Origin of the sequence: Streptomyces sp. HUAS TT11, from assembly GCF_051553595.1 — a bacterium.
GTDB lineage: Bacteria > Actinomycetota > Actinomycetes > Streptomycetales > Streptomycetaceae > Streptomyces.
In genome coordinates, this window is record NZ_CP196184.1 from 1024424 (window position 1) to 1138102 (window position 113679).

At 71.4% G+C, this 113679-nt stretch carries 100 protein-coding genes, 1 tRNA gene and 1 pseudogene (2 of these 102 only partly in view); 56 read left to right on the forward strand and 46 right to left on the reverse strand.

Annotated elements, in window-relative coordinates:
- Positions 1-400 carry the final stretch of an NmrA family NAD(P)-binding protein gene (locus ACSHXN_RS04855; protein ID WP_355137945.1) on the forward strand. The gene continues 521 nt to the left of window position 1, outside the view, so only the last 400 of its 921 coding nucleotides appear in the window; its start codon lies off the left edge, out of view; it ends in the stop codon at positions 398-400.
- Positions 401-467: 67 nt separating this feature from the next.
- Here ACSHXN_RS04855 and ACSHXN_RS04860 read toward each other — a convergent pair whose 3' ends face one another.
- From ACSHXN_RS04860 to ACSHXN_RS04870, 3 genes are all read right to left on the reverse strand, one after another.
- Positions 468-1526 carry an LLM class flavin-dependent oxidoreductase gene (locus ACSHXN_RS04860; protein ID WP_438302706.1) on the reverse strand — a complete coding sequence of 353 codons (1059 nt, stop codon included), beginning with the start codon at positions 1524-1526 and terminating at the stop codon, positions 468-470.
- Positions 1526-2032, reverse strand: coding sequence for an SRPBCC family protein (locus ACSHXN_RS04865; protein ID WP_355137949.1), 507 nt, complete (start codon positions 2030-2032; stop codon positions 1526-1528). The genes ACSHXN_RS04860 and ACSHXN_RS04865 overlap by 1 nt, the downstream gene beginning before the upstream one ends.
- A gap of 92 nt (positions 2033-2124) precedes the next feature.
- Positions 2125-2625, reverse strand: coding sequence for a winged helix-turn-helix transcriptional regulator (locus ACSHXN_RS04870; protein ID WP_355137951.1), 501 nt, complete (start codon positions 2623-2625; stop codon positions 2125-2127).
- 346 nt (positions 2626-2971) lie between these two features.
- On the opposite strand from ACSHXN_RS04870, the gene ACSHXN_RS04875 reads away from it, so the two are divergent.
- Positions 2972-3781, forward strand: a complete 810-nt coding sequence (locus ACSHXN_RS04875) for an SGNH/GDSL hydrolase family protein (protein ID WP_355137953.1) — start codon at positions 2972-2974, stop codon at positions 3779-3781.
- Between the two features lie 204 nt (positions 3782-3985).
- Complete coding sequence (locus ACSHXN_RS04880) at positions 3986-4819, forward strand: ribonuclease BN (RefSeq protein WP_356110277.1); 834 nt, start codon at positions 3986-3988, stop codon at positions 4817-4819.
- A 156-nt stretch (positions 4820-4975) separates the two neighbouring features.
- On the opposite strand, the gene ACSHXN_RS04885 is transcribed toward ACSHXN_RS04880, so the two are convergent.
- The 4 genes from ACSHXN_RS04885 to ACSHXN_RS04900 all read right to left on the reverse strand — a co-directional run bounded on the left by ACSHXN_RS04885 (position 4976) and on the right by ACSHXN_RS04900 (position 8634).
- Positions 4976-5048 (reverse strand) — tRNA-Arg (locus ACSHXN_RS04885).
- Between the two features lie 44 nt (positions 5049-5092).
- Positions 5093-6250, reverse strand: a complete 1158-nt coding sequence (locus tag ACSHXN_RS04890) for a low temperature requirement protein A (protein WP_438306428.1) — start codon at positions 6248-6250, stop codon at positions 5093-5095.
- Between the two features lie 267 nt (positions 6251-6517).
- Complete coding sequence (locus ACSHXN_RS04895) at positions 6518-6952, reverse strand: hypothetical protein (protein ID WP_438302707.1); 435 nt, start codon at positions 6950-6952, stop codon at positions 6518-6520.
- 824 nt (positions 6953-7776) lie between these two features.
- Positions 7777-8634: an aldo/keto reductase gene (locus ACSHXN_RS04900; RefSeq protein WP_356110283.1), complete on the reverse strand. Its 858-nt coding sequence runs from the start codon at positions 8632-8634 to the stop codon at positions 7777-7779.
- Positions 8635-9097: 463 nt separating this feature from the next.
- Here ACSHXN_RS04900 and tgmA (ACSHXN_RS04905) point away from each other — a divergent pair, with 463 nt between their 5' ends.
- The 4 genes from tgmA (ACSHXN_RS04905) (at position 9098) to ACSHXN_RS04920 (ending at position 12198) form a co-directional block, all read left to right on the forward strand.
- Entirely contained in the window at positions 9098-9289 is a 192-nt protein-coding gene (gene tgmA, locus ACSHXN_RS04905) for a putative ATP-grasp-modified RiPP (protein WP_355137961.1), read from the forward strand.
- A gap of 16 nt (positions 9290-9305) precedes the next feature.
- Entirely contained in the window at positions 9306-10280 is a 975-nt protein-coding gene (gene tgmB / locus ACSHXN_RS04910; protein WP_438302708.1) for an ATP-grasp ribosomal peptide maturase, read from the forward strand.
- A gap of 118 nt (positions 10281-10398) precedes the next feature.
- The gene (locus ACSHXN_RS04915; protein WP_438302709.1) at positions 10399-11220 is read left to right on the forward strand and encodes a Cof-type HAD-IIB family hydrolase; all 822 of its coding nucleotides are present in this window, start codon (positions 10399-10401) and stop codon (positions 11218-11220) included.
- 87 nt (positions 11221-11307) lie between these two features.
- Positions 11308-12198, forward strand: a complete 891-nt coding sequence (locus tag ACSHXN_RS04920; RefSeq protein ID WP_438302710.1) for a DUF4232 domain-containing protein — start codon at positions 11308-11310, stop codon at positions 12196-12198.
- A gap of 53 nt (positions 12199-12251) precedes the next feature.
- Here the strand turns inward: ACSHXN_RS04920 and ACSHXN_RS04925 are convergent, their stop codons facing one another.
- From ACSHXN_RS04925 to ACSHXN_RS04950, 6 genes are all read right to left on the reverse strand, one after another.
- Positions 12252-15077 (reverse strand): hypothetical protein, encoded by a 2826-nt coding sequence (locus ACSHXN_RS04925; protein WP_438302711.1) that lies wholly within the window; start codon positions 15075-15077, stop codon positions 12252-12254.
- Positions 15074-16192: an ATP-binding protein gene (locus tag ACSHXN_RS04930; protein ID WP_356110295.1), complete on the reverse strand. Its 1119-nt coding sequence runs from the start codon at positions 16190-16192 to the stop codon at positions 15074-15076. The genes ACSHXN_RS04925 and ACSHXN_RS04930 overlap by 4 nt, the downstream gene beginning before the upstream one ends.
- Positions 16193-16232: 40 nt before the next feature.
- Positions 16233-17660: a VWA domain-containing protein gene (locus ACSHXN_RS04935; protein ID WP_438302712.1), complete on the reverse strand. Its 1428-nt coding sequence runs from the start codon at positions 17658-17660 to the stop codon at positions 16233-16235.
- Positions 17657-18994, reverse strand: coding sequence for a hypothetical protein (locus ACSHXN_RS04940; RefSeq protein ID WP_438306429.1), 1338 nt, complete (start codon positions 18992-18994; stop codon positions 17657-17659). The genes ACSHXN_RS04935 and ACSHXN_RS04940 overlap by 4 nt, the downstream gene beginning before the upstream one ends.
- Positions 18995-19894: 900 nt before the next feature.
- On the reverse strand, positions 19895-20578 hold the full coding sequence (locus ACSHXN_RS04945; protein ID WP_355137975.1) for an alpha/beta fold hydrolase: 684 nt from the start codon (positions 20576-20578) through the stop codon (positions 19895-19897).
- Positions 20579-20650: 72 nt separating this feature from the next.
- Positions 20651-21640, reverse strand: coding sequence for an aldo/keto reductase (locus ACSHXN_RS04950; protein WP_438302713.1), 990 nt, complete (start codon positions 21638-21640; stop codon positions 20651-20653).
- 544 nt (positions 21641-22184) lie between these two features.
- On the opposite strand from ACSHXN_RS04950, the gene ACSHXN_RS04955 reads away from it, so the two are divergent.
- Entirely contained in the window at positions 22185-22913 is a 729-nt protein-coding gene (locus tag ACSHXN_RS04955; RefSeq protein WP_355137979.1) for a hypothetical protein, read from the forward strand.
- A gap of 52 nt (positions 22914-22965) precedes the next feature.
- On the opposite strand, the gene ACSHXN_RS04960 is transcribed toward ACSHXN_RS04955, so the two are convergent.
- Positions 22966-23655, reverse strand: coding sequence for a GAF and ANTAR domain-containing protein (locus ACSHXN_RS04960; RefSeq protein WP_355137981.1), 690 nt, complete (start codon positions 23653-23655; stop codon positions 22966-22968).
- A 310-nt stretch (positions 23656-23965) separates the two neighbouring features.
- On the opposite strand from ACSHXN_RS04960, the gene ACSHXN_RS04965 reads away from it, so the two are divergent.
- From ACSHXN_RS04965 to ACSHXN_RS04985, 5 genes are all read left to right on the forward strand, one after another.
- A complete protein-coding gene (locus tag ACSHXN_RS04965) occupies positions 23966-24433 on the forward strand; it encodes a hypothetical protein (protein WP_355137983.1) in 468 nt (155 codons plus the stop codon).
- Between the two features lie 144 nt (positions 24434-24577).
- Complete coding sequence (locus tag ACSHXN_RS04970; protein ID WP_438302714.1) at positions 24578-25021, forward strand: hypothetical protein; 444 nt, start codon at positions 24578-24580, stop codon at positions 25019-25021.
- Between the two features lie 26 nt (positions 25022-25047).
- Positions 25048-25995: an aminoglycoside phosphotransferase family protein gene (locus tag ACSHXN_RS04975; protein WP_355137987.1), complete on the forward strand. Its 948-nt coding sequence runs from the start codon at positions 25048-25050 to the stop codon at positions 25993-25995.
- 88 nt (positions 25996-26083) lie between these two features.
- A complete protein-coding gene (locus ACSHXN_RS04980; protein WP_355137989.1) occupies positions 26084-26908 on the forward strand; it encodes an LLM class F420-dependent oxidoreductase in 825 nt (274 codons plus the stop codon).
- Positions 26909-27008: 100 nt separating this feature from the next.
- On the forward strand, positions 27009-27182 hold the full coding sequence (locus ACSHXN_RS04985; protein ID WP_355137991.1) for a CsbD family protein: 174 nt from the start codon (positions 27009-27011) through the stop codon (positions 27180-27182).
- Between the two features lie 64 nt (positions 27183-27246).
- Here the strand turns inward: ACSHXN_RS04985 and ACSHXN_RS04990 are convergent, their stop codons facing one another.
- The 5 genes from ACSHXN_RS04990 to ACSHXN_RS05010 all read right to left on the reverse strand — a co-directional run bounded on the left by ACSHXN_RS04990 (position 27247) and on the right by ACSHXN_RS05010 (position 30535).
- Complete coding sequence (locus tag ACSHXN_RS04990) at positions 27247-28311, reverse strand: lipoate--protein ligase family protein (RefSeq protein WP_356110306.1); 1065 nt, start codon at positions 28309-28311, stop codon at positions 27247-27249.
- A 181-nt stretch (positions 28312-28492) separates the two neighbouring features.
- Positions 28493-28615 (reverse strand): type B 50S ribosomal protein L36, encoded by a 123-nt coding sequence (ykgO, locus tag ACSHXN_RS04995; protein WP_059128114.1) that lies wholly within the window; start codon positions 28613-28615, stop codon positions 28493-28495.
- Positions 28616-28661: 46 nt separating this feature from the next.
- The gene (locus tag ACSHXN_RS05000; RefSeq protein WP_355137995.1) at positions 28662-28922 is read right to left on the reverse strand and encodes a type B 50S ribosomal protein L31; all 261 of its coding nucleotides are present in this window, start codon (positions 28920-28922) and stop codon (positions 28662-28664) included.
- A 45-nt stretch (positions 28923-28967) separates the two neighbouring features.
- Positions 28968-29132, reverse strand: coding sequence for a 50S ribosomal protein L33 (rpmG, locus tag ACSHXN_RS05005; RefSeq protein WP_355137997.1), 165 nt, complete (start codon positions 29130-29132; stop codon positions 28968-28970).
- A 347-nt stretch (positions 29133-29479) separates the two neighbouring features.
- Positions 29480-30535 carry an NAD(+)/NADH kinase gene (locus tag ACSHXN_RS05010; RefSeq protein WP_355137999.1) on the reverse strand — a complete coding sequence of 352 codons (1056 nt, stop codon included), beginning with the start codon at positions 30533-30535 and terminating at the stop codon, positions 29480-29482.
- A gap of 439 nt (positions 30536-30974) precedes the next feature.
- On the opposite strand from ACSHXN_RS05010, the gene ACSHXN_RS05015 reads away from it, so the two are divergent.
- Positions 30975-31397 (forward strand): DUF6233 domain-containing protein, encoded by a 423-nt coding sequence (locus tag ACSHXN_RS05015; protein WP_356110312.1) that lies wholly within the window; start codon positions 30975-30977, stop codon positions 31395-31397.
- A 79-nt stretch (positions 31398-31476) separates the two neighbouring features.
- On the opposite strand, the gene ACSHXN_RS05020 is transcribed toward ACSHXN_RS05015, so the two are convergent.
- A complete protein-coding gene (locus tag ACSHXN_RS05020) occupies positions 31477-34122 on the reverse strand; it encodes a SpoIIE family protein phosphatase (protein ID WP_355138003.1) in 2646 nt (881 codons plus the stop codon).
- A 274-nt stretch (positions 34123-34396) separates the two neighbouring features.
- Positions 34397-34807, reverse strand: a complete 411-nt coding sequence (locus ACSHXN_RS05025; RefSeq protein WP_355138033.1) for a universal stress protein — start codon at positions 34805-34807, stop codon at positions 34397-34399.
- Between the two features lie 440 nt (positions 34808-35247).
- Here ACSHXN_RS05025 and ACSHXN_RS05030 point away from each other — a divergent pair, with 440 nt between their 5' ends.
- A complete protein-coding gene (locus tag ACSHXN_RS05030; RefSeq protein ID WP_438302715.1) occupies positions 35248-35544 on the forward strand; it encodes a CorA family divalent cation transporter in 297 nt (98 codons plus the stop codon).
- 74 nt (positions 35545-35618) lie between these two features.
- Here ACSHXN_RS05030 and ACSHXN_RS05035 read toward each other — a convergent pair whose 3' ends face one another.
- Positions 35619-36332 carry an SDR family NAD(P)-dependent oxidoreductase gene (locus ACSHXN_RS05035; protein WP_355138007.1) on the reverse strand — a complete coding sequence of 238 codons (714 nt, stop codon included), beginning with the start codon at positions 36330-36332 and terminating at the stop codon, positions 35619-35621.
- 358 nt (positions 36333-36690) lie between these two features.
- Between ACSHXN_RS05035 and ACSHXN_RS05040 the strand changes: the two genes are divergently transcribed.
- Positions 36691-37047 (forward strand): PRC-barrel domain-containing protein, encoded by a 357-nt coding sequence (locus ACSHXN_RS05040; RefSeq protein ID WP_331263605.1) that lies wholly within the window; start codon positions 36691-36693, stop codon positions 37045-37047.
- Between the two features lie 77 nt (positions 37048-37124).
- Here ACSHXN_RS05040 and ACSHXN_RS05045 read toward each other — a convergent pair whose 3' ends face one another.
- Entirely contained in the window at positions 37125-37493 is a 369-nt protein-coding gene (locus tag ACSHXN_RS05045) for an ATP-binding protein (RefSeq protein ID WP_355138009.1), read from the reverse strand.
- Between the two features lie 414 nt (positions 37494-37907).
- Between ACSHXN_RS05045 and ACSHXN_RS05050 the strand changes: the two genes are divergently transcribed.
- The 4 genes from ACSHXN_RS05050 to ACSHXN_RS05065 all read left to right on the forward strand — a co-directional run bounded on the left by ACSHXN_RS05050 (position 37908) and on the right by ACSHXN_RS05065 (position 40209).
- Positions 37908-38780 (forward strand): helix-turn-helix domain-containing protein, encoded by an 873-nt coding sequence (locus ACSHXN_RS05050; RefSeq protein WP_355138011.1) that lies wholly within the window; start codon positions 37908-37910, stop codon positions 38778-38780.
- Complete coding sequence (locus ACSHXN_RS05055; RefSeq protein WP_059128104.1) at positions 38777-39028, forward strand: DUF397 domain-containing protein; 252 nt, start codon at positions 38777-38779, stop codon at positions 39026-39028. The genes ACSHXN_RS05050 and ACSHXN_RS05055 overlap by 4 nt, the downstream gene beginning before the upstream one ends.
- Before the next feature lie 82 nt (positions 39029-39110).
- Positions 39111-39938, forward strand: coding sequence for an SAM-dependent methyltransferase (locus ACSHXN_RS05060; protein ID WP_438306430.1), 828 nt, complete (start codon positions 39111-39113; stop codon positions 39936-39938).
- 121 nt (positions 39939-40059) lie between these two features.
- Positions 40060-40209 (forward strand): hypothetical protein, encoded by a 150-nt coding sequence (locus ACSHXN_RS05065; protein ID WP_355138013.1) that lies wholly within the window; start codon positions 40060-40062, stop codon positions 40207-40209.
- A 21-nt stretch (positions 40210-40230) separates the two neighbouring features.
- Here ACSHXN_RS05065 and ACSHXN_RS05070 read toward each other — a convergent pair whose 3' ends face one another.
- Complete coding sequence (locus ACSHXN_RS05070) at positions 40231-41040, reverse strand: hypothetical protein (RefSeq protein ID WP_438302716.1); 810 nt, start codon at positions 41038-41040, stop codon at positions 40231-40233.
- A 384-nt stretch (positions 41041-41424) separates the two neighbouring features.
- Between ACSHXN_RS05070 and ACSHXN_RS05075 the strand changes: the two genes are divergently transcribed.
- Positions 41425-41925 (forward strand): universal stress protein, encoded by a 501-nt coding sequence (locus ACSHXN_RS05075; RefSeq protein WP_438302717.1) that lies wholly within the window; start codon positions 41425-41427, stop codon positions 41923-41925.
- Between the two features lie 230 nt (positions 41926-42155).
- On the opposite strand, the gene ACSHXN_RS05080 is transcribed toward ACSHXN_RS05075, so the two are convergent.
- Positions 42156-42779, reverse strand: coding sequence for a hypothetical protein (locus tag ACSHXN_RS05080; RefSeq protein WP_355138310.1), 624 nt, complete (start codon positions 42777-42779; stop codon positions 42156-42158).
- A gap of 757 nt (positions 42780-43536) precedes the next feature.
- Between ACSHXN_RS05080 and ACSHXN_RS05085 the strand changes: the two genes are divergently transcribed.
- On the forward strand, positions 43537-44181 hold the full coding sequence (locus ACSHXN_RS05085) for a hypothetical protein (protein WP_438302718.1): 645 nt from the start codon (positions 43537-43539) through the stop codon (positions 44179-44181).
- A gap of 33 nt (positions 44182-44214) precedes the next feature.
- Here the strand turns inward: ACSHXN_RS05085 and ACSHXN_RS05090 are convergent, their stop codons facing one another.
- From ACSHXN_RS05090 to ACSHXN_RS05100, 3 genes are all read right to left on the reverse strand, one after another.
- Positions 44215-46458 carry a SpoIIE family protein phosphatase gene (locus ACSHXN_RS05090; protein WP_438302719.1) on the reverse strand — a complete coding sequence of 748 codons (2244 nt, stop codon included), beginning with the start codon at positions 46456-46458 and terminating at the stop codon, positions 44215-44217.
- A 370-nt stretch (positions 46459-46828) separates the two neighbouring features.
- On the reverse strand, positions 46829-47731 hold the full coding sequence (locus tag ACSHXN_RS05095) for an SDR family oxidoreductase (protein WP_355138304.1): 903 nt from the start codon (positions 47729-47731) through the stop codon (positions 46829-46831).
- Between the two features lie 74 nt (positions 47732-47805).
- On the reverse strand, positions 47806-48546 hold the full coding sequence (locus tag ACSHXN_RS05100) for an SDR family oxidoreductase (RefSeq protein WP_438302720.1): 741 nt from the start codon (positions 48544-48546) through the stop codon (positions 47806-47808).
- Positions 48547-48742: 196 nt separating this feature from the next.
- Between ACSHXN_RS05100 and ACSHXN_RS05105 the strand changes: the two genes are divergently transcribed.
- The 5 genes and pseudogenes from ACSHXN_RS05105 to ACSHXN_RS05125 all read left to right on the forward strand — a co-directional run bounded on the left by ACSHXN_RS05105 (position 48743) and on the right by ACSHXN_RS05125 (position 53140).
- Positions 48743-49435, forward strand: coding sequence for a TetR/AcrR family transcriptional regulator (locus ACSHXN_RS05105; protein WP_355138300.1), 693 nt, complete (start codon positions 48743-48745; stop codon positions 49433-49435).
- Positions 49436-49626: 191 nt separating this feature from the next.
- The gene (locus ACSHXN_RS05110) at positions 49627-50304 is read left to right on the forward strand and encodes a hypothetical protein (protein ID WP_356110331.1); all 678 of its coding nucleotides are present in this window, start codon (positions 49627-49629) and stop codon (positions 50302-50304) included.
- Positions 50305-50758: 454 nt separating this feature from the next.
- Positions 50759-50956: pseudogene (locus ACSHXN_RS05115) on the forward strand (cytochrome P450); the annotation flags it as partial.
- Positions 50957-51164: 208 nt separating this feature from the next.
- Positions 51165-52142, forward strand: a complete 978-nt coding sequence (locus tag ACSHXN_RS05120; protein ID WP_355138296.1) for a nitrilase-related carbon-nitrogen hydrolase — start codon at positions 51165-51167, stop codon at positions 52140-52142.
- Between the two features lie 131 nt (positions 52143-52273).
- Positions 52274-53140, forward strand: a complete 867-nt coding sequence (locus tag ACSHXN_RS05125) for a universal stress protein (RefSeq protein ID WP_355138294.1) — start codon at positions 52274-52276, stop codon at positions 53138-53140.
- A 32-nt stretch (positions 53141-53172) separates the two neighbouring features.
- Here ACSHXN_RS05125 and ppk2 read toward each other — a convergent pair whose 3' ends face one another.
- Entirely contained in the window at positions 53173-53976 is an 804-nt protein-coding gene (ppk2, locus tag ACSHXN_RS05130; protein ID WP_356110334.1) for a polyphosphate kinase 2, read from the reverse strand.
- 324 nt (positions 53977-54300) lie between these two features.
- Between ppk2 and ACSHXN_RS05135 the strand changes: the two genes are divergently transcribed.
- On the forward strand, positions 54301-54690 hold the full coding sequence (locus tag ACSHXN_RS05135; protein WP_356292424.1) for a DUF2071 domain-containing protein: 390 nt from the start codon (positions 54301-54303) through the stop codon (positions 54688-54690).
- Positions 54691-55023: 333 nt separating this feature from the next.
- Here ACSHXN_RS05135 and ACSHXN_RS05140 read toward each other — a convergent pair whose 3' ends face one another.
- Positions 55024-55500 (reverse strand): SRPBCC family protein, encoded by a 477-nt coding sequence (locus ACSHXN_RS05140; protein ID WP_059128093.1) that lies wholly within the window; start codon positions 55498-55500, stop codon positions 55024-55026.
- 262 nt (positions 55501-55762) lie between these two features.
- On the opposite strand from ACSHXN_RS05140, the gene ACSHXN_RS05145 reads away from it, so the two are divergent.
- Complete coding sequence (locus ACSHXN_RS05145) at positions 55763-56950, forward strand: PP2C family protein-serine/threonine phosphatase (protein ID WP_355138288.1); 1188 nt, start codon at positions 55763-55765, stop codon at positions 56948-56950.
- A gap of 51 nt (positions 56951-57001) precedes the next feature.
- Here the strand turns inward: ACSHXN_RS05145 and ACSHXN_RS05150 are convergent, their stop codons facing one another.
- From ACSHXN_RS05150 to ACSHXN_RS05160, 3 genes are all read right to left on the reverse strand, one after another.
- On the reverse strand, positions 57002-57970 hold the full coding sequence (locus tag ACSHXN_RS05150) for a pyridoxal-phosphate dependent enzyme (RefSeq protein WP_356110341.1): 969 nt from the start codon (positions 57968-57970) through the stop codon (positions 57002-57004).
- A complete protein-coding gene (locus tag ACSHXN_RS05155) occupies positions 57967-58671 on the reverse strand; it encodes a helix-turn-helix transcriptional regulator (RefSeq protein WP_356292425.1) in 705 nt (234 codons plus the stop codon). Before ACSHXN_RS05155 ends, ACSHXN_RS05150 begins: the two co-directional genes overlap by 4 nt.
- Before the next feature lie 602 nt (positions 58672-59273).
- The gene (locus ACSHXN_RS05160) at positions 59274-59615 is read right to left on the reverse strand and encodes a hypothetical protein (protein WP_355138282.1); all 342 of its coding nucleotides are present in this window, start codon (positions 59613-59615) and stop codon (positions 59274-59276) included.
- Between the two features lie 185 nt (positions 59616-59800).
- On the opposite strand from ACSHXN_RS05160, the gene ACSHXN_RS05165 reads away from it, so the two are divergent.
- From ACSHXN_RS05165 to ACSHXN_RS05180, 4 genes are all read left to right on the forward strand, one after another.
- The gene (locus ACSHXN_RS05165; protein ID WP_438302721.1) at positions 59801-64198 is read left to right on the forward strand and encodes an HAD-IC family P-type ATPase; all 4398 of its coding nucleotides are present in this window, start codon (positions 59801-59803) and stop codon (positions 64196-64198) included.
- Between the two features lie 357 nt (positions 64199-64555).
- Positions 64556-66211 (forward strand): NlpC/P60 family protein, encoded by a 1656-nt coding sequence (locus ACSHXN_RS05170; RefSeq protein WP_438302722.1) that lies wholly within the window; start codon positions 64556-64558, stop codon positions 66209-66211.
- A 257-nt stretch (positions 66212-66468) separates the two neighbouring features.
- Positions 66469-67500, forward strand: coding sequence for a PP2C family protein-serine/threonine phosphatase (locus tag ACSHXN_RS05175; RefSeq protein ID WP_438302723.1), 1032 nt, complete (start codon positions 66469-66471; stop codon positions 67498-67500).
- Positions 67501-67599: 99 nt separating this feature from the next.
- Entirely contained in the window at positions 67600-68964 is a 1365-nt protein-coding gene (locus ACSHXN_RS05180) for an FAD-dependent oxidoreductase (protein WP_438302724.1), read from the forward strand.
- 95 nt (positions 68965-69059) lie between these two features.
- Here ACSHXN_RS05180 and ACSHXN_RS05185 read toward each other — a convergent pair whose 3' ends face one another.
- The 3 genes from ACSHXN_RS05185 to ACSHXN_RS05195 form a co-directional block, all read right to left on the reverse strand.
- Positions 69060-71213, reverse strand: a complete 2154-nt coding sequence (locus tag ACSHXN_RS05185) for an RICIN domain-containing protein (protein ID WP_438306431.1) — start codon at positions 71211-71213, stop codon at positions 69060-69062.
- 131 nt (positions 71214-71344) lie between these two features.
- The gene (locus tag ACSHXN_RS05190; protein WP_355138272.1) at positions 71345-72706 is read right to left on the reverse strand and encodes a lectin; all 1362 of its coding nucleotides are present in this window, start codon (positions 72704-72706) and stop codon (positions 71345-71347) included.
- Between the two features lie 190 nt (positions 72707-72896).
- On the reverse strand, positions 72897-73664 hold the full coding sequence (locus ACSHXN_RS05195) for an NPP1 family protein (RefSeq protein WP_355138270.1): 768 nt from the start codon (positions 73662-73664) through the stop codon (positions 72897-72899).
- A 187-nt stretch (positions 73665-73851) separates the two neighbouring features.
- Here ACSHXN_RS05195 and ACSHXN_RS05200 point away from each other — a divergent pair, with 187 nt between their 5' ends.
- The 3 genes from ACSHXN_RS05200 (at position 73852) to ACSHXN_RS05210 (ending at position 77411) form a co-directional block, all read left to right on the forward strand.
- Entirely contained in the window at positions 73852-75579 is a 1728-nt protein-coding gene (locus tag ACSHXN_RS05200) for an ATP-binding cassette domain-containing protein (protein WP_438302725.1), read from the forward strand.
- 75 nt (positions 75580-75654) lie between these two features.
- A complete protein-coding gene (locus ACSHXN_RS05205; RefSeq protein ID WP_438302726.1) occupies positions 75655-76599 on the forward strand; it encodes an ABC transporter ATP-binding protein in 945 nt (314 codons plus the stop codon).
- On the forward strand, positions 76596-77411 hold the full coding sequence (locus ACSHXN_RS05210) for an ABC transporter permease (protein WP_438302727.1): 816 nt from the start codon (positions 76596-76598) through the stop codon (positions 77409-77411). Before ACSHXN_RS05205 ends, ACSHXN_RS05210 begins: the two co-directional genes overlap by 4 nt.
- Before the next feature lie 59 nt (positions 77412-77470).
- Here the strand turns inward: ACSHXN_RS05210 and ACSHXN_RS05215 are convergent, their stop codons facing one another.
- Entirely contained in the window at positions 77471-78925 is a 1455-nt protein-coding gene (locus tag ACSHXN_RS05215) for an aminotransferase class V-fold PLP-dependent enzyme (RefSeq protein ID WP_438302728.1), read from the reverse strand.
- Positions 78926-79185: 260 nt separating this feature from the next.
- Between ACSHXN_RS05215 and ACSHXN_RS05220 the strand changes: the two genes are divergently transcribed.
- The 6 genes from ACSHXN_RS05220 (at position 79186) to ACSHXN_RS05245 (ending at position 89145) form a co-directional block, all read left to right on the forward strand.
- Positions 79186-80205: an LLM class flavin-dependent oxidoreductase gene (locus tag ACSHXN_RS05220; protein ID WP_438302729.1), complete on the forward strand. Its 1020-nt coding sequence runs from the start codon at positions 79186-79188 to the stop codon at positions 80203-80205.
- A gap of 143 nt (positions 80206-80348) precedes the next feature.
- Complete coding sequence (locus ACSHXN_RS05225; RefSeq protein WP_438302730.1) at positions 80349-81299, forward strand: TauD/TfdA dioxygenase family protein; 951 nt, start codon at positions 80349-80351, stop codon at positions 81297-81299.
- 260 nt (positions 81300-81559) lie between these two features.
- Positions 81560-83485 carry an AMP-dependent synthetase/ligase gene (locus tag ACSHXN_RS05230; protein WP_355138258.1) on the forward strand — a complete coding sequence of 642 codons (1926 nt, stop codon included), beginning with the start codon at positions 81560-81562 and terminating at the stop codon, positions 83483-83485.
- An 805-nt stretch (positions 83486-84290) separates the two neighbouring features.
- A complete protein-coding gene (locus ACSHXN_RS05235) occupies positions 84291-86792 on the forward strand; it encodes a SpoIIE family protein phosphatase (RefSeq protein ID WP_356110363.1) in 2502 nt (833 codons plus the stop codon).
- A 149-nt stretch (positions 86793-86941) separates the two neighbouring features.
- Complete coding sequence (locus ACSHXN_RS05240) at positions 86942-88201, forward strand: DUF4032 domain-containing protein (RefSeq protein WP_438302731.1); 1260 nt, start codon at positions 86942-86944, stop codon at positions 88199-88201.
- Positions 88202-88368: 167 nt separating this feature from the next.
- Positions 88369-89145, forward strand: coding sequence for a dienelactone hydrolase family protein (locus ACSHXN_RS05245; RefSeq protein ID WP_355138252.1), 777 nt, complete (start codon positions 88369-88371; stop codon positions 89143-89145).
- 113 nt (positions 89146-89258) lie between these two features.
- On the opposite strand, the gene ACSHXN_RS05250 is transcribed toward ACSHXN_RS05245, so the two are convergent.
- The gene (locus tag ACSHXN_RS05250; RefSeq protein ID WP_356292438.1) at positions 89259-90128 is read right to left on the reverse strand and encodes a universal stress protein; all 870 of its coding nucleotides are present in this window, start codon (positions 90126-90128) and stop codon (positions 89259-89261) included.
- Positions 90129-90259: 131 nt separating this feature from the next.
- On the opposite strand from ACSHXN_RS05250, the gene ACSHXN_RS05255 reads away from it, so the two are divergent.
- The 4 genes from ACSHXN_RS05255 (at position 90260) to ACSHXN_RS05270 (ending at position 95036) form a co-directional block, all read left to right on the forward strand.
- Positions 90260-91939: an FAD-dependent oxidoreductase gene (locus tag ACSHXN_RS05255; protein WP_355138248.1), complete on the forward strand. Its 1680-nt coding sequence runs from the start codon at positions 90260-90262 to the stop codon at positions 91937-91939.
- 38 nt (positions 91940-91977) lie between these two features.
- Positions 91978-93462, forward strand: a complete 1485-nt coding sequence (locus ACSHXN_RS05260; protein WP_383358864.1) for an ATP-binding protein — start codon at positions 91978-91980, stop codon at positions 93460-93462.
- On the forward strand, positions 93459-93809 hold the full coding sequence (locus tag ACSHXN_RS05265) for a UBP-type zinc finger domain-containing protein (protein ID WP_355800195.1): 351 nt from the start codon (positions 93459-93461) through the stop codon (positions 93807-93809). The genes ACSHXN_RS05260 and ACSHXN_RS05265 overlap by 4 nt, the downstream gene beginning before the upstream one ends.
- A 267-nt stretch (positions 93810-94076) precedes the next feature.
- Positions 94077-95036 (forward strand): threonine/serine dehydratase, encoded by a 960-nt coding sequence (locus ACSHXN_RS05270; protein WP_356110427.1) that lies wholly within the window; start codon positions 94077-94079, stop codon positions 95034-95036.
- A gap of 607 nt (positions 95037-95643) precedes the next feature.
- Here ACSHXN_RS05270 and ACSHXN_RS05275 read toward each other — a convergent pair.
- A complete protein-coding gene (locus tag ACSHXN_RS05275; protein WP_438302732.1) occupies positions 95644-97110 on the reverse strand; it encodes a serine hydrolase in 1467 nt (488 codons plus the stop codon).
- A gap of 152 nt (positions 97111-97262) precedes the next feature.
- Between ACSHXN_RS05275 and ACSHXN_RS05280 the strand changes: the two genes are divergently transcribed.
- Both ACSHXN_RS05280 and ACSHXN_RS05285 read left to right on the forward strand, forming a co-directional pair.
- Complete coding sequence (locus ACSHXN_RS05280) at positions 97263-98495, forward strand: 4-hydroxybenzoate 3-monooxygenase (RefSeq protein ID WP_438302733.1); 1233 nt, start codon at positions 97263-97265, stop codon at positions 98493-98495.
- Between the two features lie 161 nt (positions 98496-98656).
- Positions 98657-100231 carry a serine/threonine-protein kinase gene (locus ACSHXN_RS05285; RefSeq protein ID WP_355138242.1) on the forward strand — a complete coding sequence of 525 codons (1575 nt, stop codon included), beginning with the start codon at positions 98657-98659 and terminating at the stop codon, positions 100229-100231.
- 122 nt (positions 100232-100353) lie between these two features.
- On the opposite strand, the gene tgmB (ACSHXN_RS05290) is transcribed toward ACSHXN_RS05285, so the two are convergent.
- Entirely contained in the window at positions 100354-101310 is a 957-nt protein-coding gene (gene tgmB / locus ACSHXN_RS05290; RefSeq protein WP_438302734.1) for an ATP-grasp ribosomal peptide maturase, read from the reverse strand.
- A 13-nt stretch (positions 101311-101323) separates the two neighbouring features.
- Positions 101324-101515 (reverse strand): putative ATP-grasp-modified RiPP, encoded by a 192-nt coding sequence (gene tgmA / locus ACSHXN_RS05295; RefSeq protein ID WP_355800203.1) that lies wholly within the window; start codon positions 101513-101515, stop codon positions 101324-101326.
- Between the two features lie 250 nt (positions 101516-101765).
- Between tgmA (ACSHXN_RS05295) and ACSHXN_RS05300 the strand changes: the two genes are divergently transcribed.
- Both ACSHXN_RS05300 and ACSHXN_RS05305 read left to right on the forward strand, forming a co-directional pair.
- Positions 101766-102053, forward strand: coding sequence for a hypothetical protein (locus ACSHXN_RS05300; RefSeq protein ID WP_355138236.1), 288 nt, complete (start codon positions 101766-101768; stop codon positions 102051-102053).
- 328 nt (positions 102054-102381) lie between these two features.
- The gene (locus tag ACSHXN_RS05305; protein ID WP_356110386.1) at positions 102382-102780 is read left to right on the forward strand and encodes a hypothetical protein; all 399 of its coding nucleotides are present in this window, start codon (positions 102382-102384) and stop codon (positions 102778-102780) included.
- A 58-nt stretch (positions 102781-102838) separates the two neighbouring features.
- Here the strand turns inward: ACSHXN_RS05305 and ACSHXN_RS05310 are convergent, their stop codons facing one another.
- Positions 102839-103822, reverse strand: a complete 984-nt coding sequence (locus ACSHXN_RS05310; protein WP_383358852.1) for an aldo/keto reductase — start codon at positions 103820-103822, stop codon at positions 102839-102841.
- A 144-nt stretch (positions 103823-103966) separates the two neighbouring features.
- Here ACSHXN_RS05310 and ACSHXN_RS05315 point away from each other — a divergent pair, with 144 nt between their 5' ends.
- Positions 103967-104800 carry a hypothetical protein gene (locus tag ACSHXN_RS05315; RefSeq protein WP_355138230.1) on the forward strand — a complete coding sequence of 278 codons (834 nt, stop codon included), beginning with the start codon at positions 103967-103969 and terminating at the stop codon, positions 104798-104800.
- Between the two features lie 83 nt (positions 104801-104883).
- Here the strand turns inward: ACSHXN_RS05315 and ACSHXN_RS05320 are convergent, their stop codons facing one another.
- Both ACSHXN_RS05320 and ACSHXN_RS05325 read right to left on the reverse strand, forming a co-directional pair.
- Positions 104884-105897 carry an alpha/beta hydrolase gene (locus ACSHXN_RS05320; RefSeq protein ID WP_438306432.1) on the reverse strand — a complete coding sequence of 338 codons (1014 nt, stop codon included), beginning with the start codon at positions 105895-105897 and terminating at the stop codon, positions 104884-104886.
- A 159-nt stretch (positions 105898-106056) separates the two neighbouring features.
- Positions 106057-106446 (reverse strand): hypothetical protein, encoded by a 390-nt coding sequence (locus ACSHXN_RS05325; protein ID WP_355138228.1) that lies wholly within the window; start codon positions 106444-106446, stop codon positions 106057-106059.
- Positions 106447-106631: 185 nt separating this feature from the next.
- Between ACSHXN_RS05325 and ACSHXN_RS05330 the strand changes: the two genes are divergently transcribed.
- The 5 genes from ACSHXN_RS05330 (at position 106632) to ACSHXN_RS05350 (ending at position 111112) form a co-directional block, all read left to right on the forward strand.
- Positions 106632-107552: a MurR/RpiR family transcriptional regulator gene (locus tag ACSHXN_RS05330; RefSeq protein WP_355138226.1), complete on the forward strand. Its 921-nt coding sequence runs from the start codon at positions 106632-106634 to the stop codon at positions 107550-107552.
- A gap of 389 nt (positions 107553-107941) precedes the next feature.
- The gene (locus ACSHXN_RS05335; protein ID WP_355138224.1) at positions 107942-108328 is read left to right on the forward strand and encodes a hypothetical protein; all 387 of its coding nucleotides are present in this window, start codon (positions 107942-107944) and stop codon (positions 108326-108328) included.
- 127 nt (positions 108329-108455) lie between these two features.
- Positions 108456-108761 carry a YkvA family protein gene (locus ACSHXN_RS05340; protein WP_355138316.1) on the forward strand — a complete coding sequence of 102 codons (306 nt, stop codon included), beginning with the start codon at positions 108456-108458 and terminating at the stop codon, positions 108759-108761.
- 61 nt (positions 108762-108822) lie between these two features.
- The gene (locus ACSHXN_RS05345; protein WP_356110390.1) at positions 108823-110151 is read left to right on the forward strand and encodes a CAP domain-containing protein; all 1329 of its coding nucleotides are present in this window, start codon (positions 108823-108825) and stop codon (positions 110149-110151) included.
- 226 nt (positions 110152-110377) lie between these two features.
- Positions 110378-111112: an SDR family NAD(P)-dependent oxidoreductase gene (locus ACSHXN_RS05350; RefSeq protein WP_383358861.1), complete on the forward strand. Its 735-nt coding sequence runs from the start codon at positions 110378-110380 to the stop codon at positions 111110-111112.
- A 58-nt stretch (positions 111113-111170) separates the two neighbouring features.
- On the opposite strand, the gene ACSHXN_RS05355 is transcribed toward ACSHXN_RS05350, so the two are convergent.
- Together ACSHXN_RS05355 and ACSHXN_RS05360 are read right to left on the reverse strand one after the other, a co-directional pair.
- Complete coding sequence (locus tag ACSHXN_RS05355; protein ID WP_438302735.1) at positions 111171-111992, reverse strand: DUF817 domain-containing protein; 822 nt, start codon at positions 111990-111992, stop codon at positions 111171-111173.
- Between the two features lie 113 nt (positions 111993-112105).
- Positions 112106-113679 carry the 3' portion of a glycoside hydrolase family 65 protein gene (locus ACSHXN_RS05360; protein ID WP_355138219.1) on the reverse strand. Its footprint extends 784 nt past the window's final position, so only the last 1574 of its 2358 coding nucleotides appear in the window; its start codon lies off the right edge, out of view; it ends in the stop codon at positions 112106-112108.

Sequence of the window (113679 nt, forward strand, 5' to 3'; positions counted from 1 at the left end):
GCTTCCCTTCGGGACGGGGCGAACCTCACCCGTGGCGGCCGGCGACGTCGCCGATGCCGTTGCCGCCGTCCTCGCGGACCCGGCCTCGCACGTCGGGCACGTCTACGAGCTGACCGGACCGGTCTCGCAGGACATGTCGGCCATGGCTCAGGAGTTCAGCTCGGTCCTCGGGCGCCCCGTGACCTACATCGACACTCCCTACGACCGGTTCGTCGACGAACTTCGACGGCGCGGCCTTCCCGACCACGTCGTCGATCATCTGTCGACGATGGCGCGCCTGCATGCGCAGAACCGCTACGACCGCCTGACCCACGACGTCGAGAAGATCACCGGCCACCGCGCGACGGGCGTACGGGCCTACGTCGAGGACAACCCGGAACTCTTCCGCGCGGCCACGTGATGTCGGCCCGGGAACCCGGCCCCGGGCGGGAGCCGGGGTCCTTCTCACGATGCCGGCCCGTCGCCCCTCACTCGGCGTCGCCGACCTCGCGCACCAGCTCGATCGCCCTGGCCAGGGTGTCCAGCCGCTCCCGTACCGTCTGCCCTGCCGGGTACAGACGGACGGTGTCCACACCGGCGTCGCGCCACACCTCGAGCCGCCGACGCACCATGGACTCGGTGCCGATCAGTGTCGTGCCGAGGACCATGTCGTCGGTCACCAGACGGGCGGCACCGTCCCGGTCGCCGGCCTGCCACCGCTCGCGCACTTCGGCGGCCACCTCCGCCCAACCCTGGCGACTGTAGGCGTTGTTGTAGAAGTTGGTGGAGGCGGTGCCCATGCCACCGAGGCTGAAGGCGAGTTCCTTCTTCCGTTCCGCGGTCATCGCACCGAGTGCGTCCTCATCGGGGGCGAAGGCAACCTCGGCGCCCTGGCAGACGTCCAGTTCGGAGCGCGTGCGCCCGGTGCGGGCCAAGCCGTTGTCGAGGTGGGCGAAGTAGGCGTCGGCCGCGCCTTCCGGTACGAAGCTCGTCCCGAGCCAGCCGTCGGCGACCTCCCCCGTCAGTTCCAGCATGGCCGGTGACAGTGCGGCGAGGTAGACGGGGATCTCGTGCTCGGCCCGCATCGACAGCCGCATCGGCACGCCTTCACCGCCGGGCAGCGGGATGCTGAACTCCGCTCCTGAGTACGAGAGTTTGCCACCGGCGAACACCTGGCGGACGATGTCGACGGTCTCCCGCACACGTCTCAGCGGCCGGGCGAAGGGCACTCCGTGCAGGCCCTCGATCACCTGCGGGCCGGAGGCACCGAGACCGAGCAGGAACCGCCCGCCGGACAGGTTGGAGAGCGTGATGGCGGTCTGCGCGACGGCCGTGGGGGTGCGGGTACCCACCTGTATGACGCCCGAGCCCAGCAGCATCCGGTCGGTGAGCGCGGCATAGTAGCCCAGCGCGGAGGGCGCGTCGGACCCCCATGCCTCGGCCACCCAGCAGACGTCCAGGCCGAGTTTCTCGGCTTCGACGACGAAGTCCGTCTGCTCCGACCGGTGTTCGCCCCCGGAGGCCTCGACGGTGGTGGCGGTGCGCATCAGTGTTCGGCCCGCTTCTTGATCGCCCCCAGGGTCGCGGTGATGCTGTGCTCGAACTCGCGCAACCGCACGAACACGATCTTCTGTTCCTTCTCCGGCATGCGGTCGATGGCCAGGGAGAGTCCGGAGCGGCCGGGTCCCAACTGCATCCATTCCGACAACTCGGTTCCGCCGTCCTTGGCCCGGAGCCGGAAGCGCCAGACCGCGGAGGGCCGTTCCGGGTCCTCCACCGCCCAGGCCAGCGACCGGCCCGGCTCGCACTCGATGACATGTGAGGTGGTCTGCCACTCCCCCAGGGCCTCGTGCCTGCTGCGGCCGACGAACCGGGCGCCGACCGCGGGAGCGGCGGCGCCGTCGAGCCACTCGACCGACTGGAGTTCCTCACTCATGTCCGGCATCAGCTCGATGTCGCTGACCAGTGACCAGACCCGCTCCGACGGAGCGTCGATCCAGGTCCGCACCTCGAGGGTGGGTTTGTCCGCGTAGCGTGCGCCCGTCCACTCCAAGTCGGTCGGCCTCCTCACCATCAAGGGGTTGACCACCAGAGTTGCTTCACAAGACTCACACTGTCAAGAGGAGCGCACCCGCCCCGAGGCGCTCAGACGGCGCCGAACCTGCGCTGGACGTCCGGCCGGCGCCTGAGCCGTTCCGGGTATCCCGGCCCCATCCGCATCGACGTGTCCTGCGCCTCCAACGGCCGACGGCACACGGCGCACACGACCTCCGCCGCGGTGTCATGGCCGCACGTGTCGTGATGGAACACGACAGGCACGCCCTCCTCCCCGGCCAGCCAACGGTCCCCCCACCGCGACATCGCGGCGAGTACGGCGAAGAGTTCGCGGCCCTTCTCCGTCAGCACGTAGTCGTAGCGCCGCGGCTCGCCCTGGTAGAGCCGTCGGTCCAGGACACCCTCGTCCACCAGCCGACGCAACCGGTCGGTCAGGGTGTTGCGGGCGATCCCCAGTCCCTGCCGGAAGTCGTCGAAGCGGCTGACCCCGTAGAAGGCCTCCCGCAACACCAGCGGTGTCCAGCAGTCACCCAGCAGATCCATGGTCCGTGCGATGGAGCACGGCCAGTTCTCGAACGACGTCCGGTTCATGTCCGTACGATATCGAGTCTCACCATGAAACCGGGCTGGTGAGCGTTCGAGGACGTCCGGCGCGGTCACCCGCGGCCACCGTCCGCGCCCGTTGCCGGATGTGACCGCCGCGGGGTGCCGGCGGCCGTCCGGGGCGCGCAGCGGACACGGCCAGGGGAGTGACCGCCGTGCGGGTGATGTCCGGGCGAGGAGCACAACGCCGTCCGCCCTGGCGGGTCCGGCGCAAGTCCTCCGCGGCACGCGGCGCTTCAGCGGCGGCACGCGCGCACGGCCTCTTCAACACGACCGGTCGCACGGTCACCGCCCTCGCTTCCGGGGTGCACGGAGCGTGCTAAGGCAGGGGATTATGAGACAGTCCCGATTCGCGGTACGCGTGTCCTCCCTCCTCCTCGCCGCCGCCTGCACGTTCACCGGCGCCACGACGGCACAGGCGGCTCCGCAGACAGTGGCCAGGGGCTACGCGGCCCTCGGCGACTCCTACTCCTCCGGGGTCGGAGCCGGCTCCTACATCGCCTCCAGCGGCGACTGCCTGCGCAGCAACCACGCCTTTCCCGCCCTGTGGGCCGCGACCCACGCGGTGTCGTCCTTCGCCTACGTCGCCTGCAACGGTGCTCGCACCAGTGATGTCATGAACCGTCAGCTCGGCTCGCTCACCCGCCGCACCGGTCTGGTCAGCCTGACCGTGGGCGGAAGTGACTCGGGGTTCTCCGACGTCATGATGACCTGTGTGCTGCGCGGAACCACCGCGTGTGTGTCCGCCAACGCCGACGCGCGCACCTACATGGACACCACCCTTCCGGGCGATCTGGACCGTCTCTACGCCGCCATCAGCAGAAGGGCTCCGGCCGCCCGCGTCGTCGTCCTCGGGTATCCGCACCTGTACAAGCTCAGCGGTAGCTGCATGGCCGGTCTCTCGGACACCGCAAGGGCCGCCGTCAACCGCTCCGTCGACCATCTCAACACCGTGATCGCCAAGCGCGTCGCCGACCACGGGTTCACCTTCGCCGACGTCGCGGGCGCCTTCTCCGGTCACGAGATCTGCTCCGCCAGTCCCTGGCTGCGCAGTGTGAACCTGCTCGCCGTCGTGGAGTCGTACCACCCCACCTCCATTGGGCAGTCCCACGGCTACCTTCCCGTCTTCGCCAGGTCCGCCTGAGCCCGTGCGTCGGACGGCGGGCCGTCGGGCCGCCGTCCGACGCCGTGACCGACCGGGGCCGGCCCGCTTCGGTCGGCTGCCGGGCCACGGGGTCGGGTGTCATCCGCTCCCGTGCCTCGCCACAGGTGTGCATCGCGGCGGCAGACGGGCTGCTCCCGGGGCGGGAAGGTTTCGTGCCATGGTGGTTCGGGAAACCGGGGACCCATGACGGGTTCCTCAGGCCCGCCCAGGGGCGAGCGACCCCAGCACCACGGACTGCGTTCACGCTGGCACGACTCGGCTGCCGGACGGCTGTGGCAGCACGGCAGCGAAATGGAACTGCTGCACCGCTCCATGGGCCTCGCCGCGCTGGCTCTGGTCACGCTCGCCCCCCTGCTCATCGTCATCGCCGCCGCCTCCCCCTTCCAGCACCGTGGCTTCGCCTACTGGGTCATCGACGGCATGAGTCTTTCGGGACATCCCGCGGACGCCGTGAGCCACCTGTTCGCCACGCCCCGCAGGGTGCTCAGCGCCACCAGCGTCTTCAGTGTCCTCGCCGTCGCGCTGTTCGGCCTCACCTTCGCCTCGAGCGTGCAGACCGGCTACGAGCGGGTCTGGAGCCTGCCCGCGGGTCGCTGGCACACCGTCTGGCGCCGTGCCGTGTGGCTCACGGCCCTGACGGCGTATCTCTTCGCCGAGGTGCAGAGCGGTGCGGTGCTGAACAGCTCGGTGCCCCAGTCCGCCATCCGGATCACGCTGACCGTCCTGTTCGGTGTGCTGTTCTTCTGGTGGGGTCAGCACTTCCTGCTCGGGAGCCGAGTGTCCTGGCGGGCCCTGCTGCCCGGGGCGGTCTCCACCATGCTGGGCCTGGTCGGGCTGCGCTGGTTCTCCTACCAGGTGTTCTCCCCGCTCATCGTGAACAACGCGGTCACCTACGGCGCCATGGGCACCGTCCTCGTCGTGCAGTCCTGGCTCATCGGGGTGGGCTTCGTCGTCTTCGGAGGTGCCCTGCTCGGTCGTCACATCCACGAGGCGCACTCACGGTGGAGGCCCCGGTGAGCGCCTCGACCCGGCTTCCGCCGGAACGCGCCGTACGGGCGGGGAACTTCCCGACAAGGACGTGACCGTGGGGCACGGGGCCCATTGCGCCCGGCGCGACCGGGCCGTGGGGACACAGCGCGAACCCCGCCCCCTGGGCGGGGACGGGGTTCGTCATGGAGCGCCGGGCAGGCCTTGCACCTGCATCTCCCCGCAGGAAGCGGGACGTCTTTCCTTGGACCACCAACGCACTGCCGGACGCCGTGAGTTCCGGCGACCTGCTGTGCGTCAATCCTAGCGCATGCCCATCACTCCTTCGGAGCCGCCGATGCGGCGGCCCAGTGACAGGGAGACGGCCACGCTCAGTGCGGCCACGGCTCCGGCGCACAGCACCGCCCAGGAGCCCGCGAACGTGCAGGCCATCATCGCCAGCGCGGTCAGCGGCAGTACGGCCTGCTGACCGAGGGACCGCTTGAAGTGGCGCGCGTGCAGCAGCCAGGTGAAGAAGACGAATCCGGCGGCGGGCACGGTGACCGATGCGGCGGCTGTCGTCGTGCTGATGTGCGCGTCGCCGACCACGTGGGCGATCGCCACCTGGAGCCCCGCACCGATGGCGGCCGCCGTCGCGAAGACGAGGTAGTGACCGTATCCCCACAGGAAGGCGCTCCTGCCGCCACGGAGATGCTCGTGGATGGGTACGACGAAGTAGGTCCAGTAGGCGGAGAAGACGAGCAGCAGGCCTCCTGCCGCGATCGGCAGCAGCTCCGTCGAGCCGCCCCTGTCCAGGGCCCGCTGTACGGCCACGGTCGCGGCGGCGACCGTCTCGCCGAGGACGATCAGGGTGAACAGCCCGTAGCGTTCGGCGATGTGGTGTGGATGCCAGGACGTGGCGTTGGGGCGCTCGGCCACCACGGGCACGGCGAGCTCGGCGGCCGCGAGCAGGACGAACACCCACGCCTGCATGTGGTGGTGCGGCACGAACCCGAATGCCACCCAGCCGACCTGCACCAGGACGACGCCGAAGGCGTACCGCAGGGCCGTCGTTCGGGCGGCGCCCCGCTCGGCGCGTGCCGCCCTGAGCCACTGCGCGGTCAGGGCCAGCCGCATGACCACGTAGCCGACCACGACGATGGAGAAGTCCGAGCGGTCGAAGGCGCGGGACACGCCCGCCGCCAGGATGAGGACGCCCGCGATCTGCAGCAGTGTGGTGAGCCGGTAGGGCACGTCGTCCGTGTCGTACGCCGAGGCGAACCAGGTGAAGTTCATCCAGGCCCACCAGACGGCGAAGAAGATCATGACGTAGCCGGCGATGCCGTGAGCGGCGTGCCCCTCGACCAGGGCGTGCTCCAGCCTGGTGCCGGCCTGTGCGACGGCGACGACGAAACACAGGTCGAACAGGAGCTCCAGCGGGGTGGCGACGCGGTGCTCCTCCCGGGGGTCGCGCCTGATCATGGCCCGCAGCAGGGACCCCGTCGACCCTCCGCCGCCCGGCGGTCCTTCGCCGCTTCCGGTCACGCTTCCTGCTCCTCTCCCGGCACCCGCCCGTGCGGGAGCCCTCGGCCCACGGCCACCACCGGTGACGGTGAGCCGGACAGGTGAGGGGAGCGTTCGCTACCCGTCGGTGCCCGTGGTCATGGTGATGTGCTTCGGGTCGATCACATCATCACCGTCGGCCGGCGTGCTCAGCGGGTCGGGAGGCGACCCGCGTCCCGGCGCGGGTCAGTGCGCCGACAGACCGACCCCCAGGGCGATCAGGAGAACGACCTTCACCGCCTCCAGAGCCACATAGTGCAGATGCCCCCTCGATCGGGGCAGGTCCTCGCCGGCCAGGACCCGGTCGGACCGCCGGTTCAGACGCGGGCGGACGACGCCCAGCTGCACGACGAGCAGGGCGACCAGAACGCCGGTGAGCACGGCGAGGGACCGCGGCGGTCCGCCGGCTCCCACGGTCACCGCGACCGCGGCCGCAGCCGCCAGGACGGTCTCGGCGATGTTCAGTGCGCGGAAGACGAGCCTGCCGATGCCCAGCCCGACGGGGATCGTCACCCCGGGCGCACGGAACTTCAGCGGGGCTTCGAGGAAGGAGATCGCCATCACCATCCCGAGCCATACGAAGACCACCGCACTCGCGATCGCGGCACCGGTCGTGTTCATCCCGTCCTTCGCCCTTCTGCCCCATCGGCCACGGCGCCGGGTCTTCCCGGCCCTGTGCCCATCATGGGTCCCCGGCCGACACGTCGAACGCCATCCGTCGAACTCCAGCGCGGTGCCGACGCGCACGCGGCACCGCGGCGCCGCGTCGAACTCCACGATCTCCTCAACCGTGAGCCGAGACCCACGGATGAAACCGCAACCGACCCACCGGACACCCGCCACCGGACCCCGGCACCCCGGCACCCCGGCACCCCGGCACCCCGCCAAGCCGCACACGGCCCCGACGCACGAGGGCCCGGCACGGAAGTACCGGGCCCAGCGGTGCCGCACCAGCCCCGCGCCCTCCCCGAACACGCCGACACGACCGTCACGGAACCGCAACCGACACACGGGACACCCGCCCCCGGCACCCCGCCAAGCCGCACACGGCCCCCACGCACGAGGGCCCACCACACAAGCGCCGGGCCGGAACGGCGCCGCATCAGCCCCTCGCCCCCCTGGACGCGAGCTCACGGCCCACCACCGCAACCGGCACGGAACCGCAACCGGCACACCGGACACCCGCCACCGGACCCCGTTGCCCTGCGAAGGCCTACACGGCCCCGACGAGTGAGGGCCCGGCGCGGAAGTACCGGGCCGAGCGGTGCCACATCAGCCGCGTGCCCCCGGACGCGAGCCCCGAACACGCCGACACGAGCCTCACAGAACCGCCCCCGGCACCCCGCCAAGGCCTACACGGCCCCGACGCGCGAGGGCCCGACGGCCGCGCACGGCCCCCACGCACGAGGGCCCGGCACCGAAGTGCCGGGCCCCGCGCTGCCGCGTCAGACCGCGTCCAGCTCCGCGATCTCCTCCGACGTGAGCTTGAGGTCCGCCGCGGCGACCGAGTCGCGGATGGTCTCCGGACGGCTGGAGCCGGGGATCGGGACGACCACGGGCGACTTGGCGAGCATCCAGGCCAGGCAGACCTGCTGCGGGCTCACCCCGTGCGCCTCGGCGATCCGGGCGAACGGCGCGTACGCCGAGCCCAGTTCGCTCGCCCGGGAGATACCGCCCAGGGGGCTCCACGGCAGGAACGCGATACCCAGTTCGTCGCAGAGGCGGAGCTCGGGCTCGCTGGAGCGGAAGGCCGGTGAGAACTGGTTCTGGACGGAGACCAGGCGGCCGCCGAGGATCTCCCCTGCCTGTCGGATCTGGTCCGGGTCGGCGTTGGAGACGCCCGCCATGCGGATCTTGCCCTCGTCGAGGAGGTCGCGCACCGCTCCGACGGACTCCGCGTAGGGGACCTTGGGATCGGGCCTGTGGAACTGGTAGAGACCGATGGCCTCCACGCCCAGCCGGCGCAGGGAGGCCTCGCAGGCCTCCTTGATGTGCCGGGGGGACCCGTCGAGCGTCCAGCTGCCGTCGCCGGGGCGGAGGTGCCCGCCCTTCGTGGCGACCAGGACATCGGCGCCCCGCTCATGGGAGGCGAGGGCCTTGGCGATCAGCGTCTCGTTGTGACCGACCTCGCCTGCTTCCAGGTGATAGGCGTCCGCGGTGTCGATGAGCGTGACGCCCGCGTCGAGCGCTGCGTGGATGGTGGCGAGGGACCGCGCCTCCTCCGGCCGTCCCTCGATCGACATGGGCATGCCGCCCAGGCCGATCGCGCTGACCTCGACATCACCGATACGGCGGGTGTGCATGGGCTCGTGACCTCTTTCGGCTGTCGCAATCGGATGGCCGGACCGGCCTCCCCCGGGGCGGGGCCCCGCAGCGGTGCCGGCGCGTCTTCCAGCCTGACCCTCCCGCGATCACAGGTCCAATAGAAGAATGCGAACGCATTCAGCAGCGCACCGCATGAATGGGCGGCACGGGCGAGCGGCCCGGCATGAAGCGTCGGACCGGGGCTCCCCGTCAGTCCCGCGGCCGGCAAGCGGATCCCCGACGCGGAGGTGCGCGTCTCATGGAGCGGGGCACTAGAGCGAGGGCCGGTTCCATGATGCGGGCCACGCACAGGAGCCGCGCGACGCTTGGTGACACAACGTGAGGCAACCATTCACTCGTTCGATTCGTATAACTCCGTGGAAGCACAGCGCCCCGGCGGGCGGCGGTGACGCCGGAGTGTCACCGTCCGCTTGACGGGGCAGCACCGAACAAGGAGAGACGATGCGACCGTTCGCACTCAACTACGCTCGCAGTGCCGCGGAGTTGGAGGTCAGCGCTCCGTATAGCTACGACTCCAGACTGCAGTTGAACGTGCTTCCCGACGGACGGATCGCCGCCCGCGAACACGCAGTGTTGCGGGAATGGGGGGCCACGACCTCCACCGCGGGCTCGAAGACCCACTTCGACGACTGAACACGGAACGTCGACTATGACCGTGCTGATCCTCACCTGTGAACAGGACGTGACCGCGGACATGGTGGTGGCCGAACTGAACGGGGCCGGAGTCCCCGTCGTCCGGCTGGACCCGGCCGACCTCCCCGGCGGCGTCGCGCTCTCGGGCGAGTACGTACACGGCTCCTTCCACGGGCATCTGTCCACTGCCGGCAGGCTGGTGAGTACCGACGGGCTGCGGTCGATCTGGGTGCGCAGGCCGGGAGAGCCGGCCGCACACGTCGCCGAACCGTCCGCCTGGCTCACCGAGGAGACCTCACAGGCCCTTTACGGCATGCTGCACGCCACCGGCGCACGGTGGATGAACCGCCCCGACGCGGCCCGCCGGGCCCGCAGGAAACCCTGGCAGCTCCATCTCGCCCAGCGCAGCGGGCTTCCCGTACCGGCCACTTTGATCACCACCTTTCCGCAGGCCGCCCGGGACTTCGCCGCACGCTTCCCCGATCTGGTGGTCAAACCCGTCTCCGGCACCCACCCCGAGGACCCGCCCAGGGCGGTGCCCACCAGTCGCATCGCGCCGGACGTCGACTTCAGCGCCGTCGCCTTCGGTCCGACCCTGCTGCAACGGCGGATCGTGAAGCGCGCCGACATCCGCCTCACCGCCGTCGGCGAGCGCCTTCTGGCCGCCCGCAAGCCGGCCGCTCCGGACTCGGATCACGTCGACGTCCGCTTCGCCCCCTCCATCGGGCCATGGGAGCCCGTCGACATCCCGGCGAGTATCACGACAGGGGTGCACACCTATCTACGCGAAGCCGAACTGGCCTACGGGGCCTTCGACTTCGTGGAGGACTCCGACGGCATCTGGTGGTTCCTGGAGTGCAACCAGTCGGGCCAGTTCGGTTTCGTGGAGTTGGACACGGGCCAGCCGATCGCGGCCACCGTGGCCGAATGGCTGGCAGGTCACGAGCCGGAGCCCGAACCTCATGCCGCGCCGGCGACACGTCCGACATGACGGCCACCGCTCTCCCACGCCGTACCGGCCCGGTGAGCCACGCCGCACACCGCGCCCGGCGCGGTTCGCGGCCCGCGTCCGCGTGCACACGCTGAACCGCCGCCGCTAGCATGCGGCGGTGACCGCACGTGTACCCAAGGTGATCGCGACGGACCTCGACGGCACTCTGCTGCGTCGAGACGGCTCCGTCTCCGCACGCACGCTGCGCGCCCTGCGCGGCGCGGTCGAATCCGGCTGCGAGATCGTCGTCGTCACCGCGCGACCGCCGCGCCATGTGGACACGCTCGCGGCGGAGACGGGACTGGGCGGCACGGCGATCTGCAGCAACGGCGCCCTCGTCTACGACCTCGGCACCCGCACCGTCGTCCATTCCCGCCCGCTCGCCGTGCCCGCCGCCCGCGTCGTCGCCACCGCGCTGGCGCGCACCGTTCCGGGCATCGGCTTCGCGGTGGAATCGGATCTCAAGGTCCACTTCGAACCCTCCTACCGGCTGCGGCACACCGGTGACCGCGACGCCGCGTTCGCCGTGGCGTCCCTCGCCGATCTGTGGACACTCCCCTCCCCCATCGTCAAACTCCTCGCCCACTCCGTCGACCACGACGCGGACTTCCTCCTCGCCGTCGCCGAACGCCATGCCGCCGGACACGCCCACTTCACCCATTCCGGCGGCCGGGGCCTGCTCGAGATCAGTGCCCCGGGGGTCACCAAGGCGGACACGCTCTCCTCGCTGTGTGCGTCCCGGGGACTCACGGCGCAGGACGTGGTCGCCTTCGGCGACATGCCCAATGATCTGGGGATCCTCACCTGGGCAGGTGCCGGCTACGCCATGGCCAACGCCCACCCGGCGGTACGCGCCGCAGTGCCACGGCACACCGCCTCGAACGAGGAGGACGGGGTGGCGAGGGTGCTGGAGCGACTCTTCACGACCCGTCAGGCGTGAGCTGGGAGCGGTCTTGTGACACGCCTGTGACCGGAGGGGTGGCCTCCGTCACAGCACGGCATCGGTTGTTCCTGATCGACTCGGGCCATGCGCAGCGTCCCCCTCGCCCTCGCCGGTCTGCTGCTCCTCACGGCATGCGGAACGCAGTCGGCCACATCCGGCGGTGTGCCGGGGCCCGCGCACCCCTCCTGCGGGACGGAGCCCTCGTCGGGAAGCGGTTCAGGTACGGATGTCGACGGGGTCAGGATCCTCGGGGCGGGCACCGGCCCCACCGTCTGCACCGAGTTCGAGGTGACCAACCACGAGAAGGTACCGTCCACCTTCACGATCACGTTCACCTTGCTCTCGGCGTCCCGAGGCGCACTGGTCAACAGCACGCAGACGGTTCCGTCCGTCGCGCCCGGACGAACCGTGCGGCGCACGTTCGACCTGGACGGCCCGATCTCGGACACGGACACGACGCGGGTGCGGATCCTCAAGGTGCGGAGCGTTCCCGCCGACGAGGCGCCGTCCACGGGAGGTCCCTGCCCCGCTTCGGGAGCGCACGTCTACGCCGACGGCGGCGATGCGGCCATGGGACTGCGCGTGGTGGGTGTCCGGCTGGCGAACTGCGGCTCGCGGACGATACGACTCGACGGTTATCCGCAGGTCCAACTGCTCGACGAGAACCACAGCCCCGTCACGGGCGTGAAGATCCTGCACGGCGGCAGTGCCATCGCCACCGGCACGGGTGCGGACGGCCCGCCCGGCACGGTGTTCCTGAAGCCCGGCGAGCAGGCCTACTCCGTGCTCGTCTGGCGCAACACCGTGGAGGCCGGTGATCCGGTCGACGCCCCCTATGTGAGGGTCCGGCCGAAGCCGGGCGCGGTCCCGGTGATGGTGACCCCGGAGCTCGACCTGGGTACGACGGGGAGACTGGGCGTCGGCCCCTGGAAGAAGGGCACCGCACGCGAGGCCGTCACGAGCCCGTCCCCCTGATGCCCGCCGTCGTACGACGGCGGGCATCAGGCCGCGGCACTTCCGCTGTCACGTCACCGCCCGGGCAGGGGTCGGGCGGTGGCCAGAAGAACCTCCAGTGCCGCCGCCGTCTCCGGGTGGCGGGCGAGCAGCGTCGCCCCCTCCGGTCCGGCCGTCGCCGGCTGCCAGGCACCGTCCCAGCCCAGCAGCGTCGCCACCGCGTCGCACGTCGCCGGATGGGCGGCCGGCAGTGCGACACCACGGCTTGCACCGGCCCGCACGGTCCGACCCGCGCGCGGTGCCCCGCTCGGCTCCCGCCACGGCGGCACCCACTCGTCCAGCGCGGCGAGTCGGCCCGGGAAGATCCGTCCCGCCTCGCGGATCAGCAGCGGGGCCAGATCGGCCCCGCCTGATCGCAGCGTGGTGATCAAGGTCGGCAGCCACGGCAGCAGCACCGGGTCCGGCAACCGCCCGAAAGCGTTCGACACCGCTTCCACGACGAAGTCGGCAAGGGCCGGCACGGGCTCCAGCGCGTGCACGAATCCGCTGAGGTAGCGCGGATAGGCGGGCAGCACCAGGGGGCTGCCCAGCAGTTCGTCGCAACGGGCCCGCAGCTCCTCCCGGGACAGGCGCCCGAGCTGCACCTGCGCCGCCCACAGGAGCGCCACCTTCGACGGCTCCTGTGGATGCGACTGCATGACCGCAAGCTCCAGCTGCGTGCGGTCGCAGCCCAGTGACAGGGCCAGGCCCTCCATGCTGAACAGGAAGCCGAGCATCGCCCCGACCTGGCGCACGGTCGCTTCCTCGTCGGCGAACGCCGTGGGAAGCAGCGTGCAGTAGTGCGCATAGCCGGTCTTGACGAAGGACTCGATCCAGGACGGCAGCGCCGGCTCGCTGGTGCGGTAGTGGGCGAGCAGCCGCCGTACCCGGCGGAGCACCTCAGGAGCGCCGTCGGCACTGCGTTCCCCCGCCAGAACGTCCAAAGCGTGCGCACCCAGTTCGTCGGCGAGACGGCGGCTGCGCAGGTACAGCGTGGCGTCCTCCACGGCCTCCAGCACGACCGCCGCGGTCGCCTGCGGACCGTACGCCCTGCGCCGGAGGCGCTGTTCGAGGACCTGCTCGATGCCCACGCCCTCGTAACCGAGTTCGATCAGGGCCCGTTGGTGGGTGCCGAGGGCGAGGTCCCACGACTCCTGGATCGGCCGCTCGCCGAGCTGTCGCTCACCCATGATGGGCCTCGCGGCGCCCCGCGGCATCAGGTACCGCAGCATCCACAGCACGTCGGAGCATGCCTCGAGCTCGGGCCGGCCGGCTATGTCCAGCAAAGCCCGCTGCACACCGCGCTGTTGCAGCTTCAGATTCAGCGGTGCGAGCCGGTCGTGCACGTCGCGGGCGAGTGGCGGCAGGGCGTCGTACCCGACCTGGCCGATCCGGTCGCCACCCATCATGATCTCCACGAGGCGGCGCACATCGCGCCTGCCGGGCACGGCGTCCTTCTCGATGCAGGTGACCGCCGCGTCCTGGAAGTCGTACGGCGTGGGCTTGGCCCGGTCGCGCATCCCGGCGAGCAGGATCGACGTCTGGAACACCGCGATGGCGTCGGCGGTGGAGGCGAGGTAGCCGCTGCGCCGGGCGGCGCGCACGATGTCCACCGACCAGCCGAGCAGTTCGGCCTCGTCCAGCTGGTCGAGTACGGGCGGGCGCCGAAGGAAGCCGGTCAGCTGATCCGCCGTTGGTGCCTGCGGTGCGGGTGGCGGGGGCGTGCCGGGCGTGGTCCTGCCGGGCGTCGTCTTCTTCGTGCCCGCCTGGCCGGTCAGGCGGTACGGCTTCACACGCGTCCGCTTGAGGTTCTTCGCCCAGAGCGTCGCGGCGATCGACACCGAGCCCGAGGCGAGGCCGAACTGCGCCTCGATCGCCGTATGGCTGGACGGGATGAGGCCGTGCAGCCATCTGGTGCCGCTGCGGGGACTGATCTCGAAGGTGCCGGCGCCGTGCACGCCGAACTCCTCGACGTCGCTGGCGGCGTGGAAGGCACCGCAGACGTAGAGGCAGTCCGCCGGGTCTGTGCCCGTGACGGCCAGGTGCTCACGCATCCGGGTCCACATGTGGCGCTCCCGGTCCTCGTCCACGCGCACCCGGTGCGGATCACCGGGCGCGAGGCGCCGGAAGAGGCTGCCGATGAGGAACATGACCTGGCGGTATGTGTCGTGGTCGGCGTCTCCGAGCGGCAGCTCGACGTACTGGTGCCACCACTCCGACCAGTGGCGCACTCGGCCGTGGCGCAGCAGATGCTCCTCGAGCTCCGCGAAGCGCGGCCGCAGGTCGCCGATCTCCACGCCGACCGCGTCGCCGTGCAGCGCGGCCTCCTCCTCGGCGGATGGTGCCTCTGGGTCGTCGGGCGAGGCTGGCTGTTCGGCGCGGGCGTCCCACTGGAAGACGTGGTCGGAGGAGCGGTCGACCAGGACCAGCTCCACGCCGGGGGTGTCCAGCGCATAGGCGATCGCCTGGTACTCCGCCGAGGCCTCGGTGATCGGGGCGACCACCGACAGCGGGGCCCAGTCGGCGGGGAAACCGTCGACCTCGGTCGCGTACGCCTGGACGGCGACCGGGAGCCTGCAGTTGCGCAGTTCCGTCAGCAGCGGGGCCATGTCCTCGCACAGCTCCAGGTACACGACCTTCGGCTGCTTCTCGCGCAGCCGGCGCGCCATGGCGACCGCCGAGGCGGGCGAGTGATGGCAGACGGGGAAGACCTCCAGCGGCTCGCGCACGGCGCGGTCGACGTCGTCGACCATGCCGAGGAGGATGCCCTCCAGGGCACCCGGCCCGTCGGCGAAGGTCGCGGCGGCCTCGCGCAACTGCGTGCGCAGCGCTTCGAAGGTGCCCTCGGGCGTGCCGCTCATGACAGGGTGGCGATCGCGTCGCGACCGCCCTCCAGGAACTCCGGCCAGGCGCCGCCCTCGTCCTTGCTGCGCGGCTCGACGACGCCGTGCAGGTACTTGTTCAGGATGGCCAGGTCCTCGGGCTCGCGCCGGGCCAGTGAGCCGACGAGCGAGGACGCAAGTGTGCGGGCGGTCAGGGCGCGCTCGCCGAAGAAGTTGCTGTGCAGGATGGAGTCTTCCAGGACACCGATCTGCTCGGCGGTGGACAGGGCGGACTCCAGCTTCTCGTCGTCGCTGCCGGCCGCGGCCGCCGAGGCACGCAGATCGGCGAAGCTCTGCAGCAGCACGTCGAGCAGCGTCGGCGGTACGTCCAGCTCGATCTGATGGCGGCGCAGGAGTTCCTCGGTGCGGAAGCGGACGATCTCCGCCTCGCTCTTCTTGTTCGTCACCACCGGGATCCGCACGAAGTTGAAGCGGCGCTTGAGCGCGGAGGACAGGTCGTTGACGCCCCGGTCGCGGCTGTTGGCGGTGGCGATGACGGAGAAGCCGGGCTTGGCGAAGACGATGTTGTCGCTGTCGCCGTCGAGTTCGGGGACGGAGATGTACTTCTCCGAGAGAATGGAGATCAGGGCGTCCTGGACGTCGCTGGTGGAGCGGGTGAGTTCCTCGAAGCGTCCGATCGCGCCGGTCTCCATGGCGGTCATGATCGGTGAGGGGATCATCGACTCCCGCGACTGGCCCTTGGCGATGACCATGGACACGTTCCAGGAGTACTTGATGTGGTCCTCGGTGGTGCCGGCCGTGCCCTGGACGACGAGAGTGGAGTTGCGGGAGATCGCGGCGGAGAGCAGCTCGGCGAGCCAGCTCTTGCCGGTGCCGGGGTCGCCGATGAGCAGCAGTCCGCGGTCGGAGGCGAGGGTGACGATGGAGCGCTCGACGAAGCTGCGGTCGCCGAACCACTTCTGCGGGATCTCGCGGTCCAGGCCGTCGGAGGGCTCGGAGCCCAGGATGAACAGACGGACCATTTTCGGCGACAGCCGCCAGGAGAAGGGCTTGGGATTGTCGTCGATCGACTCCAGCCAGTCGAGTTCCTCGGCGTACTTGGTCTCGGCGGGGGCGCGCAACAGGTCGGACATGAGGGGCCTTTCGTGGGTCTTGGGGTCGCCGTGAGGGCGCTCAGGCGAGGAACGTCTTGAGTTCGTCGACGAGCTTGCGTATGTGGCCGGAGATCACAGGTGTGCCGAGAGTCTTGAAGCGCTCCCGGAACCAGGGGTTGACCTCCTGGCGGCCGGAGCTGGTCACCGAGCCGACGGGGATGAACTTCACCCCGGAGCGGTGGACCGCCTCGATGCCCTCGAAGAGCGGCTGGGAGCGGTCGAATTCGTAGAAGTCCGAGATCCACACCATCACGGTGTTCCGCGGCTCGGCGATCTTCGGGCGGGCCATGGCCATGGCGACCGGCCCGTCGTTGCCGCCGCCGAGATTGGTGCGCAGCAGGGCTTCGAACGGGTCGTTCACCCACGGGGTGAGGTCGATCGCGCGGGTGTCGTAGGCGATCAGATGGACGTCCACCTTGGGCAACCCGGCGAAGATGGACGCCAGGATGGTGCAGTTGACCATCGAGTCGACCATCGAGCCCGACTGGTCGACCACCACGATCAGCCGCTGGGGCGTGGTCCTGCGCGCGGTGTGGCGGTAGAAGAGGCGGTCGACATACAGCCGTTCCTCCTCCGGGCTCCAGTTGGTGAGGTTCTTCCAGATGGTGCGGTCGAGGTCGAGGTTGCGGAACACCCGCTTGGGCGGCACCGAGCGGTCCACGGCGCCGACCGTGGCCTTCTCCACCTGCGTGCGCAGCACGTCGGCCACATCGTCGACGAAGCGGCGGATGAGCGCCTTGGCGTTGGCCAGTGCCACGCCCGACAGGTTGTTCTTGTCCCGCAGCAGCTGCTCGATGAGCGACATGCTGGGCGTCAGCTGCGCGGCGAGCCGAGGGTCGGCGAGCACCTCGCGCAGATGCATCCGCCGGACGAGATCGGCCTCGATGGCGCCCAGTTCGGGGCCGATCAGCGGGATCAGCCGGCCGAGGTCGGGGGTCGCTCCGCCGCCACCCGCGCTCGTCGGGCCCCTGCCCCGGCCCGCGGCTCCTCCGCGACGCCCACCGCGCAGCTCGCCTGGCTCGCAGCCGAGCGCGCGCTCCAGCCACTCCGCGTCGGACTGCCAACGCGACAGCCGCCCGGCGGTGACCGTACCGGAGCCGGCGGCGAAGACGTTGAGCAGCACCTTGGACACCAGCGCCGCACGCCGCACCTCGGCCGGGCGATCGCGCGCTTCGCCGTCGGCCCCGGACTCCGGCTCGGGCACCATGAGGCCCTCGAACTCCGCGGCGAGCTCCGGGTGACGCTGCACGATCGAGTCGACGGACGCCTGGGGGTCCAGGAGTGCGGGTGGCAGACCGATGTCCTCGACGACGGCGATGCTCGCCGACTCCAGCGTCGTCTGTTCCTCGTTGTCGAAAAGGCGGGCCAGCAGCCGCCAGTACAACACCTGGCGCCGGTTGTCGTGGAGGTCCGCCCGGTGGCTGTGTCCCGTGGTCGCGTCGGTCATTTCCGCAGCAGCCTTCCGGCTCGCTCGCGCAGCACCGCTGCGGCGTCGGCGGCGGCCTTCTCCGCCTTGAGGCCCGCCTTGTCGGTCGTGCCTCCGGCCCAGGCGCCCGCCTGGATCGCGACAGCCTTCTTGCGCACGGTGGTCTCGACGGCGAGCGGCTGCAGGACGAACGCCCCGGCGTCCCAGCGGAGCAGTCCGATGCACGCGCTCGACGACGCGACGGCGTCGGCCGTGAGCGGGCCGGCCGAGGGGATGCGGTCCGTGTCGACGGCGAGGGGGCATCCGGCCGCCGTGAATTCCACTGCGTCCTCGTTCCGGACGGTGTAGCCCTCCAGGAACACCGGTACCGCGACGGCGGTGGGATGCCGGTCCAGCGGCGCGGTCGCCGCGGCGTGCGCGGTGGGCAGAGCGACGCGGGCGGTCGCGAAGACCTCGGCGGGCTCACCGAGCCGTGCGTGCTCGTCGTGCCAGACCAGGTCGCCCTCGTCGGTGATCGGCATATCGGCGATGTCCATCGAACGGCCTTCGCCGACAGCCGACAGCAGCGCCATATGGGGCCGCATCAGCTGCCACACGCCCGCCCCGACCACGGTGTCCGGCTTCGGCACCGAGACAGCCGCGCGCACCAGTCGCGGCGCCGTGCCGTCAGCGGGCTCGAACACTGCGTGGACCTGAGCCCGTGCGGCGGTGGCGTGTTCGTGCAGGTCGACGCCGAGGGGCAGGAGGCGGCCGGTGGCGGTGCCGGCCACGGGCACGTCGGCTGCGCCGGGCAGCGTCAGGAGGATCGCACGCGACCACAGGTCGGCCCAGCGACGCTCGGGGATCCGCTCCAGGGTCGCCCCCGGGCAGCAGGCGGCGAGTTCGGCGGCGAATCCGTCGAGGAGGGTGGCCAGGCGGCGCAGGGCCGGGTCCGGAAGCATCGCGGAGACGACGGGCGCCGCCCCGGACACCAGCTCGTGGTCGATGCCCCGCCAGCCGGCCCGCGCCAGCTCCGACAGCCAGGAGCGGGCGGCGGCGAGCACGTTCAGCGATGGCCGCTCCGCGAGGGCCGGGACCGCTCCTTCACCGCGGCTCCGGCCGGTCCACTCGTCGACGCGGTCCATGAGGGCGTCGTGGACCGAGCCCAGCAGCGCGGTGCGGGCCGCGGCGAGAGCGACGTAGTGGTCCTCGCCGGCGGCTCCGGCGGCCGCCTTCTCCGCGGCCTCGGCGACGCCGGACGCCAGCGGTGTGCCCGCAAGGGCGTCGGCGAGCTCGGTCAGATCGGCGGCCTGGGCGGGCCGGGGGCGCAGCAGACCGTCGACGAGGGCCCGGTCGAAGGCGTCCACGGCGGCCATCACCTCGTCCAGGCCCGCGATGGGCTCGGCGAGCAGTCCGGTGTGCTGTCCTTCGGCCGGACCGAGCGGGCGCGCAAGTGCGTCCGCCGCCCCGGCCCTGGTCGGCGGGAACCACTGCATCTCGGGCAACGGCGCCGTGCCGGGGGCGAGTTCGAGGTAGGACAGGTGGCGCAGGAATCGGCTGAAGACAGGGGCCGCGGCCTGGTTGCCGGCCGCCGCGGGGTGTGTGCCCACCATGGTGGCGGCAAGGCTCTCCGCGCTCGCCTCGCCCTCCCCGGTCTCGATCCGCAGACCGCGGGCGACGCGCTCGACGCCGTACTGCAGCACCGCCTCGTTGATCAGAGCCCGGATGTGGTTGCAGAACGAGCCCCGCGCGCCGCCGCAGGGACGGTTGTTGTTGGTGCTGCAGGCGAACGCGTAGGTGCCGGCCGCGACCGACGACACATAGACCCGCTCGATGTCGGATCCGCTGGACACCACGCCCTGCAGGCGTCCGTCGGCCAGCTCGACGAACGGGACTTTCGCGAGCTTGCGCGGCATCGCGGGTGGTACCACCCGCGCCGTGCTCGACTTCTCCCAGCCCGACAACGCACCATCTCCTTTGCGGCAAGGGGGGATTCCCCACCGGCTCGGCGGGACACGGCTGAACCTAGTGGTGACCACTGACAACGCCGCCGGTGCACGGCTCGGCGGCGTCGGCGGTGCCGGGAGTGGCCTCTCGCGCGCACGGCGGGAGGTGCGCATCGCTGCCCGCCTCACCGTCCGCGGCGCCGCCCCTTCACACCTCGGAGCACGTCACCGCCACGCGGGGGCACTTCGGCCGTCATGTGCGGGGCCCGGCGTACGACCGGCGAGCGACTGCGGGCCGTGCCTCGGAGCCCGGATGCTTCGCGACGTGCCTCAGAGCCGCAGGAAGTCCGAGACGGCCTCGGTGAACGCCTCCGGGGCGCAGCGGTGGACCAGGTGGCCGACCGGGATGGTGACCATACGTCCGCCCGGAATGAGCCGGGCCAGTTCGGCGACCGCGTCCTGGGGCATGTGGCTGCTCGGGCCGCCGGCCACGACCAGGGTGTCGGCGGTGATCGCACCGAGCCGCTCCGACCACGCGGGGTCGGGCCTGTCGAGCTGCCTTCTGACCGCCGGGACCACCTCCCAGTCGAAGGAGAGCTCGCCCTCCGGCCTGACCGGGGTGCCCGGCTCCCGGTCGCGAAGTACCGGAACGTCCTCGAGGACGAGTCCGGCCACTCGCCGTGGACGGTCCGCCGCGAACAGAGAGGCGACGACACCGCCCAGCGAGTGGCCGATCAGGTCCACCCGGTCGAGTCCCAGGGTGTCCAGGAAGCCCTGTACATCGCCCTGCATGAGTTCGAGCGCGTAGTCTCCGGGGCGGTCGCTCAGTCCGTGACCGCGGAGGTCGAGGGCGTACACCCGTCGGCTCCGGGCGAGCACGGGCGCCACCGCGTCCCAGTCGGCGGCGCCCTCGCCCAATGCGTGGAGCAGGACGAGCGGCGGAGCGTCCGGCGGGCCCCACACCCGGTAGGCCAGCCGGATCCCGGCCAGATCGACGCTGCGGTGGTCCGTCATGTCCGCAGGCTATGCGACGGGTTCCCCCGGCCGGCCGGGGGTTCGCCGTCGGCCGAACGTCGTCCGGCCCTGCTACCTGTTCAGTGCCCTCATCCCCGCCTCGTCGTAGCGCTCCCCGGCCGGCTCGGGCAACTCGGCTTCGATGCGGGCGAGTTCGTCCTTCGTCAGCTCGACGTCCGTCGCGCCCGCGTTCTGTTCCAGATAGGTGCGGCGCTTGGTGCCCGGGATGGGGACGAGGTCCTCGCCCTGCGCCAGCACCCAGGCGATCGCGAGCTGCGCGGGTGTGACGCCCTTCTCCGCGGCGATCTCCTTCACCTTCTGCGCGAGCCTCAGGTTCGCCTGCAGGTTCTCGCCGGTGAACCGGGGACCGCTGCGGCGGAAGTCCCCTTCGTCCAGCTCGTCGGGAGAGGTGAACCGGCCTGCGAGGAAGCCGCGGCCCAGCGGCGAGTACGGGACGAACCCGATGCCGAGCTCACGGCACGTGGGCAGTACCGCGGCCTCCGGGTCGCGTGACCACATCGAGTACTCGGTCTGTACCGCGGTGATGGGGTGGACGGCGTTCGCTCGACGGATCGTCTCCGCGCTCGCCTCGCTCAGGCCGATATGGCGGACCTTGCCTTCCGCGACGAGTTCGGCCATCGCCCCGACGGTCTCCTCGATCGGCACGTTCGGATCGACGCGGTGCTGGTAGTAGAGGTCGATGTGGTCGGTCCCGAGCCGCTCGAGCGAGCCGTGGATCGAGCTGCGTACATGCTCGGCGGAGCCGTCCTGCCGCCCCACCGTGCTCATGTCGCCCGGAACGGCCTCGTCCATCCGGTAGTTGAACTTCGTGGCGATGACGTACTCGTCGCGGTGTCCCTTGATCGCACGTCCGATCAGCAACTCGTTCGTGAGGGGACCGTAGATCTGGGCGGTGTCGATGAAGTCGACACCCAGCTCGAGGGCGCGCTGGACGGTCTTGACGCCCTCCTCCTGATCGGCGGAGCCGTAGAAGGCGGACATCCCCATGCAGCCGAGCCCGATGGCGGAAACCTCCAGGTCCCCAAGCCTGCGCTGCTTCATGTCGTCCCAGCCTTTCTTGCGATGTCGTCCTGCCGCTCGACGGGCTGCGAGCCCGTCCCTGCGCCGGAACTCGCCGAGCACCGCCTGGCGGCCTCGGGACGAGGGCGGGCCGCTTCGGATGCGCGGCTGCACGACCTCGTGACCGCCTCGCCGGCCCATGGGGGGCGGCGGATCCCGTGGATCGGCGTCCCGGAGTTCCACGGCGTGAACGCTAGGGCTTCGCGTGCACTCCAAGTCAAGCAGCAGGGGGCACCCTCCGCCTCCCTCGCACACGCACCGGCCGCAGCCCTTCGACACCCGCGCGGCACGCCGCCCGCCGCCGCCACCCGGACGGACCAGCAGGGCAGGGCGTGATCGTACGCACCGGCCGACGAGGATCCCGCCGGTCGGACCCCCTGTCGGCGCCGCACGGGGCGCGGCGGCCGCCGGGCGATCTTCGGCCCGTTCGCACACGCTGGTGGCGGGGCCGCCCACACTTGCCATCCGCGCCGCGGGCACCTCCCCACACACGCCGTTCCAGAACGCCACACAAGGAAGTACGGCAATGACATTGACGACGCACGCGCTGATCCCGGCGCTGCAGGATGCCCGGGACGCCCACGCAGCGGTCATCGACAGGTTCAGGGCGGACATGGCCGTGACCCCGGTCGGACCGCACCGCCGGGCCATGGAACACCACCTCGCCGACGCCCACGAATACATGATGCGCATCGACGACCATGTACGTGCCATCCGGCCTCGCCACCTGCTGTCCGACACGACCGCTATCGTCCGCACACTCGTGACGGGCGCCTTCCGTGCGGCCCGCATCCCCATGGAGGCCGGCGCGATGATCGTCGACGGCCTGCTGTACGGCGGTCAACCGGCCGCCGAACGCCGCCTGTTGAAGAACATCGAGGGCGAGTACGCGGCGACCGCCCAGGCGTTGGCGGCCTGCCGGGTCGGTGAGAGCATCGCCGCTCTCGCCGACGACGAACGGGCCATGGACCTGCTGGGCGCGCTGCGCCACCAGGACGAGCAACTGCTGCAGACCCTGGAGAACAGCCTCGAACAGGTCGCCCAGGCCATGGTCGATGCGACTGCCGGGAGCAGCCGGCCGCTCCAGGGCCACAGGATGGACCACCCCGTCGCGGGCCGCCGTGATCAGCTGTGGCCGGACGGCCCGCGCACCGACAGCAGGGTCGAACCGGGAAACGGACCCCGGTCGGTGCCACCGGCCGCCTGGACGAGGTCGGTGCCGCCGGGGCGGGACCGCATGGGGACCACCGGCTGACCCGGGCGCCGGGGCGACGCCCGCCTCCCGTCGGCGGGGGCGGGCCCCCGCGTCAGAAGACGGTGCCCCGTTCGCAGATCCGGCGGGCGACCTCGCGGAGTTTGATGTTGTGTTCCTGCGAGTAGCGGCGCAGGACGTCGAACGCCTTTTCCTCGCTCAGATGATGACTGCCCATCAGGATGCCCATGGCCTCACCGATGGTGTGGCGGGTGGTGAGGGCGTTCTGCAACTGGGCGTGGGTGCGGGCGCTGGAGAAGGCGACCGCGGCGTGGGAGGCCAGCAGCCAGCCGGCGGTCTCGCTGGCCTCGGTGAAGGCGCCGGGATGGAGCGAGTAGAGGTTCAGCGCGCCGAGGTCTTCGTCCTCCGTGAACAGCAGGAAACCCATCATGCTGCCCAGGCCGAGCCTGCGGGCCTCGGGACCGTAGGAGGGCCAGCGGGGCTGCGCGGCGGTGAAGTCGGCGATGCGGAAGACCCGCTCCCCCTCGGAGCTGCGGGCGGCGTCGAAACAAGGGCCCTCGCCGAGTCGCTCCTGGAGCAGGTCGCTCTCGACCACGACTCGGCCGGTGGGTGCCAGGGACTCCGCGCGGCTGCCCTGGAGGATGAGGATGCCGGCCTCGTCGCAGCCCTCCACCAGCTCCGTCGCCGACCCGGTGATCCTGGCCAGCGTGGCATCGACCGAGTCCTGCGCCAGCAGATCGCGCGCCATCGACGCCATCTGCTGACCGAATTCGCGCCAGTCCATACCGGTCCTCCCTCTACCGGGCTTCTCTCCAGCCTGTCACGCGGGAACCGGACCCATCCACGCCGCGATGCGGCCGTCCGGCGGCATACGGGCGGGCAGGGAGCCTCCTCCACACAGCCGGCCGGACGGGGCGTGCCACGGGCACCGCGCCGGACTCCTCGCTCTCGGTGACGGCCAGGCAGGCGGTTCGGCGGCGTGGCCACGGTGTTGCTCCGTACAAGTGGTGCATCCTGCGGCACGGTCGTAGCGTCATCACAGAACCGAGCAGGTACGGGCGCAGGAGTCCGAAGACAGGCGGCCGGGAGCACACATGCGGAGATACACAGTCACCACGGCGGTCGCACTCTGTGCCGTCGCATCGCTCGCGGCGGCCATGGGGCCCGCCTCCGCCTTCCCGGCGGCGGCACCGCCGGCCGCACACGCCGTGCAGCAACAGCCCGCTCTCCCGGTGCTCGTCGACTGCCTGTGGAAGCCGCAGGTGCACCCGGGCGACTTCATGCTGGCCTGCGGCGACGGCAACAGCCGCCTGGCCTCGCTGCGCTGGTCCCACTGGGGTGCGGACTCCGCGGAGGCCACGGGCACCAACCTGGTGAACGACTGCGATCCCTACTGCGCGGCGGGCACGTTCCACTCGTACACGGTCACCGTGCGCCTCGACGACCCGAAGCCCTGGGCGAAGAACCCGAAGATGCAGCAGTTCACCCGGATGAGCCTCGTCTACACGGACGGCAGACCGGACGGGTTCCAGCAGACGATGACCTACCCCCTCTGGAGCTGAGGGAGCCGACTCACCCGCCCGGGTCAACCGAGGTCGCGGCAGACCCCACCCCGCCCGTATGTTCGACAGAGGTGTGGTGCGGTCACACTCGGTGAATCGTCCGGCGGTCCACTCCCGTGGGAGGCAGCCGTGCATCGTGCCGCCGTGCCCGCTGTCGCGCAATGCACCGCCCTGGGGCTGTCCGCCGCGGTCGGTGCGACGGCCGACGGTCACGGCCCCGGCCCGCGCGGCGGCCCGAGCGTCCTGCCGGCGCCGCGCAACGCCACCGGGCCCGGGGAAGGCGGGAACGCCGAGGGCTCGCTCGCCGGTGGTGCGACGACGGCGAGGTCCCCCATCGGTCCCAGGCTCCTCGGCCCACGCGCGGACGAAACCCCCACCCGCACGGCCGCCGTCACGGCCGATGCCACTCCCGGAACCGGGCGGACCCCGCCCTCCGGCTGCACCTCGAACACGGACCGGATCGCGGAGGCCACGGTCACCACCGCACGCCTGAGACACCGCGGCGACGTACGTCGGTGGCCCGACCGCGACAGGGCACAACGCCGGCGCGGGACCGTCGAACCCGTCCCCGGCCTGCCCGGCCGTTGACCCGAGGGCGAAGAAGGAGGCGCGAGATGTCCGACCCGGGGAAAGATCCCACGGCGAAGCGGCTTCAGCACCTTGTCGACGCCGGTTATCCCGACGCGCGGCCCGTCCGGGGCGCGGTGGAGGGTGCCGTCTACCTGGTCGGCCAGGGCCGGGTGGCCAAGGTGTGGGAGCACCGTCACGGATCGGAACTGCTGCGGATGCAGCGCTTCTACGCCGACTCCGCCGGGCACCTGCCCTTCGACGCACCACGGATCCTCGCCGTCCAGGACATCGCCGGCGTGCCGGTCACCGTCGAGCGGGAGCCGATCGGCGAGCCCCTCGCGGTCAAGGTGCGTACCGACGACCCCGAGGTACTGCCCGAAGCGGTCGACTGCCTGGTGGGTGTGCTGCGCGCTCTCGCCGACGCCCACGACGTCGACGAGGTGAAGCGACTGCCCGTGCTGGACGAGGAGCGGCCCCTGTGGGAGGGACACACCGCCTTCGGCACCGCGCTCGCCGATCTCATCGACCGGCGGGTCGGCCGCTGCTCGGGCCTGCTCTCCGCGCGGGTCGCCGACTTCGCGGGCAAGCGCGCCCGTCTCGTGGAGAGACTGCGGTCCCTGCCCGCGACGACCCCCGAGGCGGTCGTGCACGGCGATGTCTTCCCCGAGACCGTCCTAGTGGACGAGGACCTCAAGCCCGTCGCGCTCGTCGACTACGGCTTCCTGTCCACGGGCGGGGACCCACGGTTCGACGCCGCCGTTGCCGCGGCGATCTTTCCGACGTCCGTGGAACACGCGGCGGAGATCACCCGGCGGCTCACCGAGCGGTTCGCCGACGAGTTCGGCTACGAGACCGACGACCTGCTGCTCTACCGCGCCGCCTATGCGATGGCCACGTGCGACGCCTTCGCGCCGGGCGGTGGCGACGACCACTTCGCATGGTGCACGTCCGTGCTCGACGACCCCGCGGTGTGTGAGGTTCTGGCGCGGTGACGCCCGGACGCGGGTACCCGGCCCAGGACCTTCGCCAGCTCGGCACACCGTCCGTTCCCCGGCTCGACCGATCCCCGACGGAGTCCCCGTGAAATTCGGCATCGCGACCTTCATCACCGACCAGGGCATCCGCCCGGCCCCACTCGGCAGGGCTCTGGAGGAACGAGCGTTCGACGCATTGTTCATCGCCGAGCACTCGCACATCCCGGTGGACCGCCGGTCTCCGTATCCCGGCGGCGGTGAGCTGCCGGAGCGGTACTACCGCACCCTCGACCCCTTCGTCGCACTGAGCGCGGTCAGCGCCGTCACCGAGCGGCTGCTGCTGGGCACCGGTATCGCTCTGATCCCGCAGCGCGACCCGATCACCACCGCGAAGGAGGTGGCCTCGCTCGATCTGATCTCGGACGGCCGTGCCGCCTTCGGCATCGGTGTCGGATGGAACCGTGAGGAGATGAGGAACCACGGCGCCGATCCCACGACCCGCGGCCGTCTCACCGACGAGCGGCTGCGCGCCATCGTGGAGCTGTGGACCAAGGAGAAGGCGGAGTTCCACGGTGAGTTCGTGGACTTCGATCCGGTCTTCTCCTGGCCGAAGCCCGTGCAGCGCCCGCACCCGCCGATCTATGTAGGTGGCGGCGAGGGCGCGTTCCCTCGGGTGGCACAACTGGGTGACGCTTGGCTGGCCAACAGCGCGTCGCCCGACGATCTCGGCCCCAGGATCGAACGGCTGCGTTCCCTCGCGGGGCGGGACGTGCCGGTGATGGTGTACGGGGTTCCCGCGGACCCGGGGCAGATCGAGGGCTACCTCGCCCTCGGGGTCGAGCGGCTGCTCTTCTATCTGCCGACGGCACCGGAGCAGGACACGCTGGGGAATCTCGACCGTTTCGCCGAGGTGGCCGCCCGCTACCCCTGAGCCGGCCACGCCGCTCGTCGCGGCGTCGATGTTTACTCACGGCTCGTCGGATCACCCGACGTCATGACACCGGAGTCGAAAGCGACTGGAGTGAGCAGCGGTGGCTGGAGAACAGAAGGCCAAGGCGAAAATGGAAGAGGCCAAGGGCAAGGCCAAGGAGACGGTCGGCCGCGCGGTGGGCAACGAGAAGATGACCGCCGAGGGCCGGGCCGGGAAGGCGAAGGGCAGCGCGCGCCAGGCCAAGGAGAAGACCAAGGACGTCTTCAAGCGCTGACGAGCGGCACCCCTCCCGCAGCGGGGTCGCCTCCTGACCGGGAGGCGACTTTGCTGTGCGCGATTCACGGCACCCGGGCGGTCCACTCCGGGGAGGAGAACTTCGCCGCGGCAAGCTCCTCGGCGCGTTTCAGTTCCTCGGGGGTGACCCCGCCGGTCGCAAGGCCGTAGCGCGCGTCGAAGGACCGGATCATGCGGTCGATGACGGCCTCGCGGGAGAGACCTGTCTGCCTTCGCAGCGGGTCGACGCGCTTCCTGGCACTGCGGATGCCCTTGTCGGACAGCTTCTCCCGGCCGATGCGGAGCACCTCCAGCATCTTGTCGGCGTCGATGTCGTACGACATGGTCACGTGGTGGAGAACGGCGCCCGGCCCGCCGTCCGGGCCGACCACACGCTTCTGGGCGGCTCCGGCGATCTTCCCCGCCTCGGTGGTGATGTCGTTCAGGGGCTGGTACCACGCCTTGATACCCATCTCGTCCAGGGCGCCCAGCACCCAGTCGTCGAGGTAGGCGTAGGAATCGGCGAACGACAGCCCGGACACGAGGGAGGCCGGCACGGAGAGCGAGTACGTGATGGTGTTGCCGGGCTCCACGAACATGGCCCCGCCGCCCGAGATGCGCCGTACCACGCTGATCCCGTGGCGCTCGGCGGCTTCGGCGTCGACCTCGTTCCTCAACGACTGGAAACTGCCGATCACGACGGCCGGTCCGCCCCACTCCCAGACCCGGAGAGTCGGTGGCCGGCGACCCGCGGCGACCTCCTCGGTCAGGACCTCGTCGAGCGCCATGTGCAGGGCGGGCGACTGGGGTCGCTCGTGGATGAGCTGCCAGTCGTAGTCGGTCCAGTCCGTCGCCTGTGCCAGGGCCCGGCGGACCGCGACGGCGACGCCCTCCGCGGTCAGGCCGTACATGACGGTCCCCTCGGGAAGGCCCCGTTCGATCCGCAGGGCGAGCGCGGCCGCCTCCGTGTCGACGGGGGCCCCTTCGAGCGCCTGGTTGACGGCGAGGAGCGCCTCGTCGGGTTCGAGGAAGAAGTCGCCGGCCACCCGGACGTTGCGTAGGACGCCTCCGTGGTCGTCGAGATCGACCACGACCAGCTTGCCACCGGGCACTTTGTACTCGCCGTGCATGATGATCCGCCTTGATCATTCGTCTGATGCCGACACGGTAACGCCGTGGCCGCCCCTGCTGTTCCACGTCGACGGCCCCGGCCGGTGGTGACACCGGCCGGGGCCGATCAGCTGGGTGGCCGTGCCGTGTGCACGGCAGAAACCGGTCACGTGCGGCGGCGCTCACCGCCGCACGGAGGCGTCAGCCCTGGCGAGCCTTGAAGCGGGGGTTCTTCTTGTTGACCACGAAGGTCACCCCCCGGCGGCGCACCACCTGGGCCCCCGGCTTGGACTTCAGCGAGCGCAGAGAGTTGCGCACCTTCATGACTGTCCTCTCTTCCTGGTCCTTCTGGTCGGATGCCGGACCGCGGTCAGCCGCGGACCTCGGCCGCCCGGCCGTAGCGACGCTCGAAGCGCTCGACCCGGCCCGCGGTGTCCACGACCCGCGAGGTGCCCGTGTAGAACGGGTGGCTGGCCGACGAGATCTCGACGTCGATCACCGGGTAGGTGTTGCCGTCCTCCCACTCGACCGTGCGCGTGGTGTGCGCGGTCGAACGGGTCAGAAACGCGAAGCCCGCGGCACGGTCCCGGAAGACGACCGGGCGGGAGTCGGGGTGGATACCGGCCCTCATGGGATGTCCCTCCTCAACGCCTCCGCCGCACGGCGGAGGCGTGGTTCAGCGTTCCTCGCGGAAGAGAACGTGCTCTCCCGCCACCGGGTCGTACTTGCGCAGTACGAGCCGGTCGGGGTCGTTCTGACGGTTCTTGCGCGTCACATACGTGACGCCGGTCCCTGCCGTCGACTTCAGCTTGACGACGGGGCGCAGAGTGCTGCGTGCCATGAGGTCCTCCTTCCGCCGACACTCCGCGGTTTGACCCGCTCATGTCAGTCGCTTTCTGCAACAACCGGGTCCGCCGCCGCATTCCCGGGGTTCCACTCGACCGTTCCGGCGTCCGCACTCATCCCGTGCGTGGCGCCCGACACCCGCCCCGGGCCGGGAACCGGCCGGGGGCGGGGTGGCTCGACCCGTGGTCGTGAAGGGCGGTCGCCTCCTGGCGAAAGGCTCCATGAGGCTTCAGCCGAACGATCGTCCTCATGGGCGGAGGGTGAGGCCCGGGGACACTGTTCCCTTCACCACCACGCGCTGTACAACCGGTCGGGCCCCGCGGACATTCCCGCGCCGGAGTCTCACGGCGGTGGCGGCAGTTGGAGGTGGCGCAGGTCGTCGGGCACCGGACTGGCGGGCCGGAACATCGGAGCCGCCTCCCCGTCCGCGGCCGTCGCGGGGGCGTCCGTGAGCCTCATCCGCTCCCGCAGCCGCCCGTAGAAGTTGGTCGGGGTCAGCCTGACCAGGCGCAGGGGACGCGGGGAGGCAATCACGCCGATCCAGTCGCCGGGCTCGAGGATGGCGCGCGGCTGTCCGTCGACACTGACGGCGGCCCGACCCGAGTGGGGCAGGACGCGCAGGGCGACCGGCTCGTCGGCGTTGGCGATCACCGTACGGTTGAACGCCATGTGCGGAGCGACCGGAGTGAAGACCACGGCGCGCATGCGCGGGGAGAGCACCGGCCCGCCCGCGGCGAAACTGTAGGCCGTCGAGCCGGTCGGGGTCGCCAGGATCACACCGTCGGCCGAGTACGAGGCCAGCAGCCGGCCGGCGAAGTAGACGCCCACACTCACCTGGTGGTCCCGCGCCAGTTTCTCCACGACGATGTCGTTCAGCGCGGTGACGTCCAGGGCGATCCCCCACGGATGGTCCTCCTCCGGATCGGTCTCCGGCTGCGGGGCGGGCAACGCCGGACCCCTGCCGTAGCAGAGGACCGCCTCCTCGGGGGTGGGCACCTCGAGCAGTCTGGACGCCCGCATCGTCAACATCATGCGTTCCTCGCACTCGGACTCGCCCGCGTTCACGGCGTCCAGCGCACGCTCCACGTCGGCGACCGGGGTCTCGGTCAGAAAGCCGACCTTGCCCAGGTCCACGCCCAGCACCCGGATGTCCTTCTGGGCGGCGATGCGCGCTCCGCGCAGGAACGTGCCGTCCCCGCCGAGCGTCACGATGAGATCGGGGCTGCCCGCGGCCTCCACCTCCTCGCGAGGGGTGTGCCGGCTCCCCTGGCCCTGCCACACGTCGATGTCGACGCAGCCGACTCCGTGCCGTGCGCACCACGCCCGCACGGTCTGTGCTCCGGACACCGCCTCCCGGCGGCCTCCGTGCACGACGAGTCCCACCCGGCTGATCGGCATGTCATCTCCCAGCCCTGCCGTCGTGTCTGTAGGCCTGTAAGCCATCGTCACAGTTTCTGCAGGTGACTGCCATGGGATCGGCCCGGCCGGACGGGCGGGCCCGAACCTTCCAAGCCGTCGGCTCCGGCGCGCCGGCCTCGTGTGCCCGGCGGACCGGATCGACCAAAAAATCGAACGCATGATTGAATCTGGCCATGCGGCACAGATTCCCCGGCGGCCTCGACCCGGCTCGGCAGGAGTGGAGCGCGACATACGGGCCGCTCGCCGAACACCGTGGCCGGACCAGAGCGCGGCGGCGCCCGTACCGGCGGGCGACAGCGGCGTTCCGTCACACCCACCGGCAGGAGCGGCAAGGGGCGCCCGCTGTGTGGAGGGCGCCGCGCGAACCCGCAGTGGGGCGGAGGCGCGGACCACGGTTCTGAGCGGGACGGACGAGCTCATGACCGAGCTACCACCGGATCCGGCGCGACTCCGCGCCATCCTGGCGTACCTGGACGAGCGGGTGGCCGAGAACGAGACGGTCGGCATCTACCTGCGGCTTCAGCAGTCCGCGGTGCGCGAGGCGCTCGACCGTGCGCAGGAACAACGGTCCGCGCGACCGCAACCGCGCTCGCAGCGGCGCTCGAGGGCGCCCGCGCTCGGGGCGCCGAACAGCACGGAGGGGGCGTCGGGCTTCGCAGTCGAACGGCAGAAGCGGGCGGTGGGCCCCGAGCCCGCCCGCATTCACACCGCCGACTGCACAAGCGGCGGGGCCAAGCACCCGATCGGCGCCCCGGAGGCCCGGGCGGCGCTGACGGATCCGATGGTCCAGGCGTGCCCCTTCTGCCGTCCGGACGCCGCGCTCGGCATGGACCTCGACTGAGCGCCGCCACGAGCCGCACGGCCGGCCGGAACCCGGCGTCCCCTTCCCCGCGTACACCTGGGGCCGCCGGCCCGACCCCTCAGTCCGAGAAGGCCGAGCCCACGTCGAACCATGTGAGGCCGACGTCGTCGCCGGTGTCCGGGAGGGCCTGCTCGGCCCAGATCACCTTGCCCTGAGGGGTGTAGCGCGTACCCCAGCGCTCGACCATCTGCGAGACCAGGAACAGGCCACGGCCTCCCTCGTCGGTCGTCGCGGCATAACGCAGATGCGGGGAGGTGCTGCTGCCGTCGGCCACCTCGCAGATCAGTGTGCGGTCGCGGATCAGCCGCACATGGATCGGCTCGGAGCCATAGCGGATGGCGTTCGTGATGAGCTCGCTCAGGACGAGCTCCATGCCGAAGCCGAGCTCGGACAGGCCCCACTCCTCGAGCTTGTCGGACAGGGCCACGCGCATGCCGGACACGGCGGCCGGGTCGCACGGCACGTCCCAGTCGGCGACACGGTCGGACGGCAGCGCACGGGTACGGGCGATCAGCAGGGCGACGTCGTCCTTGGGCCGCCCCGTCAGCAGCTCGTCCAGCACGGCCTGGCAGCTGTCCTCCGGCGAACGGTCGGGATGGCCGGCCAGCGCATCGCGCAGCATTTCCATGCCCACGTCCAGATCGCGCCTGCGGTCCTCGATGAGGCCGTCGGTGTAGAGGACGAGCCGGCTGCCTTCCGGCAGCTCCAGTTCGGCCTTCTGGAACGGCATGCCGCCCAGGCCGAGCGGCGGCCCGGCCGGCAGGTCGGGGAACGTGACGCTCCCGTCCGGAAGGACCAGCGCCGGGCTCACATGTCCCGCGCGCGCCATGCTGCAGCAGCGCGTCACCGGGTCGTAGATCGCGTACAGGCAGGTCGCGCCCACCACCCCCGCAGCCTCCGCGCTCGTCTCGTCCTGGTCGATGCGGCCCACCAGGTCGTCCATGTGGCCCAGCAGTTCGTCGGGCGGCAGATCGAGCGTGGAGAAGTTGTGCACCGCCGTCCGCAGCCGTCCCATCGTCGCCGCGGCGTGCAGGCCGTGACCGACGACGTCGCCGACGGCCAGCGCCACCCGGCTCCCGGGGAGCGGTATCACGTCGAACCAGTCTCCGCTGACACCCGACTGCGCCGGCAGATAGCGGTATCCGATCTCCAGCGCGCTCTGCTCTGGCAGGGCGCGCGGCAACAGGCTGCGCTGGAGGGTGACCGCCAGCGCGTGCTCGCGGGTGTACCTGCGGGCGTTGTCGATGCTGACCGCCGCACGGGCCACCAACTCCTCGGCCAGCGACAGCTCCTCGTCGTCGAACGGGAGGTGCCGTTTGGAGCGCCAGAAGTTGGCCATGCCCAGCACCACGCCGCGGGCCCGGATCGGAGCGGTGATGAGCGAGTGGATGCCGTAGTCGATGATCGCCTTGGTGCGCTTGGGGTCCTGCGCGTGCCAGCCCGCGGCGGTCGACAGGTCGGTGACCAGTTCCGAGCGTCCCGTACCCCAGCCGCGCGCCTGGGGTGTCGACGACACGAAGTCGATCAGACGTCCCTTCTCGTAGAGCGGGTGGTCGTTCCGGACCCCGCGCACCGTGGTGCGTCGCAGGTCCGTCGCCGTGGTGGCCGGCTCCTCGCCCTGCAGCACCGCATCGGCGATGTCGACGGTGACGAAGTCGGCGAAGCGGGGTACCGCGACCTTCGCCAGTTCGTCCGCGGTGCGCATCACGTCGAGGGTGGTGCCGATGCTCAGTCCCGCGTCGTACAGCAGCTTGAGCCGCTCACGGGCGACCTCGGCCCTGCCGGACACCGCTTGGAGCTCGGTGGAGTCGCGCAGGGTCACCACCGTTCCCTTGGGACCTCCGTCGCGGTCCGTGGGCCGCTGGTTGACCGCGAGCAGACGCTCGCCGGCGAAGTGCACCTCATCGGTGGCCTCCCGGCCGGAGATGAGCAGCGCGACGATCTCCGGGTCGAGGTCCGGCAACTCCACCACGTGGTGCCCCTCGGCGTCCGCGGGCAGCTCCAGCAGCCGCCGGGCCTCGTCGTTCGCGAGCAGCAGCCGGCCGTCTCCACCGATGATGAGCACCCCTTCGCGTACGGAGTGCAGTACGGCGTCGTGGTGGTCGTACATACGGGTCATCTCGGCCGGAGCCAGGCTGTGGGTCTGACGGCGCAGCCGCCTGCTCACCAGGGCCGTCACTCCGGTGGCCACGACGAGGGCGGCGGCACCGGCACCGAGGATGATCGGCAGTTGCCGGTCCACCTGGCTGGCCACGTTCTTGACCTTCAGCCCGGCCGAGACGAGGGCCACCACCTTGCCGGATGTGTTCTTGACGGGAACGGTGGCCTGCACTTCGTCACCGAGGGGACCGTGCACGCTCTCCGTGTAGACCTTCCCGGCCAGGGAGGGGCCGATGTTGCCCACGAACCGCTGCCCGATCCGGTTGGGCAGGGGATGGGTGTACCGGATGCCCTTGGTGTCCATCACGACGATGAAGTCGACACCCGACGTCTTGCGGCCCGCCTCGGTGAGCGGCTGGAGCACCGCGGACGGGTCGGACGTGCGCAGTGCAGGAAGGATGCCCGGGGAGTGGGCGAAGGTCTGGGCGACGGCGACGGAGCGGCGCTTGGCCTCGGAGCTGGTGTCTCGCTGGGACTGCAGGACGAGCGCGAAGACGGCGCAGACGACGAGGAGTATCACCAGCGCCACCTGCATTACGAACATCTGCCCGGCGACACTTCGAGGGCTCTTGCCGGCCAGGGGACGCAAGAATATACGTCTAAACCGGGCGAGACGGTTCGCCATGGGACATTTCTAGCACCGACCTTCCACGGTGGCCATGGCCTGAGGACAGGAGTGCGTCACCATGCGCCCCCTCCTGCCTCATGAGCACCGTCTGCACCTTCAGTCACATCAGACGCCGAGACATCAGCCGCCTCAGCGAAGGGGGCCGACCCCGGACGGGGGTCCCGCCGCCCCGAAGGAGAGGGCCGGGCCGTCAGGGCACCACCGTGACAGGCCATCGCGCCGCCTTGACGAGACGGACCGCGAGCGAGCCGATGAACCGGTGCCCCGCTTTCTCCGAGGCGCCCACGACCACCGCGTCGGCCCGCAGATCGTCCGCGGTCCGCACAAGACCGGAATAGGGGTCGCCCCGGAACGTGTGGAACTCCCAGCGCAGGTTGCGGTAGACATCGCCCAGCCGCTCGGCATCCCGGCGGGCCTGGGCGCCGATCTCCTCGGCGATCTCGGCCGCGGCTTGCGCCATGACCCCCACGACGCCGGGAGCGGACGAGACCGGAATCGGCTGCACATACACGAGCGCCAGCAGGGCTCCCTGGCGGCGGGCGAGACCCGCCGCGTAGGACGCCGCCCGCCAGGAGGAGTCGGAGCCGTCGACCCCGGCCATGATGACCTTCGGCCCGTCCGTGCCGAGTTCGAAAACGGGGTGCTCCCGCTCCGCGCGGTCGGCCGCTCCCTCACCCTCGCCGGGAGGACCCTCGCCGCTCGGCAGCCCGGGCGCGCCCTGCTCGTCGTCGGTCACACTCCGAGCGTAACCGGCACGGTTGCCCGGAAGTGAGTCCGCCTGACCGCACGGCGGCGCACCTTCGAGGAAGTCGACGACGCCTCCGCCGGCGCGATTGCGGCCCCGCTCGGCGGGGCGCTCCTCACCTGTTCGGCACTGCCCGCGGGAGCGAACGAGTCGCTGCGTGTGCACGGCCCTCCCGGCTCGCCCGGGCCGGAACATGCCGCAGTCCGTGATCACGGTGAGGGACGAGGACCTCGAGGACGCGATGTCCGAGGGGCGCAGGCCCGAGCAGATCTACCGGCCGGCCCGCCCACGGCGGCATGCGGCCGTCCCGCACCGATCGCTCCTGCCCCGCCTGCTCCTCGCTCGTCTGCGGCGAGCAGAACGGCGCGGTCAACCGCTTGGCCGTCGTGTCGACGAACTGTCTGCCGCCGACCTTCCTGACCGGGTTCTTCGGCATGAACTCCACCTGCATGACGGACGAGTCGGAGGACCGGATCGTCTTCCGGTCCCCGGCCGTCGGGTTGCAGGCGGTCGTTCCGCTGATCGCCCTCCATGTGCTGCACCGCACCCGCCGGCGGCGAAGACTGCGCGACAACGGCCCCGACGACAGATGACCCGGGTGCGGTCGGTACCCCGCGGTGCGGACGACCGGCGCCCAGGCGCTCAGGACGGCGCCCGGGCGTCACCGTCAGTGGCCGGCGTTCTGGCCGCCGTCGACATGGAGGATCTCGCCGGTGACGAACGGGGCGTTCTCCAGGTAGAGGACCGCGTCGACGACGTCGCCCACCTCGCCCATCCGCCCGACCGGATGCATCGCGGCGAGCGTCTCGTGGTACTCCTCCGGGTGCATCGGCGTCTTGATGACACCGAGAGCGACGGCGTTGCTGCGCACACCCCGGGTGGCGTACTCGATGGCCAGGGACTTGGTCGCGGACTGCAGCCCGCCCTTGGTCAGCGAGGCCAGCACGGACGGCAGCGAGGAGTCCGCCTGGTCGACCAGGCTGGTGGTGATCTGGACGACGTGGCCTGCACCCTGGCGGACCATCGCCTCGACCGCGAGCTGGGTGATACGGAAGAAGCCGTTCAGGTTGATCCCGGTGACCGCGTCGTAGTCCTCCCGCGTGTACTCGGTGAACGGCTTGGCGACGAAGATGCCGGCGTTGTTGACCAGCGTGTCGATACGGCCGAACCGCTCGAGACCGGCCGCGATGACACGCTCGGCGGTGGCCGGGTCGGCGATGTCGCCCTGGACCGTGACGACATCCGGGTCCTGGGAGGGGGCGATGGTGCGGGAGGTCGCGACGACGGCGTGGCCGAGCTTGCGATAGGCGTCGACAAGACCGGCACCGATGCCCTGCGACGCACCCGTGATGACCGCGACCTTCTGACCCGTGGTGTTCATGACTGTCCTTTCGATCGGGACCGACCACCAGTCGGCGCCGGCCACCCCATAAAAGTAGACGACCGGTCGACAATGTTCCAGCGGCAGAACCCGGCAGCGCACCTGCGCCACCCTCCTGAGCTGCGGTGCGAGGACGCGGCTCACAGCAGGAAGGGAAGCGGTCGCACAGGAAGCGGCACACGGCCGGCTGCGGGCCCGGCACGGCGGTCCGCCGGCTCCCTACGGCGCCCGGAGCCCGGAAAGGAGCAGGTCAACCAGGCGACCCGGCGATGCTCGGAGTAACGTGAAAACAGGCTGGTCAAGCGCAGTCGCCCAGGTCGGGCGTCCGCGCGAGGCTGCGGGCCGCAAGGAGCGACGAATGATCCATTCAGCCGATATCCGCGAGTGGCGCAACCGCGACGTGGTCGACCCGAAGGGGCAGAAGATCGGAGCCCTGGAAGCGGTCTACGTCGACACGACGACCGACGAACCGGCCATGGTCACCGTCCGTACCGGCCTGCCGACACGGCAGCGACTGGTCTTCGTCCCCGTCGACGAAGCGGTCGTCGGACCCGGTTACGTGAAGGTGACACACCCCAAGGGGCTGGTGAAGAAAGCGCCGTCCATGGGCGTGGACGACATTCTGCCGGTCGAGCGGGAAGCAGAGATCTTCCAGCACTACGACAGGGCCTATGCGCCCGGCGCCCACCACGGACGCCGGCTCGCACGCCGCTGAAACGACCCGTCCGTCGGCCGGCCCGGATGCGGGTCGGCCGTGTGTCCATGCCTGGGCGCACCCGCTGCGCCCGGGCTTCAAGGTCGCGGGGGGAGCAACGCGGCCGGCTGGCGTCCGCCGGGGAACACCAGGGTCGCCCACACGGCGTTTCCCATGGTGAGCGCCGAACGATCCGCCCCCCAGGACTCCGCCATCTCCTGCACGAGCAGCAGACCCCGGCCGCACTCGTCGTCACTGCCCGGCCGGCGCCGCGGCAGGTCGCGGCCGGTGAGGTCCTCGTCGTGGACCTCCAGGCGCAGCCGTGTGTCCGCAACGAGCTGGGCTCCGCACAGGATGCGGGTGCTGAGCGTGTGGATGACCGCGTTCGTGACCAGTTCGGACACGAGCAGAACGGCGTCGCCGACGACGTCCGCGGGCAGTCGCCGCGAGGCCAGCCACGCCTCCACGGAGTGCCGGGCGACCCGGACGCTGGACCGGTGCGAGGGGAGCTCCAGCCAGTGCGCCCGGTGAGGACCGGCCGTCTCTAAGAGCTGGGGCGAGGCAGGCGTGTGGGGGGACACGGCGGGCGCCTTCCATGCGGGGTGGCAGACGGGGAGGGTGAGCGACGGGCCGGTCCCGAGGAGGTCGTCCTGCGGGCTGCAACTCGAATGCGGATGCACGCCAACCCCCTTGGATGAAGGGGACGTTGACGAAGCGGTCGGGCTCGCACCAGCGAGAGGGCTCACAGAAGTAATCATGCTCGCAGGCGAGTTCACACTGCAACCGCATCCCTGATAATTTCAGGATGACGGTATGGGCCTGGCGGCATCAGCAAGTCGCTGTCAGACTCATACTGGTGACAGTCCCTCAGGAGGTAGGGCGTGAGCGAGGCTCGTTCGGGTTCCGGCACCAGTGCACCCACCGTTCTGCGCATGATCCTCGGCCGACGGCTGCAGGACCGGCGGCAGGGCGCGGGGGTGTCGCTGGAGGATGCCGCCAAGGCCTTGCGTGTGAAGTCGCTGACCATCCGCCGTCTGGAGAAGGCGGAGGTCGGTCTCAAGCCGCTGTATGTGGAAAAGCTGCTGGAGACCTACGGGGCCGATCAGCAGGAGATCGACGAGTTCGTCGCCCTCGCCGAACAGGCCAACGAGCCCGGCTGGTGGCACGCGTACCGCGATGTACTGCCCAACTGGTTCACCGCGTACGTGAGCCTGGAGACCGGCGCGAAGACCCTGCGCACCTATGAGCCCCACTACGTCACGGGGCTGCTCCAGACCCACGGGTACGCACGCGCCGTTCTGCGCGGGGGTTTCCCGAACGAGAACGAAGAGGACCTCCAGCGGCGTGTGGATCTGCGCCTGCACCGCCAGAGGCTGCTGGAGGGCTCGGACGCGCCGACCCTCTGGGTGGTGATGGAGGAGGCCGTGCTCCACCGGGTGGTGGGCGGTGCCGAGGTGATGCGCGAGCAGATCGACCGGCTCCTCGAGGTCTCGGAGCTCGACCACATCAGCCTCGATGTCGTCCCGTTCACCGCGGGTGCCCACGTGGGCGCGTGCGCGCCGTTCACCTATTTCCGGTTCGAGGAGCCGGAACTCCCCGACATCGTCTACAGCGAGATCCTCTCCGCCTCCGTGTACCTGGACCAGCGCTCGGACGTCGTGGCGCATCTGGAGGCGCACAACCGGATGTCCCTGCTGACCTCGTCCGCGGACAGCAAGGCGCTCTTGAACCGTATGCGCAAGGAGTACTCATGAGCACCTTCGACAGCCTTGTCTACAACGGTATGCCCGCGTCGGACCTCGGCGAGCAGGGCTGGGAGTGCCCGTGGAGCGGCCCCAACGGGGGCCAGTGCGTGGAAGCGAAGCAACTGGCGGACGGCCGTGTCGCGGTGCGGCAGTCGACCGATCCGGCCGGCCCCGCGCTGATCTACACACCGCAGGAGATCGCCGCGTTCGTCGCGGGGGTCAAGAAGGGCCTGGCCGACCACCTGGCGGCCGGTTGAACCACCCGATGAGCGGCGAGGATCCCGGCCGGCCCCGGCCTCGACCCGCCCGCACGCCCGACACACCACCGAAAGGGAGATGATGACCAACTCGCACGCCGCGCGGGGCATCGACACGAGCAGGCCGCACTCGGCCCGCATGTACGACTACTACCTCGGCGGCAAGGACCACTTCGAGGTCGACAAGCAGGCCGCCGAGACCGTCGCGACCGCCTACCCGGGCATCTTCGTCTGCGCTCGGGAGAACCGGGCCTTCATGCACCGCGCCACCCGCGTCCTGGCCCGGGAGCACGGCATCCGGCAGTGGCTGGACATCGGCACCGGCATCCCCACCGAGCCGAACCTGCACCAGGTGGCGCAGTCGGTGGTTCCCGACGCCCGCGTGGTCTACGCGGACAACGACCCGCTCGTCCTCAAGTACGCCGAGCGCCTGATGCGGAGCACCCCGCAGGGCCGCACGACCTACATCGAGGCGGACGCCAACGAGCCCGAGACCCTGCTGACCGCACCCGAGTTGGCCGAGGTGCTCGACCTGAGCCGTCCGGTGGCCCTGTCGCTGAACGCGCTGATGCACTTCATCACCGACGCGCAGGACCCGTACGGGATCGTGGGCCGCCTGCTGGAGGTCCTGCCCTCCGGAAGCGCCCTGGCGCTGAGCCACTGCACGCCCGACTTCGACCCACAGACCTGGGAGAAGGTCACCGCCATCTACACGGGGGCGGGGACGCCGGTGCAGTTCCGGGCCCAGAAGGACGTCGCCCGCTTCTTCGACGGACTCGAACTGCTCGACCCGGGCATCGCCGTCGGGCACCGCTGGCGCCCCGAAGCCGCACAGGGGAACACCGGCACGGACGAGCCGCCCACGGACGCCCAGGTCAGCCTGTGGGTCGGAGTCGGCATCAAGCCGTAGCGAACAGCGGCAGGACGAGATGGACCGGTCGGAAGGGACGTGGCACATGTCGGCGAAGAACTCGGCGCGCCCCGGCTCCTGTTCCGGGGTGACACCGCATGGCTCCCGGGAGCGATGCGACGTGCGGAGGACCCGAACGGCCGCCGAACTCAAGACCTATCGCGCCTATGTGGCCCATGTGTCGTGCTGCGGGCAGTGCGGGCCGAAGCGCTGCCCCGTCGGCGCCGCACTGTGCCGGGCCTATCTCAAGGAGGTCAACTCGCCCGGGTGAAGCAGGCCCGGCGTCCGGCCCTCAGCACGGCTCGCGGCAGCCGTCGACCGGGGGCTCGTGGATCGGCGCTCGGCCGAGTCCGGGCGCGGACGGCTCGGTGCGCCCCGACGCCACCGGCGCGGGCAGTGGCATCCCGGTCGGGTGTCTCGGGACCGGGACCACGACGGACAACAGCGCCGTCCCCAACTGCCGTGCCGTGTTCGCGCGTCCGTGACACAGGCCCAGGACGATCGCGGCCGCCACGGCTATCAGATGTTCCCTGCCGGCCAGGTTGGGCTTGGCGATCGACTCCCACACCATCGAACCGCCGGTGAGCGTGAACACGACGGGGGCCCGCCGTACGACGGCGAGGTAGGTGAACAGGCCCACGACCGCGGCGGACGGTCCCGTGTCGAGCACCTGGCCGATACGGGGCGGCAGGCCGAAGCCGCACCAGCCCGGCCCGAGCGCGATCATCACACGCACCGTCAGCGTCCCGGCGAGCGTGGTCGCGTAGGAGACCACCAGCGTGCGAGCCCGGCCCAGGGCCAGTTCGGCCAGGGCGAAGGCGAGGAACAGCTGGGTGATGCCCGCCCACACCGGTAGGTCGAGGGCCGGCACGTACAGCGACACCGGTGTGCGCAGCAGCGCCAGCCACAACGGCAGGTCGGCCGTGACGCCGCCCAGGATCCGCACCGCCGTCGCACCCGTGGGCCGTTGGGCGATCGCGTGGAAGAAGATCACACCGAGTCCGGCGACGAAGGCGAGCGACAGACCGGACGGTCCGCGCCGCAGCAACCGGTGCACCGGATCGACGACGATGCCGTGCCACTCTCCGCGCAGGGTGCGCACGACAATGCGGGCGACCCGGACCCCTACGGCGGCCGGCCGGCCCGGCCCGGCATCCCCCGCGGCGGACGGTGATCCGTCGTCAACTGCGCCCGCGGACCCACCCCCGTACCCCGCAGGACCGTGGCGCCACTCCACCCCTTGACGCAAAAATCCCCCCAGCGCCCATGAAATGCACAATCGTACGGTTCGGAATCCGGACCGGGCAAGACACGGCAGTGACGGGCGCACCGGAGGACCGTCGACCGGGCGGGCGCACCGGTGAGCAGCAGCGGTGCCGGAGGATCCGCTGCCCTCGCTTCGGCCGCGCTCCTTGCTTTCGACCCGGCGCGGTGGGGGATGCTGCACACGATCGGCAGCCGACCCACGCGGAAAGCCGGAGAGCCCATGAGCATCATCGTCTGGATCACCGAAGGCACCTGGCCCGCCTGTGTGGACGCCGCGGTCACCCGCGCCACGCCGGACGAGGAGATCGTGCTGCTGTACGTCTGCGACGACACGGTCCCCGAGACGGCCCACGGCGCGTTCGCCGGGCTCCTCGGCCGCGGTCATCCCGAACGGGACCCGGGAGATCGCATCGAGGTGCTGTCCGAGGCCGCCGCGCACGAACTCCTCGGCGCCGCCGAACGGCACTTGGGCGGCCCGGCCCGCCGGGTCCTCGTCCGCGGGCGCACGGAACGGAAGGTCGTGGAGGCGGCCGGCGGAGCCGACCTGCTGGTCTGCGCACGTGACGGCGATCGCTCCCGGCTCGGACCGCACAGCCTGGGCCCCACGACCCGGTTCGTGGTCGACCACACCCCCTGCCCCGTCCTGCTGGTGTGGCCGGGAGAGGCCCCACCGACCGAGCTGCCGCCGCCCCCGCCTCCCGCTCCGGGCCGCCACCGTTGACGCCCGGTCGCATCACGCAGCGAGAGGCGGCCTGGGCCCGGCCCGCCATGGTCGGCGGGCCGGGCCCAGGCCGCCTCCCGGCTGTCGGAGCACGTTGGTGACCTGCGAGTGTCCGGCCACGCCGTAGTGTGGAGCCCGGGCACGCCGGTCACGGGTACCCGGGATAGGAACCCCGGCCCGATTCCGGCGGGCCGGGGTTCTTGTTCTCCCACGCCACTCGGGCGGCCCGACTACTTGCCGCCCCCTTCGTAGTCGTAGTCGTAGTCGTAGTCATCGTCGTGGTCGTGGTCGTGGTCGCCGTAGTAGTGGTCCTCGCGCTCGACGAAGACGTGCTCGCGGACCACACGGAAGCTGCCCACCACACCGTCCTCGACCTCCACGCCGTCCTCGACGTGGCGGGGGACGAGCCCGTTGCTCGAGGAGAACGGGCCGACCGTGGCGATCGGGGCACCGTTGTCGCAGGTGGCACCGCTGAACACCTCGATGGTCTTCCTGCTGTCGTTGCGGACGTTCAGGCTCTTGGCTCCGAGGCCGCTGACCACCGTGATGCAGCCGCTGGGGACGGCGGCGTAGTCACGCTCGTTGACGTGGACCCTGTCGACGACGTCGGCGAAGTAGTCCCACCTCCCACGGCGGTTGTCCTCGCGGTCGCCACCGCTGCCGCCGTTGCCGTAACCGTAACCGTTGCCGTCGTTTCCCTTGTCGTCGCTCTCCGGGGCCAGGGCAACGGCGACCCGCTGGGCCGCCGGAGCCGCCTGCGGCTCGAAAGCGGGGGAGACGTCCGTGATACCCGTGGCCACCAGGGCCGCGCCGACGGCGACAGCGGCAGTTACAGCGATGGAACGCGTCGCCATGTCACTTCTCCTGTCTCAGACACCTCGGCTGTGAGCCGATGCGCGAACGAAAGTACCGATCGGACATATTTCAGTCATGTCAGACATGCGGACAATATTAAAAAGAAGCCGTTCGGAGTGAACATGTCGTGACGCCCTGTCACCAGCCAACCCCTGGACACCCCTGAGTCACGGTCATGCGCGTGCAGCCCTGCGCAGCAGCACGGGAAGCGCGGAGACAGGTCGCCGATGTCCCGGCACGGGCTTCTCCGCGCACGCAGAGGCATTGGCTCGATGCGCCGCCGGAAGGCTCAATACGAATGGCTTTCAACTACCCGCTGGGCGCGCATAAATGAGCGGGGCGACGAGCCAATTCCCGCCTCGAAGGACGCGGATTCACCGATCGCGGTCGAACACCGGTCGCGTCGGCAATCGGGGACCCGCAGGTCATGGCGGATCCACACCACGAATGGGCCCGGCCCGAAACGGCCACCGGCATCGCATATTGGAGTACGAACGAGGCCTGAAATCAGGAGTTGAAGCCCTTCCCCGGGGCGCGCCGTGGGCTTCACCGCAGTCGCCTCTTCGCCTGCGGAGGGCGAAATCATCGCTCGAGAGGAACAACCGGTTGCACTCTTACGTAGTATCTGTACACCCGGACATTGCACGGCAGTTACGTAGCCGCCACCTGAACACGAGACCGGAAGCGCGGGCGTGTTCCGCTCCACGCCCGACAGTCCTCCGTCCCGGCCGGTGAACCGAGGAAAGGGTCGACGCCATGTCGCAGAGCACCACCACCAGCACAGAACTGACATCGCAGTACACCGCCCAGGTGACCGGTGACCTTGAGAACAACGTCAAGGAACAGGAGCGCGTCAACGGCGAGATCGCAGCGCTGCAGGAGCTGTTGACCGCGCTCCGGCACGACCACTCGATGCTGGTGAACATGCAGCAGGCGCTCGGCGTCACCCCCGTACCGGACGGCTCCACGGCCACCGGGAACGGCGCCGCGGTTCCCGCCCCGCGTGGGCAGGAGTCCACCGAACCGAGCGCCAGGAAGCGTACGCGCGCCAAGAAGGCCGAGACCGCCTCGGGACGGGCGCCGGCCCGGAAGCCGGGCGTGAAGAAGCCTGCGGGCAAGGCCCCGGCCACGAGGGCGGCGCAGCCCACACTCGTCGAACTCGTCCGCGGCCACCTGGCCGCACTGGACGAACCGCGTTCCGCGGCCGAAGTGGCCACCGCACTCGGCCGGGCACACCCCGAGCGCGAGATCAGGACGACCGTCGTACGCACCACGCTCGAGGGACTCGTGGCGAAGAACCGGGCCCAGCGCAGCAAGCAGGGCACAGCCGTCTTCTACACCACTGCCGACAGGCCCGAGCCGACACCGGAAGCGGAGGTCCAGCCGGACCGCAGCGCGTAGGAGAGCGGGGCGGAACCGGCCGAGCGGGGCGGCTCAGATCCGGTGCGCGCTGTCCGGTGTCAGTTCCTGCTCGGCCCAGATGCACTTGCCGTCGTCCAGATAGCGGGTGCCCCAGCGCCGGGAGAGCGCGGACACCAGATGCAGTCCCCGTCCGCCCTCGTCCATCTGCGTGGCCCGGCGGATGCGCGGCGTCGTGAGGCTGCCGTCGTACACCTCGCAGATGAGCGATCCGCTGCGGAGCAGACGCAGGCGCAGAGGCCCCTTCGCGTGCCGTATCGCGTTTCCGACGAGCTCACTCACGACGATCTCCGTGGTGGGTTCCAGGTCGTTCAGCCTCCAGCGGGCCAGTTGCCGTCTGACGAGCTCGCGTGACTCGGCCGCCGCCGTGGGACCCTCCGTCAGTGCCCACGAGGCGACGTCGTCGGGCGCGGTCACCCGGGTGTGGGTGAGGAACAGCGCCGCGTCGTCGACGACCCGCGGCCGGTCGCGCGTCAGCTCCGTCGTGATGAGGTCGCACAGCCGGCCGAGACACGCCCCGCCGTCGCCGTCACATGCCCGGGAGAAGTACGAGGTCTCGTCCAGGGCGCCGGCCACCGCCCTCACCAGCAGTCCGACACCTTCGTCCACGTCACGGTCGACGGACCGCAGCAGCCCGTCCGTGTAGAAGACAAGAACGCACTGCTCCGGCAGACGCAGTTCCTGCGTGTCGAAGGGCGGCTCGGCCGCTCCCAGAGGTGGATTGGCGACCAGCGCCGGCCGGTGGAGCGTGCCGTCGGGATGGACGACGACGGGCGGAGGATGGCCCGCCAGGCAGAAGGTGCAGATGCGGCTCACGGGGTCGTACACCGCGTACAGACAGGTGACGTAGGAGTCGTCGCCCAGCTCTTTCACCAGGTCGTTGAGGTGGCCGAACATCTCGTCCGGCGGCATCTCCAGGTCGGCGAGAGTGCGCACCGCGGTACGCAGCCGGCCCATGGTGGCTGCCTCGGTTATGCCATGGCCCATCACGTCGCCGACGACCATGGCGACCCGGTCGGCCGAGAGGGGTATCAGGTCGTACCAGTCACCGCCCACTGCCGCACCCTCGCTCGCGGGGAGGTAGGACGCGGCGGCGGTCACCGCCGGCAGCTGGGGCAGTGACCTGGGCAGCAGTCCCCGCTGCAGCGACTGCGCACGGCTGTGCTCCGCGTCGTACAGGCGGGCCCGTTCCAGAGCCTGTGCCATCAGCCCGCTCAGCGCGGTCAGCAGTGTGCGTTCCTCGTCGGTGAACGTGCGCGGCAGGGCGAAGGATATGACGCAGCACCCGAACTCCTGCCCGGACGCGATCAGGGGGAGGAACGCCCAGGAGTTCTTGTCGGGGTGTGCCATCCGGCGCAGTTCCGGATAGCGGCGTACGAAGTCCGCGGTGCTTTCGACGAACACCGGACGACGTCGGCGCAGGACGTCGGTCATCAGAACGTTCGCGTCGGTCGCAAGGCCTTCGAGACGACCTTCGAGGAACTCCTCGGCGTATCCGACCGATCCGACGACGTGCAGGCGCCCGTTCTCGTTCGCCTCGATGACGAGCCCGTCGGCGCCGAAGGGCGGCAGCACATGATCCGCGACCACCCCGACGACGTCCCGTGTCGTGAACGCCTCGGCCAGGGCCGTCGTCAGCTCGGCCATCCGGGCCGTCTGCCGGGCGGCACTCCCCCGGGATCTCTTGGCATCGGCGGGCCCCGGGGGGTCGGCCGGAACCGTGCGACCCGGGACCTGCTCGCGGCCGGTCGCTCCCCGGCAGGGCGACGCATCGACCGTGCGCCGGCCCAGCCACTGGGCGGACCAGCCGGCCACCGCCGTCAGGAACGAGCACCCCGGAGCGTCCGGCTTGCGGTCGTCCGACAGGAACAGCGTGAGGACTCCGAGCGGTCGGTCCGTACCGGGCACGGGGACGGCCACCGCGCCGTGGCTCTCGATGCAGGGGCTGTCCTCCCCGCTCCAGCACAGGACACCCTCGCGCATGGCCCGTACGGGCACCAGGTCCCGGTCGATCGCGAGATACGCCCACTCGTCCGTGACCTTGTTCGGCAGTCCGCTGGCCGCGACGAGATACAGACCGTCCGGCGTCTCGCACGGGAGGTGGACGACGCCCCCCAGCGCCCCCACCTCGGCCGTCGCCTGCTGGAGTGCCAGCGTCATCGCCTCGTGCACCGACAGGTCGTCGCCCTGGGCCTCGAGCAGGGCCAGCCGGGCCGCCATGGAACGCCGGGTGAATGTGGGACCTGCGTCGTCTGTCATCGTCCTGCCCGCCCGCGGCCGAGCTCCGGAGCCGGTGCCGGCGCGAACGGTTGCTTGGACATCGTTCATCGCCTTGCTCCAGCTTACGTCGCCGTGTTCGCGCTCCGGAGCGCCGCGAGGACGGCCCCGGTGCGCATGGTCCTGCCGGCCCGGACGGAGGGGACGGCCGCCGTCCTGCGGCCGGGCCGTGCCCTCCGCCCCGGCGTCGAAGACGGCCGTTCCCGCCGGGGCCGTCTTCCCGGACCGCGGCCCCGAAGGCAGGCGCCTCACCCGCACGGATGTGCGCCGCCGCGTCGTCCGCGCCCGCCGGAGCGCCGTGGGGCGAGACCGGTCCCCCGGCTCGCCCCACCCTCTCCCGCGACGTACGGACCTACAGGGCCGCTCCGTCGGTGAGCAGTTCCTGGATGCCGATGCGGTGGTAGAACTCGGCACGGATGCGGTCGGCCACGACGGAGACGACCTCGCTGCCGTCCTTGCTCGGGTCCACATGGACGCGGAACGGCCGTCGGCCGGCGGGCAGGTCCACGACGTCCACGATCGCGTCGGCGACCTCGTCCGCCGTGCGCCCTGCCGGGAAGATGTCCGCGAGTGCCTGCGCCATGCTGTCCCGCAGGGCGCCGTAGCGCTCGTCGTACTCCGCGGCACGCTCGGTGTCGGCCGGGGAGCCGGAGTGGGCGAAGTGGTTGGTGCCGCTGGTGTACGCGCCGGGCACGACGATCACGGTGTCGATACCGAACTTGATCAGCTCGGCCGCATAGCTCTCCGCGAGGGCGTCCATGCCTGCCTTCGCCGCGAAGTACGGGGCGAGGAACGGCGGGTGGCCACCGCGGGTGGAGGAGGATCCCACCCACACCAGCAGGCCCGAGCCCTGCTTGCGCAGTACCGGCAGGGCCGCCCGGTTGACGCGCTGGGTGGAGAGCACGTTGACGTCGTAGACCTGCGCCAGCTGCTCCGGCGTGAATGCCTCGGTGGGACCGAGGACCATATGGCCGGCGTTGTGGACCACGACGTCGAGGCGGCCCTGCTCGGCCACGATCCGCTCGACGGCCGCGTCCACGGAACCCTGGTCCTGTACGTCCATCTCTATGCCGCGCACATCGATGCCCTCGGCCCGGGAGAGCTCGGCGAGTTCCTCGACGTGCGGGGCGTTGCGGTCGGCCGTGGCGCGCATGCCGGCGTAGACGACGTGGCCGGCGCGGGCCAGCGCGCGGGCGGCCAGGTTGCCGAAGCCGCTGGAGGCCCCGGTGATGACGATGACCTGCTTCTCACTCATGGGTGTTCTTCCTCTTCGTCGTGTTCGTCGCATGACTGGTGTCGGGGGGGTGGGACCGCGTCGCGGGCGACGCGTCAGGCGAGACCGCCGTTGGTGAAGACGACCTGGCCGTTGACCCAGCGGGCGGGCCCGGCGAGGAAGGCGACGGTCTCGGCGATGTCCTCGGGGCCACCGAGACGCTCCAGCGGCACCGCCTTGGCGAGGTGGTCGATGGTCGCCTCGTCCTTGCCGTCGAGGAAGAGCGGGGTGGCGGTCGGGCCGGGCGCCACCGCGTTGACGGTGATGTCCCTGCCGCGCAGCTCGCGGGCGAGGATCAGGGTGATCGCCTCCACGGCCGCCTTGCTCGCCACGTAGGCGCCGTAGTTCGGGAACTGCGCGCGGGTCACCGAGGTGGAGAAGTTGATGATCGCCCCGCCCGAGCGCAGCCGTTGGGCCGCGAGCTGATCGACGACGAAGGTGCCGCGGATGTTGGTGCGGTGCATACGGTCGAGCAGGTCCAGGTCCAGCTCCACGAGCGGGCCCAGGCGCATCATGCCCGCGGTGTTCACCAGGACGTCGATACCGTCGAACGCCGCCTCGACGGCGTCGAACGCCGCGGCCATGTCCTGCTCGTCGGCGACGTCCCCGCCGACGGCGATGGCCCGGCCACCGCTCGCGGTGATCGCCTCGACGAGGTCGTCGGCCTTGCCCTTGTTGCCGGCGTAATGCACGGCGACGGCGAAACCGTCCCTCGCCAGGCGCTCCACGACGGCGTGACCGATACCACCGGAGCCGCCGGTGACCAGCGCTACACGGGGGGACGTGGTGTCGCTCATGAGTTGTCTTCTCCTCGTCACGGTGGGTCTCGGAGCCCGGTGTAATCACCGCTCCCCGGAATCTGTAATCGACGATAACAGTCGATCGAATCGATGACAACACCACTGATGAATCATTGATACGAAGCCCTGGTCCGGTAACGGCGACAGCTCCTCCCCCTGCACCCGCGAGCCCGCGATCCCGTAGCGTGATCACATGACCGACCAGTCAGAACTTCGTCTGCGGATGCTGCACGCAGCCGAGACGCAGCTCTCCGCATCGCCCGAACACGACATCTCGACACGGGCCGTGTGCGAGGCCATCGGAGTCGGCCAGCCCGTGCTCTACCGGCTGTTCGGCGACAAGGCCGGTCTGCTCAGCGCCCTCGTGGACCACGGCTTCGACCGCTACGTCCAGCGCAAACGGGCGCTCGCGACCACCGACGACCCCCTCGGCGACCTCCGCGTCGGCTGGGACGACCACATCGCCTTCGCCCTGGAGAACCCGGCGATCTACCGGCTGATGTTCTCCCCCATGCTGGCGCGCCAGCCCGCCGCTCCACGGACCGTCTTCAAGCTGCTCACCTCGACGCTCGAACGATGCGCGGAGGCGGGTACCTTGCGCGTGCCGCCGGAGATCGCCGCACAGCAGATCATGTCGGCCAACATCGGCGTCGCACTCGCCCTGCTGGTGCGCCCCGACATCTACACCGATCCGGACCTCTCGGCCAGGGTGCGCGACGCCACCTTCGCCGGCTGCGTCAGCGGGCCGCCCAAGGAGCCGGAGGTGGGTTCGACGGCCCTGACCGCGACCCAGCTCGCCGCCCGCCTGCGTCGGCATCCGGCCCCGTCACTGGGCGCCGAGGAGCAGCAACTGCTCCTCAAGTGGCTCGACGGACTGGGCGAGTAGGGCGACCGGTCGCGCCAGGCAGGCGACGGCACCCGGCCGTCACCGCTCCTCCCGCACGGACCTCGGCCCGCCGCTCCCCGCGCGCAGCGGTCGCCGCGGTGTTCCGGTCTGCCGTTCGGCCGCCCCCGGTGGCGCCACCCCCTCGACGGCGGCTTGCTGGTGCCAGGGCCCCGGAGAGGAGTGAGCCGCGCATGAGGAGAACGGCGCAGCAGCGGCAGTCCCTCAAGACCCCTCGGGCCGCCGGGCTGGCGGGGGTCGTCTTCGCGCTGCTGCTCGCGGCGGCCATCGTCCTGATCCGGCTGGGCATCCCGCAAGGCGCCGACGCGGCCACCGCCGGAGGGTTCCCCGACCCCACGCGGCGCAGCGCGGTACGGGCGGCACTCGCGCTCGTACCGTTCGCCGGCATCTTCCTCCTCTGGTTCATCGGCGTGATGCGGGCCCATATCGGCGAAGCGGAGGACAAGTTCCTCGCCAGCGTCTTCCTCGGCAGCGGGCTGGTCTTCGTCGCCACGATGTTCGCGGCGGCCGCGGCGGCCGACGCCGTGCTGGCCACCACGAGCCGGCCCGGGGGCCTTCCCGCCCCGCCGACCTGGGACTTCGGCCGCCACTTGGCGTACACCTTGATGGTCGGGTTCGCGATGCGGATGGCGGCGGTCTTCACCTGCTCCATGTCCGTCATCGGGCACCGCCTCGCGGTGCTGCCGCGGTGGCTCACCGTGCTGGGCTTCCTCACGGCACTGACGCTGCTCTTCGTCGCGACCAACGTCCCCTGGGCGGAGTTGGCGTTCCCGGCCTGGTCCCTGATCATCAGCGTCCACATCCTCGTGGCGGGCGGCCGCTCCCGGCCGGGCCCCGGGAGGACGTCCTGATCCGCAGCCGCCACCGCTCACTCCTTCGGCACATCCCGGCGAGCGGGGCCCCTCGGGCCTTCGATGCTGTCGTGAGGGGAGATGACCGCCGTCCTGAGGCGCCCGCCGCGTGGCGGTGCCGCGACGGACCTGGCCGCCGAAGGCGGTGGACGTCGATGAGGCCTGTGGCCGATCTCAACGGGTCCCGGCGACCCGCGCAGTGCGCGTTCCTCCCGCCGGACGGCCTCCCCGCGTACGGCCGTTCACTCGCCCACGACCCGCATGCCGTGGACGGGCATCGGCCGAAGCGGGCGCGCGCCGCCGCGGGCTGCCCGGAACCGGCACGTTCCAAGGACGCCCCATGACACACGCCTCGCTTCTGCGCCAGATCACCGACTACGCCAATCGGGCCGACCCCTATCCCCTGTACGAGAAGCTGCGCAGGACCCCGGTGCTGCACGACGAGGAGGGCGGCCACCTCGGCTTCGGCAGCGGCATCCACAGCTGTTTCGGCGCCCCGCTGGCCCGGCTGGAGGCGCAGATCGCGCTGACCGAGCTCGCCCGCCGGCTCGACGGCCCGCGTCTCGTGGAGGATCCGCCGCCCTACCGGCAGAACGCGGTGCTGCGCGGGCCGCGCCATCTGGCCGTCGCGTTCGACGGGGTGCGGCCGTAGGGGCCTTCGCTGCCCCGGCCTGACGACCGCCTGCTCGTTCCCCGTGCGGGTCGACCGCTGCGCACATGACCGTCGACCCCCGGGAAACGGTCGGGAAGGGAGCTTCCGCCATGTGGGACGCCCAGGCACCCGTTGCCCTCTCCCAAATAGGAGCATATGCTCGTAACTGCCGGTCACAGTGATCGCGCAGAATGAGAAGGAGCCCCTCATGACCGTTGTGAAAGTTGCCGCCGTCCAGATCAGCCCCGTGCTCTACAGCCGCGCGGGCACCGTCGAGCGGGTGGTGAAGAAGATCCACGACCTCGGGAAGCGGGATGTCCGCTTCGCGGTCTTCCCCGAGACCGTCGTGCCCTACTACCCGTACTTCTCCTGGGTCAAGCCGCCCTACGCGATCGAGGGTGATCAGCTGCGCCTGCTCGAGGAGTCGGTCACTGTCCCCTCCCCCGAGACCAACGCCATCGCGGAAGCCGCGCGGCAGAACGAGATGGTCGTCTCGATCGGCGTCAACGAGCGCGACGGCGGCACCATCTACAACACCCAGCTGCTGTTCGACGCGGACGGCGCGCTGCTCCAGCGCCGCCGCAAGATCACCCCCACCTACCACGAGCGGATGGTCTGGGGACAGGGTGACGCTTCCGGTCTGCGCGCGACGGACACCGCCGTCGGCCGCATCGGTCAGCTCGCCTGCTGGGAGCACTTCCAGCCACTGGCGCGTTACGCCCTGATCGCCGATGGCGAGCAGATCCACGCCGCCATGTTCCCCGGCGCCCTGGGAGCCGGGAAGTTCGTCGACCAGATGGAGGTCGCCATCCGCCAGCACGCGCTGGAATCGGCTTCCTTCGTGGTCAACGCCACCGCCTGGCTCGACCCCGACCAGCAGGCGCAGCTCGCCCGGGACACCGGCGGCCCCGTCGGCGCGTTCTCCGGCGGCTTCTTCACCGCCGTCGTCGACCCCGAGGGCCGCATCGTCGGCGCGCCGCTCACGGCCGGTGAGGGCGAGGTGATCGCCGACCTGGACTTCGCGCTGATCGACCGGCGCAAGCGCATGGCCGACACGCGCGGCCACTACAGCCGCCCGGAACTGCTCAGCCTGCGGATCGACCGCACCCCCGCATCCGTGCTCCACGCCCGCGACACCCAGGCGCCGGCCGCGCGGGGGACGGAAGAGGACCTCTTCGCCCGGTGACACCGGCAAACGACGCGACCGGGACCGGCCCGATGGGGCCGTTCGGCCCGGTCGGGGGACGTGCGGCCCCTGCTGCGGACACCGCCTTCCCGGCCACTCTGGAGACCACCCTCAGTCCGGGAGGCAGAGCGATGGCGCACACCGTGGTCGCAGGGATCGACGGCTCGCAGGAGAGCCGGGCCGCAGCCGAGTGGGCGGCCCACGAGGCGGGGCTGCGCGGCGTACCGCTGAAGCTGGTGCATGTCTGGGAGCCCGTACCGGAGCCCATGGCGCAGGCCCCGCTGCTCGGCGCGGAGACGAGTCAGCACTGGAGCGAGCGGATCCCGCGCGAGACGGCCGAGGAGCTCAGGGCGCGTCATCCGGGTGTCGAGATCGCCGAGGAGCAGCTCACCGGCCGCCCTGCCGAGGTGCTGGCGGACGCGGCGAAGGGCGCCGGGGTGCTGGTTCTCGGGTCCCGCGGCATGAGCGGCATCGGGGGGTTCCTGGTCGGGTCGGTGGGCCTGGCCGTGATCGCGCACACCGAGGTACCGGTGGCACTGGTCCGGGCGCTCGAGGAGCGCGCCACGGACCGCTCGGGCCCGATCCTCCTCGGGCTCGACATCGCCTCCCCCGACGCCTCCGTGATCGCCTTCGCCTTCGAGGAGGCCGTCCGCCGCGGTACCTCCGTGCACGCGGTGAACGCCTGGAGCCTTCCGTCCTCGTACGCCTACGGGCTGGCCGCGGGCGTGGACCTGTACGCCGAGGTCGCACGGGAGCGGACGGCCACGCTCACCGAGGTGCTGGGCGAGTGGGAGCGGAAGTTCCCGGACGTGGAGGTGAAGGGCGAGTCCCGGTTCGGACCTGCGGCAGAGCACATCGTCGAGGCCTCACGTCAGGCATCGCTGGTGGTGGTCGGCCGTCGCGTCCGCCGCAGCCCGCTCGGCGTCCACATCGGCTCGGTCACCCACGCGGTCCTGCACCACGCGGTGGCCCCCGTCGCCGTCGTCGCCCACGACTGACATCCGGCCCGCCCGGCACCGGTGACCCGCCGTCAGAGACTCGCCGCATGGTCGGGGACGTACGTCTGCAGATCGCGCGGCGGGCGCTCGTAGCCGGTCGACGCCGGCCGCGCAGGCAGCTCAAGCACCGGCGGCGTCACATCGTGGTACGGCACGGAACCCAGCAGGTGAGCGATCATGTTCAGCCGGGCCCTGCGCTTGTCGTCGCTCTCCACGATGTACCACGGGGCTTCGGAGACGTCGGTGTGCACGAGCATCTCGTCCTTGGCCCGCGAGTACGCCTCCCAGTGGGTGATCGACTCCAGGTCCATCGGCGAGAGCTTCCAGCGCCGCAGCGGATCCTCCAGCCGGCGCCGGAAGCGCTCCTGCTGCATGGCGTCGCTCACCGAGAACCAGTACTTGCGCAGCAGGATCCCGTCCTCCACCAGCATCCGCTCGAAGATGGGGCACTGGCGCAGGAAGAGCTGGTACTCCTCCTTCGTGCAGAAGCCCATCACATGCTCGACGCCGGCCCGGTTGTACCAACTGCGGTCGAACAGCACGATCTCGCCGGCCGCCGGGAGATGCTCCACGTACCGCTGGAAGTACCACTGGGTGCGCTCACGCTCGGTCGGCTTGGGCAGTGCCGCGATCCGGGCGACCCGCGGGTTGAGGTGCTCGGTCACCCGCTTGATGGTCCCGCCCTTGCCCGCCGCGTCCCGTCCTTCGAAGATGACGACGAGCCGGGCGCCCGCCGCCCGCACCCACTCCTGAAGCCTCACCAACTCGGTCTGCAGGCGAAGCAGTTCGAGTTCGTACGTCTTGCGTGGCAGCGTTTCCGCCTTTTTGCCGGCCATGCCGCCTCCCGGTCGATGACGTGCGGGTTTCCGTGTCCGGCCCGTGCCCTGGCTCGAACACTATCCCCACCGGTCGTACGTGCCGACGAACCCGCTGGTCACGACGTGCGCAGGTGTCGTCTCCCGTCCGCCCGCGCTGCCGCCGGCAGGCGGACCGCCGTTTCGGCCCGCTCCGCGCCCCCTCGGCATGCGGCGTGCCCATACGCTGCGTCATGAAGATCGAGCCGATCACGCTGTCCACCCCGCGCCCCGTGCGACGGCCGGTACTCGTGCAGCGCCCGGCGGCAACTGACCTTCCTGCACTGGCCGGTGGAGCCGGACCGGGTGGCCGCGCTGCTTCCGGCGGGGACCCGTCCCGACACCCTCGACGGGGTGACCTGCGTCGGCCGCGGAGCCGGACTCGGCCCGGGACCGGGGTTTCCGTACCCCGGAACGTTCTGTGAGACCGACGTCCGCCTGTACCCGGGGGACGGACAAGGCCGGCACGATGTGATGTTCCGGTCGCTGGACGACGCACGCTTGATACCGGCGCCGGCGGGCCGGCTCGGTGTCCGGCTGCCTGCTCCTGGTCGGCGATGCGTCTGCGGCGTGAGGGCGACGTCATCACCTCCAGCTGCCGCCGACGGCACCCCGCAGCCGCCGGGCCCGCCGGCCGTGCCGTTGTACGGACCGGTCGCCCGATCGTCGAACCCACGTGGCTGGAAAGGTTTCTGACGGCACGCTGGGGGCCGCACATGACATGGCACCGGCCGTACGGTGCATGCCCGACGAGCAGGAACCGTGGCCGCTGTTCCGGGCCGAGTTGCCGGACCTGGACGACGGTCCGGTCACTGCCGCCGGTCTGCCTCCCATGAGCAGGGTCCGGTCAGCGTGCTCTGCTCCCCCGGGGTCGCCGTTCGGTTCGGCACCCCTTTCGTCGTACCGCCGCTGCCATCCGGGGCCCGTTGACACCGGTGCGGCCACCGCGCCGGCGTACGTCGGCCCCGTCGCGAACCGCGCCGAGGTCCCCCGGTCTCCTACCGGCCGGGGAACCTCGGGTACGCGGTGTCACCGGGGCGGGCCGGACTCACCGGGCTTGATACGTCCGCGCCAGGCACCGGATTCGCCTTCACGGCGCTCGATGTAGTCCTTGAACCGCCGCATGTCGCCCTTGACGCGCCGGTCGATGACCCCGAACATGTCCGCGGCCTTCTCCAGGGCTCCGCCCGGTTCGACATCCATCACGAGCTCCACCCGCGTGTGCGCGTCGTCGAGGCGCTGGAAGCGGACTGTGCCCTTCTGCCTCGAGTCGCCGGTGGTGGTGCGCCACGTGATCCGCTCGTCGGGGAGCTGGTCGACGATCTCGGTGTCGAACTCCCGTCGTATTCCGACGATCTTGGTGGTCCACCGGTTGTGGCGGTCGTCGATCTGCCTGACCTCCTCGACACCCCCCATGAAGTTCGGGAACTCCTCGAACTGGGTCCACTGGTTGTAGGCGGTGTGGATGGGGACCTCGACGTCCACCGCCTCCTTGACGATGCTCATCTGCGCCTCCTTCTTGCTGATCGGCGGCGGCAGGGCGGTCGGCCCGCCGCACGGATCCCGGCACAGTGCGGCGGGTACCCAGGGAACGTCCGTTTACAGATGTTCCCGAGCGCCGAGGCCGGGCGCCGCCCTCCGGGCGACCGCTCCGCGCGGTCACCCGGAGGGAACACGAAGTCACCGTGAGCGACGCGTCCGATGTCGCGCCTCGTCTCCAGGGGGCATCCGGTGGCCGCCCCACGGGTGGCGAGGCAGGGTGGAGTACATGGGTCTCAGGTCGAGACTCGCCTGTCCACGGCAGCCGTGGCAGTCGAGTCACGCGCTGCTGCTTCTCCCCATCGCGTTGATCGTGGTCATCACCTTGGTGGACATCCACTCCCCTGATGACGTCCATCTCGGCCCCGCTCTTGTCATCGCGCCCGCGCTCACCCCGTCGTTCGCGGGCACCCGGTCGACCGCCTTCGTCGCGGCGCTCGCGGTGGCCGCGCAGACCGTCATCGCCGCGTTCCACGGCGGGCTGTCCACCACGAACCACATCGTCCAGATCGGCACGCTCGCGGTGCTCTCGGTGGTGATCGTGGTCTACTGCTGCGTCCGGGACCGGCGTCGCCGGCAGCTGGCCCAGGTCCGCTCGGTGGCCGAGGCGGCGCAGCATGTCCTGCTGTGGCCGCTGCCGGAACAGCTCGGCCCCTTGAGGGTCGCATGCCTGTACCTGGCCGCCGAGGACGAGGCGCAGATCGGCGGCGACCTGTACGCCGCGACCCGTACCGACAACGGGGTGCGCGTCATGATCGGTGACGTGCGCGGCAAGGGCCTGTCCGCCATCGGCGAGGCCGCCCTGCTCCTCGGCGCCTTCCGTGAGGCCGCGCACCGGCAGGACTCCCTGCCGGACCTGGCGGCCGCCCTGGAGGAGAGCGTGAGCAGGTACCTGGCCGACTTCGAGCCGGTCGAGGAACTCGGCGAGCGCTTCGCGACGGCCTTGCTGGTGGAGATCCCCGACGGGGATCCGGTCACCCGGATGACCAGCTGCGGTCACCCTCCGCCGTTGTTGCTGAGCCCCGGCAACGAGGTCTCCGTGCCCAGCCTGCATCCGTCGCCGCCGATGGGGGTGCACGCGACGAGCCCGGCGGACTACACCCTGGACGTGTTCTCGTTCGAGCCGGGCGACACCCTCCTGCTCTACACGGACGGCGTCATCGAGGCACGCGACGAGAACGGCGGCTTCTATCCCCTCGCGGACCGGCTCACGCGGTGGACCCATGCCAGTCCGGAGACGCTCCTGCACCACATACGGCGCGATCTCCACGAGCACACGGGCGGCCCTCTCGACGACGACGTGGCCCTCATCGCCCTCCATCGCACGCCCACGGCGCACCGGCACCGTCATCACGGACTGGGCATCCACACCGACGGTTTCCGCCGCCGTTCGGGAGCGGAGCAGCGCGGCGCGTGATCGGAGAAGACCGTGCCGGACCGTACCGCCACGACCGCCGGGGGAACCGGGTCAGCCGCCGAGAATCTCGGTGAAACGCCCGGCGCCGATGTTGCCGCCGGAGAGGATGACCCCGACCCTGCGCGGCAGGCGGTCGACCCGGTGGGCCAGCAGCGCGGCCAGCGCACTCGCGCCGCTGGGTTCGACGACGAGTTTCATCCGCTCGAAGGCGAAGCGCATCGCGTCGCGGATCTGTTCGTCGCTGACCAGCGAGATGCCGTCCACCAGCCGTCGGTTGACGGCGAAGGTCAGCTCTCCGGGTGTGTCGGCTGCCTGGCCGTCGGCGATCGTGCGCGGCACGGGGATGGAGATCCGCCGGCCCGCCTCCAGTGAGCGCTTGGTGTCGTCGCCGGTTTCCGGTTCGACGCCGATGACCCGTGTCGCGGACCGCAGTCCCTTGGCGGCCGTGGCGCTCCCGGCGATCAGACCGCCGCCTCCGACGGGTACGACCAGGGCGTCGAGGTCCCCGGTCTCCTCGATCAGTTCGAGGGCCGCGGTCCCCTGTCCGGCGATGACGTGCGGGTGCTCGTAGGGCGGTATGAGCGCCAGGCCGCGGTCGGCGGCGAGCGCTTCGCCGATCGCCACCCGGTCCCCGGTGTAGCGGTCGTAGGTGACGATCTCCGCCCCGTAGCCGGCGGTCGCCTCCCTCTTGGAGCGCGGCGTGTCCTCCGGCATGAGGATCACGGCCGTGGTGCCGAGTTCACGTGCGGCGAGCGCGACCGCCTGGGCGTGGTTGCCGGAGGAGTAGGCGGCGATCCCCTTGGCCACCTGGTCCGCCGGCAGCCGTGAGGCGGCGTTGTACGCCCCGCGGAACTTGAACGCCCCGATCCGCTGGAAGTTCTCGCACTTGACGAAGACCTCCGCGCCGACCAGTTCGTCCAGGGTGCGTGAGCGCAGCACCGGGGTGCGGTGGGCCACGCCCTTGATCCGCGCGGCGGCGTCGCGGACGTCCGTCAGGGTGACGAGGAAAGGGGCGGTCATGTACGGACTCCGTCCTGATCTGTGCCGGTCGGGGCGCTGCCGTCGGGGTCGGAGCCGTTCGGCGCGTTCCGGGCCCGGGCAAGGTAGTTGTAGGCGGAGGCCCGGGAGATCCCGAGCCGTTCGGCGACGTGCTGGGCCGCGCCGCGCACGGCGAAGACCCCTCGCTCGTCGAGGCTGCGGAACAGGCCGAGGCGTTCGTCGCGGCTGAGTTCCGACCACTGCTTGTTCTGCCGCAACTGGTGGGAGTCGACGATGGCGTCCACCACGGAGTCGATGTCGTTGCCGAACGTGGTGGTGGGCACGATGCCGGCTCCGGTGACCCCGGCCAGCTCACCGATGAGGGCATGGGCCTGGTTCACGGCGGTGATGTCGACGTTCACGCACAACGCGCCGAAGACCGTGCCGGAAGGGTCGCGCAGGAGCATGGTCGACGACTTCAGCAGTTTCCCGGACGGGGTGCGGGTGACGTAGTTGAGCTCGTCGGCCGCCCCGTCGCCCCGGGCGAGGAGGCCCATGCCGATCTCGCTCATCGACCCGCCGACCGCACGCCCCGTGACCGAGCCGGCGATGGCGACGACGGAGTTCTCCGGGTGGCGGAAGTCGTGGACGACCACTTCGCAGAAGGAGCCGAGCGTGGCGACGATGCCGTCCACGACGGGCGTCAGGGCCGCGATGACGGCGTCCTGCTGCTCAGCCGACACAGGTCACCTCCGCGGCCGTCGGCTCACGGTGGCGGAACACCCCCACCCGCCTCACGAACGCCTCGGCGCACCCGGCGACGTACTCGTCCGGCATCGTCACGCACCCTCCCCGAATCCCGCGGAACGCCTCAATTTCTGTACTCAGAATCTAGACCATTGGACAGAAAATCCAAAGCGATGCCGTCGCCGGTCGGGCCGCGGGCATCTCGTTCTTCTGTCGTTCACCCAAGAAACGCCGGATGTACAGGCACAGTGCACCCACATCCGACGAAAAGGCCGCATCGTCGGATATCGGACCGCTGCATCGAACCAACAGAAAGTCGACCGATATGGGCCAGATACTTGTCACCGTGGCGACGAAGATCGGCGTCGCGCTCGCCGAAGCGATCCTCATGCGTCTCGTCCGGGAGTTGTGGGCCGCCTTCGCGCGCCGCGTGGACCTCGCCACGGCACCGGCCGCCGCCTGACACGCGTCCCCGGCGCCGGCTCTCCCCCGCGTGCGGCCCCGGCGTCACCCGACGCCGCCCACCGGCACGCGGAGCGACCGGCGGTGCCGTCTCACCGCCGGGCGCCCCGGCTGCCGCTCAGGCTCTCCGCCCGCCCTAGCCGCGCCTTCCGCCGTTGTGTTCGCTCGGCATGTCGGCACCGCCTCTGCGTGCCCGTCCCCCACGCAGCAGATACGTCGCTCCGCCGACGGCGAGGGCTACCGGCCATTCGAGGGCGCCTGCCACGGCCATCGCCCCCAGACCCCCGTAGAACACGAGGTCCTTGTTCGCGGGCATGCCGGGCATCCGTGACGTCGCCGCTTTCGCCGTGCTCGTCATGTCACCCCTGGTGATGTACGGAATCGTCAGCGCGGGGTGCACCGTGCGCGTATGAAGGTGCAGGCCCGCTCCCTCATGCGCATGCCGCTTCTGTTGCTCGTCCAGCCCTTGCTTGGCCATCCCCCGGCCTCCTCTCTCGGAGTGGGCGTGTTCCAGCGCGCCTGTCGCGGCGCGCTCACTGCTCCTTGCGAACCGGGTATCCGCACACATCTGATTTGAATCGCCGATTTGTGGCTACTCATCCAGTTTGTTGCTGTATATACGGCTGGACCGGAACGTCCTCCTACGGGAGCGGGTGATGCGCTGTGGCACTGCCAGGAGGCGGGCTGCTGCGGGCGGTGGTGTCGACCTCCGCCGCACTGGCGAACGGCACGCGACAACGCGTACGACAGTTCGAGGGACGCACCCACATCGCCGTGCGCGGCCTGAGCGAGGGTGAACTGCCCGGGCCCAAGGCGGAGAAGCTGGCCGAGGACGTACAACGTCGCCTCGCCGACGTGCCCGGGGTGGCCTGGGCCGTGGTGAACACCGTGCTCGGACACGCCGTCGTCGCCACCGAGGACACGTGCGACCCGGATGAGATCGTGTCGGTCCTCATCGAGGCCGTCGAGGCCGCGGAGGACGCACACGGAGTCGAACACCCGCTGCCCGACCATCCCCTGTCCGGCGACACCCTCCGCCGGGCGGCATGGGCCGTGGCCGTCCACATGGCGGCAGCGCCGCTCGCCGCGGCGAGCGAGCTGACCCGGCGCGCACCCGTTCCCACCTGGGTCGCCTCCCTCTTCCCCATCATCGACTCGCAACCCCGGCTGAGATCGCTGGTCGAGCGCGCGGTGGGCACTCACAACGCCAAGATGCTCATGGCCGGTCTGACGGCGCTCGGCCAGGCCGGCTCCGGTGGGCTCCTCGGGACGGCCGTGGACGCCGTACGGCACACGCTCCGGGTGATGGAAGCCGACGCGGAGCGCTCCTCCTGGGCCGCCGCCGAACCACATCTGACCGGCAGTGCCGCGGCCGCCGCCCACGGCGTGGCGCCCGTGCCCCCGTCCCGCCCTGCACCGCTGAAGCGCGGACCCGTCGAGCGGTACGCCGACCAGGCACCCCTCGTGGCCGCGGCGTCCTTCGCCGGCGCTCTCCTCGTCACCGGGCAGCCCGGAAAGGCGGTCGGCGGCGCTCTGGCGGCGGTCCCCAAGGCGCCGCTGCTGGCCCGCGAAGGCTTCGCCTGCGCCTTCGGCCGGGGCCTCGCCCGCAGAGGAGTCCTCGTTCCAGGCCCCGACGCCCTGCGCGCGCTGGACCGTGTCGGCACCGTGCTCCTCGACACGGACGCCCTCGCCACCGGGTCCCATCTGCTGGCCGATCTGATCGCCCTCGACGAGGACGCCCCCGCGGGAGACCTCGCCGCGACGGCGCACCGGCTCTTCGACGGCTCCGCACCCGAGAGGGCGGCCCGGGACGGCGACTGGGAACTGGGACCCGTCGAGTGCCTTTCGCTGCACGGCCGCACCGGATCCCGGGCCCGGCAGCGCCTCGAGCACAACGGCGCGCGACTCGTGCTGGGGCTGGCCCACGGGCACCGGCTGCTCGCCGTGGTCAGCGTGGTGCCGGAGCTGCACGACGCCGCCGCCGCGTTCGTACCCGCCGCCCATGCGTCCGGACTGACCCTCGTGGTCGCGGGCGCGCACACCGGCGACCCGGCGGTACGCGAGGCGGACGCCGTACGCGACGCGGGCGAGCGGCTGGCCCACTCCGTACGGGACCTCCAGCGGGACGGCGACGGTGTGCTGCTGATCTCGCGCAACCGGCACGCCCTTCGAGCGGCGGACGTCGGCGTCGGTCTGACCGGACCCAAGGGCGCCCCGCCCTGGGGCGCGGACGTGTATGTGAAAGACGGCGACCTGGCGGCGGCCCTTCTCCTCGTGCGCGCCTGCCGCGGCGCCCGGGAGAGCGCGCACCGCGGAGTCCGCCTCGCCCAGGCGGCGGCCGCCGTGGGCGCGACGGCGGCGCTGGCCGGACGGTCGACGCGGCCCGAGGAACGCGGCGTCACGGCGTTCAGTGCGGCGGCCGCGCTCGGTACCGTCGTCGGGGTCTGGTCGGCGGCGCGGCTGCTGCGTCATCCACGGCCGTCGACCGCCACCCGTCATCCCTGGCATGCGATGGCCCCGTCCACGGTGCTCGACAGGACCGGCAGCAGAGCCGAGGGGCTGACCGGTGCGGAGGTGCGCAGGCGTGGCACCGGTACCGGCGAGCAGGCGCGCACGTCCTCGCTCGGGCGTGCCTATCTGACCGAGATGGCCAATCCGCTCACACCCGTGCTCGGCGCCGGGGCGGCCATGTCCGCGTCCGTGGGTGCCGTGCTCGACGCCGTCGTCATCGTGGCGGTCACCGCGCTGTCCGGGTTCTTCGGCGGTTTCCAGCGGCACAGGACCGACCGTGCGGTGGCCCGGCTGCGCCGCGAGTCGGCCGTCATGGCCAAGGTGGTGCGCGACGGGGCGGAGACCACCGTGCCCGCCCAGGCACTGGTCGTGGGTGATGTGGTGGCCCTGAGCGCCGGTGACGTGGTGCCTTCCGACGCCCGTCTGCTGGAGGCACATCACCTGGAGGTCGACGAGTCGGCGCTCACCGGCGAGTCGTTCCCGGTGGCCAAGGACGTCGCACCCGTCCTGGCATCGGACCTCGCGGAGCGTAGGTCGATGGTCTACGACGGCACCACGATCGCCGCCGGTCGTTGCCGCGCCGTCGTCGTCGCGACCGGTACCGCGACCGAGGCGAGCCGGGCCGCGACGGCCGGCCGGGGGGCCGCCCCCGCCGTCGGCGTGGAGCGCAGGCTGGCCCGGATCACCCGCAGCACGCTGCCCGTGGCTCTCGGTTCGGCGGCTGCGCTGATGGCGGCCGGCACGTTGCGGGGGCGGGCCGTACGGGACACCGTCGGCGCAGGCGTGGGCCTGGCCGTGGCCAGCGTCCCGGAAGGGCTGCCGTTCCTGGTCTCGGCGGCCCAACTCGCCTCCGCCCGGCGGCTTTCCGTGCGCGGCGCCCTGGTCAGGGACCCCCGCACCATCGAGGCGGCCGGCCGCACCGACGTCCTGTGCTTCGACAAGACCGGAACCCTCACCCACGGGCACATCTCCCTCGTCGCCGTCGCGGCCGACGGGGAGAGCCGGCCCCTCGAGTCGCTCGGTGACGAGCAGCGCACGGTCCTCGCCGCCGCCCTGCGGGCGACCCCACGCCCGCACGGCGACGCGGGGCTCGAGCACGCCACGGACGGCGCCGTCACCACGGGCGCCGAGGAGGCGGGCGTACGCCGGACCACGCAGGCCCCCGAGTGGCAGCGCCTGTCCAGTCTGCCGTTCGAGCCGAGCCGCGGCTTCCACGCGACCCTGGGCCGGACCGAGGGCCACACGGTCCTGTCCGTGAAGGGAGCCCCGGAGGAGGTCGTCGAGCGCTGCGCCACCCTGGATGGGCGGCCGCTGGACGAGGAGGGACGCGCGGACGTGCTCGCCACCGGCGAGAAGCTGGCGGCTGAGGGACATCGCATCCTCGCGGTCGCCGAACTCCGGGATGCCACAGGCGACAAGCTCACCGACGACGCCGTGCGCGATCTGGACTTCCTCGGTTTCCTCGCGTTCGCCGACCGCGTGCGCGGGGCCGCCGCCGACGCGGTACGCCAACTGGCGGACGCCGGCGTGCAGATCGTGATGATCACCGGGGACCACCCGAGCACAGCCGGCACCACGGCCGCCGAACTCGGCGTCCTGGACGGCAGACGCGTCGTGACGGGTGCCGAACTCGACGACCTGGACGACTCGGCGCTCGACGCGCTGCTGCCCGACGTGGGGGTGGTCGCGCGCGGCACCCCCGTGCACAAGGTCCGTGTGGTCCAGGCGTTCCAACGCCTCGGCCGGACCGTCGCGATGACCGGCGACGGCGCGAACGACGCCCCCGCGATCCGGCTCGCGGACATCGGCATCGCGTTCGGCACCCGGGCCACACCGGCGGCGCGGGCGGCCGCCGATCTCGTCGTCACCGACGACCGGCTGGAGACGGTACTCGCCGCCCTCGTGGAGGGCCGTGCCATGTGGGCCTCGGTGCGGCAGGCCCTGGCGATCCTCGTCGGGGGCAACCTCGGCGAGATCGCCTTCACCCTCCTCGGCGCCGCCACGACCGGATCCTCGCCCCTGACAGCCCGTCAACTCCTGTTGGTGAACCTCTTCACCGATCTGGCTCCGGCCATCGCGGTCGCCCTGCGCCCACCCAACCCCGAGACCGCCGAGCGCCTGCTGCACGAGGGCCCGGAGGTGTCCCTGGGCACGGCTCTCACGGAGGAGACGGTCTGCCGCGCCGTGGCCACCGCCCTCGGCGCCACGGCCGGCTGGCTCGCCGCCCGCTTCACCGGTCGTGCCGCCCGCGCCCGTACCGTCGCCCTGGTCGCCCTCGTCACCACCCAGCTCGGCCAGACCCTGCTGGCCGGCGGCCGGAGTTGGGAGATCGTCGGCTCCTCCCTGGGCTCCTTGGCCGCGCTGGCGGCAGTGGTGCAGACCCCGGTCCTCAGCCAGTTCTTCGGCTGCACTCCGCTGGGCCCCATGGCCTGGACGATCGCCCTGTCCGCAGCGGTCGGAGCGACGGTGGCCTCGCCGTTCCTCCCGGCGCTCGTCGGCCGGGCCAGGGCCGTCGTCGCCCACCGGGCACCGGTCGCGGCCACATCCTGAACGACGGCCCTTTTCCCGCGAGGCAGCACGATAAAAGTCACAATTACGTATCGGGCATTTGGCTCGTCAATCTTCACGTCGGCCACACAAGTTGGCTAGGTTGTCGGGCGGGCCGTACGACTCCCACCGGCGAACCTCGCCGGGTTGCACGGCCTCCGCCGAGTCCGGTGCACCACCAGCACGGCCGGAGCCGGGGATCCATCGGCCACGGTGCGAACCGGCCCGATCACCCACCGGGCAGGGGCCGTACGGCACACCTTTCGGATTCGTCCGCCCGAACCCTTTCCAGGGCCGGAGCGGTCCGGGGGCCCCTCACCGCTCACTCGGGCAGGCGGAGCACGGAAGGAGCACGTCCCCATGGCGTCGGAGCGAACCTCGCGTCCCGGAGGCTTCGGCCCCCCCGGCTTCCGTGACTCCGGCCCCACCGGCGCCTCCCGTCCCGGAGGCCACGACGCGCCGAGCCGTGCCGAGGTCCAGCAGCGCATCCACAGCCTCTACGACCGCGCCGAGACGGACAGCGGGACCTTCAACGCCACCCGGGCCGTGGCTGCGGGCAACAGCAAGCGCGGCAATCCGGCGGCCGGCGGCGAACGCAGACGCACCGATCCCACGCTCGACGCCATCGCCAGGCAGTGGTTCGACGCGGCGCGCGCGAACCTGGGACCGATCGTTCCGGCGGCGCTGCCCGCCGACCGGATGCCGATCGCCGAGGAACGGCCCACGGTCCCGGCGCAGCGCATCGGAGACGACCTCGGCTCCCGCGAGCCGGGCGGCCGCCCTCTTCCGGAACTGACCGCCGGACCCGCCGGCCGGGCGACCGCCCGGCCCCTCGAACTGACCGCCGGTCCTGTGGCTGCGTTGCCCGCCGCTCCGGAGCCTTTGCCGCAGGCCCGGGCCCCAAAGGCGCTCCCCGCGTCCGCCGCGAAGCCCTCGTCGTCCGCCCCGAGGAGTTCCAAGGAGCGGTCCCGACGGAAACTGGCCGCTGCGCGCGAGTTGCTGTTCCAGCACACGGCGCGGCAGAGCATGCGTCTTCCGGCTCTGGAGCCGGCGGCCGCCGAGCCGGTACGGCCCGTCGCCGAGCGCCCGGCCGAGTGGCAGCAGCCGCCCGCCCTCGACCCGGGCCCCGCGTTCGCCGCCCCGGCCCCGGCCGTCATGGAACCGCCTCTCGTCACCGACGCGTTCACCGCCGGCACCGCCTTCGTCGCACCGAGCACGTTCGCCGCGGCCGACGCCTTGACGGCCGGCGTTTCGACGGGAGGGTTCACCGGCGCCCCCGCCTTCCCCACGACCGAGGTATTCGGCGCGGCCGAAACCTATCCCGGCATCACCCCCGCCGACACGACCACCGGCACCCCCGCCACGGACACCTTCCCCACCACCGACCCGTTCGCCGCCACCGGCACCTACCCCGGCATCGCCCCCGCCGACACGACCACCGGCACCCCCGCCACGGACACCTTCCCCACCACCGACGCGTTCGCCGCCACCGGCACCTACCCCGGCATCACCCCCGCCACGGGCGCATTTGCCTCCCCCGTGGCATTTCCCGAGGCGTTTTCCGGCGCCGACGTGTTCGTGGCCCCGGACGCCTTCGCCGGGACGACCGGCGGTGAGATCCCCGTCGGTGTCGGCGCGGTGCCCGGCACCGGGTACGAGACGAAGGCCGCGCAGGCACTCGCCTTCGCACGTGCGCAGATCGGCAGGCCGTGCGTCTGGGGTGCGGCGGGTCCGGACTCCTACGACGCCCCCGGCCTCACCCAGTCCGCCTGGAAGGCCGCCGGGGTCGCTCTCCCCCGCACGGCGCAGGAGCAGGGCGCCATGGGGACGACCGTCCCCCTCACGGACATCCGGCCCGGAGACCTGATCTTCTTCTACGACACCGGCAGCCACGTGGGCGTCTACACCGGCGACGCCATGATGATCCACGCGCCCGGTCCCGGGTCCTACATCCGTGAGGAGTCGATCTTCTTCGCGGGGAACGCGGCGATCCACGGTGCGGTGCGGCCCGCCTGACCTCGTCCGCGAGGAGCCGGACCGGCGGAACGCCGCGCGCCGCGCGCCCCCGCACCGGCCCTGCCGGGCCCGGAGGTCGGCCAGGGCGCTTTCCACCAGCGTTTACGCAGACCGGTCGGGTCTGTCGTCGGCGTGCGGCCGACGGCTTCGCGTAGGAGCGTGGTGGTGTGCGAAGCGTGCGGGACACGGTGCAGGGACAGGACGGAAGCCGGCGGGGCTGGTTGCGGGGTGCGCCGCCCCCGCGATGGGTGCGGATCATGCCCGTGGGCCTGCTGCTGGTCGTCTGCGTCGCCACCCTGACCAGCTCCGAGCCGCTCGACATCGGATTCCTGCTCGGCGCCATCCCGCCATTGGCCGTGCTGTCCTACGGGCCGGCGGCGACCGCCGTCCTCGGTGTCGTGGTCGTCGCCCTGCAGCACGCCCGGATCTTCCATCTGGACCACCCCGGCAACACCGACCTGCTGACCATCGGCTTCGTCGCACTGCTGAGCGTGTTCGTGTCGTATGTGCGCAGCCACCGCGACGCCCAGCTCGACCTGGAGCGCACCGTCGCGGAAGCGACGCAGAACGCCGTCGTCCCCCCGCTGCCCGAGAAGGTCGGCCGGGTCCGCTGCACCGGTCTGTACCGGGCCGCCCAGCGCGGGACGCTCGTCGGCGGCGACTTCTTCGACGTGCGCGAGAGCCCCCACGGGGTACGGGTGGTCATGGGCGACGTGCAGGGCCACGGCCTGTCCGCGGTGGCCACGGTCGCCTCCCTGCTCGGCGCCTTCCGGGAGGCGGTGCTCGACCAGCCGGACCTGCCCTCGGTCGCCTCCCGGCTCGACCGCAGGCTCCTCGTCGACTCCGCCGAGGCGCGGCGTCCCGAGCTGTTCGCCACCGCGGCGCTGCTCGAGTTCTCCCCCGACGCCCGCACGGTGCGGATCATCGTCTGCGGCAGTCCGCCGCCCGTGCTGCTCCAGAACGGGAAGGCCACGGAGGTCCAGATCACCCCCGGCACGCCCCTCGGGCTCGGCCTGTGCCCGGAGGACGCCTACGACGAGGTGACCCTGCCGCTGCTACGGGACGACAGGCTGTTCCTGGCCTCGGACGGCATCTGGGAGGGCAGGAACCCCGACGGCGCCTACTATCCTTTGATCGACCGGCTTCCGGGTCTTGTCGACGACGACCCCGGCACGACGGCGGAGCGGGTGTGGGTGGATCTCGTCCACTACTGCGGCAGCATCAGCGACGACGTCACGATGCTGCTCCTGACCCCGGAGCCGACTCTGGAGCCCACGGGCATAAAGTAGCCTTATGAGGTCATAGAGCGGACCCGCGTACCAGGTAAGGCATGCCTTAGCTTAAGGTTTCCGATCGAGCCGTCTGTCCTCGCTCGAAGGGAACTGATCATGCCCCGCCCCCTGCGGGTAGCCGTCGTCGGCGCCGGTCCGGCCGGAATCTACGCCGCTGACGCGCTGCTGAAGTCCGAGGTGGCCACCGACCCCGGCGTGTCCATCGACATCTTCGAGCGCATGCCGGCCCCGTTCGGCCTCATCCGTTACGGAGTCGCTCCGGACCATCCGCGGATCAAGGGCATCATCACGGCCCTCCATCAAGTGCTGGACAAGCCGCAGATCCGGCTGTTCGGCAACGTCGACTACCCGACCGACGTCAGCCTGGACGATCTGCGCGCCTTCTACGACGCCGTGATCTTCTCCACGGGCGCGACGGCCGACCGGGCCCTCGACATACCCGGCATCGACCTCGACGGCTCCTACGGCGCGGCGGACTTCGTCTCCTGGTACGACGGCCACCCGGACGTGCCGCGGACCTGGCCGCTGACGGCCGAGAAGGTCGCCGTCCTCGGTGTCGGCAACGTCGCCCTCGACGTGGCCCGTGTCCTGGCCAAGACGGCCGACGAACTGCTGCCCACCGAGATCCCGTCGAACGTGTACGACGGCCTCGAGGCCAACAAGGCGCTGGAGATCCATGTCTTCGGCCGCCGTGGCCCGGCCCAGGCCAAGTTCAGCCCGATGGAGCTGCGGGAACTGGACCACTCCCCCGCCATCGAGGTCATCGTCGACCCCGAGGACATCGACTACGACGAGGGTTCGATCGCGACCCGGCGCGGCAACAAGCAGGCCGACATGGTGGCCAAGACGCTCGAGAACTGGGCGATCCGGGACGCCGGCGACCGACCGCACAAGCTCTTCCTGCACTTCTTCGAGTCACCCACCGAGATCCTCGGCGAGGACGGCACGGTCGTCGGCCTGCGCACCGAGCGCACCGCCCTCGACGGGACCGGGAACGTCAAGGGCACGGGCGAGTTCCGGGACTGGGACGTCAGCGCGGTCTACCGCGCCGTGGGCTACCTGTCCGACCCCGTGGCCAAGCTGCCCTGGGACATCGACTCGGGCACGGTCCCCGACGAGGGCGGTCGGGTCATCGAGGAGAGCGGCAGCCACCTGCAGTCCACCTATGTGACCGGGTGGATCCGCCGCGGTCCCGTGGGGCTGATCGGCCACACCAAGGGCGACGCCAACGAGACGGTGGCCAATCTGCTGGACGACCACGCGAACGGGCGCCTGCACACGCCCGCCTCCCCGGACCCCGAGTCGGTGGACGCGTTCCTCACCGAACGCAACGTCCGTTTCACCACCTGGGACGGCTGGTACCGGCTCGACGCCGCGGAGAAGGCGCTGGGCGAACCGCAGGGTCGTGAGCGAGTGAAGATCGTCGAGCGCGAGGACATGCTCCGGGCGAGCGGCGCCTGAACGCCGACGCCGCCCGGCCGCGGCAGATGATGCCGCGGCCGGGCGGCGGGCCCGCCGGCCAGGAGCCACTGGCCGGCGGTTCTCCCCCGGGCGGGTCAGGGATAGCTGACCAGGTTCGCCACGTTGGTCGAGGAGTTCGACGGTCCGCCCCGGTCGTTGATGACGTGGCGGATCGTTCCGGTACCACCGAGGGAGACGGTCACCATGTTGTGGAACTGCACCCCCGGGGTGTTCGGCACCTCGTAGGAGTGCTCGGCGGTGACACTCGGGTTGACGTTGAAGTAGCAGTAGCTGCCGAGGCCGTACGCCTGGTGGCTGGTCACCGAGCCGGCGACCTTGTAGGCCGCGTAACCCTGCGTGGAGCCGTTCATCCAGGCCGACTGGTTGGGCGGGTCGTACGGCATCTCGTTCTGGTAGAAGTAGGTCCGCCCACCGTTGCCGTTCCAGATCGTCTGGTACTTCTGGAAGTGCTCCACGAACAGGCCGTACATCGTCACGTCGTCGCCGTTGACCACCAGTCCGGTGTCCGCCGTGTTCGACGTCCAGCCGACGCCGTTGCCGTGGTCGGCGCGCCAGATCCACATGTGGTCACCGATGACGTTGCGGCTGTTGACCACAAGGCTGGTGGTCGCCTTGCCGACACCCGCGCCGCCGACGCGGAAGTACACGTCGTGCAGGGAGGTCGGGTCGGTGGCGTGGGAGGCCGAGGAGCCGGACGGCCCGACCTCCATCACCGTCGGCGAGTTGGTGGTGCCCGCGTCGAACAGCAGGCCCGCGACGGAGACTCCGTCCACGTCGGCGACGGTCATCGCGGTGATGCCGTTGTCCGGAATGAGGGTGGCCAGGCCGAGGCCGAGGACGACGGTGTCGGGACGGGTCACCTTCAGCGTCTGGTTCAGATGGTAGACACCGGGGGTGACCAGCAGGTTCTTGCCGGCGGCCAGGGCCGCGTTCATCTGGGCGGCAGTCGCGCCCGGTTTGACGACGAAGAACTGGTCGAGCGGCAGCGAGGCGCCCGCCGGGGATCCCGAAGCCCAGCTCGTCGCTGTCGAGTTGGTGCGCACCGACGGCACGAACACCTGGTAGGCGCCAGCGCTGTCGACGTACAGGAACGGCTTCTCACGGGTGACCGGGCTGCGGTCGACCGTCGTGTACGGGGGGTTCGGGAAGCTCGTGGCCGGGACGCCCTGGCTGCCCACGAAGACCATGTTCCAGTTGGAGCCCGTCCAGCTGCCGAGCTGCGAGTTGCGGGTCAGCCACTGCTGCTGGCTGCCGGAGCGCACCTGCCCGTCGATCTTGCTGTCCGCCAGATAGCCGCCGCTCGACCAACCGCCGTCGTCCAGCGCGAGGTTGCCGCGCAGGTGGATGCGCCGGTACGGCGCGGCCTGCGACACCGCCCAGCGGTCCGTGCCGCCCGTCGGGTTGACCGAGAGGTTCTCGGCGCCGCGCCAGAAGTTCTGCGTCGCGTTGCCCTGGAACCAGTCCGCCTCGGCGTGCACGGCGCCGTTGATCGTCACCGCGTCGGGCGACAGGCCGAGTCCCAGGACCTGGGTGTAGAAGCCGACGTTGACGTCGTTGCTGTAGGTGCCGGGCTTGAACATCACGGCATAGCGCTGGGAGCCGAACTGGTTCGTCTCCTGCTGCTGGAAGATGGAGTTGAGCCTGCTCTGGATCGTCGACGACGGCATGGACGGGTCGAAGACGACCACGTTCGGGCCGAGGTCCACGTCACCGGGAGAACTGGACACGGCTGACACCTGGAAGCGCTGGGCGGCGGTGCCGTTGCAGGTGTACTGCGTCAGCTGCACGCTGTCCGCCATCGAGGCGCCGGGGACGTCGAGGCACTTGCCGCTGTGCCGGTTCACGAAGTGGTAGGCGCCGCCGCCCTCGTCGACCGCCTGCCACTGCTGGTTGTCGCCACCGCCGTACGCCCACAGCTGGAGCGCGGCCCCGTCGGCGGTGGACACATCGGTCACGTCCACGACCTGGGCCGGGTCGTTGCGGTTGTTGATGCGGACATAGCCGTCACCGGTGGAGGTGAAACTCCACTGCTGGGCCGTGGAGTTGTTGCAGGAGTACTGCTGCACGGCGGTGCCGTTGGCGGTGCCCGCGGCCCGGGCGTCCAGGCATTTGCCGCTGCCGCTGTTGACGACCGTCGCCCAGCTCGTGGGCAGGGCCGCCGCGGCGGCGGAGGCGTTCGGGGCGGCTCCCGCGGAGACGACCGTCAGCGCCGATGCGGCCGTGACCAGTGCCAGCGCGGCGGCCGTACGGGGCCGGGCGCGCCGCAGGCGGCCCGCTCCGTGGCGGAACAGGGTTGGGAACACGGTTCCTCCTCGGCCGACGGTCCGTCGGCCGTTGTGGGGGGTGGGGGACGGCTCGGTCAGCCGGTGTAGGAGGCGAAGACGCGCGTGTAGTCCCACGCCTGCTGGCTCACTCCGGAGCAGCTGTCGGCCGGGCCGCCGGTGCAGGGGCGGTCACGGTTGACGGACCAGAAGGTGAGTCGCGCGAGGTGGTGCTGCTGGGCGTAGCCGAGGATGGTGCGGAAGTCGGCGACGGTGACCGTCTCGTTCTGGTCGGTGATGCCGTTCATCGACGAGATGCCCATGTCGCGGTAGGCCTGGTCGTCGCTGTAGCCGTACGCGTTCTTCAGCGCCGTCTTGAGTCCTTCGGCGGCCCGCAGGGTGAGCGTGCCCATGTTCTGTCCTGCGCCGCCGAAGTCGAACGGCATGATGGTCCAGCTGTCGACCGTGAGGCCCGATCCCGCGGCCCGGTTGATCAGGCTGGTGTCCGGGCCGCTCTGCCCGGTGCCGATGGTGACGTACACCTTCAGACCGGGGTTGTTGGCCTTCACCGTCTTCAGCGCGTCGACCGTACGCTGCTGGACGGTCGGGTTGCTGTAGGCGTCGGCCTCGATGTCGATGTCGATCGCCTTGAGACCGTAGGCGTTGATGACCTTCTGGTATGCGGCCGCGAGCTCGCCGGCGCTGGAGCAGGAGCTCTCCAGCTTGTTGCCGCTGTAGCCGCCGAACGACGGGATCACGTCTCCGCCGTTCGCCCGGACCGTGTTGATCGTCTGCTGGTCGACCCCTCCGGTGAGCGAACGGCCGCCGTCCCACTGGGGGTTGCAGTAGCCGTTGCTGAGCACGAAGGCCAGCGTGAACCACTTCACGCCCGTCGCGTTGGTGACGGTGGTGGGGCTCGGCGGGTCGCCCCAGCCGTTGTAGAGGTACGGGGCCACGGCCATCGGCGCGGCGGGGGCGGTGCCGCCGGACGAGGGCGCCGTCCACTTCTGGTTGGCTCCGCCCGAGCAGGTCCAGATCTGTGTCGGGGTGCCGTTGGCCGAGTTGTTGTCCGTGACGTCGAGGCACTTGTCGGCCTGGGAGTTGACGATGTCGTGCGCGGCGCTGACGGTCCACTTCTGGTTCGCGGCGCCGGTGCACGACCACAGCTGGAGGCGGGCGCCGTTGGCGGTCGAATTGCCGGTCACGTCGAGGCACTTGCCCAGGGCGCGAATGGTGCCGTCGGCGCCCACGGTCCACTGCTGGGCCGTGGTGCCGTTGCAGTCGTAGATCTGGACCGCGGTGCCGTTGGCGGAGTTGGCGCCGGCGACGTCGAGGCACTTGCCCGCGAGACCGGTGATGGTTCCGGTCGCTGCGGCGGCGGGGGACGCGGACAGCGCGGTGGCGGACAGAGCCAGTAGGGACGCGGCCAAGGCGGCGCGAGCGGCGGTCTGGGAGCCCATGACACTCCCTTTCTCTGCGTGGGGGGTGGGGGAGCAGTTACTTCAGACCGCGATTTAAGAAGTGAAGTAAGGGACTGTCAAGACTTTGGTACAGACCAGTAGTTCAGGGGGTTCGCCGGATGCGGATCGATGCGGACGTCCGGTACTCGGACGGTCGGCGCCCGCGGGTCACGGGCGCCGACGCGCACCGTCAGGCGTTGGGGTCGAACGTGATCCCGGCCGGCTTTGCCTTGGCAAGGTGGGAAGCGAAGTTGTCGTCCCTCAGACCGAAGTGGGCGCTGCCGAAATCGGCCTGGCTCAGCTTCTCGCGGACTCCCGCGGGGTAGCCGTTCCATCCGACCAGCGCGGGGAACTGCCAGGCGTGGTAGTGGTTCTCCGGCGGCTCGTCGTTGCTGTTTGCGGGGCGGAAGCAGTGGGTGCCGATGCCGTCCTTGTGATACACGACCTTGGGGTGGGTGCCGTCCCAGCGGATCTGGTCGCGGCTGTAGATGTCGAAGTCTCCGTGAGCCGACGTGGAGACGTACTGCGCCTGGTTGTTCTGCACCCAGACGACCACGTGCTCCCAGTCGTGGCGGTGTCCGCCGAGGCTCGTCCCGGGGAGTGCCTGGTCCTTCTCGAAGTACAGCCCGTAGATGATGGCGCACCAGCCGTTGTTGCACTTGTAACGGGAGTACCCGTTGGTGTTGTCGAGATCCGAGGCGTCGCGGCAGTTCCCGTTGAGCGCACCGGTCGGATTGAGACCGGCGTTGAGGGTTCCGTCGGGGCCGATGGCGGGGGTCGGATAGCAGCCGTCCGTGTCGTAGTCGTAGGCCGGCTGGAACGTCTGCTCCAGTCCGTCCGCGTTGGCGGGCAGACCCTTCGGCGGGGCGGCCAGCGCGACGCCCGGGAAGGCGACCACGAGCGCGGCAGCGGCGGCGACGACGACCGACGTTCTGCGGAATCTCGAGTGCTTCTGCATTTTCACTGCGGCCTCCTGAGACACGGCGGTGGGGGGTACGCGGAGCACGATTGGCATGCCCGGAACAATCTCGTGACACACCGTGCATCGGGTGAACAACGCCGCCCCGCCACGTGATGACCGCTCAACGACTAGGCGTTCACGTCGAATTGGAGACGAACGACCCGTGTCCTGGCATGCTGCCCGCATGTCGACCCCCATGCGCCCGCGCTCCGCTCCCACGGCCACGGCATCGTCCGATCGCGTCGACGGACTGCGGATCCGGGCGCACCGGGTGGACCAGGACGTGCGGGGTGCCGGGCGCGTCCTGCGGGAGGTGTCCTTCGACGCCGACCCGGGGCGCATCACGGTGATCGTCGGCAGCAGCGGGGCGGGCAAGAGCGTGCTGCTGCAGACGCTCGCGGGCCTGCGCGCACCTTCGGGCGGGCGGGTGCTGCACGACGGCTCACCGCCCGGACGGCCTGGGCCGCGGTTCGGGTTCGTGCCGCAGGACGACGTCATCCACCGCGAACTCCCCCTGCGGCGCACCCTGGTGTACGCGGCGGGGCTGCGCCTGCCACCGGGCACGGCGGCCGGGGACGTCGACGAACGCGTGGACCGTGTGCTGGACGTCCTCTCGCTCACCGACCGGGCGGACACACCCGTAGGCGCGCTGAGCGGAGGCGAACGCAAACGGGCCAGTATCGCCGCCGAGTTGCTCACCCGGCCGCGTGTGCTCCTCCTCGACGAGCCGACCTCCGGCCTGGACCCGGTGACGGCCGCGGGGCTGCTGCGCACACTGCGCTCACTCGCCGAGGACGGCACGACCGTCGTGCTCACCACGCACGTCCTCGCCGACCTGCCGCGCTGCGACCGGGTCGTCTTCCTCTCCCCCACGGGCCGGCTCGCCTACACGGGCGAGCCCGTCGCTCTGTGCGAGGCGTTCGGCGTCGGCACGGTGGAGGAGGTGTACGAGGCCGTGGCCGACGGTTCCCGGGCGCCGGACACCATGACGCCGGACGCGAGGGCCACGGACGTCCCCGACCCCGTGCCCGGCGCCGAGTCGGCTCCCTCCTGGCCGCGCTCCGGAGCCGTGCGTCAATGGCTGCTGCTGACCCGGCGGGCCGACGCCCTGATGTGGCGGAACCGCCTGACCGCCGCCGTGCTGGCCGGATCACCCGTCATGATCGTGGCGATGTTCGTGGTCCTGTTCCGGTCGGGCGCCTTCGACTCCTCCTCGCCCGATCCGGGCACCACCGCGATGATCATGTTCTGGATCGCGTTCAGCGCGTTCTTCTTCGGGCTGACGTACGGGCTGCTCCAGATCTGCACGGAGCTCCCCGTGGTGCGCCGGGAGTGGATCGCCGGAGTGCGGATCGGCCCCTACCTGGCCGCCAAGATCACCACCGTGCTGCCGCTGCTCGCGGTCGCGGACGCAACTCTGCTGGCTGTACTGCGCGCCCTGGACCGGCTGCCCGCGGTGGGATGGACCGTGTACGGATCGCTGTTCACGTCCGCGGTCCTGGCCTCGGCGGCCGCCCTCGCGCTGGGGCTGCTCGCCTCCGCCGCGGTCGGCCAACCCGGACAGGCGACGCTGATGCTGCCGCTGCTGTGCTTTCCGCAGGTGCTGTTCTCGGGCGCGTTCGTGCCGGTGCCGCGGATGCCGCTGCCCGGGGAGGTGATCAGCTGGGCCATGACCAACCGCTGGGCGTTCGAGGCGCTGGGCAGCGGGGTCGGTCTGGAGCCGCTGTGGCGCCGGGGTACCTCACCGCTGGGGCCGCCGCTGCTGCGCTCGTACGGCGACACCTTCGCGCATCCTGCGGCCCGCGGCTGGCTGGCCCTCGCCGGCTTCGCGCTGCTCTTCCTCGGTGTCACCTGGGCCGTCCTCGCCCGCAAGTGCCGGGAGGGAGCCGTACTCAGCCGGGCGGGAGGCTGAGCGCGGACGTCGCGATCCCTCCGGCCGGAGCAGTCCCGCGCGACAGGGGGGCGGGCGCGTACGAGGGTGGATTGCATGATCGAGGCCCATTCCCTCACCAAGCGCTACGGCGGGCACACCGCCGTCGACGATCTGAGTTTCACCGTACGACCCGGCGTGGTCACGGGATTTCTCGGGCCGAACGGGGCAGGCAAGTCCACCACGATGCGGATGCTCCTCGGCCTGGACACTCCCACCTCGGGCCGGGCCGCGGTCAACGGCAGGAGGTACGCCGAGCACCGGGCGCCGCTGCACGAGGTGGGCGCGATGCTCGAGGCGCGCTCCGTCCACACCGGGCGCAGTGCGTACCACCATCTGCTGGCGCTCGCCGCCACGACCGGGATCTCCAGACGCCGGGTGGACGAGGTGATCGACCTGGTCGGGCTGAGCGCGGTGGCGAAGAAACGGGTCGGCGGCTTCTCCCTGGGCATGGGCCAGCGACTGGGCATCGCCGGCGCACTGCTGGGCGACCCGGCGACGGTGATCCTCGACGAGCCCGTCAACGGCCTGGACCCGGAGGGGATCCTGTGGATCCGCAACCTGCTCAAAGGGCTTGCCGCCGAGGGTCGCACGGTCCTGGTCTCGTCGCACCTGATGTCGGAGACGGCACTGACGGCCGAACACCTGATCGTGATCGGGCGGGGACGGCTGATCGCGGACACATCGGTGGCGGAGTTCGTCGCTCGGGCCGCCGGAGACGTGGTGCGCGTGCGCACCGACGAGGCGGACAGGCTGTGCGCGCTGCTGGCCGGACCGGACGTGGCGGTCGCCGCGCGGGAACCGGGCGTGCTGCAGGTGACCGGGCTCAGCAGTGACCGGATCGGACGCCTCGCGGCGGAGCACGGTGTCGCCCTGGCCGAACTGACCCCTCAGCAGGCCTCGCTCGAGGAGGCGTTCATGGAGCTGACCCGGGACGCCGTGGAGTACCAGGCACCCGATGCCCGGCTCATCGGCGCGGGCGGGAAAGGACTGGCGGCATGACGACGGCATCGGCGATCCCCGCCGCCGAGCGGGGCAGGGTCACCCAGCTGAGGGTGATCCGTTCCGAGTGGATCAAACTGCGGTCGTTGCGCTCCACTCTCTTCACACTGCTCGCCGCGGTCCTCGCCATGGTGGGACTCGGCTGTCTGTTCAGCTACTTCACCTCGGCCCGCTGGGACCAACTGCCACCGCAGGAGAGGTTCGCCTTCGATCCGACGCTGGTCAGTCTGCGCGGCATCTACCTGGCCCAGCTGGCGGTCGGAGTGCTGGGCGTCCTCGTGGTCAGCGGCGAGTACGCGACGGGGATGATCCGGTCCTCGCTCTCCGCGGTGCCGCGGCGCCTTCCGGTGCTGTGGGCCAAAGCCCTGGTGTACGCCGTCGTGGCCTGGGGGCTGATGACGATCGCCTCGCTCGCGGCGTTCCTGGCGGGGCAGGCGGCGCTCTCCGGCCGGCACCTGAACACGTCGCTGGGCGAACCCGGGGTGCTGCGCGCGGTCCTCGGGGCCGGCCTGTATCTGACCGTCGTGGGACTGATCGGAGTGGCGTTCGGCGCACTGATCCGCAACACCGCGGGCGGGATCGCCACCCTCTTCGGCCTGCTGCTGGTGCTTCCCGTGCTCGCCCAGGCGCTCCCGTCGTCGTGGCTCGACGAGGCCAACCCGTATCTGCCGAACACCGCGGGGCAGGGTCTGATCCACGTCCAGCAGATGCCTCACACCCTGGCGCCCTGGACCGGCTTCGCCGTGTTCTGCCTGTACGCGCTGATGGCACTGGCCGGGGCAGGGCTGGCCCTCGGACGACGGGACGCCTGACCCGGCGCAGTGCCGGCCCCCGGAGCCCTGCGGCCGGCCCGGCTAGGCCGGGAGAGCTCTCAGCAGCCCACGCGGTCGGCCAGCCCCGCCGTACCCGGCGCCCTGTCCCGGTAGGTCTCCGCGACGAACCGCAGGAACGTGTCCACGTCCTCCGGCCGCGACGACAGGCCGAGGGAGACCCGGACGGCGCCCGCCGAGGGCAGGTGCAGCAGCTCCAAGTAGTCCTCCAGGGACCGCGGGCGGGTGCGGGCCGCCGCCCGCAGACGGGTCAGCGGCAGCGCGAAGGCCGCCTCACCGGCGCCGGGGTTGCAGAAGCAACCGGTGCGCAGGGAGATACCGCGTGCCGCGCTGTCCCGCGTGACGATCCGCTCGTCCACGACGCGGCCGTCAGCCCCGAGCACGTTCAGCGCGACGGTACCGCCGCGGTCCGGCTCCCCGGCCCCGGGGCCGTACACCCTGACCAGAGGCGAACCGTCCCTGTGGCGCAACGCGCCGAGGCCGGTGAGCAACCGGTCCGTGAGCACGGCGACATGCGTGTGCACCCGATGCACTCCGATCCGGTCGATCCAGGCGAGTCCGGCGGTGACATCCGGTATGGAGAGGAAGTTGACGGTGCCGTCCTCGAACGCCGCCTCGTCGGGGGCCAGGACGTGCCACTGCGCCTGCGCGCTGACCGCGTATATCGTGCCGCCCGAGAACCAGGGCCGGCGCAGCCGGGCGAGCGCCTCCTTGCGTGCGATCAGGCTGCCCACGCCGGTGGGGTGACCGAAGACCTTGTACCAGCTGACCACGGTGAAGTCCGGATGGAACCGGCTCAGGTCCAGCGTGTTGGTGGGGACGAAAGCGGCGGCGTCGAGCAGCACGTCGTAGCCGCGGTCGCGGGCCGGGGCGATCCACTCCAGCGAATGCTGCACTCCGGTGAAGTTGCTCTGCGCCGGATAGGCCAGCAGCCCGCGCCGGCGGCCGCGTCCGGGCAGCAGCCCGCGCCCGCCGGTGGTCAACGCGGCCTCGAGCCGCTGCTCGTCGAGCCTCAGGGCGGGTCCGGCCACCGGAACGTACGCGGTGGCCGCCCCCCTCGCACGGGCGTACTCACGCAGGCCGTTCACGGAGTTGTGGTTGTCCAGCGCCATCACCAGCCTGCTGCGCCGATCGAACGGATAGGCCTCGCCCACCAGGCGCAGCGCGCCCGTCGCGTTCGGCGTGAAGATCACCGCGTACTCACCGGGGTCCGCGCGGAAGTGGCGCAGCACCGCCTGGCGGGCCTCCGAGAGCAGCACGCCCGAGGCGCGTGAGGCGGGGCTCTCCGAGTGCGGATTGCCGAACAGGGCACCGGTGATCCGCGCCGCGCTCCCGGTGACGAGGGAGCTCGGAGGCAGGCCGGCTCCCGTGTGGTCCAGATAGGTGTGCCCCCCGGCGTCGAGGTAGCCGAACTCGCGGGCACGTAGGCGTGCGAAGTCCTCGGCCTCCTCGAATCCGTCGCCGTGCGCGCCGCCGGTGGTCTGCAAGTCCGCCACGATCCCCCCTGTGTCCTGCCGTCCCGGCCCGTCGCGTGCGCGGGACGCGCCCTCATCTTCCGCCCGGCAGGCGACGGGACCACCCGCCCGCGAAAGCGGCATCCGCCCCCGCGGAGCCTTCCCCGGGCGGCCCCGCTTCACATCCGTCGCTGTGGCCCCCACGGCACCACGGCCCTGTCACACCCCCGCAACGGTCACCTGCGAGAATCGAACACAGCACCGCCGTACGGCAGACATGCCACGGATCCTGGAGGAGCCCTGTGCCGCCGACCTCGCGACCGCTGCAGAAGCTGGGATTCCTCACCATCGGCCTGTTCGACGAGGCCGATCCGCGCCATGGACACGAGTCGACGCTGGAGATCATCGAACTGGGCGAGCGGCTCGGCTTCGACAGCGCCTGGGTGCGCCACCGCCATCTGCAGTTCGGGATCTCCTCGCCGGTCGCCGTGCTCGCGGCCGCCACCCAGCGCACCGAGCGGATCGAGCTCGGGACCGCGGTCATCCCACTGGGCTGGGAGAACCCGCTGCGCCTCGCCGAGGACCTGGCCACCGTCGACATCCTGTCCGGCGGCCGGCTCAACCCGGGCGTCAGCGTCGGCCCCCCGATGCATTACGACCAGGTCAAGCAGGCCCTCCACCCGGACACCGCCGGCAAAGAGGACTTCGGCTACGAACGCGTGCAGCGGCTGCTGGACTTCGTGCGCGGGAAGCCGGCCACCGACTTCAGCGGTGTCGAGGGCTTCGAGGTGTTCTCCGAGCGGGTCCAGCCGCACTCCCCCGGCCTGGGCAGGCGCATGTGGTACGGCGGCGGGAGCCTCCGCTCGGCACGGTGGGCGGGCGAACACGGGATGAACCTGCTGACCAGCAGTGTCGTGAAGGCGGAGGAGTCGGAGGACTTCGCCGAGGTGCAGCTCTCGCACATCCGCACGTTCCGCGCCCATCACCCCGAGGGCGAGCGTGCCCGGGTCTCGCAGGGGCTCGTCGTGATCCCCACCGACAGTGCGACGCCCGAACAGCGGGCCCGGTACGAGGAGTACGCGGCGAAGCGGACACCGCGCACGGCGACGCCGCAGGGTCCCGGCCGGCTGATGTTCGCGCCCGACCTCGTCGGACCGTCCGGGCAGATCGCCGAACAGCTGTATGCGCACGCCGCGTTCCGGGAGGTCCACGAAGTGGCGTTCGCCCTGCCGTTCACCTTCGAGCACGAGGACTACGTGCAGATCCTCACGGACATCGCCACCCGGCTCGGACCTGCGCTCGGCTGGCGGCCGGCCGGCTGAGCTCCGGGCGGCGGCGCGGACCCGGTCATGTCCCGCCGGGCGGCCCGGGTGCCCGTCGGGCCTCCCGTGCGATCTTTCGCACGGGCAGCCGACGGGAGATGCTTGCCCCCGAGAGGTCCGCACGAACGACGGACGGAGCCCGCATGACCGGGGACAGCGGTACGGAGATCGAGCTGCGGCCCGTCGCGGGCCATATCGGCGCCGAGATCACGGGGGTCGATCTGGCCGGCGACCTGGACGACGCGGCGGTGGCCACGATCCGGTCCGCCGTGCTGCGCTGGAAGGTCGTGTTCTTCCGGGACCAGGAACTCGACCACGCCGCACACATCGCCCTCGCCCGTCGGTTCGGCGAACCGGTGATCCTGGGCAAGCGCGGGAGCGCCTCACCGCAGGACCACCCCGAGGTGGAGACCACGGCCGACCGCCTGGAGCTCGGCGGGCGCTACGGCATGGACCACGACGAATGGCTGCGCCGCAGACGGCACTCACTGCTGAGGGGCTGGCACTGCGACCACGGTGCCCGCGTCGATCCGCCCGCCGCGACCATCCTGCGCGCCGAGACGGTGCCGCCCTACGGCGGGGACACCCAGTGGTCCAACCTCGCAGCCGCCTACGCCGGGCTCTCGGAGCCGGTACGGGCCTTCGTCGACGGGCTGCGCGCCGAGCACCGGCTGGGTGTCGGCTACCAGGCGCGACCCGGCGACGACGCCTATCTGCGGCATCTCCTCGACCACCAGGTGGCGACGGAGCACCCGCTCGTGCGGGTGCATCCCGAGACGGGCGAACGGGTGCTGTTCGTGAACGGCTACTACCTCGACCAGATCACGGGCCTCTCGCGCGCCGAGAGCGCACACGTCCTGCAACTGCTTGTGGAACAGGCCACGCGTCCCGAGTACACGGTCCGCTTCCGCTGGGAACCGGGCAGCGTCGCCTTCTGGGACAACCGGTCCACCATCCACCTCGCCCCCGGGGACCTGGTCACCCCCGGACATCCCCGGATCATGCACCGCGTGATGCTCGCCGGAGACGTCCCGGTCGGGCCCGACGGCAAGCCCTCGGCGCCCATCACCGGTACGGAGCCCGGGCGTTGGTGACACCACGCGGGAGGGCGCCGGCGGTCCGAGCCGGCCGTTCACGGCGTCGTCGGCGCGCAGATGCCCCGCGCGCGGACGGCGCGGTGGACCGGGGGGTGTTCGCTGCGGGGAATCCTCCGCCTGCGACCGGAACCTCCTGCTGCCACTTCCTGTGAGTTCCTTGTCGTATTCCGCCGCATCCGGCGGCAACCTGGGCTAGATTCGAGCACCGCCGATCCCGCATCGATCGGCGACGTCGCAGAGAGGCTCGGGGGCGGCGCATGCGCGACTTGGGGAACGTCCGGGCGGCCGCCCAGGACACGACGGGATCGCCCGTCATGACCGGAGGGCTCGCCGACAGCGTCTTCGACCGGGCGGCCCGGGATCCGCTGCTGCCGCAGATCGCCCGTCGCAGCGACGACGGCGTCTGGACGACGGTGACGGCGATCGAACTGCGGGACGAAGTGGTCGATCTGGCCAGGGGGCTCGTCGCCTCGGGCATCCGTCCCGGCGACCGGGTGGCCATCATGGCGCGCACCCGCCACGAGTGGACCGTGCTCAGCTGTGCGCTGTGGGCGGTCGGGGCCGAAGTCGTGCCGATCTACCCGACGTCCTCGCACGAACAGGTCGAGTGGATCCTCCGGGACTCGGACTCGGTCGCGGTGCTGGTCGAGGACGAGCACGGGGTGATGACCGTGGGCTCCGTGTGCGCCTCGCTGCCCCGGCTGCGCCACGTCTGGCAGTTGGACACCGGCGCGCTCCAGGCACTCGTGGAGCGTGGCCGCCCGGTACCGGCCACGACCGTGGACTCGTTGCGCCGGATCGTGCTGCCGGACTCGACCGCGGTCATCGCCTACACCTCGGGCACGTCCGGACACCCCCGCGGATGCGCGCTCAGCCATCGTAATCTGGCCGGCGCCGGCGACACGAGGCTGGCGGGCTGGGGGCACACCTGGGCTCCGCCGGGGGAGCAGCCCTCCACCGTCGTGTTCCTGCCCTTCTCGCACGTGTACGGGCTGATGGTCCAGGTGCTGTGCCTGCGGGGCGGCCTGCTCATGGGGCACGAACCCGAGCTCCGCGCGGACGTCCTCGCCGAGTCCCTGCTGACCTTCCGTCCCACCTACTTGTGCGCGGTTCCGTTCGTCTTCGAGAAGCTCTACAAGAACGCCCTCCGCGCCGCCCAGCAGGCGGGCCGGGGCGCCCTGTTCGAGCGGGCCGTGCGCACGGCACAGGACTACGCCCTGGCGACGGAGCGGCAGCGGCTGGGCACGGGGCCGGGACCCGGTCTCGATCTGAAGCTCCAGCACAGCCTCTACGACAGGGCGGTCTACCGGAAGGTGCGCGCCAGCCTCGGCGGGCGGGTGTGCGGCGCCGTGTCCGGTGGATCGCCGCTCAGCCGTGAACTCGCCCTGTTCTACGAGGGGATCGGCATCTACGTGCACGACGGATACGGGCTGACCGAGACGGGCGGAGGGATCACCGCCCAGCCGCTCGGGCGGGAGAAGTCCGGCACCGTCGGGCTCCCGCTGCCGGGCATCGACGTGCAGGTGGCACCGGACGGGGAGATCCTCGTGCGCGGCCCCTCGGTCTTCCAGGGGTACGTGAACGACGATCTGGGCACACACGCGGCGCTGCGCGAGGGCTGGCTGGCGACGGGCGATCTCGGGCACCTCGATCCGGAGGGATACCTGTCCATCACGGGCCGCAAGAAGGACATCATCGTCACGAGCGGCGGGAAGAGCGTCGCTCCGGCGGCCCTCGAGGAGCGGCTGCGCATGCATCCGCTCATCCATCAGGCGGTGGTCGTCGGCGACAACCGGCCCTGCGTGGGTGCTCTGATCACACTGGACCCGGAGTTCGTGGCGCACTGGCGCGGCGCGCTGTTCATGCCTGGGGACGTCCCGGCGGGCGAGGCGCGGGAGGCGAACGCGCTGCGCCAGGAGGTCGCCCGTGCCGTGGCCGCCGCGAACACCACGGTGTCGCGGTCCGAGTCCATCCGGGTCTTCCGTGTCCTGCCGGAGCCCTTCGACGTGTCCAACGGACTCCTGACCCCGTCGATGAAGCTGCGCAGGGACGCCATCGCGCACCGGTACGCGGTCGAGATCGACGGGATGTACCACTCCGCGTCGCGGGTTCCACGGGAGCGGAGGTCCGAGGAACTTCCCCTGTGGGACGACTCCGACGACGTGTTCCGGCGCACGAGGTGAGCGGGCGTCTGCGGACCCGCGACGGGCTGCACGGCGGGGCATGACATCGGCGTTCACCGCCGCCGCACCGACCGCCCGACCGTATCCGCCCCCGCGAACGGCGACCGCGATCCGTCCGTCCCACACGGCCACAACCGGAAACGCCGAAGCCACCCCACACACCACCGAGCCCGCCCGGAGACCCGGCACGACGGCTGCTCACCGCCACCACGCCGCCCAGCCCCGAGCGACCCGCGAACGGCGACCCCGATCCGGCCGTCCCACACGGCCACAACCGGAAACGCCGAAGCCACCCCACACACCACCTGGCCCGCCCGGGGACCCGGCACGACGGCTGCTCACCGCCACCACGCCGCCCAGCCCCGAGCGACCCGCGAACGGCGACCCCGATCCGGCCGTCCCACACGGCCACAACCGGAAACGCCGAAGCCACCCCACACACCACCGAGCCCGCCCGGGGACCCGGCACGGCAGATCATGAGGACAAGGCTCACCGCCCCGTGCCCACCGACCCCGGGCGCCCTCCGCAGCCGGCGATCCCGCCTCAGTCCCCTGCGTCGTCGACCGCGGTGGGCGGGCCGCCCCACACGCCGTCGGGCCCGGTCACGCGCTCTGGCGCGGGACGCCCGTATCACCCGCCACGGACTCCGGACCGCCGTGTCCCGCGACCGGCTTCGCGGCGCCGCTGGTGTCAGGTGCGACGGCCGAGGCACCCCTTACCGGGCCGTCCGGATGCGCGTCAGGGGCAGTGCGGCGCATTCTTGCTGTGATACCTCACCCGACGGCTCGGGACGAAGGCAGACCGATGCAAGGGAGCGCCGAGCGCGTGGACAGCGCACCCGGGACACCGACCGCTGTGCTGACCGGCGCCGTGACGGACGCGATCCAGGCCGTGGCCGGATTCGCGGGCGGGGTCTACCTGCGCGCCAGCACGCCCGCGGTGCTGCGCCTTGCGGTGCTCGCGGGGCTGCCGGGGCCGCTGTTCCGGCCGTGGACGCGACTGCACATGGACCGGCAGCTTCCCGCCGCGGACGCCTACCGGCTCCGCACGCCGGTCGTGCTCACCGACGCCACGGACACGATGCGGCGCTACCCGCAGATGGCTGCCGGGCTGCCGTTCCGCTTCGGCTCCTTGTACGTGCCCGTCATGGACGGTACGACGGCGTACGGCGTCCTCGCGGTGCTGCGGCCCCCGCTTCCGGAGGGCTCCGAGGCACTGCCCCACCGGGCCAGGGTCACGGCGGTCGCGGAGCGCCTGGGGGGCGCCCTGCGCGCCCTGGAACAGGACGGGGTCCCGTTGCACTGGGACGGGGACCCGATGGGCGTACGGCTGCCCGCCCACGGTCTGCCCCAGGGCTTCATCGGGCACTTCGTCTGGGACCCCACCGACTCCTCGGTCACCGCCGACGCCACCTTCTGGGACATGACCGGCGGCGCCAAGGACGACGTGGCCCGCTCACCCGAGGCCCTCGCCTCGGCCATCTCCCCCGACGACGCGCACCTGGTGCTCGGTGCGCTGCGGGAGACCGCCGCCGGCTCACCGCCGTCGCGTCCGCTCGGTGTGCGCACCGAGAACGGCGGTCATCTGATGCTGGAGTTCTGGACCGAGGGATCGACCCGGCGGGAGTACCGCGTAGGCGGGCTGGTGATCGACCGGGGGGCGGGGCAGGCAGCGCAGGAGGCCACCGATCTGCTGCCCTACGGTCTCTTCGCCTTCGACCGCCTCGGGCTGATCACCTACGCCAACCCCTGCGCCGCCGACCTGCTGGGCCGGCCGCAGGCGGAGCTCGTCGGCCGGACCCTGTGGGACGCCGTCCCCTGGCTGGCGCGCCCCGCCTACGAGGAACGGCTGCGAGCGGCCCTGATCACGCCCGAGCCGGTGCACTTCCATGTGCGGCGCCCCACCTCGGGCACCGTGCGGGGCGGCGACGGCGACTGGCTCACCCTTTCGGTCTATCCCGGCGCGGACGTCCTGACCTGCCGGATGGTGCCGCTCGGACACAGGGCGGAGGCGCCCTCCATGGATGAGCCCGCGGCGCCGGAGGGGCCGCTGGCGGTCGGGGAGACCCCCACCCCCGTGTACCGGCCCATCGTCCTCGCGATCGCCCTGTCCGAGGCCGTCACCGCGCGCCAGGTGTCCGAAGTGGTGATGCGGGAGTTGCTGCCCGCCTTCGGCGGGACCCGGCTGGCCATCTACCTGCTGCAGGAGCGGCATCTGCACCTGGCCTGGGAGACCGGCTTCCCGCCGCGGTTCCTCTCGCAGTTCGACGGCGTGGGCCTCGACGCCAAACTGCCGGGTGTGGAGACGCTCAATTCCGGCCGGCCGCTGTTCTTCGAATCGATGCAGCAACTGGAGGCCGCCTATCCGGACATGCCGCTCGACACCCCGGTGGGCTCGCGGGCGTTCCTGCCGCTGATCGCCTCCGGGCGGCCGGTCGGCGCCTGTGTGCTCGGCTTCGAACGGCCGCGTACCTTCAGCACCGAGGTGCGCACGGTGCTCACCGCGCTCGCCGGTCTGGTCGCCCAGGCCCTGGAGCGGGCCCGGCTCTACGACTCCGAGGCCGCACTGGCCCGCGGTCTGCAGGAAGCGCTGCTCCCGCACCGGCTGTCGGAGCATCCGCAGGTGGAGACGGAGGGGTGCTATCTGCCCGGCACCCAGGGCATGGACGTCGGCGGCGACTGGTACGACGTCGTCGAGGCCGGCGACGGCCTCGCCCTGGTCATCGGAGACGTACAGGGCCACGGAGTGCAGGCGGCCGCCACGATGGGCCAACTGCGGAGCGCGGTACGGGCGTTCGCGCTCCGCGACCACGCCCCGCACCAGGTGATGGGCGGCACCAACCGGCTGCTCATCGACCTCGATCCCGGCCAGTTCGCGAGTTGCTGCTACATCCGGCTGGACCCGGACACCGGGTACGCACGGGCCGTGCGGGCCGGTCACACACAGCCCCTGCTGCGCCATCCGGACGGCCGCGCGGAGGTCCTCGATCTGCCCGGCGGACTGGTGCTCGGGGTGGACCCGGAGGCCCGCTACCCGGTGACACATCTGCGGCTGGAACCCGGGGCCGTCCTGGCGCTCTACACCGACGGGCTCGTCGAGCAGCCGGGACACGACATCGACGAAGGGGTCGAGGCCCTGCGCAAGGCGCTCGCGGGCGACGGCACGGCCCACGGGGGCGGCCCCCTGCTGTCGGACATCGGGGACCGGCTCATGGAACGTGCCCGGCGGGCCACCGACCGCCCGGACGACATCGCGCTCCTGCTCGCCACACGCCGCCACGAGCCTCCCGGCACCGCCCACACGTAGCGCGCCGGGCGTCCCCTCGTCGAGCCCCGCCGTGGTGCGGCCCCGGCGGTTCCCGTCCATGATCCGGCCGCCTGTTGACGCGGGCGCCGTGCGGGTGCGGTGATGCTCCTCGGCACGACGACCGACCCTGAGGCGAGGACAGTCCTTCGATGGCTCTGCAGATCAGCGCGACCAATCCGGAGCACCCCGCGCTCCTGCTCGACCTGCCCTGGCAACTGCCTCTGGAGCAGTGGCCCGAGCACGTGCTGGTGCCGCTGCCGCGCGGCATCTCCCGGCACGTGGTGCGCTACGCGCGGGCCGGCGCTGAGGTCGTGGCGGTCAAGGAGCTCGCCGAGCGGCCCGCGGTGCGGGAGTTCGAGCTGCTGCGGGACCTGGACCGGCTCGGCATCCCGGCGGTGGACCCGCTCGCCGTGGTCACCGGCCGCGCCGACCGGGACGGCGAAGCCCTCGAACCGGTGCTGATCACCCGGCATCTGGGCGGTTCGATGCCGTACCGGTCGATGTTCGAGACGACGCTGCGCCCCGCCACCATGCACCGGCTGATGGACGCGCTCGCCGTGCTCCTGGTACGACTGCATCTCGCCGGATTCGCCTGGGGCGACTGCTCGCTCTCCAACACCCTGTTCCGGCGGGACGCGGGCGCGTACGCCGCATATCTGGTGGATGCCGAGACCGGGGAGCTGCATCCCCGGCTGAGCCCCGGACAGCGCGACTACGACCTCGATCTCGCACGTGTCAACATCAGCGGCGAACTGCTGGACCTGGAGGCGTCCGGGGCGCTGCATCCGTCCGTGGACGCCATCGAGTTCGGCACGGAGATCTGCGAGCGGTACACCCGGCTGTGGGACGAACTGACCCGCACGTCGGTGTATCCGGCCGGCAAGTACCACTACATCGACCGCCGGGTCCGCCGTCTCAACAACCTCGGGTTCGACGTCGCGGAGATGCAGATCGCGCACTCCAGCAACGGCGACACGGTCACGTTCGTCCCGAAGGTCGTCGACGCGGGGCACCACCAGCGGCAGCTGCTCAGACTGACCGGCCTCGACACCGAGGAGAACCAGGCCCGGCGGCTGCTCACCGACCTCGAGAGCTGGATGGCCACGCAGGACGACTACGCGCCCGGCGATCCCCTCGCCGCCCGGCCCGAGGTACTGGCCCACCGCTGGGTGCGGGACGTGTTCCGGCCCACGGTGCGTGCCGTGCCCCCGGAACTGCGGGGCGCGATGGATCCCGCCGAGCTGTACCACGAACTCCTCGAGCACCGCTGGTACTTGTCCGAGCGCGCCCAGCACGACATCGGTCTGGACACCGCGGTCGACGATTATGTGGCGACCATCCTGCCCCGGGTCCGCGAGACGCTGTCCGATGCCGAGGACGAGGACGCGCGGACGCCACCCTCCGCCTGAACGGACCGTCCTGCGCCCGAGCGCCCCCGTCGCCGTTCACTCAGTCTGCCGTTCCGCCGCGCCCATGATCCCCGCGCACGGTACCGCCGGCCGGCGTTGCGATGATGGCGCCCGAAGGCCCGGCCGGATCGCCATCGGCCGGATGACGAAAGTCAGGAGAACAGCACATGACCTCCACCCGTGGGACGTCCGTGGACATCCCCACTCAGGACGGCACTGCCGACGCCTACCTGGCCTACCCGGACGACGGCAGCCCCCACCCCGCGGTTCTGCTCTACATGGACGCCTTCGGTCTGCGCCCGTCCCTGAAGCAGATGGCCGACCGCCTCGCGGGGAACGGCTACACCGTCCTCGTACCCAACGTCCTCTACCGGCAGGGGCGGGCGCCCGTCGTCGAACTGCCCGAGTTCATCAACACGGCCGAGCGCCCGGAGATCTTGCAGCAGATCGGCCCGCTGGTGCAGGCCCTGACGCCCGAGGTGGTCGAACGCGACGCGAACGCCTATCTGCGCTGGCTCGCCGACTGTCCCCAGGCCGCCGACGGCCCGATCGGCATCACCGGTTACTGCATGGGCTCCCGGCTCGCACTGCGCACCGCCGGTGCGTATCCGGAGCGGGTCGCCGCCGTGGCCGGGTTCCACGGCGGACAGTTGGCGACCGACGCCCCCGACAGCCCTCATCTGGCGGCCGACCGCGTCACCGCCGAGGTCTACTTCGGCCACGCCGACCAGGACGCCTCGATGCCGCCCGAGCAGATCGAGCGGCTGGACAATGCGCTCACGGAGGCGGGCGTCCGCCACCGCACCGAGGTGTACCCCGGTGCCCACCACGGCTACACCCAGGCCGACACCTCGAGCTACAACGCCGAGGCGGCGGACCGCCACTGGAGCGAGCTGCTGGCCCTGCTGGACCGCACCCTGCGGCGCACCGACGGCGCATCGTAGGTCCACCGTCCGGACGGCGGGCCATTCGGGCCCGCCGTCCCGCGGTTGCCCTGGCGCAGGCGGCCCGACGGGCCTGCCGCGGCGTGCGGCGGCCCGGGAACCCGCCTGACAGGTCAGGCCGGGGGGACCACCGCGACCGGGCAGGGCGCGTGGTGGACCAGCGCATGCGCCACCGAGCCGATGCGCGGGCCCATGACGCGGGAGGAGTGCCGCCCCACCACCACGAGCTGCGCACGAGCGGCCGCGGAGAGCAGCACCTGACCCGCGCTGCCCATCTCCACATGCTCGGTCACCGGCACGTCCGGGAAGCGCTCCCGCCAGGGCCGCACGGCCTCGTCCAGCGCCTTGCGCTCGTACGGCTCCAGACCGCCGGCCTCGTCGAGCAGCTTCAGCGATGCGGGGCTGTAGGCGAACACGGGCGGCAGGGTCCAGGCCCGCACCACGCGGACCGCCGCCCCCCGCGCCGCCGCCGTGACGAACGCGAACTCCAGCGCGTCGGCGCCGTCGTCCGGCTCCCCGTGCTGGCCGACGACGATCTCGCGGCCCGCCGCCTCGGCCGCCGCCCGGTCGTCGGACCTGACCAGCACCACGGGCCGGGCGGACTCGGCGATCACCTGCCGCCCGACGGAACCGAGCAGGAAGCCCACGACCGCGCCGTGGCCCCGCGATCCGAGCACCACAAGCTCCGCCGCGGCGGCCTCCTCCACCAGGACCTCGACGGGCGTGCCCTCCAGGGCCTCGGCGGTCACGGTCAGCTCCGGGTGGCGCTCGGTGAGCGTGCGCCGGGCCACCTCGGCGGTTTCCCGGGCCCAGCCCGCCTGGGCGTCCCGGTCCGCGGACGGGACGATCTCGTACGGCTCCCAGTGCCAGGCGTGCACGATCCGCAGCGGCAGACCCCGGCGCACCGCCTCACGGCCCGCCCAGGCCGCCGCGGCGACGCTCTCCGGTGATCCGTCCACTCCCGCGGTGATGGGGCGGGTCATACGGCTGCCTCCCTGTTCATGATCCGACGTGCACACGCTACCGATTCGGGCGCTCACCTGGTTCCGGAGCGAAACCGGACGATCGAACATACGATGGGCGAGACGCCGATGAGTTCGGGGTGGGAGACTTTATGGCACAGGCTGCCAGCGCAGCTGCACGGACCGTCATCCTGACTGTGGACGACGACCCCGGGGTGTCGCGTGCCGTGGCGCGCGACCTGCGGCGCCGGTACGGCGAGTCCTACCGCATCGTGCGCGCCGAGTCCGGCGAGAGCGCCCTCGAGGCCCTGCGGGAGTTGAAGCTGCGGGGCGATCTGGTGGCCGTGATCATGGCCGACTACCGGATGCCCGAGATGAACGGCATCGAATTCCTGGAACAGGCCCTGGACGTCTATCCCGGTGCGCGCCGGGTGCTGCTCACCGCGTACGCGGACACCAGCGCGGCCATCGACGCGATCAACGTCATCGACCTCGACCACTACCTGCTCAAGCCGTGGGACCCGCCGGAGGAGAAGCTCTACCCCGTCCTGGACGATCTGCTGGAGGCGTGGCGGACCTCGGACTACCGTCCGGTGCCGAGCACGAAGGTGGTGGGGCACCGCTGGTCGGCGCGGTCGTCCGAGGTACGGGAGTTCCTCGCCCGCAACCAGGTTCCCTACCGCTGGTACTCGGTCGACACGCCCGAGGGGCAGCGGCTGCTGGCGGCAGCCGGACACGGCGGGGACCGCCTGCCGCTCGTCGTCACCCCGGACGGCACGCCCCTGCTCGAACCGGGCGAACAGGAACTCGCGTCCCACGTCGGGCTGGCCACGACACCCACCGCGGAGTTCTACGACCTGATCGTCATCGGCGGCGGTCCCGCCGGCCTCGGGGCCGCCCTGTACGGCGCGTCGGAGGGCCTGCGGACGCTGCTCGTGGAGCGGTCGGCGACCGGCGGCCAGGCCGGGCAGAGCTCCCGCATCGAGAACTACCTCGGTTTCCCGGACGGAGTGTCCGGCGCGCAGCTGACCGACCGGGCCCGCCGCCAGGCGAAGAAGTTCGGCGCCGAGATCCTCACCGCACGGGAGGTGTGCTCTCTGGAGGTCAACGGGTCGGCGCGCATCGTGCGGTTCTCGGACGGCCCGGCGATCTCGGCGCACAGCGTGATCCTGGCGACCGGCGTGACCTACCGGCAGCTCAGGGCCCCCGGCCTCGAGAAGCTGACGGGGTGCGGTGTCTTCTACGGTTCGGCACTGACGGAGGCCCCCGCCTGTTCGGGCCAGGACGTCTACATCGTCGGCGGCGCCAACTCGGCCGGGCAGGCGGCGATGTACCTCGCCCGGGGCGCCAAGTCGGTCACCGTGCTCGTCCGGGGCGAGTCGTTGTCCGCCTCCATGTCGCACTATCTGATCCAGCAGATCGCCGAGTCCCCCAACATCTCGGTGCGCACCGGAACGGTGGTGGACGCGGCGCACGGCACCGACCACCTGGAGCAGTTGACACTGCGCGACGTGGTCACCGGGCACACCGAACTGGTCGACGCGCAGTGGCTGTTCGTGTTCATCGGGGCCGCCCCGCTGACGGAGTGGCTGGAAGGGACCGTGCTGCGGGACGAGCACGGGTTCATCCTGACCGGTCCCGACATGACCTGCGACGGGCAGCCGCCGCCGAGCTGGGAGCTCGAACGGCCTCCGTACCATCTGGAGACCAATGTCCCCGGTGTGTTCGTCGCGGGCGACGCACGTGCCGAGTCCGCCAAGCGGGTCGCCTCCGCGGTCGGTGAGGGGGCCATGGCCGTGATGCTCGTCCACCGGTATCTGGAGCAGTCATGAATCCACAGGACGGGGAGCGGTGCGTGGGCGGCCGGACGATGACCTGCGACAAGGAGGAGCTCAAGACGCTCTTCCTGTTCGAGAAGCTCACCGACGACCAGTTGGCGCGGCTGTGCCGCGAGGGCCGGGTGGAACTGTTCGAACCCGGCCCGGTGTACACCGAGGGCGAACCGGCCACGTGTTTCTTCGTCCTGCTGAGCGGCACGGTGGTGATGTACCGCCGTGTCGGCTCCGACGACGTGGAGATCTCCCGGACGTCACAGCGAGGGGTGTACGCGGGCGCCTTCCAGGCGTATCTGGGCGAGCGGGCCCGGGGGGCGACGTACAACGGATCGATGCGGGTGACCGAACCGTCGCGGTTCTTCGTCCTGCCCTCCGAGACCTTTTCCTCGGTCATGCGGGACTGGTTCCCGATGGCGGTGCATCTGCTGGAGGGCCTGTTCTTCGGCAACAAGAACACGCAGCAGATCATCAACCAGCGGGAGCGGCTGCTGGCACTCGGTTCCCTGTCCGCGGGGCTCACCCATGAGCTCAACAACCCTGCCGCGGCCGCCGTGAGCGCGACGGCGGCGCTGCGCGAGCGGGTCGCCGGGATGCGGCACAAACTGGGCATGATCGCCGCCGGCCGGTACGAGCCGGAGGCGCTGCTGACCCTGGTCGACATCCAGGAGCGGACGGCGGAACAGGTCGCCAAGGCCATGCCGGTCAGTCCGCTGGAGGCGTCCGACCGTGAGGACGCGATCGGCGACTGGCTCGAGGACCACGGCATCCAGGGCGGCTGGCAGCTGGCTCCCACGTTCGTCCAGGCGGGCCTCGACACCGACTGGCTGGACCAGGTCGAGGCGGCCGTCGAGGAGGGGGCGCTGGAAAGCGCGATCCGGTGGCTCAACTACACGGTCGAGACCGAGCTGCTCATGAACGAGATCGAGGACTCCACGACCCGGGTGTCCACCCTGGTCAATGCCGCCCGGCAGTACTCCCAGCTCGACCGGGCGCCGTACCAGGTCGTCGACGTCCACGAACTTCTCGACAGCACCCTGCTGATGCTTTCCGGGAAGATCGGCCGGCGGATCACCGTGGCCAAGGAGTACGACCGCACCCTGCCGAGCATTCCCGCCTACCCCGGCGAGCTCAACCAGGTGTGGACGAACATCATCGACAACGCGGTCTCGGCCATGGAGGAATCGGGCGGTGACGGCACGCTGACCGTGCGGACGTCGCGCGACCGCGACCGGCTGCTCGTGGAGTTCTGCGACACAGGCCCCGGTGTGCCGCCGGAGATCCGCAACCGCATCTTCGACCCCTTCTTCACCACCAAGCCGGTGGGTCAGGGAACCGGGCTCGGCCTGGACATCTCCTGGCGCATCATCGCCAACAAGCACCACGGCAGCCTGGACGTCCAGTCGGTGCCGGGCGACACACGGTTCCAGGTGCGGCTGCCACTGACCGCCACGGAGGCCGACGTCGTCGAGCAGAGCGCCGAACTCCAGCCGGCTCCCGAATCGTCACCGGAGGCAAGATGAGCACTGTGAACGGAATCGAGCCCGGCGTCCCGCCGAGCGGCAGTGGCTGTGTGGAGTGCAACGAGGCCGGCGGTTGGTGGTTCCATCTGCGGCGGTGCGCGCAGTGCGGGCACATCGGCTGCTGCGACGACTCTCCGGCCAAGCACGCCACTGCCCACTTCCACGCCACCGGGCATCCGGTGATCCGCAGCTTCGAGCCGGACGAAGGCTGGTTCTGGGACTTCACCACGTCCCAGCTGTACGAGTCCGGGCCGGATCTGGCTCCCCCGGCCTGCCACCCCGAGGACCAGCCCGTGCCCGGGCCGGAGGGTCGGGTACCGGCCGACTGGGCGGAGACGCTCCGCTAGGGCCTGTCGTCCGGAACACGTCGGCTGAGAGAAAGACCGAGGAAGGCTCGAGGACTCGCTGCCGGGGACAGGCAGGCCCGCTGACCGTATACGACCTGCCTGTCCCCGGCAGTGCGCGCGCCACGACGGGGTGCCCCTGCCCTTCTCCCGCGAGCCGGCCGCCCCGGAAGTCGCGGTCACCGGATTTCCCGCGCCCGCACATGCGAGGCTGGAGGCGGAACGACAGCCGCATCGTGGCGGATGGAACTGTCCTGGGAGGCAGGGGCGTTGATCGGGATCTCGGACATTCACGCGGCCGCGGAGCGGATCGCCGGACACGTCGTACGCACGCCGACGGTGGAGAGCCCCGGGCTCACCGCACTGCTCGGCGCCCCCGTGACCGCCAAGCTCGAACTGCTGCAGCGCACCGGTTCCTTCAAGGCGCGGGGTGCGACGGCACGGCTGCTCACGCTCGGCGAGCGGGAGCGGACCGCGGGGGTGGTGGCGGTCAGCGGCGGCAACCACGGAATCGCGCTCGCCGTCATGGCCGCCGCGCTGGAGGTGAAGGCGACGGTCGTGATGCCGCGGACCGCGCCCGCGCGATCGGTCGAGATCGTGGAGTCGGCGGGCGCCTCGCTGCATCTGACGGACGGGATGGACGAGGCGTTCGCGCTCACCGGACGGTTGCGGGGCGAAGGGCTCACTCTTGTGCACCCGTTCGACGACCCGGAGGTGATCGCCGGACAGGGCACCGTCGGCCTCGAGTTCGCCGAGGACGCGGGCGAGTTGACCGATGTTCTGGTGAGCGTCGGGGGCGGCGGGCTGATCACGGGCGTGGCGGCGGCGCTGCACGCCCTGCGGCGCGGTATCCGGGTATGGGGGGTGGAGACGGAGGGTGCGGAGGCCATGTCCCGCGCGCTGGCAGCGGGCGGTCCGGTACCGGTCGAGCTGTCCTCGGTCGTGACCACGCTCAGCGCACCGTCGGTCTCCCAGCTGACGTACGACCATGCGTCGACCCTGGTCACCGAGGTCCTGGTGGTATCGGACCGGGACGCGGTCCGCGGCAGTCTGGAACTGGCCGAGCACGCCGGGGTGTGGACGGAACCCGCCGCGGGCTGTCTGCTCCCCGCGGCCCGGCAGGTGCGGGAGCGTGTCGGTGACGAAGCCCGGCTGGGTCTGGTGGTCTGCGGCCGCAACGCGACCGTCGCGGACATCGTGGGATGGGCCGACCGCTTCGGGCTGCGCTGACCGGGAACACGGCAGGATGCCCCCTCGACGGTCGAGGACACGGGGTGTGTCCGCTGCGGCGGAACGGTGGCCCCCGACGGCGTCTGCCGGCACTGCGGCGCGGCGCAGCCCGCGTTCCGCGCCGCATCGGTCCTGGCCGCACGGCTGCGGGAGGACGCTGTGCCGCCGGCGACGCTCCAGGAGGCGGCCGTTCGTGCGGGCCGGGCGGTGAGCGCCCTGGCCTCGTCCGAGGAGGACACCCCCGCCCTGCGCGTTTGTCGCCGGTGCCGCCGGGCGTCCGGAGCGCCTGGGCCGGTGACCTCCGGGCCTGCCGGCTGCCCGAAGAGGGAACGGGCATGACGCTGACCGACGACATCGGCCGGCACGACGCGCCGACTGCCCGGCTGGGCGCCGACACCGGGCCGGCGACTCCACAGATCCGGGACTGCCGGCCCCCTCATGGCCGGTCGTCCGCTGCTCTGCACCGACGGACTGTGACGGTATCCGCCCGATGCCGCCCGGCTTCGGGCGGCCCCGGGACGCCACGACCCCGAAGCGCGCACCGACGCCCGCGCACCGGTCGGCCACACAATGGAGGCGGGCTGCCGGGCCGACGTCACCGCCGCCGTCATCCGCGTGGTGCCGAGCCCTCCCGGGAGGTGAGGGGCGCCCGACGGCGGCGCAGCGGGCCGCCGTTCAGGGGGGTCGTGTGCCAACGGGCCATGAAGGTGCCGTCGTCCAGTGCGCAGTGCACCGTCAGACGATGCGGCGTCTCCAGGAAGACGACGTCGATGTGCAGGGTGCCCGGGGCCGTCCAGCCGCCGCTCACCGCCGTGGGGACCTTGCCCTCGTCGACGGCCCATCCCGAGTCGGGAAGGCGCAGGGCGAGTCGCTCCTCCCCCTCCACGAGCGCAACCGTCCAGGCGCCGTCCGCCTCGGTGACCTCGACCTCCGTCAGCGTCGGCTGGTCCGCCGAGCGGCCGCCCAAGGGGGTGAAACGGGCGTCGCGCCAGGGTCCGGGGCCGGCCGGCGGCCGGGGGTCCGCTGCCACCGGTGGCAGCGCCAGCCGGTCGAGGCGTTCCTGGAGCGCCTTGTCCTCCTCGGCGCGGTCGGCGAGCGGGGCGGGACCGAGGGCGGGCAGCAGATGACGCCACATCGCGTCGAGGAGTTTCTGCGTCTGCTCGGTCGCCGCGGTCGTCGCGATGACGGTGTCGTGCTCGGGCAGGACGACGCAGAACTGACCGTACGCCCCGTCGCCCCGGTACCCGTGCCGTGACATCCAGAACTGGAAGCCGTAGCCCTGCTGCCAGTCCGAGGCGGCGCCCTCGGCCGTCCCGTCGGCGTTGGAGATGTGCGACCGGGACGCCTGCGCCACCCAGGAGGACGGCAGCAGTCGCCTGCCCTCCCAGACGCCGTCCTGCAGGTACAGCAGCCCCAGCCGGGCGATCGCGTCCGTGGTGGCGTGCAGTCCGCTGAACCCGAGGTCCCGGCCGCGCGGATGCTGGATCCAGGAGAACTCGCCGATGCCCAGCGGATCGAGGATCCTCGGACGCAGGTATTCGGTCAACGACTGGCCGGACAGCCGCTGCACGAGCGCGGCCAGCGTGTAGGTCGTGGGCTGGTTGTACGCGAAGACGGTACCGGGATCGCGGTCCGGGGGGATCAGCAGGAAGCCACGCACGGGTTCGGCGCGGTCGCGCCCGAAGGCCTCGGCGTCGGTCTCGGCGAGGTGCCCGCTGGCCATGGAGGCGATGTGCCGGACCAGCATGGCGCGGCTGCGCGGGTCGGTGATGTCCGCCTGGAACTCCGGGAAGTACGAGACGACGGGCGCGTCGAGATCGAGCAGTCCTTCGGCGACGGCCACTCCGGCCGCCGTCGAGGTGAAGCTCTTGCTGAGGGAGTACAGCAGGTGGAGGCGTCCGGCGGTGTACGGTGCCCACCAGCCCGAGGCGACCAGGTGACCGTGGCGCAGGATCATGAGGCTGTGGGGCTCGATGTCGGAAGCCGTCTCGACGGCATCGAGGAACCCCTGGATCCCGCAGGCGTCCACCCCCTGCTCGGCGGGGGTACTGACGGGCAATGGGCGGGTCCTCATGCGGCTGGCCTCCTGAAACGCAGCGGTTCGCTGTACGCGCCATCCTTCCGCCGGGGCCCCGGCCTGTCCATGGTGAGGATCGGTGTCGCGGCGCCGGAAACCAACTCGGCCACGACGTCGGGCGGTTGACGGTGCACCGCCATAATGATCGGGTGATCGACTCTTCCCCCACGCCCTTCCCCCCATCCGGTCAGCACGTCCCCGTCGTCATAGTCGGCGCGGGCCCCGCCGGGCTGGCCCTCGCCAACGTCCTGCGGAGCGCCTGCGTCGACTGCGTCGTCCTCGAGGCCGAGAGCAGGCAGTTCATCGAACAACGGCCCCGGGCCGGGTTCATCGAGGAATGGGCGGTGCGCGCGCTGGAGCGCCACGGTCTGGCCGCACGTCTGCTGGAACGGGCGCAGACGCACACGGAGTGCGAGTTCCGCATCGGCGGCGAGCGGTTCAGGTTCGGCTACACGCGGGTGTCCGGCCACCGCCACTTCGTCTATCCTCAGCCGCTGCTCGTCACGGATCTGGTCCGGGAGTACGCGGACACCAAGGGCGGTGACATCCGGTTCGGCGTTCGGGACGTGGAGTTGCACGACGTCGACGGCGAGACGCCCTCGGTGTCGTACACGGACCCCGACTCGGGCGAGCGCCGCCGGATCACCTGCGAGGTGATCGCCGGCTGCGACGGCGCCCGCGGCGTGACCCGGGCCTCGCTGCCGCCCGGGCGCGCACACACGGCGCGGCTCGACTACGGCGTGGGCTGGCTGGCTCTGCTCGCGCAGGCGCCGCCGTCGTCGGACTGCGTGGTCTTCGGGGTCCATCCCCGCGGTTTCGCCGCGCACATGGCCCGCAGCCCGCAGGTCACGCGGTACTACCTCGAGTGCCCGCCGGGCGACGACGCCGGGAACTGGCCCCACGAGCGGGTCTGGTCCGAACTGCGCGCACGGCTGTCCGTGGCGGGTGCCGCACCGCTGACCGAGGGGCGGTTGATCGAGAAGCGCGTGCTGGACATGCACAACTACGTGGTGCAGCCCATGACGTACGGAAGGCTGTTCCTCGCGGGCGACGCCGCCCACCTGGTGGCACCGATCGCTGCGAAGGGCATGAACCTGGCCCTGTACGACGCGCTGACACTCGCCGACGCCCTCATCGCGTACTTCCGCGAGGGCGACGCCGGCGGGCTGCGCGGCTACTCCGCCGCCTGTCTGCGCCGGGTGTGGGAGTACCAGGAGTTCTCCGAGTGGTTCGCGGAGCTGCTGCACGGACCGTCCTCGCAGGACCCCTTCCGGGCCGGCAACGCCGGCGCCCGGCTGCGGCGGCTGTTCGACTCCCCCGTCGCGGCGGCCGCGTTCGCCGAGTCGTACATCGGCGCGGGTGGCGACAGTAACCGTGGGTAACCTACTGACGGGTAGTCAAGAGTCGCGTTTTCGCACGTACAGGCGGACGAGAGCGCGGCCGGGAAAATCCCGCCGTGGAAATCGCCATCCTTTGAACACCCACCGTCACGTCCGCCGTACAACCGGGAAACGGAGAGTCCGGTGCGCAGCGAAGGATGACGATGGACCACGGGCAGCTCCACACACAAGAGTTGATCGCCGGGCGGTACCGGGCGCTCGCGGCCGTCCACGACGAGGAGGGACGGTCCGTCTGGGTCGGTGAGGACGTGGAGTCCGGGCGGCCGGTGTCGCTCACCGGGTCGCGCCTGGCACCCGTTCGGCCCGAGGACACCGTGCGGCGCACCGTCGCCCGGATCCTGCGCGAGTCGGGGGCCATGGAACTGCTGTGTCCCGGCCGGGTCGCCGTGGTCCTCGACGTCGTCGAGGACCACGGTGTCCTGTGGACCGTGACGGAGCGGATCGACGGCACGCCTCTGGGGGTGATCCTGGCCCGCGGCCCCCTCGACCACGTGTGGGCCGCCAGGATCGGCCTCGGCATCCTCGATGTGCTGGAGGCCGCCCACCGCCGCGGGGCGACCCATGGAGACCTGAGCCCCGGCCAGGTGTTCGTGCAGGAGGGCGGCACCGTCGTGGTGACGGGCTTCGGGCTGATCGGCGCGTCCGTCACCCAGCGGGTCACCGCCCCCTCCTACGTCGCTCCCGAGCAGGCCCGCGGATCGAGCGCGGGACCGGCGGCGGACCAGTGGGCCCTCGGAGCGCTCTTGTACGCGATGGTGGAGGGCCGCGCGCCGGTCAAGGACCGGGGGACGGTCGAATCCACACTGCGCGCGGTCGACCGGCTGCCGTTTCGCCACCCGGTGAACGCCGGTCCGCTCGCTCCGGCCGTCACCGGACTGCTGCGCCGCGACGCCCTGGAACGGGTGCCGGAACCGGCGGTGCGTGCCTCGCTGACACGCGTCCTGAACGAGGAACCGGACGAGCCCACGCACGAGACGCCGCTGCCGCGTCTTCGGGACGCGTGGCCGTTCGTCCACCGAGCGGGGCCGGCAGGGAGCGGACCGTCGGTGCGCCGCTCGGTGCTGGTGGGCGCCGGCCTTGTGGTCGCGGCCTCCGTGGCCCTCCTCGTCGCGGCGGGCCGACCGGACGGCGGCGGCACATCGGCGGCCGGTACCGGTCCGTCACGTTCCGGGGTGCCCGCGCCGCCTGCCGATCCGACGGGCGGGGGCACCGATCGTCAGACACCGCCCTCGTCCGGCACCACCGGTGACCCGAACGTGGGCTTCGGCCGCCATGTGGCTCCGGAGGGCTTCTCCGTCAGTCTGCCGCAGGGATGGCAACGCGTCCGTACGGAGAGCGCCGCCGAGGACACCTACCGGGTGACGTTCGGTGCGAGCGGTGATCCGCGCACACTGACGGTCACCTCCGGCGTGCGCCTCGCTCCGGACCCGGTGGCCGTCTGGCAGAGCCTGGAGCCGTCCCTGAAGGGCACCTACGCCGGCTACGCACGGCTGGGCGACATCAGGCCCGTCATCTACCAGGGCCACAAGGGTGCGGACATGGAGTGGCTGTCCACGGTGGACGGGGTCCGCGTGCACACCTTCGGCCGCGGCTTCCTCGTCGGCGACGGCCGCGGCTTCTCCCTGCGCTGGACCACCCCCGCCGCCGACGCCGGTCAAGCGGTCGATCAGCAGGCACTGAAGGTCTTCCTGCGGACCTTCCGCCCGACGGGGTCGTGACGGTGCGCCGGACGTCACGCGTGTCCCGCCGTTCTGCGGCCCGGTCCGCGCCCCCGTGCGGACCGGACCACAGAAGTCATGAGGGCCGCGGTGCCGATCACCGATGAGGCCCGATCGGCATTTCACCCACGGCTCTCCGGGGCGCGGCGCTCCCCCGCGCGCCCGGCGAGCCACAGTGCGACCGCCTCCGCGATCGGCTGACCCGTCTCCAGTTCGACGAAGCCGAACTGCCCTGCCTGGTTGCACTCGAGGAACCACCACAGCCCGTCCTCGTCCTCCGCGAAGTCGAAGGCCGCATAGGCGAGTCCGGACAACGCCAGGTACTCCTGCACGGACTTCACGATGCGGTCGGGCACCGGCGTGGTCTGCCATGCGTGCCCTGTGTCGCCGTACCGTCCGTCGACCTGTCCGGGTGCCGACCTCTTGCGGGCGCCGAACAGCCGGGGCCCCACACAGGTCAACCGGATGTCGGCGCTCTTGGAAACGTAGCGCTGCAGCAGCGCGGGACCGGCCGCGACGGTGGAGAAGTCGGCGCCGGGTCCGACGAGCGTGGTCGGCAGGGCCGACGCGGGGTCGCCGGGCGGCGGCCCCGAGGCCGACTTCACGACCACGTCCCGGTACTCCTCGGCGAACTGCTGGGCCACCCGCGGGGCGGTGGTGATGACGGTCGGCGGCACGGCGAAGCCGCTGAGGTGGGCGATCCGCAACTGCCACGGCTTGTACCGGGCCTGGTCGGCGTTGCGAGGGTGGTTCATCCACCGTGTCGGGGCGGAGTACAGCATGCCGTACAGGGCCTGCCGCGTCTCGGCGGTCAGCCATGACGAGGACTCGCTCGCATGCGCTGCCGGCTCGCCCGGCCGGCGCACCCATACCGAACGCAGGCCCCGCATGCTCAGGACCTGTCCGTTGACCGACAGATGGCCGTCGAAGTCGCCATGGGCGTAGTCGGCGGACAGCACCGCCTTGCCGGGGACGTCCGCGGGATCGAGGCGCATCACGGGCACGCTGCCCAGATGCAGCTCCGCCACCACCATGTCGGCGGTCACGTCCTGCTCCGATGTGAGGATGAGTACCGTCATCCGGGTACCGCCGTCAGTCGTCGAAATGGGTCTGTGAACCGGCGGTCGACGTCGTCGTGCCGGCCGCCAGCAGCAGCTCGCGGTCGCTCACGGCGGGACGGCCGTCGGAAAGCACGTTCAACTGCATCGAGGAGTCGTAGCGGTACGGCGTCACCACAGCGGGAAGCACCCGGGGCCGGGCGTAGTTGAGGGTGAACGGTCGCACGGGAAACCTCCGCGTTTTTCGGCATGCCTCGTCCCAGACCTTTACGTCTTCCTGGCGTAAGGAATTCACTACTTTCCGCCACATCAGGGTGAAGGTCGTCACATTGCCCGGAGACAACCGCACGGCGCCGAGTGACGTCCCTACAAGCCGGACACACGCTGTCAGTGCCCTCGGCAACAATGCGAACCGAAGATCATCCGCCCCTCCCCGGCCGGACGCCGCCGCCCGTGCCCCGAAAGGCTGACCGCCCATGACGCGCCCTCGGCTCAGTGCCCGTGCCGCCGACGTGCTGCGCCTGATCACGAACCAGCACGAGCCGGTCTTCCTCACGGTGCACGCCAACGGGCGGCGCCGTTGGGGCCGCTGGCAGTCCGACGGGCGTCCGGTGGCGCTGCCCACGGAGGAGTGCGACGCGCTGCACGCGGCGGGCCGGATCGTGCTCGGTGACCCGGTGGTCGACCGGGCCAAGACGACCTACCGGGTACGCGCCGCCGCACGCGCGACATACCGCACGGCAGCGTCGTTCCTGACGGCATGACGGACGGGGCCGGGGTGCGGAGGTGCACCCCCGGCGTTGCGTCGGTGCCGCGTCAGCGGTCACACCCCTCGCCGGCACCGTCCCCTGCGCGCCCGGGCAACGGTGGCCGCTCCGGGGGGAGTTGCTCACCGGTCGTCGCCATGATGTGAGCGCTCCTGACGACTGCGGGCAGTTCTTCGCGGTGCAGGCCGGCGCCGACGGGCAGTTCCTGGACGGGCGGTTCCTGAGGGGAACCGCACTCGTCCGGCCCGGCCCGGCAAGGGAATTCGGTCGAGGGCCCGGCCGGCTCGTGGCAGCATGTGCGGCATGACGACAACGCGAAAGGCCCATGCCGCGTAGACGGCCGGGGCACATCCGAGCCGCCCTTCCCCGGCGGCCCCGGAACGGCGACACAAGGGCGGTCATCGACGGTCTGTCACAGCGTGCGCTGTCCGAGATCGCCCGCCTCGAGCACACCTGGAACCATCTGCAACCAGGAGACGTCACCAGGGCCGTTCACGCATGGAGGGCCTACGTCAAGCTCCCACTGCGCCGGCTGTGGCTCGACCACGAGTCGGGCGATGTGCACGGGGACTGCTGCGGCAACCCCCTGGAATCCCGCGCTCTCCTGGAGATCGTGCTGCAGGCCATGTCATCTCGTGGCGCGCGCGAGCTCCGCGCCGTCGTCCGAAGGTACGACGACGTGTGGAACGCCCGCGCTCCGTCGCTACCCGCCGACGGCCGATGACGGTCGGTCGAGGGCCGACCGGCCGGGGACGCGCCGCCGGCCGGTCTCCCCCACGCACCTACCAGCGGCTCTCGACCTGCTCCTTGATCCGCCGGTCGTAGAGGTCCTGGATCGCGTCCAGGGTGTCCTGCGGAAGTGCGGGAAGCTTGGCGACGGTCGCGTTGGCACGGGCCTGGTCCGCCGAGCGCGCGCCCGGGATCACCGTGGTCACGCCGGGCTGCTGGACGACCCAGGCCAGCGCAAGCTGGGCCGGGGTGAAGCCCTCCGGGGCGAGCGCGGCGAACTCCGCCGCCGCCTCCACACCGGTGGCGAAGTCGACGCCGGAGAACGTCTCGCCCTGGTCGAAGGCTTCACCGTGCCGGTTGTAGGAGCGGTGGTCGTTCGCGGCGAAGACCGTGTCCTTCGTGTACTTCCCGGACAGCAGACCGGAGGCCAGCGGCACCCGGGCGATGATGCCCACGCCGGCCCGCTGGGCGGCCGGGAGGACCTCCCGCAGCGGCTTCATCCGGAAGGGGTTGAGGATGATCTGCACGCTCGCCACGTTCGGCCGGGCGATCGCGGTCAGCGCCTCGTCACAGGTCTCCACGCTCACGCCGTACGCGGCGATGCGGCCCTCCTCGACCAGGGTGTCGAGGGCGTCGTAGACCTCGTCGGAGGAGTACACGGGCGTCGGCGGGCAGTGCAGCTGCACCAGGTCGATACGGTCGACGCCGAGGTTGCGCCGGGAGCGGTCGTTCCAGGCGCGGAAGTTGTCCAGGACGTAGTTCTGGGGGATCTGGTCCAGGCGGCGGCCCATCTTGGTCGCCACCAGCACATGCAGATCGGGCCTGCCCAGCAGGAAAGCGGCGATGGTCTGCTCGCTGCGCCCGTCGCCGTACACGTCCGCGGTGTCGAAGAAGGTCACGCCGGACTCCGCCGCCGCCTCCAGCACCTCGTGGGCGTCCTTGTCGTCGACGTCGCCCCAGTCCGCGCCCAACTGCCATGTGCCGAGGCCGATGACCGACGCGTGCTGCCCCGACCTGCCGAATTCTCGCTCTTCCATGCGGCCAGTCTGTCATCCGCACCCGCCGGTGCCGCGAACGCCCCGTCCTGCGCGCCGCGGCTTCGAGCGACCACCGGCCGGGGCGAGCGGGCCGCGAGGCACGCGGACTAGATTGGTGGCCGCCGACCGAGGAGAAGCCCGCCCATGCCCGCCCGCCCCCGCCTTCTGTACGTGACCGATCTGTCCTACCCGGCCCGCGGCCGGCGTTACTGCGACGAGGACATCGCCCTCACCTCCCGGCTGCGCGCGGACTTCGACATCGCCCTGTGCCATCCCCTGGCGGCCGCGGCGCTGATGGACGGCTTCGACGCCGTCGTGGTGCGCAACAGCGGGCCGGTGCTGCACTACCGGGCGGCGTACGACGATTTCCGCGCGCGGGCCCTGGCGCGCGGCGCGCGTGTGTACAACCCGCTCACCGGCCGGGCGGACATGGCCGGCAAGCAGTACCTGCTCGACCTGACCGGGGCCGGACACCCGGTCATACCCACGGTCGACCGGCCCGAGGACCTTCGGCGGCTGCCCACGAGCGACCTGTACGCGGTCAAGCCCAAGGCGGGAGCGGACTCCATCGGCCTCGACTTCGTGCCGTGGGACCGGCTGCGCGACCTGGCCTGGGGCGACGTCCTGGTGCAGCCGCGGATCGACTTCCGCTACGAGGTCTCGTTCTACTACGTGGACGACGCCTTCCAGTACGCCCTCCACGCTCCCGACCCCGAGCGGCGCTGGGTCCTCGAACCCTACGAGCCGACGGAGGCCGACCTCTCCTTCGCCCGGGGTTTCATCGACTGGAACACCCTGGACCACGGCGTCCAGCGCGTCGACGCCTGCCGCACCCGGGACGGCGACCTCCTGCTGGTCGAGTTGGAGGACCTGAACCCGTATCTCTCCCTTGACCGGGTGCCCGAGGCGACCCGCGAGTCCTTCGCCGTGGCGATGACGGCCTCGCTGCAGCGGTTCCTGCGGGCCCGGCCGGTCTGACCTCTCCGGCCGCCCGTTCATGCGGCGGCGGTGCACCGGTTCGGGCGGCTCGCTCGGCCCGGGACGGCGCCGCCCCGGACGCGTCAGGTGCCGAGCAGTCTGCGCAGCCAGTTCTCCCTGGCCGCACGTGCCTCGCGGGAGAGGGATGCCTTCGGCGCGAGGCCGTCGAAGCCGTGGAACCCGCCCGGCCACACATGGAGTTCGGCACGTCCGCCCGCCTGCCAGATCCGGGCCGCATAGGCGACGTCCTCGTCCCGGAAGGTCTCCGCGGAACCGACGTCGATGAAGGCGGGCGGCAGGCCGGACAGATCGGTGGCGCGGGCCGGTGCGGCATAGGGCGACACATCGGGGCCACCGCGGGCGTCGCCCAGCAGCGCACCCCAGGCGGTCTCGTTCGCCGTGCGGTCCCAGACGCCGTGCCCCGCCATCTGCCGGGCGGAACAGGAGTCGTTGCGGTCGTCGAGCATGGGGCACAGCAGCATCTGGCCGAAGACGGCCGGGCCGCCGCGGTCCCTGGCGAGCAGGGCCAGTGCCGCGGTGAGTCCGCCGCCCGCGCTTCCCCCGGCCACGACGATCCGCTCCGGGTCGACGCCGAGTCCCCTCGCGTTCTCGGCCGTCCACACCAGACCGGCGTAGCAGTCCTCGACCGGGGCGGGGTGCGGGTGCTCCGGGGCGAGGCGGTACTCCACGGAGACCACGACGAGCCCCAGTTCCTCGGACAGGTCGAGCATCTCGTCGACGCCCATTCTGTTGTTCCCGGTGATCATGCCCCCGCCGTGCATGTGGTAGACGGCGGGCAGCGGACCGCCCGCGTGTGCCGGCCGGCACACGAGCAGGGAGACGTCCGGCGCCCCGGGCGGTCCCGGCACCGTCCGCTCCTCGATCTCGAAGACCCCGCCGCGGCCCAGGTCCTCGTCCGTGGGTGGCGGCACGACCAGACCCGCGCGGATCTCCGGGATCGCCTCGGGCGGGAAGCCCGGCGGCAGGCGGTCGGCGATCGGCTCCAGAACCGCCGCCAGCTCGGGGTCGAGGGGCGGCGGCGGACACGGGGCGTCGTGGTCCGCGGCGGTCCGGGAGGTGGTCGGCCGGGTGGTCAGGGCTGCTCCCTCGGGTCGGGGCCGCTCCGTGCGACCTGTACGTCGATGAGTGCCGGCAGGGCCCCGGCACCACCGCCCACCGGCGGTCGGCCCCGGTACGCGTCCTCGTTCCGGCCCCGGGTCCCGGCAAGCCTTCCTTCTGTCCGCCCCGGGCGAGGTTCAGTCCCTGCCCCGGCTCTCCAGCCGCAGCTCGACGTCGACCTCCTGGTCTCCGGCGACCACGCCCAGTTGGTGGACGACGAACATCTCGTCCAGGGCGTGGCGCAGCCGCTCCACCGCGCGGGGCTCACCCTGCAGTTCGGCCTTGACCGGACCCGACAGGGACGGCGGCGGGGCCGGCTGCTCGGGCGTACCCGGGACGCCCGAGGTGTCGAACGTCCCGGTCCACATGGTGGGCCGGGATCCCGCGGTCTCGTGGGGCGTGTCCTCGGCCCTGCGGTCCGAGGAGAAATGCCGGCACAGTTCGGCGAACAGGCTCCCGGCGTCCGACGCCGAACAGCCGCTGACCACCACTTCGACCTGTGGTGCGTGCGCTACGGGCGAGTTCACGGCCGCTCCTCTCATCAGGTGACCGACGCGGGTACCCACCCCCGATACCCCCATGCACGACGGTACGGCCGAAGCGGCGGCCCCGCCTGTCGGCCGTGCCTGTCGCGATCTGACCGGTAAGGGCCCTGGTCAGCGCCTTCCGTGAGCTATGTTGAAGGTTCTCGGGACACACAGGAGGAGGTCCGGTGTCATCGCCCCAGCAGGCACGTGCGCAGGCGTCTGCGATCACTGCGGGCAAGACGGCCCCGGAGGCCGACGCTGCACCGACGTCCCAGCTCAGGGAGTTGTTCGATGGTCCGCGGCTGTCCCCCGGGCACCGCCGGATCGCCCAGTACCTGATCGAGCACATCACCGAGGCCGCCTTCCTGTCGATCACGGACCTGGCCGAGCGGGTGGGCGTCAGCCAGCCGTCGGTGACGCGTTTCGCCACCGCCGTCGGCTTCAGCGGTTACCCCGCGTTGCGGGAGAAGCTGCAGACCATCGCCCTGAGCGCGCTGGGCAGCCCGGGCACCCCCGCCGAGCACCGCGGCAACGAGCTGCAGGCGGCCGTGGACGGCGAGATCGAGAACCTCGAGAACCTGCGCAGGGACTTCGCCGACCCGGACGAGGTGATCCGTGTCGGCCGCGCGCTGTCGGAGTCGACGCCCCTGACCGTGCTGGGCCTGAGGATCTCCGGTTCGCTCGCCGAGTACTTCGCGTACGGGGCGCGGCGCATCCACCCGGACGTGCGCCTGGTGACACGCGGCGGCAGCGTGGCCTACGACTCGCTGCTGCAGTCCCGGGAGGCCGGCGGGACCTGGGTGCTGGCCTTCGGGATGCCCCGGCACGCCCAGGAGACGCTGACCGCGGTGCGGGTCGCGCGCGGCGCGGGGCTCAAGGTCGCCCTGATCACGGATCTGGGGCTGGGTCCGCTCGCCGACGAGGCCGACGTCGTCTTCGCGACGGGCACCGGTTCGCGTCTGGTCTTCGACTCCTACGCCGCCCCCGGTGTGATGGCCGCGGCCCTTCTGCAGGCCATGACGGACGCCGATCCGGAACGGACACAGGCGCGGCTCGAGGAATACGAGCAGATCGCCGAACAGCACCAGTTCTTCGTCAGGGACTGACACCCGGGCCGGAGTCAGCCCGGGGAACGCGGAACGCCGGTCCGGCCCCGCTGCCCCTTGTTCATCACCGGCCCGTCGGGAACGACCCACACCCTCCGAACCGGAGGCGACGGCACGCGGGATGTTTCACCACAAACCCCGGATGAATTTTTCCATGTCCTTGCGTATCACACGGTATATATAAATACTTCTCGCGGATCGCGACCCGGATCTCCGGGTCGCGCCGTACGGACACCCACCGCCGTCCGCTCCTGCCCACGGGCGTCGGGTGCCCGGCCGGGCCCCGCTGCGCGGGCGTCCATGGCGGCGACTCCGGACATCCCCTGGTCAGGAGCCGCCCCCGAAGTCGCCGCACCGACCCGAGCCGACGTGACCCGGAAGCGAAGACCATGGCCTTGACGACGTACTCGCCGATCAGCTCGGACTGGCCGTGCCAGGTCAAGACGCCCGGCAGCTACGACTGGGAGCGATCGGCCGTCAAGTGGCTGCGCGAGCTCGTGCCCGCGCGCTACGCCGGCTATCCGGCGCTGATCCGCCACCCCGTCCTGCTCGCCCGGCACGCCCGGATCCAGGTCCAGCACGAGATGCGGGTGGCCCGGACGGCGCTGCAGACGGCCCGCGTGGAACTGCCCGCGCTCGGTCTGCCCGAGGCGGTCATCGAACACACCATCAGGCTGTACGCCGCCGAGGTCATGCAGCTCCAGCACATCGCACGCAGCGTGCGGGCGGTGAGCATGGCGTTGCTGCAGAGCAGCGCGGCAGGCGCCGGCCACTGACGACGAGGCGCACGGCCTCTTCTTCCGCGACCGGACGGCCCGTTCGGACGAGCGCGGGCACTGTCCGCCGCGAAGCCGGGCATCCGTATGATCAGGACGACTCCTACGGATGCCCGGAGAGCTGCACATGGACTCCTCGACCTGGACTGTGATCGCCGTCGTCGCGGTCCTCGCCGCCGCCTTGCTGGGCTTGGCGCTCGCGGTGCTGCTGCGGCTGGTCCGCACCCGCCGCGACCTTCGTCGCGCCGGGCTGCCGACCGGTCCCCGATGGGTCTTCTGGGGCGCGGTCCTGTATCTCGTGCTGCCGACCGATCTGCTGCCCGACCCGGTTTATCTGGACGACATCGGCGTGCTGCTGCTGGCCCTCAGGTCGATGCGCTCCGCCCTGCCGGTACGGGAACCCGGGCGCGGCGACGGCGCGTTGTCCGACTGACGGGTGCCGGTCCGCACGGCCGCGCCCGCCACGGCGGCGGAACGGACGAGCGGACGGCACCATGAACGAACTGGTTCCCGGCGGCAATCTGCCCCTGCCGGAGGGCTCCCTGACGATCGGAGTGCCGGGCCCGTTCGATGTCTCGGCGATCGTCACCGACGCCGGCGGAAAGGTGCGCGGCGACGCCGATTTCGTCTTCTACAACCAGCCGTCCGCGCCCGGTGTCCGGTTGGCCGGCGGGGAACTCACCGTGCACCCGCACGCATTGCGGGCCGGAGCCGAGCGCGTCACCGTGATCGTCAGCCCGGCCGACCCGGCCGTGCACCTCGGATCGCTGCCCGCCCCGACGCTGCACGTCAGCGGCGCCGCCGGCCGCGCGGTCGCCCGTTTCACCCCGCAGCGCGCGCAGCGGGAGACCGTTCTGCTGCTCGCCGAGCTCTACCGGCGGGGCACGGTCTGGAAGCTCCGCGCGCTGGGGCAGGGGTATGCGGACGGACTGGCGGGCGTGGCCCGGGACTTCGGGGTGGACGTGCTGGAGGACACGGCCGTGGCTGCAGCGCGCACCCCGGCACGGGTGCCCGCACCCGACCGCCGCCCCGGCCCGGGCACACCGGCGCCCGAGGGCTACCTGGTCCTCGTCAATGCCGCGCGCGCCGGTGCGGGTTCACGTCCCGTCGGACTCGACGCGCGGCTCACCGCGGCGGCGCAGGCGCACGCCGCCGGTATGGCCGCTCGTGGCGCACTCGCCGCCGAGAGCGCGGACGGCACCTCCCTGCACCAGCGGATCACCGCGAGCGGCTACACCTATCTGACGGTCGGTGAGCACCTTGTGTCCGGACCGCGCACCCCGGCCGAGTTCGTGGAGTACTGCCTCGGCGACGAGAGGTCGCGCCGGACCCTGTGCGCACCCGGGTTCACCGACGCCGGGGTGGCCTGTGTCGCCGGGCTGCGCTCGAACGACATGTACTGGACGGCGCTGTGGGCCAGTCCCCTCACAGCCGCCGGACTGGCCCGCACGGCCGACGAGGTGCTCGCACTGACCAACGCCGAACGGGCCGCCGCAGGGCTTCCTCCACTGGCCGCGGATCCCCGGCTCACGGCCGCGGCCCAGGCGCACAGCGCCGACATGGTGACCCGCGACTTCTACGCGCACACCTCGCCCGAGGGCCGCGAGCCCTGGGACCGGGCCGCCGCGGCGGGCTCTCGGCACCGCGCGGTGGGCGAGAACATCGCCTGCGGACAGCGCTCCCCCACCGAGGTCGTCCGCGGGTGGATGAACAGCCCGGGGCACCGCGCCAACATCCTCAAGCCGGCCTTCACCCACCTGGGCGTCGGCTTTGCGGGCGGCGGCCGGGCGGGGACGTACTGGACGCAGCTCTTCGGCGGCTGACCCCCTCGACCGCTCCTTCGCCGGGGCCACGTCCGTCGCGCCGCCGCATCCCGCGGTCCCACGCGGCGTTGCCTGCACCGAGGGACGGGAAGACGGCCCCGCTCGTGCGTTCCCCGTGCCCGTGGGTCTTGAGGTCTTCGGCCGGCACCGCTACATGCTGAGGTACCCGAGCGGATTGCGAGGCGGTACGGTGTCGGACTTCTCCAGCAGGACGGGCGCGGCGCTCGTGGCGGGCGGAACGGGAGGCATCGGTGCGGTGCTCGTCGGTCTCCTGGCCGAGCGGGGCAGCGAGGTGGCGTTCACCTATCGCACTCACGACGAGCGGGCGGCGGCACTCGTCGACGAGGTCGAGAAGCGGGGGCGCCGCTGTCTGGCCCTCCGAGTGGACCTGACCGAGGAATTGCCCACGGCGCGAGCGGTGGACGAGGTCGCGGACGCTTTCGGCGGCATCCACACACTGGTCCACGCGGCGGGCCCGCATGTGCCGATGGTCCATCTGAGCCGGGTCACGCCTGCCCGGTACCGCGCCCAACTGGAGGCGGACGCCATGGCGTTCTTCCATCTGGTCCATCCTGCCCTGCCGAGGCTGCGGGAGAGCCGGGGCAGCATCGTCGCGGTCACCACGGTGGCCACCCGCCGGTTCCCGGTGCGCGACGGTCTGTCGGCCGGTACGAAAGGCGCGGTCGAGGCCGTCGCACGGGCGCTGGCCGCCGAGGAGGGCCGGTACGGCGTGCGCGTCAACTGCGTGGCACCCGGCATGCTGACGGACGGTAACGCGGCACGGCTGATCGCGGACGGCGAACTCGACGAGGCGGCGCTCGACGTCACCCGGCACAACATCCCGATGCGCCGCTTCGGTACCGCGCTCGATGTCGCGGAAGCGGTCGCGTTCCTCGCCTCGGACCGGGCCGGGTTCATCACCGGGCAGGCGCTGGGGATCGACGGCGGGTACAGCGTCTGATCCGGCGCAGCAGCATGAACCGGCGTGCACCGGCCGGGTCGTGGGCCGGAGCCCCTGTTCAGGCCAACGGCAGCGGCGGCCGCGCCACCGGCTCCGGGCCGCCTCGGGCGGGCTCGGTCCGCCAGAGGGCCCGCAGGGCGAAGATGACCGTGATCAACAGGGCCCAGGAGGCCCATTTCGTCACGGAGACCGGTTCCCAGCCGTGCGATTGGGACGGGTATCGCCAGGCCCCGAGATACGTGGCGATGTTCTCGGCCAGCCACAGAAAGAAGCCGACCAGTGTGAAGGACAGCGCGAGCGGCATCCGATGGCGTCGGCTGCCGACGGTGAAGTGCATCCAGGTCCCGCTCGTCGCGAGCAGCAGCAGGGCGCCGAGCACCCAGCGCAGATCGGGCAGCCAGTGCTGCGTGAGGAAGTTGGCATACAGCAGAACGGCCAGCACGGTGGTGCTGCGGGCCCGGTAGCCGGTGAGGGACAGGTCGAGCAATCGCCAGGTGCGGCAGCCGTAGCTGCCGACCGCGGCGTACATGAAACCTCCGTACAGCGGCACGCCGGCGATCTTGGTCAGCGCGGGCTCGGGATAGCTCCACGACCCCATGTGCACCTTGACCAGCTCGAAGACGAGTCCAAGGACATGGCAGACGGCGACGAACGCCACCTCACGCCGGGTCTCCCACCCCAGCAGGTGGCAGACACAAGTGAGCAGCACCCCGTAGGCCAGCAGCAGGTCGTAGCGTGCCACAGGCAGCGGCGGCAGCAGCTTCGCGACCGCCATACCGGCGAACAACGCGACCGCGACGGCGCAGCAACGCGCCTGAAGCCGGCCGAACAACGCCAACTGCCCGACGAACACCCCGGTCCCATGCCTGATCCTGTGCATGTCCCTGTAGACCATGGGCCGGCGCCGGCGGTTGCCGATGCCGCGTCTTTCGGCACGAGCGGTCGCTCACCGTGCCGTCGTCCCGGCCCGGTGAGCGGCCGCTTCCGGCTCCCTCAGTTCTGTGCGGTGCCCGCGCCGTTGGGCCGCCGGTGCAGCGGCTGTTCCGGTGCGGGGCGGGGGCTGAGGCGAGGGATGTCGCGGGTGTGCGGCTTGTCCGCGTCCACCGTGAGCGGTTGGCCGTGGTGGTGGATCCCCAGCGGCTCCCCCTCGACCAGTGTGTACGTGGCCTCTCTGCTGCGGATGTCCACCCGCAGCCGGCGCCCTCGCAGCTCCAGGGTGAAGGCGAGACGGCCGAACCGCTCCGGCAGGCGTGGCGCGAACTCGATCCTCTCCCCGTGGTGGCGCATGCCGCCGAAGCCCGCGACGAGCGCCATCCAGGTGCCGGCAAGGGATGCGATGTGCAGACCGTCCCGGGTGTTGTGCTCCAGGTCCTGCAGATCCATCAGTGCGGCTTCGTGCAGATAGTCGTAGGCGAGGGACAGATGGCCCGCCTCGGCGGCGACGACCGCCTGGCAGCAGGCGGACAGTGACGAGTCCCGCACGGTGAGGGGTTCGTAGTACGCGAAGTTGCGTGCCTTGTGCTCGGCGTCGAAGTACGGGCTGCAGGTGTACATCGCCAGCACCAGGTCAGCCTGTTTGACCACCTGTTTGCGGTACAGGTCGAAGTAGGGGAAGTTCAGCAGCAGCGGGTACTGGTCGGGGCGGGTCGCGGCGAAGTCCCACCGCTGGTAGCGGGTGAATCCGGCATGCTGCTCGTGCACGCCCAGCTCGTGGTTGTACGGCACGTGCATCGCCTCGGCCGCGTCGCGCCAGGCCGCGCTCTCCTCCTCGTCGACGGCCAGCTCCTCGGCCCTGCGGGGGTGGCGCTCCACCGCGTCGGCGGCCGCCAGCAGGTTCGCGCGGGCCATCAGGTTCGTGTACGTGTTGTCGTCGGCGACCGCGCTGTACTCGTCCGGGCCGGTCACCCCGTCGATGTGGAACGTGCCGTGATGGTCGTGATGTCCGAGGGAACGCCACAACCGGGCTGTTTCCACCAGCAGTTCGACCCCGGTGTCGCGTGCGAACCGATCGTCGCCGGTCGCCGCGACATAGCGGACGACGGCATCCGCTATGTCGGCGTTCACATGGAACGCGGCGGTGCCGGCGGGCCAGTACGCCGAACCCTCCGAGCCCTCGATGGTCCGCCAGGGGAACGCCGCACCGCGCAGCCCCAGTTGCACGGCGCGCTCCCGGGCGGCAGGCAGTGTGCTCTGCCGCCATCGCAGGGCCTCGGCGACCGCGTCGGGCGAGGTGTACGTGAGCAACGGCAGCACGAACATCTCGGTGTCCCAGAAGGCGTGGCCGTCGTAACCGGAGCCGGTCAGGCCCTTGGCGGGTATCGCGCGCTGCTCGGCCCGGGCCCCGGCCTGCAGGACGTGGAACAGGCCGAAGCGGACCGCCTGCTGGATCTGCTCGTCGCCGTCGACCTCGACGTCCGAGCGCGCCCAGAAGTCGTCCAGGTAGAGGCGCTGTTCGTCGAGCAGACCGGACCAGCCGGCGCTCATGGCGGCGGCCAGCGCCGCGTCCACCTGATCGCTGATGGCGGGCAGCGAGCGCGCACCGGACCAGCCGTACGAGACGAACTTCT

Excerpts from the sequence above, each read along its gene's own strand:
- ACSHXN_RS05095 (WP_355138304.1), bottom strand. The coding sequence starts at position 47,731 with ATGAGTGAGAAGCAGGTCATCGTCATCACCGGGGCCTCCAGCGGCTTC.
- ACSHXN_RS05305 (WP_356110386.1), top strand. The coding sequence starts at position 102,382 with ATGCCGCGTAGACGGCCGGGGCACATCCGAGCCGCCCTTCCCCGGCGG.
- ACSHXN_RS04870 (WP_355137951.1), bottom strand. The coding sequence starts at position 2,625 with ATGAACCGGACGTCGTTCGAGAACTGGCCGTGCTCCATCGCACGGACC.
- ACSHXN_RS04965 (WP_355137983.1), top strand. The coding sequence starts at position 23,966 with ATGCGGAGATACACAGTCACCACGGCGGTCGCACTCTGTGCCGTCGCA.
- ACSHXN_RS05195 (WP_355138270.1), bottom strand. The coding sequence starts at position 73,664 with ATGCAGAAGCACTCGAGATTCCGCAGAACGTCGGTCGTCGTCGCCGCC.
- ACSHXN_RS05170 (WP_438302722.1), top strand. The coding sequence starts at position 64,556 with ATGGCGTCGGAGCGAACCTCGCGTCCCGGAGGCTTCGGCCCCCCCGGC.
- ACSHXN_RS05230 (WP_355138258.1), top strand. The coding sequence starts at position 81,560 with ATGCGCGACTTGGGGAACGTCCGGGCGGCCGCCCAGGACACGACGGGA.
- ACSHXN_RS05285 (WP_355138242.1), top strand. The coding sequence starts at position 98,657 with ATGGACCACGGGCAGCTCCACACACAAGAGTTGATCGCCGGGCGGTAC.
- ACSHXN_RS05120 (WP_355138296.1), top strand. The coding sequence starts at position 51,165 with ATGACCGTTGTGAAAGTTGCCGCCGTCCAGATCAGCCCCGTGCTCTAC.
- ACSHXN_RS05205 (WP_438302726.1), top strand. The coding sequence starts at position 75,655 with ATGATCGAGGCCCATTCCCTCACCAAGCGCTACGGCGGGCACACCGCC.
- ACSHXN_RS05105 (WP_355138300.1), top strand. The coding sequence starts at position 48,743 with ATGACCGACCAGTCAGAACTTCGTCTGCGGATGCTGCACGCAGCCGAG.
- ACSHXN_RS05310 (WP_383358852.1), bottom strand. The coding sequence starts at position 103,822 with ATGGAAGAGCGAGAATTCGGCAGGTCGGGGCAGCACGCGTCGGTCATC.
- ACSHXN_RS04860 (WP_438302706.1), bottom strand. The coding sequence starts at position 1,526 with ATGCGCACCGCCACCACCGTCGAGGCCTCCGGGGGCGAACACCGGTCG.
- ACSHXN_RS05250 (WP_356292438.1), bottom strand. The coding sequence starts at position 90,128 with ATGACCCGCCCCATCACCGCGGGAGTGGACGGATCACCGGAGAGCGTC.
- ACSHXN_RS05140 (WP_059128093.1), bottom strand. The coding sequence starts at position 55,500 with ATGAGCATCGTCAAGGAGGCGGTGGACGTCGAGGTCCCCATCCACACC.
- ACSHXN_RS05015 (WP_356110312.1), top strand. The coding sequence starts at position 30,975 with ATGACCGAGCTACCACCGGATCCGGCGCGACTCCGCGCCATCCTGGCG.
- ACSHXN_RS04920 (WP_438302710.1), top strand. The coding sequence starts at position 11,308 with ATGCGCAGCGTCCCCCTCGCCCTCGCCGGTCTGCTGCTCCTCACGGCA.
- ACSHXN_RS05090 (WP_438302719.1), bottom strand. The coding sequence starts at position 46,458 with ATGACAGACGACGCAGGTCCCACATTCACCCGGCGTTCCATGGCGGCC.
- ykgO (WP_059128114.1), bottom strand. The coding sequence starts at position 28,615 with ATGAAGGTGCGCAACTCTCTGCGCTCGCTGAAGTCCAAGCCGGGGGCC.
- ACSHXN_RS04925 (WP_438302711.1), bottom strand. The coding sequence starts at position 15,077 with ATGAGCGGCACGCCCGAGGGCACCTTCGAAGCGCTGCGCACGCAGTTG.
- ACSHXN_RS05010 (WP_355137999.1), bottom strand. The coding sequence starts at position 30,535 with ATGCCGATCAGCCGGGTGGGACTCGTCGTGCACGGAGGCCGCCGGGAG.
- rpmG (WP_355137997.1), bottom strand. The coding sequence starts at position 29,132 with ATGGCACGCAGCACTCTGCGCCCCGTCGTCAAGCTGAAGTCGACGGCA.
- ACSHXN_RS05260 (WP_383358864.1), top strand. The coding sequence starts at position 91,978 with ATGACCTGCGACAAGGAGGAGCTCAAGACGCTCTTCCTGTTCGAGAAG.
- ACSHXN_RS04990 (WP_356110306.1), bottom strand. The coding sequence starts at position 28,311 with ATGCACGGCGAGTACAAAGTGCCCGGTGGCAAGCTGGTCGTGGTCGAT.
- ACSHXN_RS04900 (WP_356110283.1), bottom strand. The coding sequence starts at position 8,634 with ATGCACACCCGCCGTATCGGTGATGTCGAGGTCAGCGCGATCGGCCTG.
- ACSHXN_RS05125 (WP_355138294.1), top strand. The coding sequence starts at position 52,274 with ATGGCGCACACCGTGGTCGCAGGGATCGACGGCTCGCAGGAGAGCCGG.
- ACSHXN_RS05300 (WP_355138236.1), top strand. The coding sequence starts at position 101,766 with ATGACGCGCCCTCGGCTCAGTGCCCGTGCCGCCGACGTGCTGCGCCTG.
- ACSHXN_RS04880 (WP_356110277.1), top strand. The coding sequence starts at position 3,986 with ATGACGGGTTCCTCAGGCCCGCCCAGGGGCGAGCGACCCCAGCACCAC.
- ppk2 (WP_356110334.1), bottom strand. The coding sequence starts at position 53,976 with ATGGCCGGCAAAAAGGCGGAAACGCTGCCACGCAAGACGTACGAACTC.
- ACSHXN_RS04940 (WP_438306429.1), bottom strand. The coding sequence starts at position 18,994 with ATGGCCGCCGTGGACGCCTTCGACCGGGCCCTCGTCGACGGTCTGCTG.
- ACSHXN_RS05315 (WP_355138230.1), top strand. The coding sequence starts at position 103,967 with ATGCCCGCCCGCCCCCGCCTTCTGTACGTGACCGATCTGTCCTACCCG.
- ACSHXN_RS04935 (WP_438302712.1), bottom strand. The coding sequence starts at position 17,660 with ATGACCGACGCGACCACGGGACACAGCCACCGGGCGGACCTCCACGAC.
- ACSHXN_RS05160 (WP_355138282.1), bottom strand. The coding sequence starts at position 59,615 with ATGGCCAAGCAAGGGCTGGACGAGCAACAGAAGCGGCATGCGCATGAG.
- ACSHXN_RS05245 (WP_355138252.1), top strand. The coding sequence starts at position 88,369 with ATGACCTCCACCCGTGGGACGTCCGTGGACATCCCCACTCAGGACGGC.
- ACSHXN_RS05175 (WP_438302723.1), top strand. The coding sequence starts at position 66,469 with ATGCCCGTGGGCCTGCTGCTGGTCGTCTGCGTCGCCACCCTGACCAGC.
- ACSHXN_RS04955 (WP_355137979.1), top strand. The coding sequence starts at position 22,185 with ATGACATTGACGACGCACGCGCTGATCCCGGCGCTGCAGGATGCCCGG.
- ACSHXN_RS04950 (WP_438302713.1), bottom strand. The coding sequence starts at position 21,640 with ATGAAGCAGCGCAGGCTTGGGGACCTGGAGGTTTCCGCCATCGGGCTC.
- ACSHXN_RS05040 (WP_331263605.1), top strand. The coding sequence starts at position 36,691 with ATGATCCATTCAGCCGATATCCGCGAGTGGCGCAACCGCGACGTGGTC.
- ACSHXN_RS05150 (WP_356110341.1), bottom strand. The coding sequence starts at position 57,970 with ATGACCGCCCCTTTCCTCGTCACCCTGACGGACGTCCGCGACGCCGCC.
- ACSHXN_RS04945 (WP_355137975.1), bottom strand. The coding sequence starts at position 20,578 with ATGACGGACCACCGCAGCGTCGATCTGGCCGGGATCCGGCTGGCCTAC.
- ACSHXN_RS05265 (WP_355800195.1), top strand. The coding sequence starts at position 93,459 with ATGAGCACTGTGAACGGAATCGAGCCCGGCGTCCCGCCGAGCGGCAGT.
- ACSHXN_RS05235 (WP_356110363.1), top strand. The coding sequence starts at position 84,291 with ATGCAAGGGAGCGCCGAGCGCGTGGACAGCGCACCCGGGACACCGACC.
- ACSHXN_RS05080 (WP_355138310.1), bottom strand. The coding sequence starts at position 42,779 with ATGGCGACGCGTTCCATCGCTGTAACTGCCGCTGTCGCCGTCGGCGCG.
- ACSHXN_RS05210 (WP_438302727.1), top strand. The coding sequence starts at position 76,596 with ATGACGACGGCATCGGCGATCCCCGCCGCCGAGCGGGGCAGGGTCACC.
- ACSHXN_RS05025 (WP_355138033.1), bottom strand. The coding sequence starts at position 34,807 with ATGGCCGGGGTCGACGGCTCCGACTCCTCCTGGCGGGCGGCGTCCTAC.
- ACSHXN_RS04975 (WP_355137987.1), top strand. The coding sequence starts at position 25,048 with ATGTCCGACCCGGGGAAAGATCCCACGGCGAAGCGGCTTCAGCACCTT.
- ACSHXN_RS05180 (WP_438302724.1), top strand. The coding sequence starts at position 67,600 with ATGCCCCGCCCCCTGCGGGTAGCCGTCGTCGGCGCCGGTCCGGCCGGA.
- ACSHXN_RS05100 (WP_438302720.1), bottom strand. The coding sequence starts at position 48,546 with ATGAGCGACACCACGTCCCCCCGTGTAGCGCTGGTCACCGGCGGCTCC.
- ACSHXN_RS04890 (WP_438306428.1), bottom strand. The coding sequence starts at position 6,250 with ATGATCAGGCGCGACCCCCGGGAGGAGCACCGCGTCGCCACCCCGCTG.
- tgmB (WP_438302708.1), top strand. The coding sequence starts at position 9,306 with ATGACCGTGCTGATCCTCACCTGTGAACAGGACGTGACCGCGGACATG.
- ACSHXN_RS04895 (WP_438302707.1), bottom strand. The coding sequence starts at position 6,952 with ATGAACACGACCGGTGCCGCGATCGCGAGTGCGGTGGTCTTCGTATGG.
- ACSHXN_RS05200 (WP_438302725.1), top strand. The coding sequence starts at position 73,852 with ATGTCGACCCCCATGCGCCCGCGCTCCGCTCCCACGGCCACGGCATCG.
- ACSHXN_RS04875 (WP_355137953.1), top strand. The coding sequence starts at position 2,972 with ATGAGACAGTCCCGATTCGCGGTACGCGTGTCCTCCCTCCTCCTCGCC.
- ACSHXN_RS05145 (WP_355138288.1), top strand. The coding sequence starts at position 55,763 with ATGGGTCTCAGGTCGAGACTCGCCTGTCCACGGCAGCCGTGGCAGTCG.
- ACSHXN_RS05055 (WP_059128104.1), top strand. The coding sequence starts at position 38,777 with ATGAGCACCTTCGACAGCCTTGTCTACAACGGTATGCCCGCGTCGGAC.
- ACSHXN_RS04930 (WP_356110295.1), bottom strand. The coding sequence starts at position 16,192 with ATGTCCGACCTGTTGCGCGCCCCCGCCGAGACCAAGTACGCCGAGGAA.
- ACSHXN_RS05190 (WP_355138272.1), bottom strand. The coding sequence starts at position 72,706 with ATGGGCTCCCAGACCGCCGCTCGCGCCGCCTTGGCCGCGTCCCTACTG.
- ACSHXN_RS05225 (WP_438302730.1), top strand. The coding sequence starts at position 80,349 with ATGACCGGGGACAGCGGTACGGAGATCGAGCTGCGGCCCGTCGCGGGC.
- ACSHXN_RS05035 (WP_355138007.1), bottom strand. The coding sequence starts at position 36,332 with ATGAACACCACGGGTCAGAAGGTCGCGGTCATCACGGGTGCGTCGCAG.
- ACSHXN_RS05275 (WP_438302732.1), bottom strand. The coding sequence starts at position 97,110 with ATGAGGACCCGCCCATTGCCCGTCAGTACCCCCGCCGAGCAGGGGGTG.
- ACSHXN_RS05075 (WP_438302717.1), top strand. The coding sequence starts at position 41,425 with ATGAGCATCATCGTCTGGATCACCGAAGGCACCTGGCCCGCCTGTGTG.
- ACSHXN_RS05020 (WP_355138003.1), bottom strand. The coding sequence starts at position 34,122 with ATGTTCGTAATGCAGGTGGCGCTGGTGATACTCCTCGTCGTCTGCGCC.
- ACSHXN_RS05110 (WP_356110331.1), top strand. The coding sequence starts at position 49,627 with ATGAGGAGAACGGCGCAGCAGCGGCAGTCCCTCAAGACCCCTCGGGCC.
- tgmB (WP_438302734.1), bottom strand. The coding sequence starts at position 101,310 with ATGACGGTACTCATCCTCACATCGGAGCAGGACGTGACCGCCGACATG.
- ACSHXN_RS05240 (WP_438302731.1), top strand. The coding sequence starts at position 86,942 with ATGGCTCTGCAGATCAGCGCGACCAATCCGGAGCACCCCGCGCTCCTG.
- ACSHXN_RS05085 (WP_438302718.1), top strand. The coding sequence starts at position 43,537 with ATGTCGCAGAGCACCACCACCAGCACAGAACTGACATCGCAGTACACC.
- ACSHXN_RS05340 (WP_355138316.1), top strand. The coding sequence starts at position 108,456 with ATGGACTCCTCGACCTGGACTGTGATCGCCGTCGTCGCGGTCCTCGCC.
- ACSHXN_RS05030 (WP_438302715.1), top strand. The coding sequence starts at position 35,248 with ATGCGGCCGTCCCGCACCGATCGCTCCTGCCCCGCCTGCTCCTCGCTC.
- tgmA (WP_355137961.1), top strand. The coding sequence starts at position 9,098 with ATGCGACCGTTCGCACTCAACTACGCTCGCAGTGCCGCGGAGTTGGAG.
- ACSHXN_RS05335 (WP_355138224.1), top strand. The coding sequence starts at position 107,942 with ATGGCCTTGACGACGTACTCGCCGATCAGCTCGGACTGGCCGTGCCAG.
- ACSHXN_RS05000 (WP_355137995.1), bottom strand. The coding sequence starts at position 28,922 with ATGAGGGCCGGTATCCACCCCGACTCCCGCCCGGTCGTCTTCCGGGAC.
- ACSHXN_RS05355 (WP_438302735.1), bottom strand. The coding sequence starts at position 111,992 with ATGCACAGGATCAGGCATGGGACCGGGGTGTTCGTCGGGCAGTTGGCG.
- ACSHXN_RS04960 (WP_355137981.1), bottom strand. The coding sequence starts at position 23,655 with ATGGACTGGCGCGAATTCGGTCAGCAGATGGCGTCGATGGCGCGCGAT.
- ACSHXN_RS05060 (WP_438306430.1), top strand. The coding sequence starts at position 39,111 with ATGACCAACTCGCACGCCGCGCGGGGCATCGACACGAGCAGGCCGCAC.
- ACSHXN_RS05345 (WP_356110390.1), top strand. The coding sequence starts at position 108,823 with ATGAACGAACTGGTTCCCGGCGGCAATCTGCCCCTGCCGGAGGGCTCC.
- ACSHXN_RS05255 (WP_355138248.1), top strand. The coding sequence starts at position 90,260 with ATGGCACAGGCTGCCAGCGCAGCTGCACGGACCGTCATCCTGACTGTG.